The sequence below is a fragment of the Bacillus sp. 3255 genome (assembly GCF_031456485.1).
Classification (GTDB): domain Bacteria; phylum Bacillota; class Bacilli; order Paenibacillales; family NBRC-103111; genus Paenibacillus_E.
On the sequence record NZ_JAVDUS010000009.1, the window covers coordinates 1 to 115,343 of the forward strand.

Consider the following 115,343-nt stretch of genomic DNA (forward strand, 5'->3'; position numbering starts at 1 on the left):
AGACCCCTTGTAGACGACGAGGTTGATAGGTTCGAGGTGGAAGTGCAGCAATGCATGCAGCTGACGAATACTAATCGGTCGAGGGCTTATCCTAATATACCTAAGTGTTCAACTTTACATAAGTTTCGTATCTAGTTTTCAGGGTGCAAGACATTCTGATGAATAACCGATGTTTCCTGGCAGAAGCATCACGTTTGGTGATGATGGCGGAGGGGACCCACGCGTTCCCATCTCGAACACGACCGTTAAGCCCTCCAGCGTCGATGGTACTTGAACCGCAGGGTTCTGGGAGAGTAGAACGTTGCCAAGCAGACTAAGCCTTACAAGGAGAAATTCTTGTAAGGCTTTTTCAATTCAAAGCCCGAGGGAACTTCCCTCGGGCTTTCTCTATCTACTAAGCATTCAGATCATATAACCCTGGGCTATGTTCATTTGGAAGCTCCGGCAATGTCGGGAACGATCATGTTAATTAACATGTTAGCGTTCCTCGTTCTGCCAAACCTATGCAAGAATAGCACTGCAACTTGAAGCCCCTCTCGAGATTAAAAACGATCAAAGTGATGAACAATAAATTTGCAAAAAGCTTTTTAATTTCATCTATCAGAGGGAGGGGAATCATTTGTCCAGGTGCTGCTATTACTGCAATACGAATGCCGACATAGCCCACAGTATAACGATTTATCAAAAAGATGGGATAGAGGATAAAATAGAAGTTTTATGTCGTTCTTGTTACTCAGAATGGCTTCTTTCATTAAAGGGTTAGATTACTAAGTAAATATCTATTTAAAGCGCTATTGCCTTTGCAATAGCGTTTTTTCGTTTACATATTCGTTAGTCCGAAGGGAATATTATCATTTTAGCAGCACTATAACGTTTGGCTTCAATCTAGAGGAGGATTCAACATGTCTGATAAGGACTTTTCTACTGTACGTAAAGAGTTAACCGTTGGCTCGAAAACTTACAAATACTATAGCCTTCCTGATTTCGAAAGCCAAGGGTACGGAGCCGTCAGCAAGCTTCCTTTTTCTATCCGGGTTTTACTAGAAGCTGCTATCCGTCAATTTGACGGTCGTTCCATTACGAGTGAACATGTTAAACAAATTGCTCGCTGGGCTGACCAACGCGATGTCAACAAAGAGATTCCTTTCATCCCGGCACGGATCGTCCTACAAGATTTCACAGGTGTGCCGGTCGTTGTTGACTTGGCAGCGATGCGGGCGACGATGGCCCGTGTTGGCGGTGATCCTAAACGGATCAATCCCCTGGTCCCTGTAGATTTAGTCATTGACCACTCTATTATGGTGGATGCTTCCGGGACACCGGAGGCACTCGAGTACAACATTAATTTAGAATTTGAAAGAAATGAAGAACGCTACCGTTTCTTGCGTTGGGCCCAAACGGCCTTCGAGAATTTCCGGGCAATTCCGCCTTCGACAGGCATTGTTCACCAAGTCAACTTGGAGTATCTGGCATCCGTTGCAGCCACGAAGACGATCGGCGGTGAAACGGTCGTTTACCCGGATTCTCTTGTCGGCACAGACTCGCATACGACAATGATCAACGGTTTAGGTGTTGTAGGCTGGGGAGTTGGGGGGATCGAGGCTGAAGCTGGCATGCTTGGACAACCTCTTTATTTTGTAGCTCCGGATGTCATTGGCTTTCGGATCACCGGCCATCTGGCAGAAGGGGCTACGGCAACCGACCTTGCGCTGACGGTTACGCAAATTTTGCGTAAGAAAGGGGTTGTCGGTAAATTTATTGAGTTCTTTGGCCCCGGCTTAAGCAATATCTCATTAGCCGACCGTGCAACTGTAGCGAATATGGCACCGGAGTATGGGGCTACCATTGGTTTCTTCCCTGTAGATGTCGAAACATTGAATTATTTGAAGGGTACCGGCCGTGATGCTGACCAAGTCGAGCTTGTAGAAGCCTATTACAAAGCACAAGGTTTGTTCCGGACAGATAGTACGCCTGATCCTGTCTTCACCGATATTATTGAGCTTGATCTCGGCTCCGTTGTACCAAGTCTGGCAGGTCCTAAACGTCCTCAAGACCGCGTAGAGCTTACGAAATTGAAGGAATCCTTCAATTCCATCATTCGTTTGCCGATCGATCAAGGCGGATATGGTCTAAGCGACGAGGAAATCAACGAAGAGGTGGATATTGTATACCCTAACGGTGAAACCGTAAGAATGGGGACCGGCGCGGTAGTCATCGCTGCGATTACTTCTTGCACGAATACGTCCAATCCAAGTGTGATGATGGGGGCGGGACTTGTGGCGAAGAAAGCCGTTGCCCGTGGTCTCAGAAAGCCCTTATATGTGAAAAGCTCATTAACGCCGGGTTCCTTGGTTGTTACGGAGTATCTATCCAGAGCCGGTTTACTTGAGCCGCTAGAAGCACTAGGGTTTCATGTTGTTGGCTACGGCTGTGCAACTTGCATTGGAAACTCCGGTCCGCTTACGGAAGAGGTCAGTAAAGCCATCGCCAATAAAAATATGACCGTATCCGCTGTTATCTCCGGAAACCGTAACTTCGAAGGCCGCGTTCATGCCCAAGTCAAAGCTAACTACCTTGGTTCGCCTCCGCTGGTAGTGGCCTACGCGCTTGCAGGTACAGTTAATATCGATTTGGCCACCGACCCAATTGGTTACGATCATCATAATCAGCCGGTCTATCTCAAAGATATTTGGCCGACCAATCAAGAGATCCAAGAAGCACTTGACATGGCTATGGATGCAGAAACATTCCGTGATAAATACAGCAATGTATTTCGTGCTAATGAGCGCTTCAACCAAATCGCAATACCAGAAGGTAACTTATACGAATTTGACGAGAATTCCACCTATATTCAAGAGCCGCCGTTCTTCATGGACCTCAGTACGGTTCCCTCTGATATTGCGGACATTCAAGGCGCGAGAACACTGGCGCTATTAGAGGATTCGATTACAACGGATCATATTTCCCCCGCTGGCAACATCAAAGGGGATAGCCCTGCAGGTCAGTATCTTGTGCAACATGGTGTAAAAAGGCACGACTTCAACTCCTATGGTTCGAGGCGTGGTAATCACGAAGTCATGATGCGCGGGACTTTTGCAAATATTCGCATCAGGAACCAACTGGCGCCGGGAACCGAGGGAGGCGTAACCACTTACCTTCCGACGGGGGAAATCGAGTCCATTTATGATGCATCCATGAAATATCAGGAGAATGGCCAGAACCTCATTATTCTTGCAGGCAAAGAGTACGGAACTGGAAGCTCGCGAGACTGGGCGGCAAAAGGTACATTCCTGCTAGGCGTGAAGGCAGTTATCGCGGAAAGCTTCGAACGAATCCATAGGAGCAACCTTGTGGGTATGGGCGTTCTACCGCTTCAATTCCTGGAGGGGACAAGCTGGAAAGCATTCGGTCTGACGGGCCGTGAAACATTTGATATAACAGGCTTGAGCAATGAGATCCTACCAGGTTCTACGGCCAATGTGACGGTAACCCGCGAGGATGGTACAACGTTTAATTTTAGCGTACTCGTGCGTTTGGATAGCCTGGTCGATGTAGATTACTACCGGAATGGCGGTATTCTGCAAACTGTTCTGCGCCAGATGATCGCGGAGACAAACAGTGAGAGCGTGACTATATAAACATATGGAGGAGCGCGGAACAATTTGGTCAAACTCCAACGAGTTATTACAGTTCTTAGTATTTTATCGATGTTGATATCCTTTACGGGTTGTAATACTTCCACAAGTAACAGTGAGAAAAATAAGAATAAGGAAGATCAGGCAGAAGAACGAAAAGATAAACAAGAAGCAAAAAAGACCGATGAGGAAGATAAAAAAGCAACCGGTGATACGGAGGCGGATAAAAATAAAGGAAAGAAGGATAAATAGCCTTTTGGAGGCTTGCCGCTGGATGTCCAGTGGCAAGCTTTTTTCATTGGACAAATGTTCCATACATCGGCACGTGCTCAGGACCGCTGGGCTGAACGAGGAAATGCACGTACAGAGTAAAGTGCTAAAAGTTGGATATAATAACTCGTAGCCTGAGCACGAAGGACGTGAACGTGAGTGAACTGGTCTAAGAAATCGAATCTTCTCGGAGAACAAAAAGAGCGAATCAGTAGCGATATTCCGAGTCAAAATATTGGAAAGAGCATGATTGAGAATGAGCAAATCTTGAAACATATCTTTCAAAATTGTTCAGATATTCAATTTCATGAAATGGTCATTCAAGGTTCGACTAAATTGCTGTTCATTTACGTTGACGGAATGATCAATGCAGACCTCATTATGACTAATGTGCTTCGGCCTTTAATGTACGATGGGCTGCCTCAAGGACTTGGGACATTGGAATCTATCTCGCAAATCTGCGAAAAGAATCTTATTTCTATTTTACAAACCAAGAAAGTCTCTGACATCGGGGATATTACCGAACACATTCTAAAGGGGAACATCGCGATATTGGCAGATGGCGATGACGTCGCCCTTCTTGGGGATGTCTCCAAATTCGAAACTCGAAGCGTTCAAGAGTCTTCCGGCGAGATTACGCTTCGAGGTTCCAGAGAAAGCTTTACGGAACACCTTCGAACGAATACGTCTTTGCTGCGCAGGATACTGGCAACCCCTAAGTTGAAAATGGAGTCTTTACAGCTCGGTACCTTAACAAAGACCGAAATCGTTGTGGTTTACCTGGAAGGCATCGTTTCTATGTCCGTATTAAATGAAGTCCGCTACCGTCTAAGTCAAATCCAAATCGATGGCATACTGGAATCCGGGTATATCGAGGAATCTATTGAAGAGACTCATTATTCACCTTTTTCTCAATTAGGGAACACGGAGCGTCCGGATGTGGTTGCAGCCGGATTGCTGGAGGGGAAATTAGCGATCATCACCGATGGGTCTCCTTTTGCACTTGTAGCCCCAATTACATTTTGGGGCGGATTACAGGCGCCTGACGATTATTATGAACGATTTCTGTTCGTAAACTTTAGTCGTTGGATTCGTTATATCTTTATTTTCTTTTCGGTCGTTTCCCCCTCTATCTATATTGCGTTAACCAATTTCCATCCGGAGATGGTTCCTCCCAAACTGATGATTACAATTGCCGCACTGCGGGAAATGTCTCCCTTCCCATCTGTGATTGAAGTGTTTTTGATGGAGCTGATGTTTGAAGGGCTGCGGGAAGCCGGCATCCGGTTGCCGCAACAGATCGGCCCCCTTGTGACCGTAGCTGGAGCCTTGGTCATCGGTGAAGCGGCTGTGCGTGCCGGTATCATTTCAGCGCCTATTGTTATTGTCGTATCGGCTGCGGGAATCGCATCGTTCGTCATTCCGCGATATCGAGCTGGTTTTCCCTTGCGGATTTTAAGATTCCCTTTATTGATACTATCCGGAGCTTTTGGCTTATTAGGGTTAGCCATCGGCATTATTGCGATTATTACGCATCTGATTCACTTAAGTCCATTCGGGACTCCCTATCTTGAACCTGTCACACCGCTTATCCCTCGCCGGCTTAAGGATGTGTTGATGCGGCAGCCGCACAAACTTTCTATACAGAATAAGCCTGATAATGGGGCTGATCATCCATGAAGAGAGCAGGAAAGCTTGGTTTCGTATTGCTTCTGATGATAGCGATCTTAACGGGGTGTTGGGACCAGCGGGAACCGAATCAGCTCGCTTTTATTAACGGCGCGGCAATGGATCTTACCAAAGACGGAAAATTTGAAATCAGCTCTTTATTGGCGATTCCAGCAGTGATTGGCGGCGGTTTAAACGGTGGCGGCGATGGAGGAAACAAAAAAAGCTTCCATGTCGTGTCCGCTACTGGAAAGGATTTCATGGATGCCGGTCAAAACCTGCAAACACAGCTCTCCCGACAGTTATTTTACGGTCATCGCCAGACGATACTCGTCGGTCAACGGATGGCGGAATATGGGATAGCCAGCTTTATCGACATGGTTATTCGTAATCCGCAATCGGAGATGCGCTCAACGATTTATGTAGTTAAAGATGGGGATGCCAAAGACCTCCTTTCCATGGAGCCTATTTTTGACCCGTACACATCAACGGAACTCGTGAGTCAACAAGATACTTTACAAATAAACCCCTACTATTACCGTAATTTTTTGTCGGAATCTTTGAGCCAGGGGACCTATCCCCTCTTGCCTGCGGTCAGCATGACGCCATTGAAGAAGTACGTGTATACCGGATCTGCTATTCTAAACAAAGACAATGGTCTCAAATTAGCAGGCTTCTTGAATACTAGAGAATCTTTCTATGCCAATTGGATAACAGGCAAACAGAAGGGGTTTATCATCACATCTTATATCACGCAGGGGAACGGAAACATCAGCCTAAATATGCAAAAATTAGATCGGCGCATACGAGTGAATCTCGTCAATGATCAAATACAAATCGAGGTACGACTGGTAGGCAAAGGGTCCATTGTAGAAAACAATGCGACCTTGGATCCGACCGCGCGAAAAGATCTGCAAATCATACAGGATGAATTCAATCTCACGACTCAAAATTCTGTACAGCAGCTCATAGATAAAGTGCAGAAGGAGTACAAAACGGATATTTTCGGGTTTGGCGAAGTGGTTCATCGAAAATACCCAAAACAATGGAAAAACCTTGAGAAGGATTGGAGCCATACCTTTTCTCAACTTCAAGTCTCCGTCAAAGTAGACATTCATTGCAAAGAACCGGGCCAAACGACTTCATCTATCATGAGCAGGCCTTGATTTGCGTAAGCCTGTATTTCATCTTAGAGGAGTGAAGGGATTCATGAAGTTATCGGGAAATCAGCTATTCTGGATTATTGTAACGACAGAAGTCATTGCGATGATCGGGTTAAGAATTTCACCTGCGATCATTATAGCTAAACAAGATGCGTGGTTATCCATGTTGATTGCGGGTGGCATAGGGATAGCCTTAAGCTTACCTGTTATTCATTTGAGCATGCTCCACCCTAATCAAACATTGACCTTATTTAGTCAATCCCTTCTAGGGAAATGGTTCGGAAGAATACTGGTTATTCCGTTTCTCATTGTGTGGTATATCCTATCCGCTGCTTTATTGCGTTCCTTTGCGGACTTCTTACACCTTGTTCTTGTTGATCGTACACCTCTTTGGATGATTATGATTCTCTTGGTTGGTGTAACGATCTATATGACTTATTCAGCGGGAATTACAGGGATCGGCCGATTCTGCGAGCTAATGGGTCCGGTTATTATGTTAACGCTGTTGATCAGTATCATTTTGAATGTGGGCAACGTGGATTTGCGTTATTTACAGCCTGTTTATTTTGATTCCGGGTGGTTGAACATCGTAAAAGGATCACTGGCCCCCTCCATTTGGTTCGCAGGTCCGTTCACCTTCTTGGTCATCATCTCGTTTATGCAGCAACCGCAAAAAGCTCTTTCCCGGTCGATTTGGGGGATCTGTACGACCGTTTTAATAGTCTCGATTTCCACACTTATGGTCATATTGGTTTTTGGCCCCAATTTATCAGCCAAAATAAGATTTCCTTACTTCATGTTTGTAAGAACCATTGACATATTAAATTTCATTCAAAACGTCGATATCTTCATTATGTTTATCTGGATTTTCGGAGTGTTCGCCCAACTATCCCTCTATTTCTTTATCGCTAGCTATGAAACGGCGCAATGGCTCAAAATGAAAGAGTGGCGGAAAATGATCTGGATCGGGGCGCCGATTATTTTTATTATGGCTTTTCTGATTCCGGATGAGACGGCTTTCACACAATATGACAAATTTTGGACCTCCGTCATATTCCCTGTTTGCGGTATCACCATCCCCCTATTCTTATGGATCATCGCTATGATCAGGAAAAAATCGAAATAAACAAATCGCTGTTTAATCCCTGAAGGAAAAAGAGTTTTAAAGTGGAATTGTAGGAAGATTAACGGATATCAAAAATTTGGGGGATCGCAACATATGCTCACAAACAAGTTCCGAAGTCTGTCCATCATCAAGAAGCTTGTCCTTCTTATCATTCTGTTCATGTGTGTTCCCTTTTTCCTGTTTGGTTACTTCTGGTATTCCATTTCAGCCAAAACGGCGGAGCAGAATGCCATCGCCTTCAGCGATCAGCTGCTTCGTCAAACAAGCGAACATCTGAACTCTTACTTCCACGATCTGGAGCGTACGACGTACCCCCTGCTAACACATCCTCTCATTCAGCAATTTCTGAAAATACCGGCTGAGGATACCTATGAGCAAATTGTATACACCAAGCGTATTAAAGAAGAACTATTGCACAATATTATTTTTGGCCGTGAGGACATTTACAACTTCACAGTACTGTCGAAACAAGCTGTGGATTTATCCAGTACGGGAGGGCCTGAGCTGAGGAAGAGAAACCTTCGCCTTCTCGATACACTCGTGCCCTCGCAAAATTATAAGGTCATCGGCATAGACAGGATGGATGCAACCCCGGTGCTGACGATTATGCGCGTATTTTTGGATGCGCTTTCATACAGACATACAGGTATCATGCTGATTGACCTGAATTTAAACGAAATCGATAACATTTGCGGCCGGAACCGGTTGGGTGACACGGGATTTCTATGGGCGGTCGACCGTAACGGCGTTATCGTCTGCCACCCTGACAAAACGAAGTGGGGGCAGAAGGCTGCGGAAGAAGAGTTGAAACCTTTCCAGAGCACATCGGGCTCCTTTAAAAAAGGGGCTTCCGGCAGTACGCTGGTCACCTATTATCGCTCGGACAAGACCGGTCTTGTCTTAATTTCCGAAGTGCCGCTTCAAGAAATGAACCGGGGCCTCAATGCATTGCGAAATATGACGATTGTCATCGGCATCATTCTGGCAGCCTTGATCTTTACTTCAATTGGGGCGTTTGCGTTCTCGCTGACGCGTTCCCTGCGCAATCTTCAGCGTCTTATGAAAAGGGCTGAAATCGGCGATTTATCTGTGTCCGCTCCGGAGCAGCCTTTTAACAGTGAGCTGGACAGCGTTAACCGGAGCTTTAACAAGATGGTCAATGAAATTAGGCGATTGATAGAGGTTGTGCATAGAGCCGAGTTGAGGCAGAAGGATATGCAAATCCGGCAGCGGGAAAGTGTGCTGCAAGCGATGCAAAGCCAAATTAACCCGCATTTCTTATATAACACGCTGGAAATCATTAATTCGTACGCAATCGTGCAAAATATTATGCCTATCAGCCGTATGTCGACGGCTTTGGCCGCCTTCTTCCGGTACAGTGTGAATGGTATGAAGCCGGTTGTAACGCTGAGGGAAGAATTGAACCATATTCGTACCTATATGTTGATTCAACAAGAGCGGTATCGCAGGTTGGATATCGAAATCGACCTCGAAGAGGAAGAAGCGGAGCACGTGTCCGTTGTTCGGCTCACGCTCCAACCCCTTGTTGAGAACGTATTTGTTCACGGGTATGAACGCCACAGGCTGCGTCCTTCCTACGTGGGGATATTCGGAAAGAAATGCGTCGGTTATTATTCGCTGAAGGTGCTGGATAGGGGCCTAGGTATGGATGGGCAGCTGATGGCGCAGTATAACCAGGCCTTTCAGGGTTCTATCCACGGCAGCGATGACAGCTCAGATTTATCGCCTTTCCAACGAATCGGAATGTGGAATGTTCATGCAAGGCTCGCCATGCACTTTGGCGAAACGTACGGCTTACGAATCGAGAGGTCCGATGAAAGCGGCACAGTTCTCGAAATCAGACTACCTATAAAGGAGCATGAATCTCATGTACAAAGCCCTGCTGGTTGACGACGAGTATATGATTAAGCTTAGTCTGACGAAGCTGATTCAAGATCAAGGAGATCGGTTTCAAGTTGTCGGAGAAGCGGAGGATGGGGAGGAAGCTTTGCAGTTGATCGAGCAGTTAAGGCCGAATTTGGTAATTACGGACATTCGAATGCCAGGGTTGAATGGTCTTGAACTTGTTGAGCTGGCGAAGAACCAATACCCCGAGACCGAGTTTATTATCGTGTCGGGATACGAAGAGTTCGATTACGCGAGGAAAGCGCTCCGTCTTGGTGTTAGTGATTATTTGCTGAAGCCATTAGTGCCTGAACAGGTGTACCAGGTGCTGAGAACGGTGTACGACAAATTTGAAAACCGCAGCCATACGAGACGATTACGGCAATCTTGGATCCATGTCTGCAGCATGGAAGCCAAGCAGCTTACCGTGCAGATTGAGCTCCTCAACCGGCTTAAGGTCGAGGATTGTTTGGAGTCCATCCAAACCAAATGGATGGAGCTTGAGCGGGATCTTGGGGCAGAGTCGCTGTATGCCGATATGATAGCCGTACTCGCCGAGGAGCTCGCGCTATCGCGTGAAGAAGTGGAGCAAGTGCATATAAGGCCGGTTACCGTTGAACAAGCTGTCGGGCATCTGCGAATATTTACACAGGAAGTCATGGGAAAAAGGCGGGAAGCGCGGAATTGGGGCGTCCGGCAGCAAATAACCAAAGCTGAGCAGTATATCAGCAGTCATTATACAGATGAAACCTTATCGCTCCAGCAGGTCGCTGAACACGTAGGGCTGTCGCCGGCTTATCTGAGTACATTGTTTAAAGAGAACTTAGGCACCAGCTTTATTCAATTTGTTACGAAGCTGCGAATGGAGCAGGCTTGCAGACTTTTGGCCGATCCGACAGTCAAAACATATGAAGCGGCTAATGCAGTAGGCTACAGCGATTATCCATATTTTAATAAAGCATTTAAGAAAAATTATGGCGTTTCGCCTACGGAATTTCGCAAAAACATGGGATTTTTTTAACAAGTAGGTAAAAGAAAAGACAATATATCAATAGAAAAAACATGTCATCCAGACTAGGAAGCGCTTACAATAAACTTAAAAGAAACGGAGGGAGACAGCATGAAGACGATTCAGTCCCAGAAAGCCCAAGCAGTTCGCTTATCGATACAAACGAAAACGCACCAGACATCCTTTTGGAACTATTTCAAAAAAAATTGGCAAATTTATTCGATGATCGCCCCGGGTATCGTGTTTTTCTTATTGTTCAAATATGTACCGCTTGCCGGCAGTATCATTGCGTTTCAAGACTATAACGTATTCGGAGGATTCTTGAACAGTCCGTTCGTTGGATTGAAGCATTTTTCAAACTTGTTCGCTTATCCTGAGTTTTATCAAGTCATGTCGAACACGTTGCTTATCAGCCTTTATCAGCTTGTGTTAGGTTTTCCCGCACCTATCCTGCTTGCGCTTTTGCTGAACGAGGTTAGGAAAGTACTGTTTAAACGAACGATTCAGACCATTATTTACATGCCACACTTTCTATCTTGGGTGATTGTCGGCGGGTTAGTGATCAACTTCTTATCACCGTCTTCCGGCATTCTGAATCAACTGCTGAAAGCGTTGGGACTTGAATCCATTTTCTTCATGCAGGAGCCCAAATATTTTCGCAGCATCGTTGTTTTCTCTGGTATTTGGAAGGAAGTAGGATGGGGAACGATTATTTATTTGGCGGCGCTAACCGGCATTAATCCCGAATTGTACGAAGCGGCTGAGGTTGACGGTGCAGGACGACTGAAACAAGTGTTCAGTATTACAATTCCGAGCTTGATGCCCACCATTATTATTTTATTACTGTTGCGGATCGGACACATTCTTGACCTTGGCTTTGAACAGGTTTATATCCTGTTGAATCCGCTTGTGGTGGAGACGGGTGAAATTCTGGATACCTACATTTATCGAATCGGTTTGCTGGGTGCACAGTACAGCTATACGACGGCGATCGGTATTTTCAAATCGGCGGTTGGACTTATTCTCGTAATGGGCGCTAATTTCATAAGCCGAAAAACGACCGGAAATTCAATCTACTAGAAAGGGGAGGACTTCATGATTCGCATGAGTCCAGCAAGGCGTGGATTTCTCATCGCCAACTACATCATCCTTACATTAACCGGACTAGCTATGATACTGCCTTTTATTTATATCTTTGCAGGCTCTTTCAGCAGCGGTCATGCCATTTCCGCCGGTAAAGTACTTCTCTGGCCCGTGGAATGGACGCTCGAAAATTATAAAGCTGTAACGAATAATAAGGCACTGTGGAGAGCGTTCGGGGTCACCTTATTATTAACAACCGTCGGAACGTTCATTAACCTCGTCTTTACGAGCTTAATGGCATACGGCCTCGCTCGCAACGATTTACGCGGCCGGAAGTTCATTCTGTTATTCATCGTATTTTCTATGATCTTCCAAGTTCCTATAATCCCGCTGTATTTGCTCGTAAAGTCATTAGGGATGCTGAATTCATTATGGGCTTTAATTATTCCAGGGACGATCAGCGCCTTTAATTTGATTATTATGATTACCTTCTTCCAGAACATCCCGGAAAGTCTGACGGAAGCGGCCAAAATCGATGGAGCGGACGAATACCGGACACTATGGAAAGTCGTGCTTCCCCTATCGCTTCCTTCCCTTAGTACAATTGGTCTTTTTTATGCCGTAGGACATTGGAACGGGTATTTCAGTGCGTTGATGTTTCTCCGAAATTCGATGCTTTACCCTCTGCAAGTGAAGCTGCGCGCTTTGATCGTCGAGAGCGACGCGGAATCAACGATGCAGGCGGCTTCGCTGTCGTTGCAATCTCTAGAGGGCATTAAGATGGCAGCAATCATTGTCGCAACGATTCCGGTAATACTCATCTATCCTTTTATCCAGAAGCATTTCATTAAAGGGGCTATGCTCGGTTCGCTTAAGGGGTAGATGTTTAAATGATAGTTCATGAAAGAGAGGGATTGGGATGGTTAGACAAAGGGTAATCGGTTTAACGTTGACGGCAAGCCTGCTTGCAAGCGTTGCGGTTGGCTGCTCACAGACCACGTCAAGTAATGAGGGAACTAGCTCACAGACTCCGGCAAGCAATGGAGGGACCAGCACGCAGGTACCGGCTGCCAAAGAAAAGACAAAGCTAAGAGTAGCGGTTGGAACAGAAGGACTGCAGTATGTGGAGGGCTCCCAAAATATTAATGAGGATCCTTATGTAAAAAAGCTAAGAGAGCTTTCAGGCATTGACGTCCAACTGGAGCTCATCCCTCACAAAGATTTTAACCAGAAGCTAACGCTCATTTTCGCCGGCGGAGATCTTCCTCAGCTGCTTCAAACGCGCGGCATTAATATGCCGGAAACCGCACCGGCCGTTGACAATGGGGCCTTATATGAACTGAACGAGCTTCTCGATAAATACGGACCGAACCTGAAAAAGAATATTCCCAAGGAAGCCTGGGACTATGGCGGTGTAAGCAAGAACGGTAAAATATACGGGATTCCGACGCTGAATCCGACTCCGAACGATGTCGTTAACTTTGTGCGTAAGGATTGGCTTGATAAGCTTAATTTGTCTGTACCTAAAACGGTTGACGAATATATCAACATGCTGAGAGCTTTCCGTGATAAAGACCCGAACGGAAACGGGAAGCAGGATGAAATTCCGTACTCGGGCCGTGAGAAGCTGGCTTGGACCGAAATGTTCTTCGGTGCTTATGGCGTCGTTCCGGCCGATTGGACATTGGAGAACGGTCAGCTGGTACCTAATACGGTTCGTGCACCGATGAAAGAAGCGCTGAAGGTTTACCGCACATTATATAGTGAGAAGCTGCTGGACAACGAAGTATTCGTCCAGCAGCCCAAAGATTGGGATGCAAAGATTAAAGCTCAAGGAATTGTAGGGCTGTGGCATCACGTGCCAAGACTCGCCGATAAGTGGGCGGGGGAAGTTATGACAGGTACCCCGACGGCGAAGCTGGACATTATTCCTGCTCCGACGGGGCCGGATGGGAAAGGCGGATTGACGATCAAGTCGATTGTCGGCCAAAACGTATGGGTCATCCCGAAGTCGAATAAAAAGCCGGAGGATGCAATCAAATTCCTGGATTGGTTCTACTCGGACGCCGCACAGAAATTCCTGCTTTATGGCATCGAAGGTGTAGACCACACGGTGAATGGCGGTCAAATCAAATACAATTTTCCGGTTAAAACAGAGGATATTTACCGTGAGGAAATGCATTTAACCTGGTTAAGATTTGTAAGCCCTTCACACATTCTCAATAAGGAATTCATGAAAGACCGTCCGAATGGCGAGATGGTCAGCAAAGGAATTGAGGTCGCATCCAAGGAAGGCAGAAAGAATGATGCACTTGGCATGCCGGTGATGCCAACGCTGCAAGCACGGCCGGAGCTCGGCAGAGACGGTTTGTGGCTGGAGTTCGCCGCAAAGGTTATTACGGGTAAGGAATCGGTCGATAACTTTGACAAATTCGTTGAAGACTGGAAGAAACGCGGCGGCGATCAGCTGATTAAGGAAGCAACGCAATGGTACAACTCCGTAAACAAGAAGTAGATGAAGGGTAAGGAAGGACCCTCCGGTTACGGAGGGTCCTTTTGTGAAATACAGAGACACATGAAGGAGAGGATAGGGCATGAAGCAGCTGGCAGGGACGCACGATTTAATCAGCCTCGATGATTGGGGGCCGTATACCAAGTCCTATATGGGAATTTCACATGTAGCGGATTCGTCGAAAGGAATACGATTCGATCTGAGTGTGATTCCTGGTTTTTACAGGCGGAAAATTGATATCCCGAATGTGATGTGGGAGAGCGGTTACCATCCTTGGGAGGCGGCAAATGATTTGTCGTATTACAGCCATCGGCATGAGCTGGAGTGGAAGGATCAAGTATACTGCGATATCTCCTTCTCCAAAATAGACGATCATGCTCGGCTAATGTGCTGCGAAGCAGTCAACCAGACAAACAGCGAACAAAATCTCGTGCTGCACTTAATGGGTTCCCTTCATATGCCGCAGGTTAAGCCGCACGGGGACCGACTTCAGCCCTATCAAGCCGTCGCTGCATCAGGCTCGCGATGGGTGGATGCTTTGGACTACTCGGAGCTGCGCTTCGCACTTCCAAGGCACGACGATGGCCTGGTCTATGACGCATTGCTGCGGGGAGAGATTCGGGGACAAGGGTTCGTTAGCGGCTCGGGCGTTGGGCACGGTTTCGGCAAGGATGCTGGTGACCGTATTGAATTCCGTATGCCTACCGTGGTTTGCGAAGGAGGAGTTTTGAAGCTGCGCTATCGGATGGCGGAAGGAACTTGCAGTTATTGGAGACTTGAAGGAGCCGCAGAGGCGAGGTTCGAGTTGACCGGTACGGGCGAATTCGCATTTGCGGAGCTCGTTCTGGGCCGTATGTCCGAAGAGGCGGGAATCGTGATCGTTTCAGAGGGTGGTGCAGAAATCGAACTAGACGGTTTTTTCATCGGAGATGCAGAAGCGGTCGCCCAATCCGATGTCAAGCCCGAGGCATGGAGCCCGGTTCCGACTATCACTCAGGGCCCCGTAGACGAAAGTATTCTGCTGCGCTATGAAGCCCTCGACCATGCATACGGCATTCGCTGGTTCTCGGACGACTACGAGGTTAGGGAGATTTACGCCGGTGAATTAGACCGATATATGCGATATATCGTTCATCATCATGTTCACAAGGTGTTTCATGGACCGGGTGAAGGCCATTTCACGAACGTCTTTCTACGCCCGATCCGTTTGGCTGCCGGAGAACGGGTTAAGCTGTATGCCGTTGTCGCCAACGGATCGGAATCTGCGCTTACCCGGCTGCTGTCCGATGAACGATTCAATGAGGCCGCCTTGGAGGAGCTGAAGTCGGAAGCTCATGCAAAAGCTTTCGCGCCTCAAGCTACAGCCGCCGGAGAGCCCTATTCGTTCGGTCAACGCCTAATGGCGGCCACGATGCTTACCAATATCGTTTACCCGGTATATATGAAGAAATCGTATATCAAACACCATACGCCGGGCCGCTGGTGGGATTGCCTGTATACGTGGGATTCCGGCTTCGTAGGTATCGGACTCGCGGAACTCGACCCTGAGAGGGCGGTCGAATGCCTGAACACTTATGTAACCGAGCCGGGCGATACGCAGGCGGCGTTCGTTCATCATGGCAGTCCAGTGCCTGTCCAGCATTATCTCTTTCTTGAGCTATGGAATAAGACCCAAAACAGGGAATGGTTAGCCTACTTTTATCCGAGACTGAAGCAATATTACAAATTTATTAGCGGCTTCGCAGAGAGCAGCATGACCCGCAGGTTATCCTCCAATCTGATTACAACATGGGATTACTTCTACAACTCGGGAGGATGGGACGACTATCCGCCGCAGGTCCATGTGCACCGGCAAGCACTTGCCGCCGTCACCGCTCCGGTATCGAACACGGCTCATTGCATTCGCATTGCCAAGATTTTGTGCATGATGGCCGAGGAGCTTGGCGGTGCTAAGTCCGAAATCGAACCATATCTCGAAGAAATTAAGATGTTTGAAGATGCGATCCAGCAGCATGCCTGGGATGCCGAGTCCGGTTATTTTGGCTATGTGCAGCATGATGCTGACGGATCGCCGCAGGGGATACTAAGGCATGAATCGGGGGAGAACTTCAACTGCGGGCTCGATGGCGCTTATCCGCTTGTAGCGGGTATTGCCACACAGGAGCAAGAAGCTCTATTGATCGAGCGTCTATTTGATGGTGACCGCATGTGGACCGAGATCGGACTATCCACCGTAGATCGTTCTGCTGCCTATTACCGGGAGGACGGCTATTGGAACGGGGCCGTATGGATGCCGCATCAATGGTTTTATTGGAAAACGATGCTGGATCTGGGGTACCCCGAGCTGGCGCGTAAAATCGCGATGACCGGATTGGCCTGCTGGCGCAAGGAAACGGAGCTGACTTACAACTGTTATGAGCATTTTATTGTATCGACCGGTCGCGGTGCAGGATGGCATCATTTTGGCGGACTGTCGAGTCCGGTATTAGTATGGTTTAATGCTTATTACAAGCCGGGAACAATTACCGCAGGTCTGGATACATGGGTGACTAGCGTCGCTTTCCGTGAACAATTCACAGACTGTGAGATCAAGTTGCGCAATGGGCGGCAAAATGGAGGTCATAGGCGTCATTGCATGATTGTCGTCATGAATCCTTCTTTCCAATACGCGGCGACATGGAACGGTGCAATGGCTGAAGCTGCAGAAGTCACACCCGGCGTTTATGAAGTGCTGGTTCCTGCTGGGGAGCATGGCAGCTTACACTTGAAAACCATTTAGGTACGGAAGGAGAGAGTCCGCATGTCCACCGGTACGAAACCTACTGTGATTCATCTGCTCCCGCATTTCCACTATGACACCGTTTATTTGAAAACGTATGACGATTATTTGCGCGATGCACTCGAGCACATCTATGAGGCTTTGCGAATTATGGAAACCGAGCCTTCATATACATTTATGATCGAGCAAATGATATTAGTCGAGGAATATTGGCGAAGGTTTCCCGAGCAGCGCGGGCTGCTGCGAAAGCTTGCCGCAGAAGGAAGAATGGAGATTGCCTGCGGGATGTACTGCATGCCGGACGTCAACTTGCCTTCGGGAGAGTCGTTTATGAAACAGGTGCAGGTCGGCAAGAAGCTGTGCCGGGAGCTGCTTGGCACAGACGTCCGGGTCGCGTGGATGTCGGACTGCTTCGGACATCATCCGCAGCTGCCGCAGCTGCTGGCGGAGACCGGGTATGAGATTTATGTGTTTTCCAGGGGAGCGGACGAAAAGATGCCCACCCCATTTCGATGGAAGGGCCTCGACGGCACGGATGTACGGGCACATCGCCTCCATGGGGGGTATGGATTGATCATGTTCTCCTCGAATGTGCAGAATGCATTGGAGCTGACTTTCGGGAAAGCGGGCAATGAGGAGACGATTCAACAGAAGGTCGATATGCTGCAGAACGTTACGGCCGTCGCTGGTCATTTGCTGCTTCCCAATGGAGGCGACATGGCCAGACCGCAGCGGGAAGCGGTAGCTGCGGTTCGCTTGTTTAACGAGCGATATGGGGGGGATTGGATGTCCGTACAGTTCTCAACGGTACAGACATTCCTCGATGCCGTGAAGGCGGACGCCCCAACCTTGCCAAGCTTTGAAGGCGACATCAATCCTGTTTTTCAAGGCACGTACAGCTCCAGAATGGGTATTAAGCTAAAGAACCGCGAATTGGAATGGAAACTGCAGGCGGTTGAGCGTTTACAAGCGGTATTGATGCTTAAGGGCATCGTCCACCAGCCCCTTGCCGAACTCAACATCCAAGAGGCATGGCAAGAGGTGCTTTACAATCAATTCCACGATATCATTTGCGGTACGATCCTGGACGAAGGGTACGTGGATACGATGGAGCGGTATAAAAGGGCTGATCGTCTTCTAAGGGATGGTGCTGCCATGCTGATGGATGGTATGGATGATCAAGCCAATGACCGGCTAATTGTATATGTTTTTAATCCATCCGGGTTCGTGCGTCAAGAGGTTATTGAGCTGGATATCGCTATCACAACCGCTGGAATCTTCGGAGTTCGCGTAACGGATAGGGAAGGAACCGAATTGCCGGTTACGTGCAGGATCCTCGAGTCAGACGACTTTGGCGCGCGTAAGCTGCGGATCGCTTATACCGATACGTTGAAGGCGATGACGCTTTCGACATACCGTTTGGAGCTGACAGGAGACGCTGCCGCCGATACTCGTGCTCAAAGCTACACGCTTCATGAAGCAAGCGACGGCTATGTATTCGAGAACCGATATATGAAACTGCATATCACTTCTAGTGGTGGCATTAAGCATTTTACATGCCGCTCGAACACGTCCGAAGCGGAACCTAATTGGGTGGAAGACGGAATGGAATGGAACGATATGATTCTGATGCGGGATCAAGGAGATTTATGGCTGTACGATGAGCCGATTTTGAATGGGGCTTATACGGGAGCTACTCCGGAGAACGGCCTCATCCGGTTGAAGGAACAGCTGCCTTATTCGCGAAGATGGCTGGGATCATCAAGCCGCTCGTCTGCGAGCATTCGGATTGAAGAAGAAGGGCCGGATCGGGTTATTCTTTGCAGTACCGGTGCCGTCTCTTTTTGGAATCATAAATTGGCCTATACGAAGCGTATCATTCTGGACGCGAAGGGAGATCGAGTGCGATTTTCCACATGTTTAACGGGTACCGGGAAGCAGTATCGGGTAATCGCGGCCTTTCCAACCAGCCTTCGTCAGCCGACGATGGTGCAGCAAATCCCGTTCGGTTATGTGAAGCGGGACGAAGGCGAGTTCCCAGCGCAGAATTGGAGCCGGTTCGCAAGCGGCGATGCTAGGCTGCTCATTTGCAACGCGGGTATTCCTGGCAACGGATTAGAGGGGGCTACAGCATGGCTGGCACTGACCCGATCTGCAGCAATGCCATACAAGGCGCCCTCCGACCTCGCTTATGAAGAGGGAGTTACGCATACCTACACCTATGAAATTTGTGCGCAGCATGCAGAAGGTGAAGAGGACTTCGCCGATTACGACCGAATGGCTGAGGCGCTGAACATGCGGCCGATTACAGTCATTCGAGCTTGCGGCAGGATAGCTGCTGTACAAGGTCCGCGCTCCGATACACCGGAAGTGGGAATCTCTTCCTTCCATTATTGCAGTGAGCAGAACGCCTGGATACTTCGTCTGTACGATGCGTCCGGTCATGGCGCAGCAGGAGCCATTCATTTTCCTGATTTAACGAATGACATCATTTCCGTCCAGGAACAGAACGCCATTCTGCAGCCAAAGGGCGAGCCCGTTTCGTACAACCATGACAGGGGATTAGAGGTTTCCCTTGGACCGTTTCAAATCCGAACATTTGCGATTAGTTGGGGACAGCAACGAACCAATTGACTGAATAGGAGGAATAGATGTATGCGCTTTAAAGATAAAGTCGTCCTTGTAACCGGAGGCAGCAAAGGAATGGGGCTCGCTGTCGCTCGGTTGTTCGCCCAAGAAGGAGCCGCGGTCGCCATCGTATCCATTGATGATGCTGCTCCTATTGCACGTGAGCTATGTGAACTCTCGGGACATTCAAGCGTAATCGCCTTCCAAGCGGATGTATCCAAGAGCGAGCAGGTCCTGTCTGCTGTTGTGCAGGCCGCGGATGCGTTAGGCGGAATTGATTTTTTAGTCAATAGCGCAGGCATACAACGTTATGGCGACGTGGTGGAGACGGATGAATCAATGTGGGATGAAGTGCTCGATGTGAATGTGAAAGGGATGTTTCTTTCCTCTAAATATTGCATACCGTACATGAGAGAACGGGGAGGCGGCGCTATTGTCCACGTATCCTCCGTGCAAGCCTATGCCTCCCAATCCAAGGTAGCCGCTTATACCGCTTCCAAAGGTGCGATCAATGCTTTGACGCGTGCGATGGCGGTCGATCATGCGGCGGACAACATTCGCGTTAACTGTGTATGCCCTGCTTCTGTCGATACGCCGATGCTGCGATGGTCGGCGGATTTATACAAAGGCGATTCCACACAAGATGCCGTCATTGCGTCATGGGGGGCGATGCATCCAATCGGCCGTGTAGGCAAGCCGGAGGAAGTGGCGGAGTTCGTCGCATTTCTATGCAGTGATAAAGCTAGCTTCATCACAGGAGCGGATTTCAAGATTGACGGCGGTTTATTAGCACAAATTGGCGTGAAATTGCCGGACTAACCGCAATCTGTATGGGGCGCTTCGTGGCCGCCGTTTGGTGCTGCAGCGAAACGCTGTAGGGGTGATGTACGGGCGTTGGCTCTACCATAGAGGTAGAGCCTTTTTATTTTGCAGTCTTGCAAAATATTATACGCATGAAACTCTTGAGCCGCGGCAGATCCATAGATAATTGGGATACAGGAATTCCATCGGCCCGAATAGGACATGGGATCATTGGGAAAAATAGGTGAAACTTTCCATTGCAGGAAGTGAGGGAGCCTTGATGAAAGTCGATCCGTCTCTGGATAACAACGAAAAGCTGCTGCAGGACATGCTATCCCATAGTTCCGACTTCAAATCGAGCTTTTTCCAATCGGGTGACCGCCGCTATAAGCTTTATTATCTAGAAACAATGATTGAACTTGATGTGGTCCAGGAACATATTATCCGTCCCATGCTTCAACAAACGGTTGAAGTAAGCCTTCGTGAAGCGGTGTCGGTTCTAGAACTTAGGGAGACGGAGATGCTGTCGGACGCGGTGAATGCTCTCGTTGAAGGGAAAACGGTACTTCAGATTGAGGGGGAAGCCAAGCTTTATCTGCTCGGAACGGAGCTTAAGAAAGAACGTGCGGTCAATCTTCCGGTTAACGAACGCGTACTGCGTGGATCCAACGAAGCCTTGATTGAAAACGTGAGCACGAATATTAATTTGCTGCGCAAAATGATTGCCACGCCAAATTTCGTCGTGAAATATTACCGGCTTGGCCGACGTTCGAATACGAAAGTAGCGTTACTCTACCTTCGTGAGCTTGCTAACGCGGAAGTTATTCAAGAATTCGAGCGCAGAATTGAAAGCATCGACATCGATTACGTCGAATCCCCCGGATTTATCCAAGAGCTGATTGAGGATCGGAAATTCTCTCTGTTTCCCCAATTGCTGATATCCGAAAGACCGGATCGCGTAAGATCCTACTTAATGAATGGCAAAATCGGGATACTCACTGACGGTTCGCCGGATTGTATTATCGTCCCCACTTCGTTCTGGGCGTTCTTGCAAACCCCGGATGATTATCAAATCGGTTGGCTGCTCGGGAGCACCTTCAGATTGCTTCGCATTATAAGCTTTCTTATTGCCATCAGCTTGCCAGGGGCGTATGTAGCTCTGGTCACTTTTGACCCCCGTGTGCTTCCGTTCGAAATTGCCCTTACCCTTCAAAGCTCTATGCAGTACGTTGCGATGCCCCCCGTTCTCGAAGCGATTTTCATGCTGGTCACCCTCGAAATATTGCGGGAAGCAACCGTCAGGCTAGCTAGTCCCATTGGGCAGACGATCGGGGTAGTTGGCGGTATCGTCATCGGAACGATCGTTGTCCAGTCGAATTTGGTGTCTACCATGATGGTCATCATCGTAGCATTTACAGCTGTTGCTTCATTTAGTATACCTTCTTACGAGATGAGCAGTGCCGCGCGTTTCCTATCCTATCCGTTCATTCTCATGTCCGCGATTTTCGGGCTGATCGGTTTAGAATTGTCATACCTGTTCGTACTGACGCATTTAGCCCGCTTGAATACGATGGGTATTCCTTACTTTTACTCTGGAATGAACAAAGATACGATCATGGATACGTTTTTTAGAGGGCCGATTGGGAGTCTGAAACAACGAGCCAAAGAAAGCTTAGCCAAGGATAAGACGAGAATTCGTATTCAAAGGGGAAAAAATGAATGATTCATCTGGAGAAACTCTCCTTAACCCAGCTTGTTAATCTCGTTATTTTGACCCAAGTCGGTGTTTCGGTCTTATCAATCCCCTTTGCAGAGTCCCGCCACGCCGGTTACGACTCGTGGATTTCTATAATCATCGGGGGGCTTGTAGCCCAGGCGGTTATTATAATCATCTATCTTCTCAGCACGAGGTACGGCGATCGGCCGCTGCCTCAATATATATTTAATATTGTCGGTAAGCCGATAGGCGTTCTGCTAAACGTCGCGATTGGATTATATTGTGCAGAATCCAGTCTTATGGTGATTATATCTTATACCGACGTGCTGAGCAGGTGGGTTTTAATCAGAACCCCCTGGTTTATATTAATCGGCATTTCGGTCATCATCGCCGCACATATTGCCTCTTCTTCTCTTCGGTCTATTGCGGTCATTACGCAGTCCATCATGATCATGTTTGTGGTCTGCTGGATCATCATATTCATCAGTGGCACAGGAAGTGGGGACATACGTCACTTTTTACCAATCGGCAGCCATGGTGTCAGCGCAATTATGAAAGATGCCTTACCTGCTTTTTGGGCTTATGCGGGTTATGAGCTTCTTTTGTACGTCTTCCCAACGTTAAGTTACCGGAAGAAGAAGGACGTTTTCATTGCGATGTCTGCCGCCAATGGATTTACAACCTTTTTTTACACCATAATAGCGGTCATTGTGACGTTTAACTTCAGCGAAAGTCAGCTAAAGGTGATCCCCGAGCCGATGGTCTTCATTCTCCGCCAGTTCAAATGGCCTGTTGTACAAAGCCTAGATATTGTATTCATGACAGTTTGGCTTTCCGTCACGACTGTAACGGCCTATGTGTACTTGTTCTTGTCAGCACGCTATTTGGCTTTCGCAACAGGGAAAGAAAAAGGAAACCACACGGTGATTGTGTGGTTGTTAGCTGTTATTTGCTTCCTGCTCGGCTTATGGGGCTCTGACCGCCAAGTCCTCTTTCAATTTTCCAGCTACCATAATATAGCCACGGTAATTGTTATAGCTGCTATACCAACACTACTATTGCTAGTTTCATTAGCAAGAGGAAAGACAGGTGTGCGATGAAGAAAGCAGCGATTAGTATGGTGTTACTATTATTTCTGACTGGTTGTTGGGATCGATTGCCGCTGCGCAACCTTCATATCATTGATATTGTCGGGGTTGATTATGACGAGAAGAAACAGAACGTCTTATTGAATTTTGTGGTTACCAAGCTGAATAAGGCCGGTCATGGGAGCGGTGAGCCCGCCTCGGAAGCAACGGAGCTCACCGGACCGAGTGTGGTTGAGGCGGTTGGGCAAGGGTCATATAAAGACCAAGGCCCCTTCATCGGGATAAACACGCGGCTCTTTCTAATCAGCGAAAGCTTCGCAAATCATAATCCTGTTCGGGAGCTTGCTTTTCTGCTCGATACTCCGTATACGACAATCAACTCGCCTATCGTTGTATATGAACAGAATGACCCCCCATTTTTCACGCAGATCCCTGACGCCCAAAAAGAAAAAACGAAAGAACTGGACGATTTCGTATTAACCTTGGAGACTTACGGCATTGTTTCCAACGTGACGATGATGCGTTTTCTTTTGTCCAAAGAAGATCCATTGGTAGATTACGCCCTGCCTTTGTTGAAAAGTGTCAATTCACGAATCGAGATGAATGGGGCGCTATTATTCCGCCAAGGTAACGGCACGGGGGTCAAGCTAAGCAACGAACAGGTTCGAGCTTTAATGCTTCTAGTAGGGAATGGAAATGCCATGCAGAAGCTGAAGGGATTCTCATCGAAATTTGATTATGGCCGGCAGCCAAGAACCGGTCACTTGAACGACATTAATTATGCATTTTTCACCAAAAAAGTGAGATCAAAGATCATTGTACTCCCGAAAGCGAAGGGTTTACCGGATATAAACATCAGTGTCAACATGCGTATAAGTGCAACTGAACTTGGAGAAAAAGGTCAAGCATTGAAGTCTGATTATGTAAACAAAATGGAAAAAGAACTTAGCGATCATTTAAGCGAAATGGCGGCTGATACGATCAAAAAATTACAAGAAGCGAATTCAGATGTGATCGGTATCGGGAAGGAATTAAAGGCATTCCATCCAAGCATATGGAAAGCATTGGAGTGGCGAAAGGATTATCCCCAATTGTTGATTGTACCTAAATTTGAAGTGAAAATCTTGAATACGGAGATCAAATGATTTATAAGATGAAGGTCATAATGGTAACGGCGAACGGATGGATTAAGGACGCAAGGGGTCCTCTTCCATCCGTTCCGTCTCTTCCGGGGCGAGCACGAGACCTGCTCCAAGAAAATTACGAAAACGCTAACATTAAGAACAATTGAAGACTATAAATCACAATTCAAACTCCTGTTTTAGGCGCGGGCACAGGTCTATAATACGAATTGTAAGCGGAACCAAAACAAAATGAGAGGGGTAGCAATGTGATGAAAAAATTCGTATCCGTAGCATTGGCCACAACCATGTCCTTATCGATTCTGGCTGCATGCGGAAGTGAAGGAGGAAGCGGCGCCGCTTCCGAGACTAAAAAGCCTGCGGCAACGGCTGCGGCCCAAGCGAGCGCCAATCCGAGCGATAACGTGAAAGGGAAGGTGACCTTCTTAACGAACCGGACCGATATGATCGATAAGGAGTATAAGGACTACGCCAAACGTTTTAAAGAAAAATATCCGAACGCCGACATTGAATTCGAAGCGATTCGGGATTATGACAAGAACGTAAAAGTGCGAATCTCTACCGGCGATTACCCGGATATCGTATTGATTCCGACGATCCCGAATGCCGATTTACCGAAATATTTCGCACCTTTGGACGATATGGGGCTGAACGATAAAATCTACTTCAAAGATTTCAAAGCGACCGGCGGCAAGCTCTACGGTATTGCTCAAGGTACCAATACCTCTGGTATCGTCTACAACAAGAAAGCTTTTGCGGAAGCGGGCATAACGGCCGTACCGAAAACACTGGACGAGTTCTATGCGGCCAGCGAGAAGTTGAAAGCAAAGGGCATGGTGCCGCTAGCCTCCAATTTCAAGGATAAGTGGCCTCTCAGCTCATGGGTGTGGGATTTGCCAACTTTGATCGCAGGCAATGCGGCCCTTGGCAACGATCGTGTGAAAAGCGACACGCCATATACGTTGGACGGCCCGTACGGCAAGTCGATGGGCATCTTAAAAACGATGCAGCAGAAGGGCTATTTGGAGCCGGACATTAACTCCACCAATTGGGAACAATCCAAGAAAGACGTCGCATCCGGCAAATTCGCGATGTACTACCTCGGGAACTGGGTTATTAACCAAGTCATTGAAAATGGCGCTAAATCGGAAGATATCGGCTTCTTCCCCATGCCTTTCGATAATTCCGGCAAAATGATGGCACCGCTTTCGCCAGACTGGTTCTACGGCGTCAATAAGAACAGCAAAAACCTTGAAACCGCAAAAGCATTCTTGAAGTGGCTTATTGTTGATTCCGGATATGACAATTTCGCAGGCTTCATTCCCGTACTTAAGGATAAACAGCCGGAGTTGAAACAATTGGTTGAATTCAAGAGCTACAACCCAACATTCCTCGAAGGTGTAGCGGACAGCGATCAAGCGGTAGCGACTCAAAATAAAGCGCAAATCGAGCCGCAAGCCATCGTTCAGGATTTCGTTCTGGGTGACAGCAAAGCCATATTCGATAAATATAACAAGCAGTGGGCAGACGCCAAAAAAGCGCTTGGATATTAATACCGAATCCATCAAATAGAGAAAAAGAAGAGGCTGATAAGGAGCAAAATGGATTACCGCATGGGTCATCCATTTTGCTTCCAACCAGCCGCTCGGAGAAGGAAGTGAGCTCTCAATGTTCAGTACGTTGTCGTACAAAACCCAGAAGTGGATCCTCATTATCGGTTTTTTGCTCGTCCCGATGACTCTGCTGTGCACGTTTACGTTTTATCCGGCTGTCAAACTGTTCTACTTGAGCTTTACCAACTGGGATGGGATCAGTCCGGATAAAAGCCTGATCGGTTGGGATAACTATGTGGAAGTATTCAACAATCCCAAGATTTTCGGCGTTTTTCTGAATCAAATTCCTTACTTTTTGGTGGGCGTCATTCAGAACATCGCCGCGCTTATTTTTGCCGTGATCCTAAACGGCAAATTGAAAGGGCGCAACTTTTTCAGGGTGATGATGTTTCTGCCGTTCATCATGAATGGCGTTGCCGTCGCCTTTATGTTTCAATTTGTTTTTGACACGACCAATGGGTCTCTGAATGCGCTGCTGGATGTGTTGGGTCTCGACATGCTGCAGACGAGTTGGCTCGGCAACAAGGACATCGTCAACTATTCTCTGGCGTCCGTGGGATTCTGGAGATTTATGGGATATAACATGGTTATATATATCGGTGCGCTGCAGGCGATTCCGGGAGATATTTACGAAGCCGCCACGATCGACGGCGCCAACGGTTACCGGCAATTCTGGCATCTGACGCTGCCTAATCTGACGAAAATCATTGAGCTCAATATGTTTTTAACGGTCAGCGGGGCTTTGTCCGTATTCGATCTGCCATTCGTGTTGACCGGAGGCGGGCCGGCCGGAGCATCCACGACCTTTGTCTTCAAAACGGTGGAGACGGCGTTCCAGTTTAACAACTACGGTTTGGCTTCTGCGATGAGTGTCATCCTGCTGCTGATTACCGTCGTGGTGCTGGGGATCCAAAGCAAAGTTATCAATCGAAAGGGGGAATAGGGCTTGAAAAAACAGCCTTGGCAAAGCGGAATTCAATATCTCGTCCTATTACTGGCGACCTTCGTCGTTGTGTTCCCGCCCTATGTGGTGCTGGTAAACGCGTTTAAAGATAAATCGGAATTCGGCACCGGCAGTCCCTTTGCCTTGCCCAAAAGTTTTACGAACCTTGATAATTTCAAGGTTGTATTTGAACGGGCGCATATGGACGAGGCATTGCTTAATACATTCATCATTATCGCAGCATCCCTGATCGGCAATGTCGTTCTCGGAACGATGGTAGCCTATGTGATTGGGCGCTTTCATTTTAGAGGCAAGAAGATGATCCTTGGTTCCTTTCTCGTCGCCACCATCATTCCTACCATTACGACTCAGGTGGCCGTGTTTTCTATTATCCAAAGTCTCCATTTGTTTAACACGTTATCGGCGCCGATCATCCTGTACATTGGAGCGGATGTCGTGCAAATCTACATTTACTTGCAATTTATCAAAAACATCCCCTATGAGTTGGACGAAAGCGCCATGATGGACGGTGCTTCGTTGTTCCGAATCTACTGGAACATCATGTTCCCGCTGCTCACTCCGGCTACGGCGACGCTCATTATTTTGAAGACGATCAACATTTATAATGATTTGTATATTCCATATTTATATATGCCGAAAGCCAAATTAGGCGTCGTATCGACCTCCATCATGCGTTTTGCCGGTATCAACCAAGCGGAGTGGAATTATATTTGCGCGGCCATTCTAATCATTATGATTCCGACTGTTCTTATGTATTTGTTGCTGCAAAAGTATATTTTCTCCGGGGTTACGAGCGGAGCCGTCAAGTCCTAATAGCTTCTCCATTAACTTGTAAGCCGGCATTATGATAAAATGGGGTGAAACGGCGATGAACGGAGAGTGAGCCTATGAAAGTCATGATCGTTGATGACGAAGAATTAATTCGCTTGGGGATCGCCAAGATTTTAAATAAATCCGAATTATCCGTTCAAATTGCGGGGTTATTCGCGAACGGCTATGAAGCCTACATGGAGATCAGCCGGCTTCAGCCCGGCGACCTGGACGTCCTGATCACGGATATCAAAATGCCGATCATGGACGGTTTACGGCTGATCGAGAAAGCCAAAGAGCGCTTGCCCGAATTGTTCGTTATCGTCATCAGCGGGTTCAATGAGTTTGAATATGCCCGTCAAGCTATGCGGTTCGGAGTTACGGATTATTTCCTGAAGCCGCTCGATAAATATGATCTGTTCCAGGTATTGACCCAAATAAGCCGTAAGTTGGACAACGACGGAATTGCTGAGGGGGAGGGCATCCCCAAGAAAGAAGGAGAGCCGGAGCATTATGTCATCGAGAGAATCAAACAGATGCTGGATAAGGAATTCGATAAAACGTTTGATTTGGACAAGATCGCAGAACGGGTAGAATTAAGTCCAAGCTATGTAAGCAAATTATTCCGTCAAGAAACGGGCTTGACCATCACGGATTATTTGATTTCGGTACGCTTGAACAAGGCGAAGCAGTTTTTGATCGATTACCCCCAATTGAAAAATTACGAAATCTCATCGATGCTCGGATATTCCGATCCGGTTTACTTCAATAAACTTTTTAAGAAAATGGTCGGCTTGACTCCGAAGGAATATAAGGAAAAGCACACGTAAGCGAGGATAAGTTACAAGATGAACCCGGGCGTCCTGTGCCCGGATTTTTTGTTTCCGCCACTAACAATTGTTGCGCATTGTAAGCGTTTATCATATCGCCTATAATCGGTTCAATAGGAAACGGAAAGGGGATCAATAATGAAACGGAAATGGCTGCGTGCAATCACTCCGCTAACGGCTGCGGCATTGCTATTATCCGGTTGTACGGGTACGGATACTTCGTCCCAACAGATGCCGGGTGGAAGCAGAACGAACGCCTCAAACACAGAAATGAGCGGTACCCTAACCGTCGTTACGAATCGTACGGATATGATCGATCGGACATATAAGGAATACGCGCGGCGGTTCCAAGAGAAATATCCGGCCATTCATATTCAATTCGAAGCCTTGCGCGACTATGATAAGAACATTAAAATTCGGCTCGCTTCTGGAGAAACCCCGGATGTTCTGCTGATCCCTTCCATCCCGAATTCGGATTTGGGCAAATTTTTCGCTCCGTTATCGGATGTGGAGCTGCAGGGAGACATTTATTTTCAAGATTTTAAAGACTATCAAGGTGTCACTTACGGCATCCCGTCCGGTGTAGCGGTAAGCGGCGTTATCTACAATAAAAAAGCATTCGAACAAGCGGGTATCGGCGAGGTGCCCAGAACGCTGGATGCCTTTTACGCCGTATGTGCCAAGTTAAAGCAAAGCGGAATCGTGCCGTTCGCATCCAACTTTAAAGACCGCTGGCCGCTGCAGTTCTGGTCGACCGATGTTCCTATGCTGCTGACAGGGAAGGCCGGGACGAAGAATGAATTGGCCGATACAGCGGCACCCTTCCAACCGGGCAATCCCTACGATACCTCCATGTCCATTATTAAAACCTTGTATGAGCAAGGGTTCCTGGAGCCGAATTTGAACGATACGAACTGGGAAGGGTCCAAAAGGGAATTGGCTGCAGGGAAAATCGGCATGATGCTGACGGGTAACTGGGCCATCAAGCAAATGATTGAAAACGGCGCGAAGCCGGAGGATATCGGCTTCTTCCCTTTCCCTGCGGATAATTCGGGCAAGCTCAAAGCGACGCGGTATCCGGACCGTTATTATGCGGTAGGCAAGAACAGCAAGCACCAAGCTGCGGCTAAAGCATTTATGAAATGGATGGTGGAAGAGTCCGGTTATGAGAATTATTCCGGATTCATTCCCGTGTTAAAGAATAGAAAGCCGGAATTGCCGCAATTGTTGGAGATGGACGCCTATCAGCCGGAATATGTGGAAGTTATTAAGGATACGGACCGACTCAGTCAAATCCTGAATAAGGCGCAGTTGGAAATGCCCGCGCTTGTGCAGGAATATATGCTCGGTACCCCTGCAGAGGTGCTCGAGAAATACAATCAGCAATGGGCTGGGGCCCGGCAATCGTTGAACATAAGCCCGTAGGCGGTGGGGGGAACCTGTTTTGGCTTACTTGAAATCTAGCAGCTTGAAGGTCTGGCACTCCTTTGCTAACAGCAGCATGAAGAAAAAATTGATTATTATTTTCGTTTTCCTGATTACATTGCCGCTCATGCTAACCAGCTACATTTCATTCCAGTATTACTCGAAGTCCATGCAAGAGAATACGCAGACTTACGTGCTGGGGACGACGTCCGAGCTGCTCGATAAGCTGGATGATTATATTTTGGACATCAAACGCATATCCGCGCTCCCCTTGTTTATGACGGACATGCAGGTGAAGCTGACGCAACCGGGACAAAGCATTGACAAGATGCGCAGTGTGGAGCATAACGTCCTTAGCATTAACAATATTAAGCAGGATACGACCTCCGTATATATAATCGATAATTACGATGAGCTGTACTATAACCTCAAGACGGACGGGGTGCGCCAAGATATCCGGGATAAAATTCCATATTGGAGACAATTGGCGAAGGAAGCCGACGGGCTCCCTGTCTTGCTGTCTACGCAAGAGGTTGCCTATTCATCCGGCAATAAAGATTATGTGTTTTCCGTTGTCAGAGAAATTCGGGATGCTGCCTCCATTGTCCCCATCGGCATGATTGTGTTCGACACCTCGGTCAGTGTCGTGGCCAAAACGATCCAAGAGTTGGACAGCATTACAAAGGGAAAATCGATGATTCTGGATCAGCAGAACCACGTCGTATATGACAGCGACCGGGCGTTCATTACGCAGAGTGCCGAAGGTTGGAATTTCTTCTCCAAGGTGGTGGGTGAACACGGAAGCTTTGCCGTTACGATGAACGGTATCGAGTATATTTGCACATATACGACTTCTTCGAAATCGGACTGGAAAATGCTGGCCTTCATTCCGGTCAAGGAAGTTACGGCCAAGGCTACCGTAACCCGGAATGTGACCATACTCGTCACGATCGGCATTACCGGCTTCGCGCTTATCGTTTCTATTGTCATCACTTATTTCCTGACGAACCCGCTTAGTAAAATATCGAGAATTATGAAGCAGGTGCAAAGCGGCAATATGAAAGTGAGGGTCCATGTCCGATATGCGGATGAAGTGGGGCTTCTGGGGAAACATGTTAATCAAATGCTGGAGAGGATCGACGAGCTCATCGAAGAAGTTGCCGACGGACGGCTGCGGAAGAAGGAAGCGGAAATGCGCGCACTTCAGAGCCAAATTAATCCGCATTTTATATATAATACGCTTGAGACGATCCGCATGATGGCGGAGCTGAACGATGACGACCGGGTAGCGGCGATGACGTATAATCTGGGTCAAATGCTGCGCTACAGCCTGACCAAAGGTGTCGAAGTCGGTACGGTTGCATCCGAGCTGGAGCATTTGGAGCACTATCTGTTTCTTCAAAACATGCGGTTCAACGATAAATTCACTTTAAAACTGGATGTGCCTGAATCTATTAAGCAGCTCCCCATGCTGAAGCTTGTGCTGCAGCCGGTCGTGGAAAATGCCATTTACCATGGTCTTGAGAAGCGTGAAGGTCCCGGGGAAATCGGCATTTCCGCTTATCATCTAGGGGAGGACACGTACTTTATTCTTAGTGACGACGGTGTCGGCATGAGCAAGGAGACCGTCTATAAGATGAATGACCGCTTCGATAAGCTTACTTACGATAAGGATGCTAAAGGCGGCATCGGACTGCAAAATGTCAATGAGCGCATCAAGCTCCATTACGGTTCCGATTGCGGTCTTCAAGTGGAGAGCAAGTTGGGGCAAGGCACCAAGGTGATGATGAAGATCCGAAATGATAAAGGATCAGCGTAAAAGGATCAAAGCGCTTGCTATATCATTTTAGTATTGAAAAGAGGGAAATAAGTATTGAGAAATGTACTAGTTGCAGACGATGATGCGAATATTAGGGCGCTGCTGCGATATGTCATGACAAGAGAAGGTTATCAAGTACACGAGGCGCAGGATGGCGTGGAAGCCGTCCGGTTGATGGAGGAAGCCTCAATTGATTTGGCGATCATCGATGTGATGATGCCTAGAATGGACGGATACGAGCTGTGTGATTATATAAGACAAAATTACGATGTGCCCATTATTATGCTTACTGCAAGGGATCAGCTCCCCGATAAGGAGCAGGGGTATCTTCGAGGTACGGACGATTATTTGACCAAGCCGTTCGAGCCGGAGGAACTCGTCTTCAGAGTCAAGGCCTTATTCCGACGCTACAATCGCGCTTCAAGTGACAGGATCCGTTTGAATAAAATCGTCATCGATCGGAAAAACTTTGAGGTTACCGACGGGCAATCCGTCTTCCTCCTGCCGATGAAAGAATTCGAATTGCTCTCGCAGTTGGCCCAGTATCCCGGGCGGCTGTTCTCACGTGATGAATTGATTCGCCTCGTTTGGGGAGCGGATTACGAAGGGGATGACAGGACCGTTGATGTCCATATCAAAAGGCTTCGCCAACGTTTCGCGGATTATACAGACGAATTCTCCATTCAGACCGTACGCGGGATCGGTTACAAAATGGAGGTGGTAAAACCATGAGATCGCTGTATATCCGTGTCTTCCTGCTGACGATAGCCGTCATGATCTTAAGCGGTCTGCTTGGTTTTCTCGCATCGAATATCTACTATCATGAGAAGCTTAAACCCTATAATGACGGCAAATTGACCGGAATTGCGGAGCAGATGAAGCAATATTTGGAGACGGCATCTGTGGACATGGAGTTATACCTTCAGAATGTCGGGGCTCTTGGATATCAAATCTATTTGACGGACGGTCAAGGGGACGAGCGCTTCTATGGACGCGCTTTCCGTGAACATGATTTGGACGGGCAGGCCCCCAATTTGGTGCTTCACGGCACTCTGTACCACGGTGTTGCCAACTTCCCGGTCAAGCCGTTTGTCACCGGTTTCTTCGATAACCGGTCAAGCAATACGGTCGGGTTTCTCGTTCATGCCCATAATCGGGATTATGCCTTATTCATGAGGCCGGATGTGATCCTGCAATTCGGCGAATTGCGCATTTTCTTCGCATTAATCGGCTTGCTGTCAGTTGCCATTAGCATCATCTTCTTCTTATTCAGCACAAGATATCTGGTAAGGCCGATTACTCGCTTATCCGAGGCAACGAAGCTAATTGCCAAAGGAAACTACAACCTTCCCTTATCGACCCAAAGACGTGATGAAATCGGGCAATTGTCCGAACATTTCCGGACTATGAGCCGTGAGTTGGAGCGTGTGGATCAAGCACGCCAACAATTCGTATCGAATGTATCGCATGAAATTCAATCTCCGCTCACCTCGATTCAAGGGTTTGCTAAAGTGTTAGCTGAGAGGGAGCTCCCGAAGGAAGAGCGTGAGCACTATGCGTCGATTATTGAAAACGAAAGCCGCCATCTCTCTTTACTCAGTAAACAATTGCTTCTGCTATCATCCTTAGAACAAGGGCAAGAGGTACTGCAGATGAAGAAGTTCTCACTGCGAGGTCAAATTCGCCAAGCGGTTCAAGTTCTGCAATGGCAGCTTGAGGAGAAGGAGCTGCTGCTGAAAATATCCGTACCTGATACCATCCAGCTGGACGGAGACGAGGTCTTGCTTATGCAAGTTTGGATGAACTTGCTTAGCAATGCAGTGAATTATATTCCTAAAGGAAGAAATATCGATATCTTTGCCGAGCAATCCCATTCACACTGTAAGATTTATTTTCAGGATACAGGCAATGGCATTGCTGCAGAGCACATACCTTTCTTATTTGACCGGTTTTATCGGGTGGATCGTGCGCGGGAACGTTCTTCCGGGCGAACAGGGCTCGGGCTGGCCATTGTAAAGAAAGTAGTCCAGCTGCACGGCGGTAACATCGAGGCGACTAGTTCGACAGAAGGAACCCTATTTACCGTGACACTGCCTCAACTGTAACCTGTTGTTCATTCTCCGTTCATTTTCGCTTCCTATACTTTGGTCATAACAAAGGAGGGAAGTTTCATGTATCTTGCTATTCGAGAAATGAGATTTGCTAAAGCTCGCTATCTGTTAATCGCAACCATTATGGTGCTTATTGCATTTCTTGTTCTGTTTGTCACCGGTCTTGCACAGGGACTTGCGTACGACAACGCTGCTTCTGTGAAGAATATGGATGCAACCCATTTTCTCGTGGAGCAGGATTCCAATCACCGCTTCACCCGATCGCAAGTCGATCAGCAGGTGCTTGATAAGACTAGCTCAATCGTAGGGGGAGAGAATGCAGAGCCGCTTAGTTTGAAAATGACGACGGTCACTCCATCCGGTAAAACGGAAAAAGTAGATGCTACCCTATTCGCCGTTAATCTCGGTGGTTGGCTGGCGCCGGCCGTAACCGAAGGTTCCTCCATCTCGAACCAGACGGATGGATATGTTCTTGTTGATCATAAATTGAAGGATGCCGGTGTGCAAATCGGTACAACCTTAATCGATCAAGCATCGGGAGTAAGCTGGGTCGTTAGCGGATTTGTGAAAAACGAATCATTCAGCCATACACCGGCTATTTTTCTAAATAAACAGGATTGGAGTCGTTATCAGGCGCTGACAAGTCGGCCAGGAACGGAAGCGGCAGACAGTCAGGTTTATAATGCGATTGCCATGAAAGCCTCAAAGGACCAAGTGAAGGAGCTTCAGGCCGCGCTGCCCGATTCGGAAGTGATCATGAAGTCTGAGGCCATATCGGCGATTCCCGGTTACAAAGAAGAGCAAGGTTCGCTTATGATGATGCTTTTTTTCTTGTTTGTGATTTCTGCGTTCGTACTGGCTGTATTTTTCTATGTCGTCACCATCCAGAAAACAAGTCAATTTGGTATTTTGAAAGCGATTGGTACACGAACGGCTTACTTAGCCGGAAGTGTGACTCTCCAGGTGTTCATCCTATCGGTTGGAAGTTTGGTGATCAGCGTGCTGTTGGTCCAATTGTTTGAAGCCGTGCTGCCGAGCTCGATGCCATTTCAATTAGGAATCACAACCTTAGCGCTTACCTGTCTATCCTTTGTAACGATGTCTCTGGCCGGGTCTCTATTCTCCGTATGGAAGGTCGCCAGCATTGACGCCTTGGATGCGATTGGGAGGACAGCGGCATGAGAAACAGACTTATCTTACAAGAAGTCACTCGAACATTTAAAGATGGCGGTAATGAAAGAATGATTTTGAATCAGCTTAACCTGGAGGTTGCAGAGGGTGAGTTGGTCGCAGTCATGGGTCCTTCGGGGTCGGGCAAAAGTACATTCCTATCCATAGCCGGAGCACTGCTTGAACCTACCGGCGGGCGTGTTCTGCTCGATGGGGAATCGATCGGCGGTAAAGACAAGCAAGAACTTTCGGAGCTTCGGCTTCGGAAGATCGGATTCATCTTTCAAAGCGCCAATTTGATTCCCTATTTAAAAGTCGAAGAGCAGCTCATTCTAGTCGCCAAGCTTGCCGGCATGGACAAGGCAAAGGCCGCCAAACGGGCAAAAGAGCTGCTGGATGAGGTTGGATTATCCCACCGGCGAACGGCGTATTCGGAGAAGCTATCCGGGGGTGAACGACAGCGGGTAGCGATCACAAGAGCCTTAATGAATGACCCCGCTGTCCTGTTCGCAGATGAGCCTACAGCAAGCTTGGATGCAGCAAGGGGGCTTGATGTCGTCCGTATGATCGCGAAGCAGGTAAAGTCCCGGCGGAAAAGTGCGGTAATGGTTACACATGATGACCGGGTACTGCCGCTGTGTGATCGAGTGCTTTATCTAGAGGATGGGAAATTCATCAAAAAATACTAAGGTAGTAATGATTTAGGGAGTTCCAACTTTGGACCTCTCTTTTTTATTATTATCGTTAGGTTGGTAACGATTGACATCATAAAGAGATCGACATATTATAAAATTAATACATGAACACATAATCATATATTAATAATGAGGAGTATGATCTCGGATGTCTTCAAAAACCTCTTGTTGTAGTAATGAAGGCCAACATAACAATCAACATCATGGCGACTCGTGTTGTGGAAATACATCGGGTGATATAGTTAATCGAACCGTAACGCTTGAGGGGATGCATGGTGCGGATTGCGCAGTGAAGCTGGAGAGATCTGTATCCCGGATCCAGACACAATCGCAAACAAATCAAACTTCTGTCTATCGGATTGACGGGATGGATTGTGCGGATTGTGCGCTTAAATTAGAGAAGCGGGTTGGATCGCTTCCGGCTGTTCATCAGGTAACGGTGAACTATGGAGCGGCTAAGATGACCGTTGAGCATGACGGAACAGCGTCACAAAGCATTATGCAGACGGTACAACAGGCAGGATATACGGCCATGCTAGATGCTGGGGGCGCGCGGCCAACGGATGAAGTAAGCTTCTGGAGGCGGAATAAGAAGGTTCTTCCTACATGTGCATCAGGGCTATTGTTTGCCATCGCTTGGGGGTTATCATGGGGAGCCTTCCTAGATGAGATCTACTCTACGATATTATATGCTGCAGCTATCGGTATTGGCGGATTCCGCATGGCTAGAACAGGATTTTATGGCTTAAAGTCACGTACAATCGGAATGGATCTGCTCATGACAGTTGCAGCAGCGGGAGCTGCGCTTATCGGACAGTGGGAGGAAGGGGCAGCCGTTGTCTTTCTGTTCTCCTTGGGTGAAACCTTAGAAGCATACACAATGGATCGGACCAGAAAGTCAATCCGCGGGCTGATGGATTTATCTCCGAAAGAAGCTTTAGTTCGCAGAGAGGGTCATGAGTCTATGATGGGGATTGAGGATATCCGAATCGGTGATACGGTGATTATCAAGCCGGGTGAGAAAATAGCGGTGGACGGAGTCATTATCAAAGGCGCTTCATCGATAAATCAGGCCCCAATTACCGGGGAATCGATCCCTGTGGACAAAGCTGGCGGGGATGAGGTCTATGCCGGGACTATGAACCAACAAGGAGCAATTGAAGTTGAGGTAACGAAGCTGTCCAAAGACAATACATTGTCCCGAATTATTACAATGGTTGAAGATGCGCAGGCGCAGAAAGCTCCTTCTCAACGGTTTGTCGATACTTTTTCTAAATATTACACCCCGGCAGTTCTGATTCTTGCAGTTGGAATTGCCGTCATACCTCCCGTATTTTTGGCACAGCCCTTTCATACATGGATTTATCGCTCACTGATGATGTTGGTTGTATCTTGCCCTTGTGCCTTGGTCATCTCCACCCCCGTTTCTATTGTGTCTGCAATTGGAAACGCGGCGAGAAACGGTATCCTCATTAAAGGCGGAGCCCATTTAGAAAGATTAGGGGCCGTTTCCGTTGTAGCTTTTGATAAAACAGGTACTTTGACCGCGGGAATGCCGCAAGTAACAGCCATTATTGCCCTGGATGGGCAGACAGAGGAAGAAGCTTTATCTATAGCAGCAGGTATGGAGTCTTCATCTGAACACCCTGTGGCTGAGGCCATTGTTCGGTTCGCAAAGCAGAAAGGCATACAGAGTAAAGATATTTCATCTTTTACTTCAGTAACCGGCCGGGGGGTTAAGGCCACCGTTCAGGGCGAGGGGTATTTCATTGGCAGTCCAAAATGGTTCGCTGACGATTTGAATGTTTCAATGGATGGGGTCCATACACAAATAAATCACCTAGAGCAACAAGGACAAACGGTTATGATGCTGGGGACAAGGGAGCGGCTAATCGCTATGATTGCTGTAGCGGACGAGGTTCGTCCTAATAGCAAGTCCACACTTGAGCAATTAGGGAATATTGGAATTAAGAAAACGATCATGTTAACCGGGGACAATCGCGGAACCGCTCAGGCCGTCGCTGCAAAGCTCGGAGGAATCGAATATGACGCCGAGCTGCTCCCGCAAGACAAGGTTTCTTCGGTCAAACAATTAATGACGAATTATGGTCATGTAGCCATGCTTGGAGATGGAGTAAATGACGCACCTGCTTTAGCGACAGCGACTGTCGGTATCGCCATGGGTGCCGCGGGAACGGATACGGCTTTAGAGACAGCAGATGTGGCTTTAATGGCGAATGACCTATCCAAATTGCCCTATGCGATAAGGTTAAGCCGGCGAGCATTGAGAATTATTAAACAGAATATTGCTTTCTCCCTGCTCATCAAAGTTGTTTTCCTGGTTATGATCTTTCTGGGAACCTCAACGCTATGGATGGCCGTATTGGCGGATACAGGGAGCTCACTTCTCGTTATTGCTAACGGGATGAGATTACTACAGAAGAACAAACCATTGTCGTGAACGTGAATACGCAGACATGAGGAAATAAAGATTGTTCGAGTATTTGAATGCTTTTCTGTTATAATGTAAAGTAAATCGTAAGTTTTATCCTCAGAAAGCGAGAAGGTATATGGAAGAGATCTTATCGAAAACCGTACAAGATCAATGTGATGACACCTGTCATGGAACTTCTAATATTGACGTACTGAAAGAACAATTAATAACGGACCAGATCGTCGGTGGGCTGGCAGAGGTGTTCAAAGCACTTGGCGACCCGACAAGACTTAAAATTATTCACACTTTGTTGAATAATGAGCTGTGTGTGCATGATATTGTACAAGTGTTAGGAATGGGCCAATCCGCTATTTCTCATCAATTAAGATATTTACGGAATTTGCGAATTGTCAAACGGCGTAAAGTTGGTAAAACCGTATATTACTCCCTGGATGATGAACATATCGAGCAAATTTTTGTCCAAATGCTTCAACATGTGAAACACAATTAAAGGGATATGGCACCCAAATCGGGTGCCTTTTTTATGTTTATCGTTTGTTCACAATTAGATAAACAAAGTGAAGGCGAGGCTTCGTATGAAGTAATGATTGTGCAAAATCTGAGGTCTGCAACAATCACCATTCAACGATCGTTAGAAAGTTATCGAGGTACCATTCATTTTTCAACGCAAGAGAACAGGGTAGCTTTCTTCGTTACAATTCCGCTAAAAGAATAAAAAATAGATACCCATCCAGGTGTCGTTTCTACATTCTGCAGATGTCTTTGGGACAATTCTCACAATGACAAATGTCACGAAGGTAGGGAAGATCGTTCACGATGATGTGACCGTTCTCGATGTGGATGGCATTTGCTTTGCGGAGTTCGCTTAGCATTCGATTTACACTCTCTCTTGTAGCGCCGATCATATCGGCAAACTCTGTATTCGTATGGGTCTTGGTGATCAAGATTCGATGATCTTGTTCAAGACCATAGGAATTAGCCAATCTGATGAGCAGTGAACATAATGCACCGTGTTTACCGAACATCATGAGATCACGGAATTTGGTCTGCGTCATGCGGTGAACAAGTCCCATCCACTTCATGAATTCAATGGCCAAATCGCCATTCTGCCAAAGCAAAACTTCCAAATCCTTCTGCAAGATAGCCCCAATGACACTATCCTCGATAACTTCTGCATTAAAAGCATGAACCGATTGGTGAAAAGGGTCTACTTGACCGAACATATCGCCCTCTTGGTACATGTACAAAATAAAATGCCGGCCTTCATCTGAAGTCTTCGTCAGTTTCACTCTTCCGCTCTTGATAAAGATCAGCTTGTCAGCGGGATCTCCCTCCCAGAAGAGATGCGATCCTGATGTGACCTTAGACTCGTACATGATTTGCTGTAGTTTAACTAAATTATCGGCGGAGAAGCATTCCGTATTCCGGACGCCAACTTCTTCGCGCAAAGAACCATTTCCGTTCATTCGAACCATCACTCCTATCCCCAAGCCGTTCATTCAGTATATCCATATGACAAAACGTTCGATGTGATTTATGTCACAACCGGCACCGCGGAGGTGTGACATTTTTCACACGGGCCAACGATCTTATAATAAATAAAAACCAGCAGTGCCGAAGTGATTCCAGCACTACTGGTTTGGTTTTGCAGAGTGAGTCATAGCAGGTACTCCTCTTGAAGGCCAACTTGATGCAGATACTTCATCGTATGCTCAGGGCCAGTCTGTGGTTCGAATGGCGGTTGGGTGATGAGTTCTTTCTCCTCATCTTGCAGCCCACCGGTTCTTTCGGCAAAAAATTTACCATACTCGCAGCAGAAATCATCTCGCAAGGCCTCTAAATGCTCGTTATGCAGGGTCGTCATAGTAATCACTCCTTCTCTCTTGGATGATTCCATTATAGATCTTACCTTTTCTTATGTATGTGATTATTTTCACAACCCTGGATGTTCCATGTGTATATTTCTTGTCCCCATCTCAAAGAGCAGCTCCTTGGATGAATGTGATAGGGGTCACAATGAAACGAAATTGGGGCTGTGATCAATATCACATCTACATTGACATTAAAGATTTATGATTCAACTTAATAAGCGTTGTAGATGAAAGGATTATTCGTGATGATAAATCGAAGCCAGAGGTTTGCCCGCAGGGCCGTCAAAGTGGAGCATGCCCGGAACATGGTTATGCAGCATGTGCTGCCGCTGGAAAGCGAGTACACATCGATTGACTCTTGCTTACATAGAAGAATTTCGGAACCTCTGTTCTCGAAGGAGTGTATGCCTCATTTCCGCCGTTCCGGATTAGACGGGTATGCCGTTCTGAGCGAAGAAGCAGTATCGGCTGCTCCACACAACCCTGCATGTCTAAGAGTAATTGATGAAGTGCCTGCCGGGTCCATCTCGCATCAACAAGTGGTCCCGGGAACAGCGATTCGTGTCATGACGGGATCGGCCGTCCCGGACGGTGCGGATGCAGTCGTCATGTTTGAACAAACAGAGGAGTTTCAAGAGGAAGGGCAAGTTTACATCCGTATTAAGCACAAGGTAGTCTCCGGACAAAATATGGCCAAGGTAGGCGATGAAATAACGACAGGGCAGCTGCTAATACGTGCAGGCACCCCAATCGGTCCTGGTCAGATTGCACTGCTTGCCTCAATAGGGTATGAAGAGGTTCCGGTTGTTCGTCGACCCGTCGTGGGCGTCTTAATGACGGGAAGTGAATTACTCGCTGTCGGCGAGCCCCTTCAGCCCGGGAGAATTCGGAATAGCAATGCCTACATGCTCGCGGCACAAGTCGAGCAATACGGCGGACTGGTTATTCAGTATGGAACGGTTCCGGATGATAGAGGTGAGGTTACTCGGACGATTTACAAGGCAATAGAGAAATGTGATATGCTTATCGTAAGCGGCGGAGTTTCCGTTGGAGATTATGACGTTATGGCGGACTTCTTCTCTGACATGAAGGGGAATGATGATACGGCACTTCTCTTCAATAAAATCGCAATGAGGCCCGGCAGTCCGACTTCAGCAGCTGTCATTAACAATAAGCTCATTTTCGGTCTCTCTGGTAATCCCGGCGCCTGCTTCGCCGGTTTTGAACTGCTGGTACGACCTGCACTGCTTGCGATGCAAGGAGTAGAGCGCCCGTTTCAACCTTGCATACATGCTGTCATGGGGAACGATTATGATAAAGGATGCCCGCATGACCGATATATAAGAGGACGAATGACATTAACTAATCAACAAGTCATGGTAAGTGTGTTGGATAAGAATAGCTCGAGTATGCTTGTATCTATTCAAGATGCCAATTGCATCATCGTCATACCCGCTGGTTCACGAGGAGTCACCGCCGGCCGGCAGGTGGAAGTTATACCGCTGCCTTATGAAATTACCGTGTACGGAGAGGAGGTCAAGGATGAATAATTCCGATAAGCAAGCGCCCCAAATGACAGATACCCTTCATAGGCCGCTTCGTGATTTACGCATATCTGTGACGGACCGCTGCAATTTCCGATGCCGATATTGTATGCCTGAAGAGGTGTTTGGTCCTAACTTCCAGTTCCTTCCGCAAGAAAAGCTGTTAAGCCTTCAAGAATTAGAGCGTTTAACGCGGATTTTCGTATCTCTTGGCGTTGAAAAAATTCGGATTACCGGCGGGGAGCCGCTATTAAATAAAAATATTGCTGACATTATATCACGTGTCCGTCATATAGAAGGCGTCAAAGATATTGCCGTAACTACCAATGGTTCCTTATTGAAGCATAAGGCAAAGGAGCTAAGGGAGGCTGGATTAGAGCGGATTACAGTGAGCTTGGATAGTTTGGATGATGAGCGGTTCGGTGTCATGAACGGAAGAGGGTATTCGGCCAAAAGCGTGCTCGAAGGCATCGATGCGGCGGCTTCGGCAGGATTATCCGTGAAGGTGAATATGGTCGTGCAAAAGGGTGTCAATGACCAGGATATTGTCCCAATGGCGAAGTACTTCCGGGAGCACGGGCACATTTTGAGATTTATTGAGTTTATGGATGTGGGCAACACCAATGGTTGGAATTTACAACGGGTCGTTCCTAGCCAACAAATTATCGAAATCATTCATAAAGTGATGCCGCTGGAACCTATAGAATCGAATTATGTGGGCGAGGTAGCGACGCGATACCGTTATCAGGGTTCTCAGGATGAGATCGGTTTCATATCCTCTGTAACCCAGGCGTTCTGTAGTACTTGTACACGAGCGCGGCTTTCAGCCGAAGGGCATTTATACACTTGTTTGTTTGCTTCAGACAAGACAGACCTGTTAAGTGTGATCAGGGAAGGCGCTAGTGATGATGCTGTAAGATCTTTAATTGCTCAAGTATGGAGAACGCGGCAGGATCGGTATTCCGAAACGAGACTTGAGCAGACGTTTCCGAAGCCTAAAGTAGAAATGTCTCACATTGGTGGCTAGTGTGATGAAGCGCATAGTGAGATATGTACGCATCGATCAAAGACGTATGACAGAAGGAGGTACGGGGATTATCCCGTACCTCTTTTTTTGCTGCGGCGGGGCGGGGCTCTCTCGTTGAGGGAGCCGAGCTTTTCTTGGTCAGCCGCAGGGCGTAACTGGAATTTCTCCCGTTATTCGCGAGAAAATTAGCCCAGTTGTACGAATGAAGGGAATTCCTCCCGTTAATTCATCCCCATTTCGCGTAAAGGCTGCGAGTACGGGCTGAATAACGGGAGGAATTCCTGTTATTCAGCATTCGAGGATCCGCCAGGCTGCATGTAACAGGAGAAATTCCCGCTATGGGCGGGACTCTCGGTAGAGGCTTGGCTCTCTTGGAGGAGCCGAGCTTTTTTGTGAGTTGTTCTTGCAGCAGCTGATTGAATGGGAATGTTTTTCAAATATTGTGATGCCGATCACATGTAGCGGTCTGTCTTTTGGATATAGTGGATGTAGCAAACCGAACAAGGAGGATTTGAGATGGAAGTGACCATTCGATTAACAGATCGCGTTGGAGATATTGTCACCAGCTACCCGAGATCAGCTGAGGTGTTTAAAGGATACCGGATCGACTTCTGCTGCGGAGGAAATCAAACACTGCTTCAAGTGATTCAAGATCAACAGATTGAGGAGCAGGCGCTCTTGCTAAGTCTTCAGGAAGCGGTCAAAGCCCCTGAATCCGATAATGTCAATTGGAGCGAATTAAGCTCGAGCGAATTAATCGAGTATATCGTTCGCATCCATCATGGGTATTTAAGAACGGCATTGCCGCACTTAAGCGGCTATGTCAAGAAAGTAGCGCGTGTGCATGGACCCTATCATCCTGAACTCTTTAAGGTGTATGAATGTTTTGAAACATTGAAAAGTGAGATGGAGCAGCATATGGATAAAGAAGAACAGGAAGCTTTCCCGGCCGTTATCGCTTTGGCGAACGATCCGACAGAAGAAAAGAGAAGGAGGCTGTTGGACATACTGGAAGAGCTCGAGCATGAACACGAAGGATCGGGTGATCTGCTCAAAGAAATCAGGGAATTAACGCTAGATTACAAGCTGCCGGAGGACGCCTGCACGACCTATCAGCTCACTTTCTCGAAGCTGGAGGAATTGGAAGCGGACATGTTCCAGCACATTCATTTGGAGAATAACATTTTGTTTAATCGCGTGTAAAGGGGACGATCCATCATGTTCAGGCTTCCACTGCTGTTTATCGCAACCGGAATGGTCAGTTTTATCGCTTTTCATCTGCTTTCCCTGTTTGCCCTGGGAACATGGATAGGAGATCCTCCCCGGAATCCGGAAGGCTGGTTTCGCATTCATTTGATTGTGCTGGATTGGGGAACGATGATCGCGATGGGGGCTGTTTACCAACTGATGGATGTGGTTCTGCAGCGGAAGCTGTACAGCCGGAAGCTTGGCTACGTTCATTATGTGATTTTCCTTATCGGTTCCTTCCTCTTATTGATCGGATTCCTTCGTTTGGAGGTTAGCTGGATCGCTGCGGGTGCTGTACTGACTTGGATTGGCATCTGCTTGTTCGCTTGGAATATAGGGCAAACGATGCGTCTTGCCGCCAAATGGAATCCCATCACGGTGAGTACAGCCTGCGCGGTGGGTTACCTGGTGCTGACTGGGCTTCTAGGCATTATGATGGGGATTGATTTTGTTTACCCGATTTGGGGAGGTATCCACGATCGCTTGCTTTCCGCCCATATTTGGATGGGAACACTCGGCTGGTTCGGCCTCTTAATTACAGGGTTCAGCTACAAAATGCTGCCCATGTTCTACTTGTCTCACGGGGAATCCGCCAAACGTCCCTATGTCGTAATGATTCTATGGAATACGGCAACCCTCCTTGGAGCGGGTCACTTCCTGTTAGGAGGAGGAGCTCGTCTGAATGGCCTCGTGCTCGCACTGATCATAGCCGCGCTAATCATGTACGAGGCTCATATGAGGGACATCCGTAAGCATCGCCATAAAGGATCTCCGGGTTCCGGGATTCGGTGGTCCATCTATTGCACGAGAGCGCTTCTCGTATACGCTGTTATGCTTCTGGGTGTTTGGTTCGTGAAGCCGGGACTCTTCGGCGATGAAAGATGGGTGATCCTATCAGGCTGGATGTATCTATACGGCTGGGTCGGGATGACCATCTTGGGGTATTTGTCCAAAATCGTTCCATTTCTGTGGTGGACGCATAAGTATGGCCCGCTGGCAGGGAAAATGAAGGTGCCGGTCATGAACGATCTGATCAAGGACCGCTACGTGAAGGTCGGCATGACAGGCATGTGTGGAGGACTGCTTCTTCTCCTTATCGGCATCGGTTGGCAAGGCTTACTTCTCATAGGGATCGGCGGATGCCTGCTTTCCGTAAGCTCGCTGCTCTATATGAGCTTGATCGCCCGTGTTTTTGCACGTTAAGGCGGCTTCTCTTCGTAGACAACGGCTTTCCTTCGGATCAGATCGGATGGAAGGCTGTTTTTTTTATGTCACGTGAAGTTCGATATTAAACGGGGCCACAGTGATTTATCTCACAGTGCCGAACAGACGACTCATGGTTTAATACAACTATAAAGATCACAAGTGAAGGGGCAATGCTACATGGATCGAGCGTTCGCATCAAAATTCGCTAAATGCGTATTTCTAGTCGTAGTCGGATTAGTCATTCTTATGGGAATCGGTTCAAGGCTTTTTACACATATTGACTTGGCTTTATACGGGTATATGGTAGGCACGGTGGTTTTCGTTGGCGGGTTCTTTTATCGCTTTATTGCTTGGGGGGAACGGCCGCCGACGAAAATTATTTTGAAAAAGGGCATCAAGCTGTTATTCAGAAAAAGCACGCCGCAGACAACAACCGAGCATTTACTTACGTACAAATTCATCTGGAACCGTGGATGGTATCGCTGGACGCAGCACGTTCTGCTGGGCTGGGGCTGCATTCTATCCGCATTCGTTACCTTCCCGCTCGTATTCGGTTGGATGTACTTCACGATGGCAGAGAACGGCAAATACACGGTTGTTGGTTTCGGAATCGACCTTATGCAGATCAAAGCGGATGGCGTCCTTGGGTTTCTGTTCTACAATGCGCTGAATATTACGGCCTTCATGGTGATTGGCGGCGTCTGCATGGCTTTATATCGCCGGCTGAAGTCCATGCAAGCTCGCGCGGAACAAACCCTTATCTATGATTTCCTTCCCTTATATTTGCTCCTTTTCGTAAGCTTAACAGGACTGCTGCTCACTTTCTGCAACATCGTCCTTCACGGATATGGGCACCCGATTGTCACATTAGTGCACCAATGGTCCGTTATCGTAACGCTGATCTATATTCCTTTCGGTAAATTAGCTCATATTCCATTCAGACCCATGAGCGTATTTGCCCGAAATTACAGAGAACATTATGCGGAGCAGGCGACGAAGAGCTGCAAGGTTTGTGGAACAGGTTTCGTGTCGGTGGAACAATCCAATGATGTCATTGAAGTGCTCAAAGTGAACGACATTGAATTCAAGACAGAGGAGGGCTTCCACTTGGCTGAACTGTGCCTGCCCTGCCGCCGGAAATACAGAATGTCACGGTTTACCGGAATTCCAACCCATCAGATTCGTGTAAAGGAGAGCAACCAGCATGCAAAAGGATAAATTCTTTAAAGTCATCGAGAATAAGACCCATCCCAACGAAAAATTGGTTAAAACCCATTGCTCTTACTGCGGCATGCAATGCGGGATGAACCTCCGGGTTGATACTTCTTCCAATCGAATTATCGGCGTCGAGCCGCGCTATGACTGGCCTGTCACACTGGGCAAAATGTGTCCGAAAGGCGTGACGGCTTATCAGCAAACCAATCACAATGATCGTCTGCTGCGCCCGTTGATCCGCGACGATGCATCGTTCAAAGGAACGAAAGAAGGCTTCCGCGAAGCGAGTTGGGATGAAGCCTATGCGTTGATCGTGAAACGGTTTAAGGAATTGCAAGGCCAGTACGGCAAAGACTCGCTCTCCGTATTCAGCGGCGTGTCGATGACCAATGAGAAATGCTACTTGACCGGGAAGTTCGCCCGTGTCGCGCTGCAGACGCGTTACATTGATTATAATGGCCGGTTCTGTATGTCAAGCGCAGCCGCAGGTTTTCTTCGAAGCTTCGGCGTTGACAGAGGGTCTACACTGCCATGGACGGACTTGCATGAGACGGATTGCTTGTTCATAGCCGGCAGCAACACAGCGGAGTGCCATCCAACTTCCATGTTCCGTATATGGGAAGTGCAGAACCGCGGCGGTTATCTCATTGTAGCGGATCCCCGTGAAACGCCAATTGCCCGCCGCGCCGATATTCATCTCGATTTACGACCGGGTACGGACCTGGCGCTTGCCAATTGTATGGTTCATCTGTTGATTCAAAACGGCCATGCGGATGTGGAATTTGTCGCTAAGCACACCAACGGCTTCGAGGAAATGAGAGAGGTTGTGAAAGATTTCACACCTGAATATACAAGTGAGATCACGGGAATTGCTCCTGAGAAATTAATCCGCGCTGCTGAGATCTACGGCAAAGCACCGAATGCCGTCGTGATGTTCGCCCGCGGTATCGAACAACAAATCAAAGGTGCAGATAACGTATCCGCCTATACGAATATGTGCTTGGTTACGGGAAAGATTGGACGGCCCAAAGCGGGTGTCGCCACTTTCACCGGGCAAGGGAATGGCCAAGGCGGGAGAGAACACGGTCAGAAAGCGGATGCCCTGCCGGGCTATCGCAAAATAACGAATCCGAAGCATGTAGAAGAAGTATGCAAGGTATGGGGAATTAAGCCGGAAGAGATGCCGCTGCCCGGGGTATCGGCTTATGAGATGTTTGAGCTTATGCAGGAGAAGACGATTCGCGGCTTGTATCTGCTCTGCTCAAACCCGGCTGTCTCCGCACCGAATCAGAACTTTGTCCGTGAAGCTCTGAAGAATCTGGACTTCATGGTCTGTGCGGACATTTACTTATCGGAGTCCGCTGAGTTCGCAGATATCGTCCTGCCATCGGTAACCTGGTCCGAAGACGAAGGCACCGTAACGAATCTGGAAGGCCGCATTATCAAAATTAATAAAGCCCAAGAGCCGATTGGCGAATCCAAACCGGATTGGTTAATTGAAGTGGAGCTTGCCGAAAGATTAGGCAGAGGAGCCTACTTCGGCCATCTCAAGACAGCCAGGGATGTTGCGGACGAATTCCGCTTAGCTTCCAAAGGCGGTTATGCCGACTATTATGGCGCCACTTGGGAGAAGATCGACAAGCAGGACGGCGTCTTCTGGCCTTGTAAAAGCGAAGAAGATCCGGGCACCCCGCATATGTTCCTGGATCATCAATTTTATCACGCAGACGGCAGAGCCCAGCTGTGCGCGCTTCCTTACAGACCGCCTGCGGAAGAACCTTGCGAGCAGTATCCGCTGCGGCTTACGACCGGCCGGGTCGTCTATCACTACTTGTCTGGGAATCAAACCAGAAGAATTCCTTTCCTGCGGGACATGTGTCCCGAGCCTTACGTTGAAGTTCATCCGGAAACGGCGGAGCGCTACAACATCGCGCACGACGAAGTCGTACGGCTGTATACGCGCCGCGGCGAAGCCCTATATAAAGTGAAAATCATTGAAGCGATTCGCAAAGATACGGTGTTCGTTCCTTATCACTTCGGTCACGAGCAGTCCATTAATCTACTTACGATCGCAGCGCTTGATCCGATGTCAAGAATGCCTGAGTTTAAGGCTTGCGCGGCCCAGATCGAGAAGCAACCAGAGAGGATGAACATCCGATGAAACAACATTTATACATCGAAATGGATAACTGCATCGGCTGTCGAAGCTGTTTGGCTGCTTGCACGCAATGCGGAGGTCACGATGAGAGAAATCGCAACTATGTCTATGAGGTGAACCCTCTCGTAGACCGCCAAACGATCCCCTTGATGTGTCTGCACTGCGTGAATCCTGCGTGCGCCAGAAGCTGCCCGGCTCAAGCGATCCAGATTACCGAAGAGGGCGCCGTGCTTTCCGCGTTAGTTGAGAAATGTATCGGCTGTCAGAACTGCACCATTGCCTGCCCTTATGGGATACCTAAATTCGATGTAGAGCAGAATCTGATGTACAAATGCGATCTTTGCTATGACCGTACCAAAGAAGGCATCCCTCCGATGTGCGCATCGGTTTGCCCGACGAATACCCTGCAATGGGTGACAGAGGAAGAGCTGGCCGCCAAGAAAGCTCAACATAAGCTGGGGAAATGGACGGCTAGTCATCAACCTTTTGATCCGTTAGAGGGAGAAACGAATGTGAAGATCAGTCTTCCGGGTATTCTGCAAGGGAAGCAGAAATTGTTCTAATTATTTAGGATGGGGTGAGCCTGCATGGAACAGGACCAAAACAAGAAGCGCGACAATAACCATAGTCCCTTTCAAGAGGATAATTATACGCATAACATAAGAAAAAATGATGAACGGAAATTGGATCGCCGCGGCTTTATGAAGACGCTGGTTGGCGCGGCGGGCGTGTTCGCCGTATCCACGCTGCCGTGGGGCACGCTTGCGGCCAAAGAACTCACGGGACTCGCGAAGAAGTCCTACCCTCAGCTCAAAATTACGGATATCAGTTCGCTGAAAGTCGGCGATGCGGTTGAATTCGCCTATCCGGGGGAGCATGATTCGGCGCTGCTGATCCGTCTTGGCGAGAACGAGTACAAGGCCTACCAGAATGCCTGTACGCATCTGAAGTGCCCCGTGTTCTGGAGCAAAGAGAAGGATGAGATGGTGTGTCCTTGCCATCATGGCATCTTCGATGTCAGAACCGGAGCGCCGACGGCGGGACCGCCGAAGAGACCGTTGCCGGAGGTGCTCCTGAAGAAGGAGCAAGGAGCGATCTACGCGACGGGAGTGAAGCGATATGAAACGTAGCTATGTCGGCGTCCTGCTTCTGTGCATCGTATTGTTTCTTAACATTGTTTGTACACAAAAAGCTGTCAATGCGTACTATTTCGATCAGTTCCGCACCGTTATTGTTTATGCCGTGCTGAACATTCTGCTATTCCCTGCTGCATTATGGATCTATAACCGGGAGCGTGACGTCAAATGAATGTGAAAAAATTACAATTACCCCTGCAAACAATCAGTCTTGTTCTAGGCTTCATGGTATGGGTGATTCTGTCTTCCTTAATGCCGTTCATTAAGGAAACGATCAAACTAACGCCTTCCCAGCTTACTTGGGTCACCGCAATTCCGGTCTTGTTCGGTTCTGTGATGCGCGTGCCTGTCGGATATTGGACGAATCGATATGGAGCAAGGAAACTATTCGTTATCTGTTTTATTCTATTGCTGGCGCCTGTTTACTGGGTCAGCCAAGCGGATTCCTTCCAAGATCTGATCATCGGCGGTCTGTTCCTAGGGATTGGCGGAACTGTATTCTCAGTCGGCGTAACCTCTTTGCCCAAATATTATCCGAAAGAAAGACACGGTTTCGTTAACGGTATTTACGGGATTGGTAATCTTGGAACCGCACTATCCACCTTTGGCGCGCCGGTCCTGGCGAATCAAATCGGATGGTCCAAAACGGTGATGGCCTATAGTATTTTGTTGATTATTATGGCGGTATTCAACTTTTTCGCCGGGGACCGCAACGAGCCGCGCGTGCAAACCGCTCTTATTGAACAGATTAAAGGAGTATCCAAAAACTCCAAACTCTGGTTATTATGTTTATTCTACTTCCTTACTTTCGGCTCCTTCGTTGCTTTTACAGTCTATCTACCTAATTTCCTAGTTACCAACTTCCATTTAAGTAAAGTAGATGCGGGCATGCGGACTGCCGGATTCATTGCGCTGGCTACAGCGATGAGACCTGTCGGGGGCTATCTGGGAGATAAATTCAACCCATTCAAAATACTCATGTTTGTGTTCGCAGGCTTGACCGTGGCCGGTATCCTGCTATCCTTTGCGCCATCGATGACTTGGTACACGTTAGGCTGCTTAACGATAGCCTTCTGCGCCGGTACCGGTAACGGTACGATTTTCAAATTAGTTCCGATGTATTTCACCAAACAAGCGGGTATCGCCAACGGCATCATTTCCGCAATGGGCGGCTTGGGCGGATTCTTCCCTCCGCTGCTGCTGACCTTCTTATTCAAGCTAACCGGTCATTATGCGATCGGATTCATGGCATTATCCCAAGTAGCCTTGGCGAGCTTGATTCTCATTATGTGGATGTTTTATCAAGAGAAGCTGGGGCTATCCGCCAAGATCATTGAGAACACGGTGGAAGGCATCATGGTGACGGATCCGACGGGGAAAATTCAAACCGTTAATGCGGCCTTCACAGAGTTGACCGGGTATGAGGCCAAAGACGTCATTGGGTTGACGCCTAGCTTGCTGAAGTCCGGGAAACAGGACCGCGGGTTCTACGACGCCATGTGGGATCAAATTCGCAGCAAGAGCTTCTGGCAAGGCGAAATTTGGAACCGTAAGAAGAATGGGGATATATATCTGGAATGGCTAACGATCAGCGCAGTCAAGAATGATGCCGGAGATATCATCTATTATGCGGGGATGTTCAGCGATATTACCAAACAAAGAGGCATTAAGTAAGAGAGGGAGATGAACCATGCCGAGTGAGTTTGCTTTGGACCTAGTCTTTATTCGTGAACATACGGACACTCCGTTCTATACCGTCATTGACAATCAAATAAGTGCCCTCTTCACGGGCAAAGGCAATTGGTATATGGATCTGAGAGAAGACGAGGGTCTGGATATTGCCGTTGTGGAATTGAAAGGCATGGGGACATGGGCCAACGAGGATGAGCTCCTCTCATATATAGATGACCGTATTCCGTATGATTCAGCATCTGACATCTCTTGCTGGAATCATCTGCAAGGATATCAGGTCAAGGTATCGCCAAAAGTGGATGCGGGCTGCTGCCGCTTGAAGAAGGAGGTTAGGGTATGAAGTGGGAAGAGAAATTGTCCAGATGGCTAGGCAGTCAGATCGAGGTGCATATTGAGGATCAGGCAGGGCTTGATCCCGTAGCGCCTTCACATAAAATGACACTTACGAAGATCCGGATGTCCGAAAATGAGGATTATGTGCAAATGTATATGAATGAGCATCAATTCCTATCCATTCCCCTCAGGGGGGAAGGGCATACAAGCTTAACTAGCACGGAAGAGGGGACGATTCTCAGATCTTCCGATATGACGGCGCAGTTAGTGTATAAAGTCCGTTTTGGTTTGTAGAAAAGGAAATAAAAACCGTTTTGAGTCCTTGTACGAAGGACTTAAAACGGTTCTTTTCATGTGTATATTACGGAATAAGCTACATACGGCATATTTCCAAGGGACAGTCTTCACAGTGGCAAATATCACGGAGATACGCGGCGTTCTTAATGATAATCCGTCCGTTATGAAACTCGACAGCCTCTTCCTTCTTCATGTCGCTCAGCATACGATTGACGCTTTCTCGTGTAGATCCAATCATATCCGCCATTTCGGTATGGCTGATTTTGTAGTTAATTTGGACATGCTCACCATGGGGGATCCCATAGGAATTGCTTAAACGAATTAATAGAGAGCAGAGCGCCCCAGGCTTCCCGTACATCATTAAATCGCGAAATTTCGTTTCTGTCATGCGGTGCATGAGCCCCATCCATTTCATAAATTCAATGGCAAGATCTCCGTGCTGCCATAACAGAACTTCGAGGTCCTTGCGCTGAATAACCCCCATTTTACAATCTTCCGTCACTTCGGCGCTAAAGCTCTGCACAGAGTTCTGAAAGGGATCCAACTGACCGAACAAATCACCGGATTGATGTAAATATAGAATGAAGCTTTTGCCCGATTCGGACAGCTTCGTGATGCGCACACCGCCTTGGATGACGTAATATAATTTATCTGCCGTGTCGCCTTCCCAAAATAAGAAATCACCTTTTGCAGCATGCTTCACGTACATGATGTTTTGTAATCTTTCGAAATTTTCTGCAGAGAAGAAATGCATAATTCCTTTATGGGCTTTCGTTTCCGTCCGATTGCAAGTTGTATGATTTTCCCGTGTATATGTCATGGCCACCCTAGACCAACTCCTCAACGTTTCTTTGTTATCTTTATGATAACGGTTATTGTTGGTTTTGGTTATCGGGAGTTCTGCTGATCTTTGGAGCGAATAATCCCTATTCCGGTGTGCGAAAAATCACAGTTAAACCCCTGATTCCCCTAGCAGCAGACTCAGGCAAATAACCGAAATACGGCGGAATTTCCTGATAAGGAAATCAGGGTTTTCCCTGACTTACAACAGGGGTAACAAGGTGTAATAAAAACAAGAGCGCTCCACCTGAGAGCACTCTTGTTTTTTTAAATCGTATGGATTTGTTGAAATAACCGTTGAGCCGCATCGCTGCCCTGGGCGATACAATCCGGAATTCCGACGCCGCGGAATGATCGGCCGGCAACAACCAGCTTCGGGAAGTGGGTGTGCAGCTCTTCCTCGATCTCCCGTATTCGCTCCACATGACCTACTAAGTACTGAGACATGGCCTCAGGGTGTCTTGTAATTGCTGAAAATATCGGGGTGATTCGTTCACCGAGAACCCTTATTAAATCTTTCATCACGCGATAGACCAGCTCCTGATCATCTAACTGCAGGTGTGTTTGATCCTTGAAATGGCCGATATATGCCCTTATCAGTACTTTCCCTTGTGGCGCGGTGTGCGTCCATTTGGAAGAAGTCCAAGTGCAAGCGGTGATGTGAAGACCTTCTTGTCTAGGGACGACGAAGCCTGAGCCTTGCAGTGGTTTCTTGAAGTGCGTTTGATCGAATGCCATGACCACATTAGCGACGGAAACGCTAGGGATTTGCCCCAGTTTTTCTGATAGCTGTACGGATGTGGTGCCTTGAAGCATATGTATGGCTTGTTCAGCCGGCGCTGCCATAACGATGCCGTCTGCTTGTACCACTTTGCCGCTGGCAAGGCGGATTTCATACTTTTGCTGGTTCCGAGAGAGGTTCACCACAGGATCATTTAGCTGTATTTGGGTGCCCAAGCTTTGCAGTACCTCCGTTAAGCGATCAACTAACGTGCAAAGACCTCCTTTGTACGTCAGGAACATACTGCCGCGAAGATGCGAAGGAAGCTCGCTTCCGGCAGATAACGGCTGGGGCGCAGGTTGCTTTTTACGTGACGATAGCATCCCAAGAATAAGGCTGCGATGCTTACTTTCCATTTCGAGCAGCTGAGGGAAGGTCGCGGCGGTGCTTAACCTATGGAGATCTCCCGCATAGATGCCGGCGAGTATTGGACTGACTAAACGTTCGGTAACTTCCGAACCTAATCTTCGCTCGATTAAGCTTCCGAGGGATTCATCACGAGGCTCTGTGATTCCGGGTAAGACAAGATCCAGCGCGGCGCGGGCTTTTCCCGAGAGCGACAGCAGCCGGGTGCCCAAGAAAGGTTTCATTTGTGTGGGAATCCCCATAGCCAGCCCGGCAGGTACAGGATGAAGCTTCCCTTCGAGGTAGATGTAGCTCTTCGAAGCCGTAGGGGACTGGGCGGTTAGTTCATCAAGCAAGCCCAATTCTCTTGTTAGGCTGAGTACGGCCGGCTTACGAGCCAAGAAAGAATCGGGGCCTTTTTCTATAATAAATCCGTCCTGCTTGAACGTTTGGATAGCGCCTCCGAGTTTGGCACTTTTTTCAATGATCATCATCTGAACGGATTGTCCAACCGATGCGAATCGCTTGTGTAATTTGTAAGCTGCAGTCAACCCCGTGATGCCGCCGCCAATAATGGATATCTGTTTCGTTGCCATGCAAGTTCACTCCTTCCGGATACTTGGGTTCAATGTACCATGTGAGAGGAACCTGAGATATGACGTAGATCACTTTTGTCATTTTTTTCGTAAACGTGATAACCGTCACATTCCGGAACCTCATACACCCTTATACTGAAATTGTGATCGATAACGAGTATATAGGAGGCTGTTAAACCATGGGTCCATTCGCAACCGTAATTAAAGCTCCCGAATATCCCCCGCAGCTCAAACATAAAGTCATCTTTGAATCCTTCGATCAGCTTGCCGCCGGGGAAGCGATGCTGCTGATGAACGACCACGATCCGCGTCCGCTGCGTTACCAATTTGAGGCCACACGGCCAGGTCAGTTCTCTTGGGAATACCTGGAGCAAGGTCCTGAGACATTTCAAGTGAAAATTGGAAAGCTTGGTTAAAGAGGATTCGTCGAATGGCATCTGCAACAGAAGGAAGCGCTCGGCTAGTTGGAATGGGGTGAATGGAATGGATAAGAAGGCCAAGCTCGTAGAAGTGGATGTAAGGCCGTATTTGAGAAAAAAGTTGGAGCCGTTTAAGCTCATCATGGATGCTGTCTCCTCACTTAAAGGTGATGATATCTTTATTCTGCATGCAACGTTCAAGCCTACACCTTTATTCGGCGTGATGAAAGTCAAGGGGTATGTCCACAAGGAAGAAGAAATCAATGAGCAGTATTGGATTGTTGCTTTCGCCTGCGGCGCAGAGAGCAAATCGGAGTTTGAAGGTCTGGTCTTGCGGGGGCTTGCGAGAGCGGAGGAAATGGGGGGCTTGCCGGATGAGCAGCAAAATCATTGAACTTGATAATCGCGGATTAGAGCCTCCTCAGCCGATGATGCGTACCCTCCAGGCTCTGGAGGATAGTAAAGTCGGCAGCCAAGTGAGAATTCATAATGACCGGCTGCCGATGTTTCTTATTGAAGAATTGCAGCGATTGGGATATCCGTATCAAGTGGAACACCAAGCTGACGGATCAGCGAGAGTGACCATCGAGAAGACCCATTGAAGTGCAATGAAAATGGAGAGTGATTGGAGTATGGAGCAAATACGAACCATTGGGGAAATTAGAGAGTACCTGAAACAAGTGTTTGATCCGGAGCTAGGTGTTAATATTGTGGACTTAGGCCTCGTCTATGCGATCGAACTTACGGGACGAGATGTTGCGATTCGAATGACGTTGACAACGCCGGGCTGTCCGTTGCATGACACCATCGTAGGCGGGGTTCGCCGTGCTTTGGAGGGGCAGGCGGGCATCGCGAATGTTCATGTAGAGGTCGTTTGGGAGCCGCACTGGACGCCTGAGCATATGTCGGAAGCGGCCAGAGAGCAGCTGGATTATTTGTAGCCTATTTGCAGGTGAGCCGGAGATTGTCTGGCTCTCTTAGGCATGTTTGGCACAGAATACTTGTTACAGGAGTGAGTCTGACAATGAACGTTAAAAACAATGATGCCGGGGAGATCCTGCGCCAAGTTCCCTTGTTTCGGGATTTGACGGAGGGAGAATTGGAGGGGGTTCGCAGGATCATGATTCAGCGTTCCTATCGCAAGAAATCGGTCGTATTTACGGAAGGAAGTGAAAAAGAAGCCGTATACTTCATTCAGAGTGGCTTAATTAAGACATATAAGACAGATGAAAACGGTCATCAGCAAATCGTATCGTTCCTGAAAACCGGGGACATGTTTCCACATACCGGCTTGTTCCATGCGAATCATTATCCGGCCACCGCTGAGACCATCGTACCTACAACACTGCTGGCGATGCCCATCAAGCCATTCGAAATATTCCTTAGCCATACCCCCGGGATTGCGGTGAAGCTCTTGCGGGTAATGAGCGAGAAAATCCTTGAGCTGCAGGGAAAGCTGCAAGAACTGACCGGACAGGATGTGCAGAATAGAGGGCAGCTATTCTTGCTTAAACTGGCAGAGACGAACGGACGGATGAGCAATGGAAGGCTGCTTATCGAAATCCCGATGACCCATCAAGATATCGCTAATGCCATAGGAACCACAAGGGAAACGGTGAATCGTCTGCTGAACCATTTGCGCAGGGACGGCATCGTAGAAACGGATCGTTCAGGCTTTGTGATTCATGATATCGAGGCGCTCAGGCATTGGAGAGAGCAGTAATGCCCCTGCCAATTCATATTGAAACGGCCTTCATGGGGAAGGATTGTGTGTTTCATATTCATGGCGGTCGCGCACATATTGGAGCCGTAGCCCTTGCTTATCCCGATGGAGAACAGCCTCGCTGGGAATCCTTAGGCGTTGGAACAGCATAAGCGCTGAATATCCCCAACCAAGCAAAGCGATGTGGGAATGAGCATGCAGAAGCGGCTCATATCTGTTTGGTCATGCAGGCAAGAGGGCCATCCCCCGCAATACCACTCCCGACGCGGCTGTTATCAAGATGTAAAGAATAGGGAAACGAAACATCGTTTGCAGCATAGCGAAGCGCCCTCCCTTAGCAATTAATGTAATGCTCTTGGGATGTACGAGCAGGCTGGATCGCTTTCCAAATAATCGCCTGTTACCGCATAAGCCCTGGCCCTGGATCCACCGCAGATTTCTTTGAATTCACAGCTGCCGCACTTGCCCTTCAGCAGGGATTTATCCCGCAATTGGCGCATAATTGGCGAATTGCGGTAAATATCGAGCAGAGGTGTCTGTCTAACGTTGCCGCAGGGGACAGGCAGAAATCCGCTAGGGTATACGTCCCCGGTATGACTGATGAATACAAAGCCATCACCGTCGTTGACGCCTTTAGGAGCCCGTCCCAAACGATCGAAATGCTTAAGGGAAGCGGGCTCCCCTGATTGGTTGGCCTGGAATTTCTCCAGACTCCTTTCTTGTGCGATGACCCTGCGATAATGAGGTGCCTCCGTGGTCTTGATGCCAAACGGCATCTGGGGTCCCAGGTGGTACAGCCACTTCATGACATCCTCGTGTTGTTTGGGAGTGATCATATCTTTCCGCATGCCCCGGCCTGTGGGTACAAGAAAGAACAAACTCCAGAGGACGGCTCCCATCTCCTTCACCTTTTGAGCAGCAGCTGCTAAATCATGCAAATTGTAAGTGGAGACCGTGGTGTTGATCTGGATCGGAATCTGATGCTCTTGCAGGTAAGAGATCCCCCGCATGGTCATATCGAAGGACCCCTTGGTTCCCCGGAAATGATCATGAATTTCGGCGGTCGAGCCATCCAGGCTGAAAGCCCAACGGGAAAGACCGACCTCTTTAGCCTTTATAATAGCTTCTCTTGTTACCTTTGGAGTCGCACTTGGCGTCATTGAGACAGGCAGATGTTTCTCCCGTATGGCATAATCCGCAAGCTCAAATAAATCAGTTCGCATTAACGGGTCGCCGCCTGTGAAAACGAATAAGGGATGCTGCATATCGGCGATTTGATCAATCAGTCTCTTGCCTTCCTCGAAAGTCAGCTGCCTTGGATCCGATTTGTACTGTGCCTCTGCCCGGCAGTGTAAGCATTTCAAAGCGCAGGCACGGGTCACTTCCCAAATCACGATAAACGGGTATTCTTGGTAGTCGCGGGTTTGGAGTAAAGCAGTTTCCATGTGTACGCCCCCTTTCCAAATTCATGAGTAGTTCAGTCCCTATCATGATAATGAAATTGAGCGTCTACTGTTGTGAGGGAGATCACAAATGTAAATAAAAATGAATGCGTCAAATCATACCGGCATTTCATCCAAGCGGGTTCGATCGTTGATAACGTTATGCGAAGTGCTTGCCCGTATGACATTGAGAATGGTCAAGCTTCGTTAATGCAAAGCTAATTGCGTCGCCTGTCTTTTCGAAAAAGTGTTCCTGCCCGATAAAGTCGTCTAATCTTGTTCTTTTAAGCATTTGGCGTGGTTGGTTTTGCAGTTCGGCAATGAGTACGCGGCCGCCGTGCTTGTGAAAATGTTTGATGATACCGGATAAAATGGATTCGCCTGTAGAGTCTAAATAGGGAACAGCGGCCATTTTCAATATGAACACTTTGGGTTTGTCATGGGTTTCGTCCATCATGGCTTTCTCAAACAGCGTTGCGGCCCCAAAGAACATAACGCCTTCGACGGCGTAGATACTGATTTGAGGGCAATGATGCTGCTCAACCAACACGTGTGCGGCTGCTTGTTCATTTTTCTCGGAAGGAACGGGTAACACCTTGGCCGTAGTGAGAAGGCTGCTCATATGTTTGACAAAAATAATACCTGACAAGGCTAATCCAACCTCAACAGCGATTGTCAAATCTGCCAAAACCGTTAGAAAAAAGGTAGTAAGCAAAACCAAGGACTCCGCTGTTTTGGTTTTTAGAACGCGAGCGAACTCCTTACGCTCACTCATATTCCAAGCAACGACCATTAGAATGGGGGCCATACTCGCAAGCGGGATGTTCGAAGCATAGGGAGCAAATAAGAACAAAACCAACAGAACGACTACACCGTGAATGACCCCGGAGAGGGGAGACTCCGCACCGTTCTTAATATTTGTTGCCGTCCGTGCAATAGCTCCTGTTGCAGGAATACCCCCGAACAGCGGAGTTACCATATTAGCAATACCTTGACCAATCAATTCGCGGTTGCTGTTATGTCTGGTTCCCGCCATGCCATCAGCGACGACGGCTGAAAGTAAGGATTCAATGCCACCTAACATAGCTATGACAAAAGCGGGCTTTATTAAAGTTTGCATGTGTTCAATGGAGAGTGCCGGCACATGTATGCCAGGCAAGCTGGATGGAATTGCACCGTAGGTAGAACCAATGGTTGCAACTTGGTCAGGATAGAATAGGGATGCAACAATCGTAGAAATCAATAATCCTACTAATGAACCAGGAATTTTGGGTAACCGTTTTGGCGTCACAAGGATAAGAATCAGACAGATCACAGCAGTTATGACGCTATACTTATTAATTGTTGAAATATGAATGCCTAATTCCTTGATATTGGAGAGGAAATCCTGATGTTTATGAAGGTCGCGCAATCCGAGGAAATTGGCAATTTGTCCGCTGAATATGGTAACAGCAATTCCCGTCGTAAAACCTATTGTTACAGGGCGTGGAATAAATTGAATAATACTGCCTAATTTGAAGATTCCCATGAATAATAAAATGACGCCAGCCATAAAACCTGCGATAAGCAAGTTTTCGTACCCATACTGCATGACGATCGCAAATAGAATGGGTATAAATGCGCCAGTCGGGCCGCCGATTTGAAATTTGGCCCCCCCGAGTAAGGAGATTAATATTCCAGCTACGAACGTGGTATAAAGCCCGTACTCAGGCTTTACGCCTGAAGCAATTGCAAACGCCATTCCTAATGGAATGGCGACAATACCTACAATGAAACCTGAAATCAAGTCATTTTGAAATTTTTTTCGATTGTAGCCCTGGAATCTGCCGCTAAAAGAGAATTTCATATTCATTCCCACCCGTTATAAATATCTGATTATTTGAATATATAAAAAATCATATATACAAAACAAATGGATGTCAATTTGTTATTTTCTAAATAAACAAAAAGGAAGTCATCGAGAATTAGGACCCGATTTACTCCCTTTGTGTGAATTACTGATTTTTTATATTTTCTAACATTGAAATAGCATTCACAAGATGATTGTCAAAAATTTGCTTGGCAACAATAAGCAGGTCCTTAATTAAGGGGTCCGTTAGAGAGTAGATGACTGAAGTTCCGTCTTTAATCCCGCGGACTACGTTTTTATTCCTTAATACGGCTAACTGCTGCGAAACGGCAGAACCCTCGCTGCCTAAGATAGCTTGTATCTCATTAACGGTTTTATCACCCTCGACCAAAACTTCAAGGATTCTTATACGCAATGGGTGTGCTAGCGCCTTGAAAAAATCGGCTTTGAAATGCTGTATTTCTTGATACATAGCAGTCTCCCCTACTTATTAATATTCGAACATTTGAATATATAGAATATCATATCATAAGCAGGAAAGCATGGACTTTCGCAATCTAAAAAAGACCGGTTAACCCTTACTGAAGCCATTCCAACACGGAAGGGAACAATTCGCGTTCGATTTGGTCAAGATGTTTTTGTAGGGGGTGAATCGTTATTGTGAGACATCGCGTTAGTTCTTTTGCTTCTTTTTTCGTTATCCTTCCCGTCATCCGCTGAGTTCTCGTATGAAATAATTTGAGTATTTCCACAATGTGATGAAGCTCTTGTTCAAGAAGCTCACAGAGTGAGATTTGGAAAGCCGCGTAGGAAGTGGATGCTAGGAAAAGCAGGTCTTTCTCCATCTTCTGAAAAGGATAAAGGACATCTAATAAGCTCCGGATCTCCTTCACCAAATCCTGAATGAATATCATCCGTTGAGGCCTGTTATTCTCTGCTTCAATGCGAACGGAGAGTTCTAATATCAAATGTAAACCTTTCGTTATATCTTCATATACGACATGGAGTGAACGAAATTGTTTCTCGAGCATCCAACGCCAATGCAGGTAGCTATTCATCTCAACCTGACTGGTTATCGAATAAATATTTTGTACAGTATTCATGGAGGTGCCTCCTTTTTAGCCTATATCTGAATTTTAAACGTTCCACGCATGCTTGACTGTGATGTATCTCACGGCGGGTTCCCGTAAAGGGGGTGAGATAGTCAAAAATTTGGAGTGGAATGTCATATTATTGGAATCCACCGGGGGAAATCAGAGACTATAATGAAAAAGCTTCTTGGAAAGCGCTTTCTTCCTTGAAGCCATACCAAGATTATGGGGGAGGGGCAAATTGAGCAACTTACGGCAGTTAATCGCATTCATCCTCATCATGGCGCTCGTATGCAGCGCGATGCCGGGTGGCCAAGCTTATGCTTTGGAGAAAAGCGGGGAGCCAGGATTGTTGGCTTGGTACAAGCTGGATGCGCCTTATGAACTTAACGGTAAGAACATGGCGGAGGATTCCTCCGGCAATGGTCATCATTCCATCGGTGCAATCGGCACTTGGGTCGAGGATGGCGGCGTATACGGCGGGGCTTTATCGTTTAATGGCGTCAGTGATCTGATTCAGCTGAATTTGGGGTCAGCTCCGGCAGGATCGTACCTGAAAGAGGCCTTTACGGAGCATTCCGCTTCGTTATGGTTTAAAGCGAACGATACGCAAAAGCTCCAGGTGCTGTACGAACGCGGAGGCAATGCGTCCGGTATGGCGATTCAATTGAACGCGAACAAGCTGGAGGCCGCTGTAGTGAGCGGTGAGCGGACAACCTTGTCCGTCGATTTTACAGATACTGCATCTTGGCACCATACGATGGTTACTTTCGACGAAGGAACGTTCACGCTGTACTTGGATGGGAAGGTCGCCGCAACGGCTGCAACGTCGTTTACAAAAGTGAATAGCGCACTTAACGAAGCTGCCATCGGCGCAAAATACGCCGTATATGCATTCGGAGGAGACAACAAGACCGGGGCTTGGTTCAACGGGATGATCGATAATGTGCGTTTGTACGACAGAGCGGTTATGCCTTCGATCGAAGTGACCGGGGTCACCCTGGATAAGGCGCGGTTGACCGCGACGGTCGGCGAATCGGTGTATCTTACCGCTTTTCCCCAGCCGTCGGTCGCGACGAATCGCAATGTCACCTGGACTTCCAGCGATGAATCCGTCGTGACGGTCGCCGTTTACGGTTCAGGACAAGCAGCCGTCGTAGGCAAAAAAGCGGGCAGTGCAACCGTAACCGCGACAACCGCGGATGGCCATTATACAGCTGAGAGCGTTGTTACCGTCCTTCCGTCGCGGATCTCCATGCCCTTCGAGGGACTGGAGGCCTGGTACAAGCTGGATGCGCCATTCGCTTACAACGGCAGGCAAGTTGCAGAGGATTCCTCTGGCAACGGGCATCATTCTGTAAGCGCTGTCGGAGCCTGGCTGCCGGATGGCGGTGTTGACGGCGGGGCCTTCTCCTTCAATGGATCGTCAAGCATCCTACAACTCAATACGAATACAATGCCGTTCTTAAGGGATGAGTTCTCCGCATTCACCGCTGCGATGTGGTTCAAGCCGGCGGATCTGAACACCAGACAGGTATTGTTCGAGCGCGGAGGCAATGGGGCAGGTCTGGCCATTCAAATTCATGGAGGGAAGCTTGAGGCTGCCGTTGTGAATAACAAACCCAAAATTGATCGAGTCCTTCTTTCCACAGAGCTGACCGGTGCAGACGAATGGCATCACGTATCCGTTTCTTTCGGTAATCAATCCTTCAAGCTGTTCCTTGACGGACAATTGGTCAAAGAAACGGTTACGTCTTTCGACAAAGTTGCCGCAGCAGCTAACGAGGGGGCGCTTGGTGCGAGATTCGCCGTCGATGCTTTCGACGGATCGGCGACAGGAGCCAACTTCAACGGGGTTATCGATGACGTTCGCTTGTACCATGCTGCCGTCGAGCCTGTCGTAGGTACGGTCCATCCGCAAAGCGTCAGCCTGAATCGGACGGCGGTTACGCTGGGGACGGGGCTTTCGCAGGAGCTCGCTGCAACGGTTATCCCGAAGCATGCGACGAATCAGGATGTGATCTGGTCCTCCAGCGACGAATCCGTCGCGAAAGTTACATCGACCGGCGGTCTGAAGGCTGCCGTGCAAGGGATATCGGAAGGAACGGCGACCATTACCGTGACAACGGTCGATGGGGAATACAAGGCGATGAGCATCGTAACCGTCGAGAATATTCCGGTTGCAGGGGTAAGTCTTACGCCTGAGGACGCAGAAATTACGGTGGGAACGACGCAAGCCTTAACGCCGAAGTTCCTGCCTGCCAATGCGTCGAATCAGAAGGTAAGCTGGTCTTCCGACAATTCGTCTATAGCATCGGTTGACGAATCGGGTGTCGTGACAGCGCTTCAGCCAGGTACAGCAACGATTACCGTGGCGACAGCGGAAGGGGGGCATACGGCTTCTGTGGTTATTACAGTCAAGGGCATACCGGTCGCGGGGATCTCTCTGAATCACCCGAAAGTTGCGTTAGCGGTAGATCGGACGCATCTGCTGTCAGCCGCGATCGTGCCTAAGAACGCATCGAATCTTCATGTAACCTGGTCGACTTCGGATCCTTCCGTGGCAGCCGTTGATACGAGCGGCAGAGTGACGGCCGTGGGACCGGGCAACGCATTCATAACGGTAACAACCGAAGATGGAGGCTTGACGGCGAGCAGTGAAGTCACGGTGTACCCATCCGCTCTAGAGAAAATAGATAACCTGTTTCGTGTCGATACAGGGCCCGATCTAGGCAAGAAGGCTACTCTCTATGACGGAACGATCGAGAAGTATAACGGCTACTATTATGCGATGGGAACCGGTACACTCGGACATGTGTATCGGTCGAAGGATATGATTCATTGGGAAAGTCCTTATAGGTTAATTTCAAATGACCCGAGTACGATGCCTCCGACAGTGAATCCGGCTGATTACAACGAATTAGGGGCATCTGACCTGTTCTTTCACAACGGGGTGATGTTCTATACCTACAATGGCACCTCGTTGATCTACGGAGACCCGAGTACGATGAATACGGTACCGGATTTTCGTAACGCCCTCTGGGATAAGAAGTTTGACGATGGTATTGACCCGCAGCTGTTCGTTGCGCACAACGGGGATTTGATCTTCTTGCGCAAGGTAAATCCGGACGAGGTGGATCCGAATACCGGGAAGGCTAAGCCGGGGAATGCCGGAGCGTGGGTATGGAACGTACAATCGTTCTTCAACGAGAAGGGCCATCCGGGCCGGAGCAAGGCGATCGAGACGGTTCATACACAGAAGGGCCAATGGGCCAATGTGAACTTCGTCAATTTCGAAGGACCGGAGCTATTCTACCATAACGGCCAGTATTACATGTTGTATGTCGGAAATCAGATGTTCCCGGAAACAGGACTTTATGAGACCGGGGTGGCGCAAGCGGACAGCTACGATAAAATTACGAATGAAACCAAATACCCGGGCAAGCTGCTGGCGCGCAATATGGAGGGGTTGCTCCTGAAATATAAGGTCATCCTGCCGACGGCCGAGCATGGCGGTCAGCCTTATCAGTATACCTTCAATGCGCCCCAAGCGGGCTGGAACCATATCGGCTCCGATACGAAGGGTTGGGTATCCGGGGAGGGCGGCTTCGGCTGGCCGGATACGAGAACGGGGAAAATCCCGACCATTTACAACAACGGGAAAACGGCGCCGTCCGAGATATGGGCGCATCCGAACGGTCAGCCCTCCATGTGGGCGAAACGCTCCTTCCATCTGGATGCTGTGCCGGAGACCACGGCGCTGCGCTATCGTCTGGAGGGATATGGAAAGCTGTATGTGAACGGCAAGGAGTTCTTCGCGTTCAATGGTCAGCAGCGAGCTTACAAGATGGTCGAGGTTCCCGCCGAACTTCTGCAGGCCGGGGAGAACGTGATTGCCGTAGAAATTAGTAAAGACGGCGGGGACCCATTGAATTTCTACCATCTGGATTTCGGTCTGTACGATACGAACGGTCATCCGGTTGAGCCCGATATTATCGGACCGTCGCAACCGAATATCATAAAGGGGCCGAACGGCTTCGAGACTTGGGCCACCTATAAGGCTTTCTGGAACAGCGATAACGGGCAAGGAAAGGATCGCGTCTACTTCTGGGATCAGGAGATGGTCGTCGACGGACCGACGTCTTATGATTCGGAAGGGATTCATCCGGATGCCTGGACACCGACGTTCCAGGACCGGTTCGATTCGGAAGCCAGCTTGCAGCATTACGACATCCCGGGGGCAGGCGTACGGATCGACAACGAGGCGTTGTACTTTAACAACCCTGGCGACTCGAAACAGGTGCTGCTGAACGGTTACGAAGCGGAAAATGTCTTCGTAGAGGCCAATCTCCGATTCGATGACAAGGATTTCGGAGACGAGGGGCAGGCCGGCATTGTGGTATGGCATCAGGATGAGCATCATTATGTGAATGTGTTGGTCGACCGCGATGACCGGAAGCTTGTCGTCCAGTCCCGCATAGACGGCGTTTCGGAGAGCTCGGTCATAGACCTGCCTTCGACGTTCGCCTTCCTGGACGATGACCCGCGTGCCAAAGACTTCGCGGAGCAATATCATACGCTCAGGGTCTATAAGAACGGGGCCAAATTGTTTGCGGAATTGGATCACTACACGCTTAACGACGACCGGCCGGTGTTCGAGCATGAGTCGATGGCTGCTCCAGGGCGAATTGGCTTGATCAGCAGCAAGGCCAAGGTTCGGATGGATAACGTAACCGTGACGACCGGTTGGAGCGAATACGGAACGTATATGAACGGTTGGGATCAAGCGTGGTCGGTTACCGAGAAGGGCTTGCAGTCTCCTGAAGCCGGTGAAGCGCTCACGGTGAAGGGCGATCGGATGCTCGGGCATGAATTTTCGGTGAATGTGAATACGGGCTCCCTGCCAGACAAGGGTAAGGCGGGCGTCATTCTCGCGTATGTCGACGACCGGAACTACGTGACGGCAAGTACGAATTACGCCACGAACGAATTCGAGCTGCGCAAGGTTGTCGATGGCCAGGAGGAGATGATGGCCGTCGCTCCCACAGCGAGAGACACGATCTATGGGCACAGCAACTACGCAGAGAACGGTCAGCGCGAGTATGTATACGATCTGCGCGCAGAAGCGGAGATTTCATCGGCGAAGATCCTGTGGTTCCATGGTCCGTTCTCGTACATGAACAAGAACTTTGAGCTGCCTCCATCGAACTCGGCAGATTTCAAGTTCGACAGCTGGACGAATGGTTGGAACCCGGTACCCTTTACGTATCAAGATAAGGGAAAAGGCGATTATCATATTGCCGGCTTTGAGGAAAATGTGAAAACCAGTCAGCTTCGATTGAGCGTCCCCTCGGAATCGAATCGTCCGTTCTCTTTCGCCCTTCGGGAAGAGATCAGCGCGCAAAACTTCTACAAAGTAGTTAGGTCGAAGGGGAAAATCTATGTATGGGTGAACAACAATCTGATCTTCGACGCAGAGGATCCATTCTTCAACAGACCCGCTCAGGCAGGCCTTTATACCGATGGCATCCAGGCCGCCTACAACGCCCTAACCGGCTTCGACGTATCGGGACAGCTTCCTGCGAGCGATGACGGCGGCGCTTCTCTGACCGTGAAAGCGGAGGTGGCCGGCCAAGCCGGCAGCAACGGATGGTACGTTTCGGATGTCAATGTCACTCTGCGTCCGCAAGGAGAAGCCTTGGATCACGTCAACCTGTTCTACAGTCTGGATGCGGGAGGCACCTGGCACGCGTACAGCCACCCGATCGCGATTTCCGCCGAAGGCGTGAGTGAGCTCCTCTATCGCGCCGAAGATGGGGCCGGGCATACAACGAAGATCGCAACGCTCACCATCAACATCGATAAGACCGCGCCTGTCATCGCGTTAAATGGACTGTCCCCTGTCACCGTGCCAGCCGGCGGGACTTATAACGAGCAAGGCGCAACGGCAACCGATAATATCGGTCCTGTGGGTGAGATTACGGTTATAGGTGAAGTTCATACCAACACGGCAGGCACCTACACACTGCGATACCGGGTTTCCGACCAAGCGGGGAACGCTGCTGCGGAAGCGGTACGGAAGGTAACGGTCGAGGAGGCAGAGGATGCATCCGAAACTGGCGAGCCTGCCGGCGAAGGCAGCCAGACGGAGGGAACCCCTGCCGGAGGAAGCACAGCGCCGGCCTCCGGGAGCAAGGAACGGCAAACGGATGTGAGCCCGGAAGCAAGCAAGCAGTTGGAGCTGGAAGGCGGAGTAAAGATTCAAGTTCCTGCGGGCGCCGTGTCTTCGAAGGGGACGATTCGGATCACGGTTGTCGAACCGGACCAGATTCCCGCGAATGGCGCTCTTCAACCGGTCAGCCGGATTTTCGAACTGTCCAGTACGACGGGCGATCGGTTCTCGAAGCCGCTTGAGCTTTCATTCGTCTACGAGGCCAAGCAATTGAAGCCGGGAAGCCAACCGGCCGTGTACTATTATCACGCAGGCCAGAAGCGTTGGATGTTCCTCGGCGGTACCGTTAATGAAGGCGGAACGATTCGGGTGAATGTCGACCACTTCACGAAGTTCGCCGTCTTCTCCTATGAACCGGCAGAGATGAAGGACATGGCGAGCCATTGGGCGGCAAGCTACGTGCACCGCCTCGCAGGGATGAATGTCACAGCCGGATACCCGGACGGAAGCTTCCGGCCGGAAGCAACCGTTACGAGGTCCGAATTCGCTAAGATGCTGGCTACGGCCTTAGGTCTTGAAGCAGCCTCCCGCGACACGAACTTCTCGGATGAAGCGGATATCCCGTCTTGGGCGAAGCCGCACATCGCGGCCGCCGTACAAGCGGGCCTGATTCAAGGCTACGTGGAAGCCGGCACGACTAGCTTCCAAGGGCAGCTCGCCGTGACGCGCGGGGAAGCCGCCGTGATGACAGCGAGAGCTTTGCAGCAATACGGAAGAAGTACGGCCGGTTTGACGAGATCTGCACCGAGTATGACAGACGCCTCGGACATTCCGTCCTGGGCGAAACCATCGATCGACCACGCTCTATCTGCGGGCATCTTGAATGGTTACGAAGATGGCGCTTTCCGCGCTGGCCGTACAACGACAAGGGGCGAAGCAGCCGCGATGATTTATAAATTGCTGGCCGCATTGGGCATATAGCTTATTGAAATAAAACGGAGCGCCGCGGGTTTGCGGGCTCCGTTTTATGCGTTATTCTGAAGCATCACATTTTTTTACTGTAGAAGGACAAGATAGATTCTCAAAACGGTTGAGAAATCTAGCATAATGAATTAACATACAGGAGTAGTTCATCCCAGTGATAGGAATGCAGATGTGCGCTTCATTAGAAGCGTCAATTAACGCTATATTTTCTATTGTAACGGTGGAAGCCCTTTTCATGAAGGGTTTTTGTTTTGATGTGAATGCTCAGTAAGGCTATTACACTTCATAGGAGTTGACTAACGAATCATGATGAAGAAAGAAATCGCACATATTCGCAAGCAATTTAAATTGGATCACGAGATGCTTAAAATTTTCGATATTTTCAACGTGTATATCATGAAGGAAAGCAATGAGATTTACCATTATGAGCGCCAGCCGTTCGCCCTATTGGACAGGGAGAAGCAGGAACTCTATATGATCAATTTCAAAAAACTGCTGACCGGCGAATTAGATCAGAAGATGTTCGAGTTAAAGTTTCAGGAGGAAGCGGAGCAGCCTACGCAGGTGCTTCTTCATCAAGGTCTGGTAACCGGGAATCCGGAAGAATGGCAAGATCTCATGCTCTTGTTGGTGGAGAAAATGCTGGTGGATACCCAATACGAACAAGATACGGTGGTAACCTTCGTCCGTGGACAATACTCCCGTCCGACCAAGGCCAGGAACGAAGAAGCCGAGGTGAGCGAAAAGGACGAGATGTTCGCGAATCTGTTCATTCTGTGCAGCGTGAATTCCACGGAACAACAGCGGAAAACGCTCATGTTTGATTATGTGGAGAGGGAATTCAAGTACAACGTCTTCGTAGACCCGATCATCAAATTGAACACGCCGGAGCAAGGCTTTTTCTATCCTAGCGTGACGGACAACTATTCGGACATGAATCGCATTCTGTATTGCGCAGGGAAAGCGAATGAACCGAATCCGCGATTCATCGAGCAAGTCCTAAATGCCGAGAAGACCGTGACGGCGCTAGAAGAGAGAGCCATTTTCGAGGACATCGTGAAGGAAGTGGCGGGCGAACAGCTGGATGCCGCTACGATCGCTCATGTGTACGAGGAAATTCACCGGGTCATCGAGTCCAACGAGGAAGAAGAGCCTCCTAAGCTGGATTATAAAGATGTGGGGCGCATGCTGTCCGCGAGCGGCGTGGAGAACGTGACGATGGAAAGGGTGGAACGAGCGTTCCAGGCGGTCGTCGACGACAAAAACTATGAAATCAAAGCGAGCAGCGTCATTCCGAAGTTCACTTCGAAATCGATTAAGATAGATACGAAGGTAGCCACGATTACGGTCAGTCCGCAAGATTTAAAGTACGTGAGACAGGTGAATTATCAAGGAAAACGCTGTATCCTGATCGAGGTTGACGAAGACGCCGTGATCGAAGGATTTACGCTTAGTACGGAGACGTTGTAGAGACGTTGTAAGCCCAAGCTTATGCATAGGAACCCAGTCGGCCTGCTTCGATTTAATAAACCATTAAAAAACTTCCCTCCTATTGCCCGGAGGGAAGTTTTCTTCGTTGGAGCCGGTGGAATAGGGGGACGCAGGTGGGAAAAGAGTACGCTCACTCCAACGAATCCTTCGTCACTTCCCGGACGCCGGTGTTGATGTGCGAGGGAGCACTTTCCCCGCGTACCGTATGGAGCAATTGCCCGATGATGTCATCACCCCATACCTGCTCATCTTGCGAGATAACGGAGGTCATCTGCCCGTTGATCAGCGCCTCCTTCACGTTCGGCATCATGCCGATGGAGACGACGTTCCGCTTCAAGCCTTTAGCCTTCCACAGAAGGATCGAGGCTGTGCTGGATAAAATATCGAGGGTAATGAGCGTATCGAAGTGAGGGTGGTCATCGATCATCCGCTCCATATCCTTTAATGCTTTATCGGAGGAACCCTCGTTGTAGCCTACCTCCAGCACCTGGATTTCCGTATGCCGGGACAAATAGTCAAGCATGCCGGTAAGCCGGTTCTTCTGACTGGACACATCCGCCATCCCGGATTCGACCAGCACCATGCCCTTACCCTTCATCAGCTTATTCACGATTTCGCCCATGTAAGCCCCGCTCTTGTAATGATCGGGACCGATGTAGGCGGAGCGCCGGCTTGCGGGGGCGTCGGTTTCGAAGCAAACGACCGGAATACCGGCATCGGCCGCCTTGTTGATCGCAGGGATGAGGGCGTCCGGGTCGATCGGATCGATCGCGATACCGTCTACCCGCATCTTAATCATGGTTTCCATCATTTGAATTTGCTGTTCGATGTTAATCTCTTCCGGCGCTTTGACGAGCAGCTGCACCGAGTTGGCGGCGGCCGTCTTTTCCGCGTATTGCGTAATGACCTCATAGAAAGAATGCGCCATCGGATAAATAATCCCGAACGTATAGGCCGGATCCTGCACGTTCTTTTGCCCGGAAGAGGGGGGCGCGGAAGGAGGCGCGGGAGCGGCAGGCGCGGCATCCTTGTAGACCGCGATTGCGATGAATAAGCACAAGATGACCACAAGCAGCAGCCAGGTTCTAAGAGTAACTGACAAAGTCCTTGTGCTCCCCTCTCCCTGTCGCAGGCAGGTCTTTGTTTAGAAAACCGCTTTTGCGAAACTGCTTGGTTGTCATGCCGGTAACCCGCTTGAACAGGCTCGAGAAGTAATGGGCATCGTTATAGCCTACCAGAAAGGCGATTTCATACGATTTGGCCTGCGTCGTTTGCAGCAGCTCCATGGCTTTGCGGATTCTCGTCTGCGTCAAATATTCAATAAACGTCTGCCCGATCTCCTGGCTGAACACTTTGCTTAGATGCCCCGGACTTAAATTCACATGATTGGCGGCATCTTGGAGGGAGAAATAGTCTTTATCGTAATGCTCATGGATATACGTTTTCACTTTCATCAGCAAGTCGCCGTACTTGTCGGCCGCACCTGAACGCCATTGCCAGTATTGCTCGGATAACCGGATTAAGTATGCGCAAGCTTCGTCCCAAGAGCGAATCGCTTCGATGGATTTTTGCATCGTTTGCAGCGTTATATCGAAGTTTGCGATGCTGGGGTAAGTATCCTTGGCGGAGCGAAAGACCTCCAACGTCAGGTCGTTTAACATATAATATCCGATCAGCGAAGCGTGCCAGTCGGTTGGCTGAAGGACGGAGGCGAACGATTGAACGAAGGTTTGCACGTTGGCCGGCGAGCCGATTTTCAGATAATCGACAAACTGCGCCCTGTCGAGGAACATAGACTGCTCCAGCGAGCTGCTCTTGGAGTCCAGCATGGCTTGGCGGTTTTGGCGGGATAACCGGCGCAAGTAGTTGTCCTCCATGGCTTCCAGGAAGGAAACATGGATGCCCTGCATCCGGTCTTGAATACTCCCGACCCCAACGGAAATCGAGTAGGGCAGCTCTTCAGCGGCTTGATTATGCATGTGCTGGAACGCCAGTAAGATTTGCTTTAGCTTATCTTGAGACTCGCTTTTCAGAATCCACACCCATTCGGTCTTGCTTCGCTTGAACACCCGTATATGGTCGCCTTCGAGCTTGAGCTGCGCCGTGATGTCCAGCTGCTTCATGAACTCGGTGATATCTTCCGGCAGTGTATCCGCTTCTTGCAGCTTCCGGATATCCGCTGTCGCTACTGCGTAATAGCGGGCGAACAGGTTCAAGTTCAGCTTGGAGCTCGCATGTACAGCTTCGGATGTTGTAATAAAGCCGCTGCATAGATCATTCAGCAGCTTGACCTGCGTCATGCTTGCTTGCTGGCTTTCTCCTTGCCTCAGCAGCTCGATTTGCTCCTTCTCGCGGCGCTCGCTGTCAATCTTGTCGCTGACTTGGCGAAGAATTTGCAGCAGATCCGCCGAGCTGAACGGCTTCGTGCAGTATTCCTCCACGCCCAGCCGCAGTGCGGTTCGGGCATACTCGAACTCGCCATGTCCGCTTAAAATAATAATTTTAATATCCGGCATGTGTTTTCTGACAAAGGAGCTCAATTCCAATCCGTCCATGAACGGCATTTTAATATCGGTAATTAAAATATCAGGCTGATACTGCTCGATCATCGGCAGCGCGACCTCCCCGTCGGAAGCATCGCCGCAGTATACGAAGCCCTCCTTTTCCCAATGGATCGTATCACGAATCGTCTCGCGGATTAAAATTTCGTCGTCAACCAGCAGTACTTTTTTCATTAGCCATAGCCTCCTGTCAGGGGGATTCGAATGGAAACCTTCGTTCCTTCGTTCTGGACGCTGTCGATGCTTACACCGTAGTTGCTTCCGTAATACAGCTGAATCCGCTGCTGCACATTATGCAGCCCGAAGCCGCCCGACACCTCGTTCCCGGTTTGCTCCGGCAGCTGCTTATTCGATAAATAATGGCGCGTCTGTTCGAGCTTCTCCGGCGACATCCCGATGCCGTCATCTTCGACGACGATCATCATTTCCCCATTGTCGGCGATGCGGCCCGCGATCCGGATCAGACCTTTGCGGCGCTTGTTCTTTAAACCGTGGTATAAAGCGTTTTCCACAATCGGCTGCAGCGTCATTTTGAGGATCGGATAAGGCTTCAAACGGTCGTCTACATCAATCTCATACTCCAAAATATCGCGGTAGCGCATCTGTTGAATGACGAGATAGCTATGGACGTGTTCCACTTCTTTATGGATCATAATCCAGTCGCGCCCCTTGCTGAGCGATATGCGGAAAAGCTTGGAAAGCGATTGTACGAGCTGAATCACCTGGTGATTTTTGCCGGCCTCAGCCATCCATACGATAGAATCCAATGTATTGTACAAAAAGTGGGGATTAATTTGCGCCTGTAAGGCCCGTAATTCCGCTTTTTTAATTTCTTCCTGTTCCTTAATGCTTTGATCGAGCAGTTCCCGAATTTTGCTAAGCATGGTGTTGAAGCTGTTGCCAAGAAGCGCAATTTCATCGTTGCCCTTGGGCGTGACCTTAGCTTCCAAATAGCCCGAGGCGGCAAGCTGCATTTTGCTTTTTAAGAGATGAAGCGGGTGTGTCAATCGGTACGAAATAAAGAAATGAAGCGAGACGGCAAAAATAAAACTCAGCACGACCGTGATGATGATCAGTTGGCGAATCGAGTTCGCTTCTTCGACGATTTCTTGAAGCGGGACATAGCCGACGATACTCCAGCCGGTCATGCGGGAAGGAGACATGTAGACGAATTTCGGTTTACCTTCCGAAGAATCAATATAATTCGTATCGGCGCCGTTCAGCATATGCGATAGATCCGCAGGCGACGGAAGCTTAGCATGCTCTTTGAGCGTAGAAGGCGTGAAAATCGGCTGCCCTGCAGCGTCGACCACGAAGTAAAACCCCGTTTCACCGATCGTAACGTTATCACAAAATTGTTTGACAACCTTATCATCCAAATCAATGGCGATAAAGCCGATTACTTCATGGGTAATCTGCTGTTTGACGGCAGCCATTATGGAGATGACATTCGTTCTGTTATATTGAAATCCGTCAATGCGATCAAGCAAGGAAGCCTCGGAGGGCGGGATCATCAGCACTTCATCCGGATGATTCGTTAGATACGTGAAATGAGAATTACGCAGCGGGTTTTTCTCTAGCTGAAACAGGCCTTTTCTTTCACTGATGCCTCTGCCGTAGAGATTGACCATTGTAATATTGAGAACGCTGTCATATTTGTACGTCTGCCGGTACGAATCCATGGTTCTTAAGATTTGTTTCGTATCCTCATAGGTGTCTTCCTGGGAAAATAAGAAGTGAAGCACCTGCGCGTTTTGGCTGATTTCAAGCAGCTTCCTCGTATCGATGAATTGCGTATCGAGATCTCTGGCCAGCTGGTCCGCGGATAGCATGGCGGCTGCTTTGCTGTTGTCGAATACCGTTTTGAACGATTTCTGGTAAGAGATGAGGCCAACCGCAATAAGAGGAATACACGTTAGAATGATAAACATCGTGAGCAGCTTAATCTGCAAGCTGGATGAAATCCATCGGATCAATCTCATAGCAGGTAGGTAACCTTTCTACTGTGTAGGTCGTTGTCTTCATTTCACTATAACAAATTGTCGCTTAAGCGGATATGGTACCGGATACATTTCACCGGAAATAACAATTTTATCTTAAAAAAACAAACTTTTGCCGCAGCGGGTAAGGGGAAATACATAAAAAATTACAAAAAATAAGCTTGAAACTCCGTATAAAAGCATTTTGAAAGCGTTTTATAATGAGGTCACACCACATAAGAGGTGAACCAAGGGGAGGAAACGGATGATGAAGATGACGAAAAAAATGGGAGCTCTCGTTGCGGCTTCCTGCATGATGTTACTCACTGCGGCTTGCGGCAATAGCGCCAGCACAGGGGCAAGCACATCGGCGGCCCCGGCTAGCAGTACGGCGGCAGCTACAGCTTCGGCGGCTCCGGCGACGCCGGCGGCCAAAAAGATTACACTAGGCTTCGCGCAAGTAGGTGCAGAAAGCGGCTGGCGCACAGCGAATACCAAATCGATTCAGGATTCGGCGAAGGATGCCGGCTTTGATTTGAAATTCTCCGATGCCCAGCAAAAGCAAGAGAACCAGATTAAAGCGATTCGTACGTATATTCAGCAAAAGGTGGATGTCATCGCCTTCTCGCCGGTCGTTGAATCCGGTTGGGATACGGTACTGAAAGAAGCGAAAGACGCCAAAATCCCGGTTATTTTAACGGACCGTGCCGTAGATTCCAAAGATACTTCGCTCTATGTGACCTTTATCGGCTCCGATTTCGTCGAAGAAGGCAAGAAGGCAGGCAAATGGCTGGCCGATAAATACAAAGACGCGAAAGAAGATGTGAACATCGTTGAGCTTCAAGGCACAACGGGCTCCGCACCGGCGAACGACCGGAAGGCCGGATTCGCCGAGGAGATCAAGGGCAACGCTCACCTCAAAGTCATTGCCTCCCAAACAGGCGACTTCACGCGCGCCAAGGGGAAAGAAGTGATGCAGGCGTTCCTGAAAGCTCACAAAGATATCGATGTGCTGTATGCGCACAATGACGATATGGCGCTTGGCGCGATTCAAGCGATTGAAGCGGCCGGTCTCAAACCGGGTCAAGATATTACGATTATTTCCGTCGATGCGGTGAAGGACGGTATGACAGCGGCATCCGAAGGTAAAATCAACTTCATCGTCGAGTGCAATCCGCTGCTTGGACCGCAATTGATGCAGGCTGTCAATGATGTTATCGCCGGGAAGCAGATCGAGAAGCGCATTGTAACCAAAGAAGGCGTGTTTACTTCCGAAGATGCGAAGAAGGTTCTAGCAACCCGTCAATACTAAGAAGAAAAGGGGAAAGCCACTCCATTCAAGAAGCAGGTGGAGTGGCTTTCTCTATATAGGAGAGGAGTTGTCATATGAGAGAAAACGAACCGATTATGCAAATGACGGATATTCATAAACAATTTCCCGGCGTCAAAGCGCTCTCTGGCGTCAATTTCCGGTTGTTCCCGGGGGAAGTTCACGCGTTGATGGGCGAGAATGGAGCCGGAAAATCTACGCTGATCAAAGTTCTCACCGGTGTCTATTCGATTGACGAGGGTCATGTGACCTTGGATCGGAAGCCGATCCAGATCGGCTCTCCGCAAGAGGCGCAGCGCGAGGGTATAAGCACGGTGTATCAGGAAGTCAATCTTTGTCCCAACCTGTCCGTAGCGGAAAATATTTACATCGGCCGCGAACCGCGGAGGTTCGGACGGATTTTATGGAAGAAAATGAACCAAGAAGCGGCGGAGCTGCTGCGGAAGCGAATGAATTTGGAGATCGACGTGACGCAGCCTTTGCACCATTATTCGGTGGCTGTGCAGCAATTAATCGCCATTGCCCGGGCGGTCAGTATCTCGGCCAAGGTGCTTATTCTGGATGAACCGACGTCCAGCTTGGACCGGGGCGAAGTGATGCAGCTTTTCACAGTCATGACAAGGCTGAAGAACGAGGGGCTGGCGATCCTGTTCGTGACGCATTTCCTCGACCAGGTGTATGAAATTTCGGATCGAATAACCATTCTTCGAAATGGAGAATTTGTCGGAGAGTATATGGCGGAAGAGCTCTCCCGTATAGATTTGGTTTCGAAGATGATCGGGAAAGATCTGCACGTGCTGGAAGATCTCCCGAGAACGGCTGCAAGCAGCAATACCGCCGAGAATTTGTTAGAAGCGTATTCCATCGGCCGCAAAGGCTCCATCGAGCCGACCGATTTAACGATACGCAAAGGAGAAATCGTTGGATTGGCCGGTCTGCTCGGCTCGGGGCGAACGGAGCTTGCGAGACTGATGTTTGCCGCCGATCGCGCGGATTCGGGCAAGCTGCAATTGTCCGATTCACCGGCTGCGATTCACACCCCGAGGCAGGCGATCGACCACGGCATCGCCTTCTGCTCCGAGAACCGCAAAACCGAGGGCATCATTGACGATTTGACGATTCGTGAGAATATCATTCTCGCGCTGCAGGCGACGCGCGGTTGGTTTAAGGCCATTCCGCGTAAGCGCCAGGACGAGATTGCCGATGAGTATATCCGTGCGCTGAATATTAATCCGCCGAATCCGGAGCAACTCATCAAAAACTTAAGCGGAGGCAACCAGCAGAAGGTGCTGCTGGCCAGATGGCTGCTGATGAACCCGAAGCTGCTTATTTTGGATGAGCCGACAAGGGGAATCGACATCGGGGCGAAAGCGGAAATTCAGAAGCTGGTGCTCTCGCTTGCCCAGAAGGGGATGTCCGTGCTCTTCATTTCCTCCGAACTCGAAGAGGTGCTCCGGGTCAGCGAACGCATCGTCGTACTCAGAGACCGCAAGAAAGTCAAGGAAATGTCCGGCGAAGAAATCAGTCAGCGCAATGTCATGAAAGCGATAGCAGGAGGTTGAGAGGCATGAAGGGAATGCTGAAGCATCATTTATTTTGGCCGTTGTGCATGTTAACTTTGCTGCTCGTATTTAATCTTATTTATTCTCCGGCCTTTTTCTCCATTCAAATGAAGGAGGGGCATCTATATGGAAGCTTGATCGATATTTTGAATTTCGGATCTCCGCTGATCCTGGTATCCATCGGGATGACGCTGGTGATTGCAACCAAAGGCATCGATTTGTCGGTCGGCTCTGTCGTCGCCATTTCCGGAGCGCTGGCCTGTTTGACGATCAGCAAGAGCAGCGATCAGAACACCCTGGGCGTGTTCGTGCTCGCGGTGTCGGTATCGCTTCTGCTGTCCGTGGTACTCGGGCTGTGGAACGGCTTTCTCGTCGCGAAGGCCGGCATTCAGCCGATTATCGCCACGCTGATCCTTATGGTCGCCGGTCGCGGGATCGCGCAGCTCATTACGGGAGGGCAGATCATTACGGTCGCCAGCTCCTCTTATAAATACATTGGCGCAGGCTCCTTGGCGACGCTGCCGTTCTCCATCTTCCTTGTCGCGCTGGTGTTTGCGGTGGCTGCGCTGCTGACCCGCAAAACGGCGCTCGGCCTGTTCATCGAGTCGGTGGGCTGCAAGCCGACGGCGAGCCACTTGGCCGGCATCCGCTCGCGCACCGTCATGCTGACCGTGTACATTTTCTGCGGGCTCTGTGCCGGGGTGGCGGGCCTGATCTTGAGCTCGAACGTGTCTAGCGCGGACGGCAACAACGCCGGCTTATGGTACGAGCTCGATGCGATTCTAGCCGTCGTGATCGGGGGCACCTCGTTGAACGGCGGGCGGTTTTATCTTAGCGGGACGCTGATCGGCGCGCTCATTATTCAGACGCTGACGACTACGATTTATATGATCGGAGTGCCGCCCGAGATTACACTGGTAGTCAAGGCCTTCGTCGTGCTGGCCGTCTGCTTGATTCAATCCGAAACGTTCCGCGGGGCGATTGTGCACCGCTGGAGAACACGCCACTATCCGGCCGAACGGGAGGTCAAAAGCCATGCTGCTTAATCGCAAGTACGTACCGATCTATGTCACCGTCTGCTTATTCGTCCTTATGTATATCGCAGGTTCCTTCCGGTATACCGGCTTCTTCTCCCTGCAGGTTGTGCTGAATCTGCTCATCGATAACGCCTTCCTGCTCATTACGGCCGTGGGCATGACCTTCGTGATCGTCTCCGGCGGAATCGATCTGTCGGTCGGCTCCGTCATCGCATTAACGACGATGATCTCCGCATCGCTGGTACAAGCGGGATGGTCGCCGGTGCTGGTGATCCCCCTTGTGCTTATCCTGGGCACGCTGTTCGGGTGGGGCATGGGCGCGATCATCCATTACTTCCACATTCAACCGTTCATCGTCACGCTGGCGGGCATGTTCCTGGCACGGGGGCTGTGCTATGTGATCAGCATCGACACGATTACAATCGATAATCCGCTGTACACGAGCATCGCCCAAACCAAAATCCCGCTGCCGGGCGGCAGTTTCATCTCGATCAGCGTCGTTATAGCACTGCTTGTAGTTGCTGCAGGCATGTATATGGCCCATTATACGCGCTTCGGGCGCAATACGTATGCCATCGGAGGCAGCGAGCAGTCGACGGTTCTGATGGGGTTGCCGGTCGCCAGAACCAAAATGGGGGTCTATGCCTTCAGCGGCTTCTGCTCCGCGCTCGCAGGTGTCGTCTTTACGTTCTATATGCTCTCGGGGTACGGTTTGCACGCGATGGGGATGGAACTCGATACGATTGCGGCCGTGGTCATTGGCGGTACGCTGTTAACCGGCGGCGTAGGTTATGTGGCCGGCACCTTCTTTGGCGTACTCATCCAAGGGGTGATTCAAACGATCGTCAGCTTCGAGGGAACGCTAAGCTCATGGTGGACGAAAATCGTCATCGGCTTGCTGCTGTGCTTGTTCATTTTGCTTCAGAAAGCGTTGAGCGAGCGGAAGTGGTCGATACGGAAGGCCGAGTAACGGCATAAGTGGGTTATGCAAGGCATTGCAACTGTCATGCATCACCCTTTTTGCTTTGAACGGCCGCTAATAGCCACCGGCATGTTGTCACATGGTTGGAAGCGTTTTATAATACTAGCAATGGCATATGCTGCCTACTTTGGCCTGAGAGGGAGACTCCGATGCTCAGTAGATCGTTGATGTCATTATTCAAAAGCAAGCTGCTGATCCTGCTCTTGTTGGGCATGATTTTAATCCTGTCTACGTATGATTCCGTCTACAAATCGTCTTCCGATTCCTATAGTCCCGGTGACGAGAAGACGGTTGTCAAGAACGTGATCCAAACGGAACCGATGCAGACGCCCTCACGTCCGATCGTGCTGGGCTTTTCCCAGCTGGGGGCAGAAAGCGCCTGGCGCAATGCCAACACGACGTCGATTCGCGAAGCGGCGGAAGAGGCGGGCATTGAACTGCGTTTTGCCAATGCCGATCAATCGCAATCCAAGCAGTTCGAGGCGATTCGTTCCTTTATGAAGCAGAAGGTGGACGTCATTGCCATCGCCCCCGTTATTGAGTCGGGCTGGGAGCCGATTCTAAGCGAAGTGAAGCAAGCCGGCATCCCGCTGATCATCCTGGACCGGTTGGCGAATGTGAGCGATCCTTCTTTGTACGTGACCTACATAGGCTCCGATTTCTATGAAGAGGGCAGGAAAGCCGGCAAATATATCGTCGATAAAATGAGCGGGCACAAAGACACGATTGGTATCGCGGAGCTTGCCGGCACCGAGGGATCGACGCCTTCCATCGCGAGAGGGAAAGGGTTCCGCGACGTGATCAAGGACCACCCGAATTTACGCATATTAAAAACCGAGTCCGCCGATTTCACATTCGCACAGGGCAAGCAAGTCATGCAATCGTACTTGTCCGAGATGGGCCGGGATATTCGTGTCTTATATTCGCATAATGACGATATGGCGCTCGGGGCGATCGAAGCGATCGAGGAATACGGCTTGCGGCCGGGCAAGGACATTATCATCGTTTCGGTGGACGGAACGAATAAAGCGTTTGAGAAAATGGCGGAGGGCAAAATCAACAGCGTCGTGGAGTGCAACCCGCTGCTTGGCCCCAACTTGATGCAAGCTGTCAACGAGCTGATTCAAGGACGCAGCTTACCCAAGCGAATCGTTACGCCGGAGAGCGTCTTTACGGAAACGATGGCGGAGGCGGAAGTGGGGAAAAGGAAATATTGATCGGAGAAGCCGAATAAATCGTCGTAACAACAAGCCTTGAGGACACTTCCTCAAGGCCTTTTATTATCGGAGCCAATCCCAAGTAGGCACCTCCAAGTAACTACGCACGCAGAAGTGCCTACTTTTCGAACGAACAGTGAAGAACTACAATGATCCTATGCTTTTTAACATGAACTATTTTAAAGGAGAGATGTGATATGGAACTCCAACTCGCGTTGGATCTGGTCGATATTCCAGGAGCAAAAGAAATCGTAAGTGAAGTGGCGGAATACGTCGATGTTGTGGAAATTGGGACCCCTGTCATTATTAACGAGGGCTTGCGGGCCGTGAAAGAACTCAAAACCGCTTTTCCTCATTTGCGTGTGCTGGCTGATTTGAAAATCATGGATGCGGGCGGCTATGAGGTCATGAAAGCATCTGAGGCCGGAGCAAGTATTATTACGGTATTAGGCGTTTCCGATGATACGACAATTAGCGGCGCCGTCACGGAAGCACGTAAGCAGGGCACCAAAATCATGGTGGATATGATCAACGTTCCGGATATGGAAAAACGAGCTCGCGAAATTGATGAGCTTGGCGTTGACTACATTTGCGTTCATTCCGGTTACGACCACCAGGCTGCGGGCAAAAATTCACTCGAGGATCTGGCGACCATCAAACGGGTTGTGAAAAAAGCTAAGACCGCTATCGCCGGCGGAATTAAGCTTGTGACGCTGCCTGAAGTCCTGCAAGCCAAGCCTGATTTGGTCATCGTCGGAGGAGGGATCACAGGCCAAGCGAACAGAAAGGCGGCAGCTGCAGAGATGAAACGTCTTGTACAGTCGGCTGGGTGAAGAGATGAATGTTTTGAAAGGCGCATGGCCGTTACTGGTTGCCGATGAAATCTACCAAGCCGTTAAGCAAATCAGCGAGAGCGATGTAGCTCGGGTTGCCGAGCGCATTCTAGAGGCTAACAGGGTATTCGTCGCCGGCGCCGGAAGATCGGGGCTTATGGGACGTGCTTTTGCTATGCGGCTCATGCAGGCGGGCATTCCAGTCTATGTCGTTGGAGAAACCGTGACGCCTGCGATTAAGCGTGGCGATCTCCTTCTAATCGGCTCTGGCTCAGGGGAGACCCGACATCTGGCTGCCTATGCGGACAAAGCTTCTGCGCTTGAAGCGGAGGTCGTCTTGATTACGCTCTCCTCTCAATCGACGATAGGAAGAAGGTCCAATCATACGATACAGGTGCCTGGGGTTCGGAAAGACCGGTTCGAGGCAGACATTTCCTTACAGCCTATGGGGACATTATTTGAACAAACGCTGCTCTTATTTTATGACGCTGTACTTCTGTGTCTCATGCAAAAGCTGGATATCAATACCTCCAATATGTACGAAAATCATGCAAATTTAGAATAATGGCATAAAATTGAAGGCTTCTTCCTACCCTCTGTAGAAGTATGAAGTGGATAGAGGAGGCTGAATCATTGTGGCATTGGAAGTTAAAGATCGTATATCTTTGCAAGATATAAATTGTGAGAAGGAACTCACACTGGCTGTTATCGGAGGCAAATGGAAGCTGATCATCTTGTGGCATCTAGGCTTGGATGGAACCAAGCGATTCGGAGAGCTGAAGCGGCTGATTCCTGGTATTACTCAAAAAATGTTAACCAACCAGCTTCGTGAGCTGGAGGAGGATCTGCTTATTTCCCGGGAAGTATTCGATCAGACGCCGCCCAAAGTCGAATATTCGCTTAGCCGTTACGGACAAAGTCTGATGCCGCTGCTGCAGATGATGTATGATTGGGGTAAATGCTATAAGGAAAACGTCATCCAGTTGGATGACGCGGTAAAAATGTGAAGAGACCCGCAGCAGGTTACTCGGCCGTAGAAAAAAGGAAGAGCAAGCTCAACCCCATATATGCCATGCAGCTGGCAACGATATTTATCGGATTCGTCATCTTCGGGTTCTCGGAAAATATGAAAGGCCCGGCGATACCGCGAATTCAATTCGATTTTATGTTGAGTGAGTCCCAACTTGGCACTTTATTATCCTTGAACGCTCTGGGTTATTTGATAGCCTGTTCCTTCACCGCTTATTTGACCAAAATATGGGGGATCAAATGGGTGACCGTTGCCGCGTTCGCCGCTATGGCTTTGTCCGGCATCCTCATTTACTTCTCCCACTATTATCCGATGTTCTCCATTTCGTATTTCCTGATGTATATCGGGAATGGAATGCTGGAAATTGGCCTGGCCATTCTAAGCGCCCGGATTTTCGTGAGGAACACGGGAATGATGATGAATATGACGCATGGCTTCTATGGCCTAAGCTCGACGGTCGCTCCGCTGATTGCAACAGGCCTGATGAAGGTGACGATTGCTGGCCATATGCTGGACTGGCGCGGGATGTATCTGGTGATGCTGTTATTGTCCGTCATCCCGATTGTGATTACCTTGTTAAGTACGTTCCCCGGAGATGACATCTCACACGAAGATCGCATACCATTCAAAGCCTTGCTGAAAGACCGCGTGTTATGGTTAATGGTGCTGGTGCTTACGTTCGGTGTTGTATCGGAATTAGCCGTTGGCGGCTGGCTCGTTAATTTCTTGGAGAAAGCTTATCGTTGGGATGCTGTGAACGCTTCGGGCATGCTATCCATCTTCTTCTTATGTTTCGCGCTGGCTAGGCTGTTGCTGGGCCCGCTGACAGACCGGATAGGCTTCGTATTATCCCTCATTATCTTCTCAGGGTTTTCGGCATTATGTACATTCGCTGCCATACTTGGCGGTGAACGTGCCGCGTTCCTGTTTGCCGTCTCCGGTATAGGCATTGCGATGATTTATCCGACCGTGATGGCTTTTATCGCGAAGAGATATCCGAAGGGCAGCGATACGGCGATCACCTTCACTGTCACGCTGATGGGAGTCGGCAGTGTGATCGGCAATTATCTTATCGGGGGCGTCATAGAGCTCGTCAAGCGCATGGTTGGTGAAGACTCGGCCATAAGTCTGCTTCGCGGACTTCAAGCCGGATACGGCTTCATTGGACTATGTGCGGCCTTATGCGCAATAACCGGACTGATTTTATATGTTTATTTGAATAAAAGAAAAGCGCTTATTTAAAACATCATGACGCCACGATCCAGCCCTCAGGTCGGATCGTGGCGTCATTCGTTTACGCGCATTTTTCACGGTTTCGTTTACGACAGGCCGCTGAACGTATAGAATTTGCATATAAGCATGAAAAGGAGGCGCATTAATGCAAGTAATCGATTTAACGCTGCCGATTGCCGATGGCATGCCCGTTTATCCCGGCGATCCGGAGGTGAAAGTCAAGGTCGTACATACATATGAGCATCACACGTGGGAACTGCGGCAGCTATCGATGGGGAGCCACACCGGCACCCACGTGGATGCTCCTTCCCATATGCACCCCGGGGGCGCGACATTGGACGAGCTGCCGTTGGAGCGTTTTTTCGGAGCCTCGCAGGTCGTACGGATCAAAGACGCTGTTTGGCCGGAAAATCGGGGGCTGTTTTTCTGCGAATCCGCTGGGATCGAATGTTATGACCGGCTTGCTGCGCTGCGGCCGCCTTTCGTCGGCGGTGAGCTGTCAGAAGAACTGGAGCGGGCTTTGTTGGGAATCGGTGTTGTGACGTACACGGGGCTGCAGAGTTTGGAACGACTTCCCGTCGAAACGGATTTTATGTTCTACGGTTTTCCTCTGCGCATCGTCAGCGGCGACGGATCTCCGGTTCGGGCCGTTGCGGTAGTGGAGCAGTGTTAGCGGAAACGATCTTCACCAATAAAGGGGATATTATCCTAAGGCCGAATAGTACATAGTATAGGTTTTCACGATTCATCATTAAGGAGAATGGAACATGATTCAGAAAAAGAAGTTGATCGGAATGGCAGGTATAATTGCTGCCTGCGGGCTGTTGTTGGGATCTTCGGTACAGGCAGAGACGGGCAAGTATCAGGATGTGCCGGATGGCTATCCTTATCAAAGCTACATCGAAGAACTGTCAGCGAAGAAGCTGGTCGATGGAACAGGAGACGGACAATTCTCCCCCGATTCGCCGCTAACCAGGGAGCAATTCGCCAAGCTCGTCGTGATGGTGTTCGGTTTGCCTGCGGTTGACGGCGGCATTCCTTTTGAGGATTGCACGGAGGCGTGGTCGAGGCCTTATATTTTATCCGCATACAGAAGCGGGATTATCCAGGGGACGAGCGAGGTAAGCTTCTCGCCAAAGCAGGATGTCAGCAAGCAGGATGCAGCCGTCATGCTAAGCAGGCTGTTTGCGGCGGATGCTGTGCAGCAGAATGAGCAGGATTGGGCTGGAGGGGCGCTTACCTTCATTCGCAGTGAAGTGCTTCCCGCCTCGCTGCAGTCGATGCTGGTCGACAGGCAGGCTCCTCTAAGTCGAGGGGAGGCCGCAGCGCTGCTCAGCCTTACCCTGCAGGCTCGGGAACAAGGGAAGTCGTCAGCCGGAGCCAGTGTGACGAGTTCCAATGGCGCACGGGGAGAGAACGCTTGGATTCTTGATCCCACAATGAAAGAAGTCACAGTCCATGTTCAACCAGGTGAGACCTTATACGTCCAGGCAGAGCTGAAGCAGCATCGGACATATGAATTGGACGTGCATGGAGATCATCAGTCTGTGTTTGATATGGAGTTATCGAATGCGGATGGGACCGTCTTGAATCAAGGATATGTCAGTACTATGCAAGTCACGCCAGGGTCCGACGGGCTCATTCATGGCAAGATACGCACGGATGGGCAGAAGGGAGCGATTACGCTCAGGTTACTTGAGGTTGGCTTGGATCTGGAGCATCCGATCAACCTGAAGGCAGGGCGCTCCGAGCAGCTATCTCCCAAGGGGGAAAGCCTCTACTATAAAGCTGTGGCAAATCCAGACAATCCGTTAATGGTTCTAGCCAAAGGGGCGGTCAGCTATCAACTCGTGCAGGTGAGTACGGAATGGGTTCCACCGAAGAAAGGAGTTATCTATCCGGATGGATACGGTTACCAAGTAAAGGATATACCGGGACACGAGTTGACGAATATCGATTACTCGACTTCCGCACTTCATGGAGAGGCATATACGCTCAATTGCGAATGTGTCGTCAGATTGTCAGCCCCCGCGAACACAACCGTATCGTTGACTGTCATGGATGGAAGCTCCATGGATAAGGCTTATGCAATCGGATGGGATCGAAGTGAATGGAAGACCGGGTATAAGGGCAACTCCATCGCGGGGATCTTCTATCAATTGGAGCTGGAGGAGGGGCGCGACTATACGCTCGTCACGAACGAACAGTTGAAAGAGCAGCCGTATGACGAAGCGAAAGAGCGATTCAAAAAGCTGTTGGAATCCCAATCGAAATCTACCGACACGAGTTCAGAGCCTGACATTCCCGCAATTGCCGTTAGGAAATTGACGCTGTTCGGGCCAGACGGCACAGAAGTGCTAGTGGACGAGAAGCTGACGGGAGCTATTCCCTTCAAAGCCGCCAAGACAGGTACCTATGTCGTGAAGCTGCAATCGGATGTCCAGAATCATACGACGGAAATTAAGGTAAATAAAGCGGATTGATTACATCCCCACATGGAAACGACTGACGTTGTCAGTCGTTTTTTTGTGAGGTTTGGCGCATCCGATTTCACATACGAACAGGGTTAGGTAAAAATAATACACGAAAACGAGTCTAAATCCTGAACCGCGAATCCTGTCGATTAGCCCTATAATGAGGATAACGAATAGGATGACCATCAGGAGGTAGAACATATGGAATTGGGGATGGAAACCGTAAGGCGGAAAGAGAAGAGAAGAGGGTGGAATCAACAAAGGAAGGAGGCGGTTATCGGGTGGATATTCCTAGCACCTGAGGCGGTTGGTATCGTTACGCTTGCCATATTCCCATTGTTATTCTCGTTATTTCTGAGTTTCACGAACTGGAATCTTGCAGGCGGCTTTGAGGAGATGGATTGGGTAGGTTTTGCCAACTTCGAGAAGATGGTAGACGACACCAAGTTCTGGAAGGCGTTGGAGCATAATCTGTTCTTTACGGCCGTAACGGTGCCCATGGGGCTCTTGATCGCCATGATCATGGCAGTTCTCATACACACGAAGGTTTATGCCAAAGATCTGTTCAAAATATTATTCTTTATTCCTTATATTTGTTCCACAGTCGCGATTGCCGCTGTCTGGGCAGCTCTATACCATCCGTCAAGCGGCCCGATTAATCAATTTCTGATGGCAATCGGCATGGAGCATCCGCCCAAGTGGCTCGTCGATTCCCAGTATGCGCTCATTGCCATCATGGTTATCGCAATTTGGCAGGCGCTCGGTTATCAGATGATTATCTTCCTTGCGGGCTTGACGCAAATTTCGGAAGACATCTACGAATCCGCCCGGATCGACGGGGCATCAGGCTCGCAGCAATTCTGGTACATCACGGTTCCTTTATTGGCACCGACCACGTTGTTCCTTACGATCACGACAATTATCGGTTCATTCAAAGTGTTCGACCTTATCAAGTTTCTGACGGACGGAGGACCGAACGACGCTTCGACGGTACTCGTTTACCGGATCTATGAGGAAGGCTTCATTAACTTTAATATGGGATATGCTTCCGCGCTCTCTTGGGTGTTGTTTCTGCTGGTCATCGCCGTCACATCTGTGACATGGGTCGTACAAGCCCGAGAGAAACGTTCATAATAGGGGGAATCCACAGTGAAAGCCAACAAATTACAGCTCGACAGAATGATATTAACCGTTATTTTCGGAGCATGCTCCGTCATGTTCATTGTTCCGCTTATCTGGATGCTTTCGGCGTCGGCCAAAATTGAACGGGACGTGATGACGTACCCGATCCAGTGGATTCCAACGAATTGGAATTGGATTTCCAACTTCCAGAAAGTATGGCTGGAGAAAGTGCCCTTCTCCCTGTTCTATTGGAATTCGCTGAAGCTTGCAATCATAGCGACGCTTGCGACGCTGCTCTTCTCCTCGATGGCGGCCTTTGCCTTCTCTAAGCTGCATACTCCCGGGAAAGGTGTCATGTTCGGCCTGATGATGTCGTTCATGATCATTCCGGAGCAAGCGACGCTCGTCCCGCGATTCATCATGATCAAATGGCTCGGGTTGTACAATTCGCATGAGGGCTTGATTCTAATGCTAGCTTTCTCCATGTACTTCACGTTTCTCATGCGGCAGTTTATGATGGGGGTTCATAACGATTTTATCGAGGCCGCGAAAATCGACGGAGCGGGTTATTTCCGGGTGTATGCCCAAATCATGCTGCCGCTGTGCAAACCGATTCTGGCAACGGCAGGCATCATCAAGTTTATTTGGACTTGGAACGACTATCAGAACCCGTTGATTTTCTTGTTTACGAAGGAGCTTTTCCCGCTGCCGCTCGGTATTCAATTTTTCCGCCAGGAGTATTCCAATAACGTTTCTTTGATGATGATGGCCGCCGTGTCTGCAATTGTACCGCTCATTATCGTCTTCGTCATTCTGCAGAAGCAAGTGATTAACGGGATTACGGTTGGCGGGGTCAAAGGGTAATTATCCTCATCGTCCGGCATGTCAAAAAAATGCACGTAGAACAGTAACACAAAGTACACGGTCAATCGCTTACAAATTAGTTATGCTTAGGATGCTAACGACAGTTGAGAAGAGGGGATCCGAAATGAAGAAAATCGCAACGACGATGATGTTGAGTTTGAGTCTATTCCTGGCAGCCTGCAGCGGGGGCACGCAATCTCCGGCAGCTGGGGAGAATAGCGCAGCGCCCAAAGGCGCAACGACGACGATTAAGGTGTACACGGCTTACAAAGGCGAGCCTGGCGAACCGCTGATGAAGATCATCGACGCCTATAATGCGCAGGGGAAAAATGTGAAGGTGGAGCATGTGGCGCTTGTCCAGAATAACGATAGCCGCGAAATGCTGCAAAAGTTCGACGTGCTTGCCGCTTCAGGCGAGCAGGTGGATGTTCTTTTCCTGAATAACGAAGGGTTCGTGACGGAACGCGCCGGCAACGGGGTCCTGTATCCGCTGGATGAATTCTATCAGGCCAATCAAATCAATCCGGAGAAGGATTTCTACCGGGATCCGGTCTATAACGGGAAGCACTACGGCATGATGGCCAACGCAAGCTTTTGGTATGTCGCTATGAATGAAACCCACTTGAAGGAAGCCGGTCTCTCCTTGCCGCCTTCCGACTGGACCTGGGATGACTTCAGGGAATATGCCAAGAAGCTGAAGATGAGCAAAGAGGGGCGGTACGGCGCCTATTTCCACACCTTCGGCGAATACGCGAATATCATCGCTTACACGGATTTCAAAAATCCGCAGCTCAAAGAAGACGGTACGCTGCAATTCGATGATCCGAGCTTCGAGTATTGGTTTAAACTTCGGAGGGCGATGGAAGTGGAAGACAAGTCGGTTCGGCCGCACGCCGATGTCCTTTCCGCCAAGCAGCATTGGGCTACGGATTTCATGAACGGCACGACGAGCATGATGCCCATACCGATGTATTCGCTCGATGAAGCCTTCTTGAATAAGGAAAGCTATCCGCGTGATTTCAAAATTACGTTCGCTCCGCTTCCGCGCTCTTCCAAGAATGTCGAGCCGGGCTTAACGAACATTGCAGGATCCTTCTTTACGATTCACAAAAATTCGAAGAACAAAGAAGCGGCATTTGATTTTATTAAATTCGCGACAACAGAAGGCGCTTCTTTGGGCGGATGGATTCCGGGCTGGACGAAAGCGGACGGCAAAGCGGTGCTTGATAAAACGCTGCAGGGCAAGACGGATCTCGTAAATAGCGAAGCATTGAATGCAGCGATCTTCAACGATCGGGTGCGGACGGTCGGCACTTCCGTCATCAGCGTTCCCTATCAGCAGCAGTTGAAGAAGGTGGCTGAAGCCGGACTGAACAAATATATGCTGGACAACACCTCTTATGAGGAAGCACGCAAATTCATGCTGGAGGAAGGCCAGAAAATAATCAATCAGAATAAAAAGTAATCAGCAGTGCAGGGAATCGGCGATTTCGCCGTTTTCCTTGTTTTATTTCCCACCGAATGATGTATGATAATTGAAAAGTGCTTTATTGGAGGTATGGAGATTGGCTTTGAGCTGGCTGTATCGCGTATCGTTTTACCGCAGAATCCAAATTTCGCTGCTGCTGTTCCTTATTATTCCCCTGCTGTTCATAACCGGGCTGTCCTACGTCGCGAATAAGCAGGCGAACGAGGACAACGTTCGAATGAATATGAAAGGAATTATCGGGATTCTCGCCGGCGACTTGTCCAAAACGGCTAACGACGTTACGTATACGGTCAACCAGTACTCGGCCTCGCAATCGAACGGTTTATTAGACAGTTTGAGAGAGTTAAGTAATTTGAAGGGTTTCGATAGTTTTGAGAGTTACCGTACGTATACCCGCCTGAATGAAAGCGCTGCTCTTCAAGCCGGCAAATTATCACTGGCACACGTTAGTGTATTTTTCATTAATCGCGCGCATTATCCCATCATCGGCACCTTGAATGGTCGCGATGCCGCTATGCTTCGGAAAGACAGCCGCTTCGAACATCTGACGGAAGAAGAAGCCTCCACAGGCATTGTCCGCTGGTTCCGGGCTGAGCGGGGCAGCAGTTACGGGGATGTTTTCAGCGCGTCTTATTATCTGTTTGTGAAGAAAACGGTCTATGATCCATTCCGCGGCCTTGTCTTGGGTACGCTCTTCGTCGGTATTCCGGACGTTTACTTCCAAGGGCTGTTCAGCAACGCGGGGGATGGCGTGTTTACCTTGTACGAGGCGGACGGGTCGATGATCGCAGGCATGGACAGCAGCCCGCTATCGTTATCCGACGGTCCTGCGGACGGCTGGATGAGAGAGACAACAGCGGTGCCGGGTACGTCCTGGACTCTAACCTATGATATCAATGCCGGCTTAGCGACCGGGGATGTCACGCAGCGATTCTGGTATTTGATTATGGCCGTGTGTATCGTCATGTTCGTATTCCTGTTCATGTCCGGCGTCATCGCGAAAGGGCTGAACAAGCCGATCCAGAAGCTGATGCGAATCGCTTCCCAATACGGAGAAGGCAACAGCTCGATCCGGTATCATGCCGAAGGGCAGGACGAAATTTCGAATTTGGGCCAATCGATCAACAGCATGCTGGATAATATCAATGCGCTGATCCGCAAGGTTGAAGCGGAGCAGGAAGAGAAGCGAACCATCGAGCTCTATGCCTTGTTCTCGCAAATTCAACCGCACTTTTTGCTGAATACGCTCAACTCTATCAAATGCAATTTGGCCATTGAGGGAGATAAGGTGCATAGTGAGACGATCGACTCTTTAATGGCCTTGCTTCGTGCCCATTTGCGCGTGCATGAGCCGCTAACCTTGGCCGATGAGTGCAAGCTGCTCGGTCAATATGTATCCATCATGCGTATGCGGAACCGCTTGCCGATCGAACTCATCATCGATATCCCCGATTGGAGCCGCAAGGTTGTCGTTCCACGGCTGCTGCTTCAGCCCTTGGTCGAGAACAGCATCATTCACGGGTTCAGCCATTCGACCCCCAAACCGAGAATTGAAGTGACGGTCCAGGAAGCGGAGGGCGGCTTCTCCATTCAGGTGGCGGACAACGGGAAGGGGATGGCTCCCGAAACGGCAGAGGCATTGAATCGGGAGCTGGAGAATGAGGTGGAGCAGGTCGGCGAGCGGGGAGTCGGGATGTATAACGCCATGCGCCGTTTAAAGCTGACGTTTGGCGATAACGCCGGATTGCTTGTCAGACAGCGAACACATGGAGGCTTCGCCGCCGTCTTGTATATTCCATGGAACGAATTCGAAGGAAAGGATTACGCCGATGTTTAAGGTGATGCTGATTGACGACGACGTACCCGTCGTAGAATATATACGCAAGCTGGTTAACTGGGAAGCGTTAGGGCTTCGCATATGCGCCGAAGCTTACTCGGCAGCCGATGCGAAGGAACGCTATGAAGCGGCGCTGCCGGATATTTTAATTACGGATATCGGCTTACCGGACGGCAACGGCATGGAGCTGGCGCGCCAGTTTCGCGGCATGCACGCCCAGCTTCGCGTCATCTTCCTGACTTGCCACGAAGATTTCCAATTCGTCAAGGAAGCTCTGCGGATCGATGCGGACGATTATGTCGTGAAGGATGAGCTTAGCCCGGAGAAAATAACGGAAAGCTTGGAGAAGGCGATATCCAAGCTCTCGAACGAGCAGGAACAGCTGGAGCAAATGGCGTACAAGAGCGACTTGGCGCGCAATAAAGACATTTTACTTCAGCAATTTTTCCATGAATTGTCCCATACCTCGGATCCCTCAGGGCTGCTTGAACAAGGTAGGCGCTTGGGCATCGATTGGACCGGCTCGTGCTTCGGCGCAGCATCGTTTCATGTGGACCAAGGAGATCTCTTGGAAACATATGAGCGGAAGAACCTCGAATTGGTCCATTATGCCGCCTATAACATTGCTTTGGAGTTGGCGGCCGGAACGGGCATTACGATATTTATGGCTAAGGATCAGCGATTGTGGGCGATTTCCTGCGAAGGGGATCCGGCTGCCGCCAAAGCCTCGCTGGAGCGATTCATCCCGCAGCTCCGGGAGAAGCTGGGGGAGTTCTTAAGAGTGGACGGCTATGCGTCGATTGGGGAGGATACGAGCTCGCTTGCCGGTTTGGGCGGCTTACTAGGGAAAGTGAAGGAGCTCCATGATCGGCTGTATGACATGGACAGCCGGAATGAGGACACTCCATGGCCCTTGATGAATAGCGGGCATTCACCGGAAGCGGATGCAAGCCTCGGACTTGAGGCGCTTTCGGCGAAATGGATCGAATCACTCCTCGATGGGAATCAGTCCTTAGCGCACATTTATCTGGGGAACATGAAGAGGGCCATGCGCATAGCTTCTAAGGACGCAGCGAAGACGAAGGAGTGGCTGATCCGGCTCGTACAAGAGGTAAGTATTCGGTTCGGCCGTTCCGTGCCTGCGGGCATTCAGGAAGATATCGCGCATACGGTCCGCCTGGAAGAGGCTGCTCGGATCGTGCGTTGGTATTCGGAGCGTCTTCTACAGGACGTATCGGCGACCTCAGCGGAGACCTGTGAGACAAACCCTGATATCAAAGCGATTCATGCTTTCATCCGCGAGCACATCTACAGAAACATTACGTCCATTGATATCGCGAGGCACTTGCACTTGAATCCCAGCTATTTCTCGCGTTATTTCAAGAAGCTTACGGGTCAGAACTTTACCGATTATGTGCATTTAATCAAAATGGAGGAAGCGAAGCGGCTGCTCGCCAAAGGTGAAACGGCGGAACATACGGCGTATATGCTCGGTTATTCCGACCGCGCCTATTTCTCCAAAGTATTCAAGAAGTATACAGGGGTGAGCCCGAGCGAATACAAGCAGCACCCCTTAATCATGAAGGAGTGAGAGCATTGACTACTTTCAACATGCCGAAGGAACGGTTGCCATGGGTTTCGGACCAGGGCGACGGTACGTTCACCAATCCGATTCTCCATGCGGACTATTCCGATCCCGACGTCGTTCGAGTCGGAAGCGATTTCTATATGACGGCATCCAGCTTCGGTCATCTGCCGGGACTGCCGATCCTTCATTCCAAAGATCTTGTCAATTGGCGTTTAATCAATCACGCCATACCGCGTATGCCGCTGAGCGGATACGATCGCCCGCAGCACGGGAATGGCGTATGGGCGCCGAGCATCCGGTTTCACGCCGATAAATTTTGGATATTTTACGGTGACCCCGATGTCGGGATTTTCATGACGACCGCCGATGATCCTGCCGGAAACTGGTCGGAGATTCACCTTGTTTATGAAGGCAAAGGGCTCATCGACGCTTGCCCTTTCTGGGACGACAACGGGGATGCTTACTTGGTGCATGCCTATGCGCAGAGCCGGAGCGGCATCAAGCATCGGCTTCGCGTACGGCGCATGTCTCCGGACGGCAAGCAGCTTCTAGATGAAGGCGTTGTCATCATCGATGACCCCAACCGTCATCCGACCATTGAAGGACCGAAGATGTACAAAAGGAATGGCTATTATTACGTGTTCGCACCTGCCGGAGGCGTTGAAGAAGGCTGGCAAACCGTGCTGCGCGCATCCCATCCATTCGGTCCGTATGAGGATCGGATTGTGCTGCACCAGGGGGATACCGTGATCAACGGTCCGCATCAGGGCGCCTGGGTGGAGCTCGAATCCGGCGAATCCTGGTTTATCCATTTTCAGCACAAAGACGCTTATGGCAGAATCGTTCACCTGCAGCCAATGAACTGGTCGGCGAATGATTGGCCAACAATGGGGGTTGACCTCGACGGGGATGGCATAGGCGAGCCCGTTCTCAACTTCCGAAAGCCGAATGTCGGCGGCGAATACCCGATCTGTGTGCCGGCAGGTTCAGACGGGTTCGATGAGGAACAGCTGGGTTTGCAGTGGCAGTGGCAGGCTAACCCTGAAGAAGGCTGGCACTCCCTGGCGGAACGGCCGGGCTGGCTGAGGTTATTCGCGCAACCCCTGCCCGAGGGGACCTCTTCCATGTATCAGGCGCCTTCCCTGCTCTTGCAGAAGTTCCCTGCGCTAACGTTCGAGACAACGGTCCGTGTGGATGGAACCGGCTTGAACTATGGCGATCAGGCGGGACTTATCGTATTCGGATACAGCTATGCGGCTTTGATCTATACGAAGAGTGCGGAGGGAGGACCGGAGCTTCAGCTGCTCGAAGGGAATCAAGACGGGCATACGGTCAAATGGCGGCGCACAATTGCCGGTCAGGAGATATCGATGCGTGTCAACGTCCAACCGGGAGCGGCGTGCACATTCCAATACAGCCTGGACGGTCACAGCTACGAGCTTATCGATCTGCCTGCATTTCAAGCGACCGTAAGCAAGTGGGTGGGCGCGAAGGTAGGGCTGTTCGCCCAAACAGGGAGTACTCCTGGGGGCTTCGCGGATTTTGATCAATTCTCTATGACAAGTGTTTCCGAATAAATCAGGATCGGTGGGGGAGGAATCATCGTGAGCTTAGATGTCGAAAGAAGGATATGGTTTCGCAAGCCAGCAGTGGAATGGGACGAGGCACTGCCGCTTGGCAATGGAAGGTTAGGCGCAATGGTGTTCGGCAGCGTGCATAACGAAAGGATTCAGCTCAATGAGGATTCGCTTTGGTATGGAGGTCCGCGCGATAGACACAACCCCGACGCCGCAGCGTATTTGCCGCGGATTCGCGAACTCGTCTTTGCCGGTCGTCCGAAGGAAGCGGAGCGCTTGGCGGCGCTGGCATTGACAGGGCTTCCGGAGACCCAAAGGCATTATGTGCCTCTGGGTGATCTGCTGCTGACGTTTCCCGATTTGCAGCGTGGGGACGCTGGGCCATATGTACGCGAATTGGACTTGTCGGAAGCGAAGGCCAGGGTATCTTTCAAGATGAATGATACGACCTATTATCGTGAGCTGTTCATCAGCTGCCCGGACCAGGTGCTTGCCGTTCGCCTGACTGCGGACCGGCCAGGTGCGCTTACAGTACATGCACGACTTTCCCGGGCGAAATGGAGATATGTCGAACGAATCGAGAAGATCGGGAACGACACGCTCGCGATGCGCGGAAACAGCGGAGGCGAGGGCGGGGTGGATTATCGTGCCGTACTTCGCTGCACAACTTCGGGGGGCAGCCTGCAAGCCATAGGCGAGCATCTGGTTGTCCAAGATGCGGATGAAGTCCTCTTCTATCTGGCAGGGGCAACAACTTATCGCCACAGCGATCCGGAAGCGTATTGCTTGGAGCGTGTGGAAGCGGCGGTGACAAAAGGGTTCCAAAGCGTTGAAGAGGACCACCGTAAGGACTACGCCCGGTTGTTCGAACGGATGCGCTTTACCTTGACGGGTGACGAAGAGCTCAGAGAGCTGGACACCGCCGAACGACTGGAACGCATAAAAACAGGGAAGCGAGACAACGGACTCCTCGCGTTATATTTTAACTATGGACGGTATCTGCTCATCGCTTCCAGCCGACCGGGTTCATTGCCGGCGAATTTGCAGGGAATCTGGAATCGTGAATTTCTTCCAAGCTGGGACAGCAAATTCACGATCAATATTAACCTGCAGATGAATTATTGGCTGGCGGAGCCTTGTAACTTGGCTGAGCTGCATGAACCGCTCTTTGACCTGATCGAGAGGCTGGTTCAATCCGGCCGGCGAACGGCCAGTGTCATGTACGGTTGCAGGGGCGCTGCTGCGCATCATAACACAGATTTATGGGCGGACAGCGCGCCGCAAGACACATGGATCCCTGCAACATATTGGCCGCTCGGGCTGGCTTGGTTAGCGCTTCATGTTTGGGAGCATTATCAGTTCTCGGGCGATAAGGAATTTCTTGCGAAGCGGTATCACATCTTGCAAGAGGCATCCAGATTCGCGCTGGACTTTCTGGTGGAAAGCCCTGAAGGCGATCTCGTCACATGTCCTACCATATCTCCGGAGAATACGTATGTATTGCCAAATGGTGAGCCCGGGATCTTCACGTATGGCGCAACGATGGATAATCAACTGCTGCGCGCGTTATTCGGAGCCTGTAAGGAAGCGGCGGAGGTTCTCGCGACCGACGAAGATTTCCGTCTGGAGTTGGAGGGGGCATCCAGCCGTTTGCCTCAGACGACAATCGGCAAGCATGGGCAAATCCAGGAATGGATTCACGACTACGACGAAGCGGAGCCTGGCCATCGTCATATCTCTCACTTGTTCGGACTGCATCCCGGGAATGAAATCCGCCTAAACGGAACGCCGGAGCTGGCCCATGCAGCCAGAGTAACGCTTGAGAGAAGGCTGGCCAGCGGCGGCGGTCATACGGGCTGGAGCCGTGCATGGATAATCAACTTTTGGGCCCGGCTGCAGGACGGGGAACAAGCCGGTGAACATCTGCAGCAGCTTCTTAGGAAATCTACCTTGCCGAACTTGCTGGATAATCATCCGCCCTTTCAGATTGACGGTAATTTCGGCGGTACAGCGGGGATCGCGGAATTGCTCCTCCAAAGTCACGAAGGCGAGCTCCATCTCTTGCCTGCCTTGCCTCCCGATTGGCAGGATGGCCAAATTAGCGGTCTTCGGGCTCGGGGCGGCTATACCGTTGAGCTGAGTTGGACGAACGGTCAATTACAGACTGCACGCATCGAGGCGCAGCGCGATGGCAGCTGCCAGGTGCGAATCAGCGGCTCGGCGTTCATCGAGTTCCCGGTCACCGCGGGGGGCGTATACCTGTACGAAGCTCAAGGGGAGCCTTCATTCGTGGAAGTAAGAGGCTAGGTTAGTTAGGCGAAGATCATAAGAAGAGCGGCAGCGAGAACTTTGTTTCACGTCTCAGCTGCCGTCTTTTTATTAGGTAGTCCGATCAATTTCGGATGTTGCGGAATTCCTTCGGCGTCATGTTACGATGTTTCTTAAAAGATTGGATAAAATGGTTCACGTGATTGAACCCGACTCTCCGGGCAATTTCGGATATCGTATACTCCGAAGATGCCAACAGCTCGCAGCTCCGTTTAATACGGTACTGAACTAGATAGAAGTAAGGCGTCATTTGAATGCTTTTCTTAAAGCTGCGAGTGCATTCGGAAACACTCAAATGGGCTGCGTCTGCAATTTCCTTCAAGGTTAGAGGGTCTGTATAGTTTTGGTGAATAAAGCTAAGCATTAATTGCAATCTTTCTTGCTGGAGTCTGCTTTGCTTAGAGGGCTCTTCGGAAGATAAAGAAAGATGAGATATAAGAATCAACCATAACTGAACCGTTTTGATGGAAACCTCGTACTGCCATCCCCAGTTTGCTTTCGTTTCGAAGGCTTCCTTCATAGACCACAGGATTTGCAGGATTTGCTTTTGCCACTCCGATACGCCTTTAATTTCGTAGGACAATATATAAGAATTGGTAAAAGGGCGAACATACTTATGTTCCATCGCACTATCGGAATAAAAGGCGAGCAGCTTCTCCGGAAAATTAAAACTGACATATTCGCCGTCAGGCATCAGATGTGTAACAATGTGAAGGACACTTTTGTTGATGAAAATGGCCTCGCCCCTGTCTAATCGATAATCAATTCCGTTGATTCGTATCGTTAATCTCCCTTTGGTCACCATAGTAATCTGTAATTCTTCGTGCCAATGCAGATCGTTCACTCCTCGGCCTTCAGGAACAGATCCATGATTCGTATGTGTGTACATGATGTACGGAAAAGCTTCGTCAGGATACTGGATATCCTCGTGTAATTGCTTTTTCAAGGGAGGGTCTCCTTCGTTAGACGATATTTCGATATAAAGTAGAGATATTATTACACTAAATCGACGTTGATGATGATATTATTATATCCAGCCTAGGCTTACTCTTACAATGCTGTGCACAAGTATTGTATCGTCGCTTGGAGGATCAATGGTTCAATTTAACAAATCTTCGTTACCTTCTCATCCGTTTATTTTGTTACTAATCAGTATATTGTCCGTTTCCGTCTCGTCCATCATGATCAAATTTTCAGATACACCTACTTCGGTAGCGGGGATGTACAGATTGTTTATTTCCGTCCTCATCATGCTCTTTTTTGTGCGCCGGGATAAGCTTTGTTCCTTAAACATGAATAAGAACGATTGGATTCTTGTACTTCTTGCCGGTCTTTTCCTAGGGCTACACTTCTTATTCTGGATGGAATCTTTGGTCTATACCTCCGTTGCAAGCTCCATGGTCATCTTGTCGTTGCAGCCATTATTTGTGTTGGTGGGTTCATACTTTTGGTTCAAGGAACAAGCCAATCTGCTGACCATCAGCTGCTTGATCGTTGCGCTCTTGGGTTCAATCCTCATAGCTTGGGGTGACATAGGGGTTTCGAGAGAAGCGCTAATGGGGGACGGTTTATCGTTAATAGGCACGCTTTTCGTTTCCGCCTATCTGTTGGCGGGGCAGAAGGCAAGCCATAAGATGGATGCAAATGTGTACAGCGTGCTCGTTTTTTTAATTGGCGGCATCGTCATGTTCGTCTACAACTTGCTTAATCATTACTCGTTAACGAAGTACGACTCCTCGGAATGGACTTATTTCTTGCTGCTTGCCATCATTCCAACGATTTTCGGCCAGTATTTGTTCAACTTATTGTTAAAGTCCATTGGGGCAACGACCGTTTCGGTGGGGATTATTGGAGAACCTGTTTTAGCCATAATTCTTGCGTATCTATTGTTAGGTGAAACCATTACTTTCTATCAGTTCTTAGGCGGTTTGATGACTTTAATTGGAATGGGCACGTATTTTTGGTCAAAATCTTTAAAAGTTAAGCGCTCGCTCTGTTGAAGCGCGCTTTTTTACGTGTGGGCATACCCCTATCTATAACGACGCCTCTCGGTTTTGCGATCTGATTTACTGGTTATATATACCTGTAGGCATGAATCCAAATGAATCCTTTCATAAGGAGTTGTTATTGATGACGCAGAAAATTGTACTGGAAGAAGCCGCACTGAAATTTGCAAAAGATACGGAGAATCCGCCTTATTTATTTGATCTAGGTCCGGACAAAGGGCGCGAAACCGTCGATGCTGTCCAGTCCGGAGATATCAAGAAGCTGCCGGTCGAGATTCAGGACAAAGTGATCGAAGGCGGTCCAAGCGGTCATGTATCGATCAGGCTGCTGCGCCCGGAAAACGTAACGGCCAAGCTCCCGGTCATACTCTACATTCACGGCGCCGGCTGGGTATTCGGCAATGCGCATACGCATGACCGGCTCATCCGCGAGCTGGCGGTCGGAACGGAAGCGTGCGTCGTCTTCCCGAACTACAGCCTTTCGCCGGAGGCGAAATATCCCACGGCTATCGAAGAAATTTATGCCGTCCTGCAATGGATTGCCGATCACGGCGAAGAAAACGGCTTCGATACGGACCGCCTTTATGTTGCCGGGGACAGCGTTGGCGGAAATATGACGGCGGCCATAACGCTGATGGCCAAAGCGCGCAGAGGCCCAAGGATTCACAAACAGCTGCTCTTCTATCCCGTGACGGATTCGAGCCTGGATACGGAATCCTATAAGGAATTCGCAACCGGTTATTTCCTGCGGCAAGACGGTATGGCTTGGTTCTGGGAGCAATACACGGCGAAGCCGAGCGACAAAGAAGACGTCTATGCCGCACCGCTGCGAGCAACCGCAGCGCAGTTGGCGGGACTCCCGGAAGCCTTGATTATTACGGCCGAAGCCGATGTCCTGCGCGACGAAGGCGAAGCTTATGCCAATAAGCTGCGGGAAGCAGGCGTTCGCGTTACGGCGGTCCGCTTTCAAGGCATCATTCACGATTTCGTTATGCTTAATGCTTTGGCGGACACCGCTGCGGCGAGAGGCGCGATCGCGCTGGCTAACGCGTGGTTGAAAGAGTGAGCATACACCAACCAGAGCAGCTGGTGAAATTGAAAGAATAATATCACAGTAAGCCACAAGACTCGTGACTAGACAGGTTGCGATCGATGTGGCTTTTTTCTATTTGTGCCGCAAGCATGGAGAAATTTTCAAAATGTTAATACAAAACTCGAATGGTTCTTACAAACTGAAATTATAATTTGGAAATATACTCGGAGTGTGAAACAAAGTTTCAGACAATCAACATAGAAGCGCCCCGACAGGATCCCAATGAAACAGGAGGAAAGCTAGAAAATGAGAAAGACGAGCCGAAGAATTCTCCATGTCCTGCTCAGCTTAAGTATGGTCTTTGCCATGCTAGTTCCGCTGCAGATAGTACAAGCTGTCGACAACGAACCGTCGACCGCACAAGTACTGGACACAAGAAGCATGGATATTGCGCCAAATGTGACTTACAACTGGTATAGCTTGAAGATGGCCAGAGGTTTGGAAAAGGTCCATAGTGTGGAGTTCAATCCGACTGATCCGAACTTGGAACTGATAGCAGGCACCAAAGGCGGCAAAGTATATGGGATGCAAGGGGTCACTGAGATGGCCAAATATTACGATAAACCGGGACAACGGGTAATTGCTGGCGTTAATGGTGATTTCTATGATTTGAGTGGTTACGGCTCCGGAGTGCCTGGCGGTTTGTTCATGGGAGACGGTAAGATCCTCAATACACCGGACTCGAATTACGCAGTCTTCCTTATGGATTACGATGGTACGACGCGTTATGTGTCTAATCCACAGTTAACTCGCACGCTAACCATTCATGGAGCGACAAGCAATATCACGCATATTAACCGCTATCGCGGGAATGATGAACTGGTTTTATACACGTACGACTATGCCGACACAACGAAGACGAACGAGTTCGGAGACGAAGTGGTGCTCGACGTGCTCGAAGGAGAAGTGAAGAGCGGTCAAACGATGAAGTTGAAGGTAACGGAAGTGCGGAAAGATGCGGGGAACGCTCCACTCACAGCGGGAAAAGTCGTGTTATCGGCAAGCGGAACGGCAAGACCAGTTCTTGCCGGGCTTCAAGCCGGCGATGAGATTACGGCAAATTTTAACTTCCCGGCAGGGTTCGAGAACGTTAAAACCGCTATGAGCGGGTACCTACTGATGCAGAACGGCAACGTATTGAGCAATGTACCGCCCGCAGGTATTCACCCTCGTACGGCAATCGGCTCGAAAGCGGACGGGACCGTTGTGATGATCGAGATCGACGGGCGTCAGCCGGGCTTCAGTGAAGGGGTAGAAACGTCCGAGCTCGGCGGTATCTTGAAGAACATGGGGGTCGTGAATGCAATTAACCTCGACGGCGGCGGCTCCTCGACCTTCATCGCTAGACTGCCCGGCGAATCGAAATTTAAGCTTCTCAATACGCCATCTGACGGCGGCGAGCGGTTAACCGGCAATTCACTGTTACTTGTGAACAAAGCCTCAGAGGGTGCGGCGGCCAAGCTGGTCGTGCAGCCGCAGTTGGAGCGCATTCTGGCAGGCACGAAGCTGCCGCTCAAGACGGCGGCGGTGGATGCGGCAGGTCATCCTGCCGACATGCCAGCTGGTCCGCCCGGCTGGTCCGCCGATCCGGAATACGGAAGCATTGATGAGGCAGGCGTGTTTACCGCTGGCACGAAGGCCGGTATGGCACCGATCCAGGTAACAGCAGGTGGTCTAATCGGTTCAGGCACGGTGGAGGTTGTCACGGAGCTGACGGAACTGAAGTTTCCGGATGTGGAAAAGGCAATAGATACCGCTGCCTCCGTGCAATTGAAGGTACAGGCACTTCGCAATGGACAGCAGATCGTGTCGGAGAATCGCCTGTTTGAATGGAGAGTGGAGGGCGACATCGGGACGATCGATGCGAACGGTGTGCTGGAGGCGACAAGTGAGAGCGGCAAGAGCGGCAAAATTTTCGTTAAATACGGATCCGTAGAAACCTCTATGAATGTTAATGTCGGAACGCCACCGGTTATTTTGGAGGATTTCGAAGGGGATCTCAGCAAATATCTGACGACGGCGGGAGCCAGCTACAATAAAGCAGTAGTCAGCATGACGACCGAAGATGAATTTGTGCGATTCGGGACGAAGGCGTTGAAGCTGGAATATGATTTTACAGGGAAACCGAGCACTTCAGGTGTGTACTTGCAGTCGACGAATGCATCGAACTATATTGTGATCCCTGGTTATCCGAAGAAAATTAGCATGTGGGTGTACGGTGACGGCAGCGGCTACTGGCTGCGATCGCAATTACGTGCGAAGGATGGCACAGCGAGCGGAACGCCGATCAACTTCACGGACGAAGTGACAGGCGTTAACTGGAAAGGCTGGAAATATGTCGAGGCGGACGTGCCTGCCGGCTTAACTCCGGGGCTGAAGCTGGACATGCCGGTTCGGCTCATGGCTACGGCCGCCAAGGTAAAGGGTGCTGGCGCTATCTATGTTGATAACATTCGAGCTCTTTACGGGCCTGCAACTGACGACATAGAACCTCCTATTATCAAAAATCTAGAGCCAGCAGAGGGCAGTACGATCACCACGAACCTTCCTAACATTCGAGCAATTGCTGAGGATGCCGGGTACGATCGTACGCAGCATCCAGGTACCACGTTGATTGATCCGGAGAAGATTGCATTTTTCATTGATAACAGTCCGGTGGCGCATACGCTGTACCCTCCCGAAGGACGGATAGCGCACAAGGTTGACGTACCACTGGTGGACGGCCTACATAAGGCCAAGATCCAAGTCCGCGACTTGTCCGGCAATCGTACGGAGAAGGAATGGACCTTCAACGTGGATACCGGCTCAGCCAAATTCCAATACAGCGCCCCCGCGGTAACGAATGCCGGAGGCACGTAATCGGTGGATATCAAAGGCAGCAATGTCAGACTCATCGGAGGCGGCGAATTGCAATTCAAGCTCGATCCGGCTAAGGTGGAGGCGCTGCAGTTCATTCCCGGCGGCAAGCTGAACGGAAGCCAGGCGCAAGCGTCGATGGACTCTGCTGCCGGTACAGCCAAAATTACATTTGCAGGGTTGAATAGCGTTACGCTGACGGATTCCGATGTGCTTGGCAGCTTGCAATTCCGTGTGAAGTCTGATGCCGTCGGTAAGCACGTAATTCAATTCCAATCGGGCACCATCAAGCTGGCGTCGGATCCAAGCCGCGCTTGGCCATTCTTCGGACTACCGCTCGAGGTGGTTATTAAATACGGCCTGCAGGTCGGGTGGGATGAACTTGGCGTCGTGCAAGGGAGCCCGACTAACTTTACAGTAACGGATGTGACCGGGGCGGCAGCCTCCGGGGCTAAGCTGCTGGTTGACGGGGTGGAGCGAGGTACCGCGAACGGTGCCGGCAAGCTGACACTGACCGACTTGACTGGGGCACTGAAGACGTATAACATCCAAGCGGTGAAGGATTCCGTCTACAGCCCCGTGATGACGTTGACGGTTTCGAGGCTGTTCGGTACGACGACGCCGTACAACGTGAACGTGAGTATGGGCGCCGATCCAAAGCGCGAGCGCGGCTTTACATGGCATACGCATCCGAGCGTTAAGGACACGGTAGTGGAGCTGGCGAAGAAGGACGGGTTCACCGGCTTCGATCAGGCAGGGGTGACGAAGGTGGAGGGCGACAGCTCATTGTTCGTCACGTATGATATCGGTACTGTTCGTGTGCACAAAGCGGCGTTTAACGGTCTGGAGCCGGGAACGACGTATGTGTACCGGGTTGGTAACGGTAGCAACGGCTTTGTAAGCGGCCAAGGTTCGTTCACGACTGCGCCGGAAAGCGATGATCATCTGAAGTTTGTGTTCTTTGGCGACTCACAGGCGGCGGACAGCGCTGGCTACGACAAGTGGGCGGCTACTTTGAATAAAGCGGTGGCGGAGCATCCGGAAGCCGATTTCATAGCTCATGCCGGCGACATGGTCGACTCCGGTCACTTGGAAGCGCAATGGAACATGTTCTTTGACAAGGTAAAGGACTCGCTGATGAAGACGACTTTGGTGTCCGTGCTCGGTAACCATGAGGTTACGGGAACGAAGGGCATCAGCGACTTTATGCAACATTTCAATCAGCCGGGGAACGGATTGGATACGCTCAAGGGTACTCATTTTTCCTTTGATTATAAGGATGCACACTTTGTTGTTCTGAATAGCGAATACCAATATGACGAGCAAAGAACATGGCTCCGCCAAGATCTGGCGGCGACGAACAAGAAGTGGAAAATCGTCATGTTCCACCGTGGCCCCTACGGCAGCATTTATGATACGGTGGAAACACGCGAGCAGTGGACGCCGGTGTTCGATGAGTTTAAGGTGGACCTGGTACTGAACGGACACGATCACATTTATTTGCGCAGTTACATGAAGAACAATCAGCCGGTTGCTGCCGGGGAAGGTACGGCTTATGTGACGGCAGGGTCGACGGGGCCAAAGTTTTACGATTTAGTGCCGAAGCCATGGACGCAATTCACCGACGGTGAGCAAACGCAAATGTACGTAACGGTGGAGACAGCCGGTGATGAAATGTCAGTTGTAACGAAAACGGTTGGCGGCCGTCTAGTGGATCGGTTTACCCTGCCTCGGAAAGCAGCTGACACCGCTCAGTCCGTCATGATCAATAAGCCGGAGGTTCAGTTACCGTTGGGCGGATCCGTCAAGCTGGAAGCAACAGTACTGCCGGAGACGGCACAGGATCGTTCGGTGACGTGGTCGGTGTACAACTCGACGGCTCCCAATGTCGTTGAGGTGACAAATGATGGGATCGTCCATGCGATTGGATTAGGCACCGCGGTTGTGCGTGCTACAAGTGTGAACGCAGATGTGTACGCAGACAGCGTGGTAGCGGTGCTGGATACGGCGAAGGCGATTCAGGTACGCGGACCTTCAGTGCTGGAAGTTGGCAGAAGCGGGGGTTCTGTAACGGAAGCGGTTTATGCCAGCGGCAGTATCGAAATATTGACGGAAGGGGTAACGTATGAGAGCAGTCAACCGGAAGTCGCTTCCGTTGACAATCATCTCGGTATCGTCACAGCTCGTGCAGTTGGCAGTACCGTCATCACGGCCACTTACGGCGAATTAAAAGCGACGTATGCCTTGAGGGTTACATATACGCCGAGCAATCCTGACCCTGACCCAGATCCTCAACCGGGTTCAGGCTCGGAACCACAGTCACAGCCGGACTCGGTTAATCCGCCGGTGAAATCCGACGAGTTGAAGAAGCTTGAGGAACAGCTGAAGGCCGGTGAAGCAGTTGAGCTAAAGGGCGACAAGACGAAGTTGGAGCTGCCGAGTTCCGTGTTAGAGCTGCTGCAATTGAAGCCGTCGGTCACGGTGAAGACTGAACAAGCTTCAGTTGAAATTCCTAAGGTTGTATTGAGCAAGCTGCTCGGGCTCATACCTGAGGACCAGCGAGCGGATAGCACCATTATGATTGGTGTAGCATCCGTGTCAGGTAGTGGGATGCAGTTAACGTTGAATCAAGCGGGTCGGCAGAACAGCGCATCCATCGAGACAGCCGGCGACGTGCTGGAGTTTACCTTGGAAGTGAAGACTAAGGATGGTAAGTCCAGCAAACTGCCAAGCTTTAGCGAGCCTGTTACGCTGACGTTGGATGTTGCGGACTCGGCAGATCACAGGCTAGTCGGCATCTACTACATCAGCGATTCTGGTGAGCTTACGTATATCGGCGGGAAATGGGAGAACGGACGGCTTACCGCTTCGGTGAACCATTTCAGCAAATATGCCGTACTTGAATTTAGGAAGTCCTTTGCTGACGTAGCACCAAGCCACTGGGCGGCGGATGAAATTCAGGTATTGGCGGCCAGACATCTGGTACAAGGTGTGAACGAGCATAATTACGCACCGGAGAGGGACGTCACTCGCGCAGAATTCACTGCGTTGCTGATTCGCCTGCTCGGGATGACGGAAGAAGCAGGCAATACGTTTGCGGATGTGAAAGCGCAGGATTGGTATGCTCACGACGTGGCCAGAGCTGTAAAAGCAGGCATCGTGAACGGTGTCAGTGCCGATAGCTTCGCACCGGAAGCAAACATTACTCGCCAAGAGATGGCGGCTATGATCGTAAGGGCTCAGCGTATAGCAGCAGCCAACGCAGCTGCTGGTGAAGCCGTCACTGCAGAGAAGCCAGTATTCGTCGATATGGTGAATGAGCCAGCCTGGGCGCAGGAGGCGGTGCAAGCAGCTTACGCGCTGGGTCTCATCCAAGGCCGTACGAATGAACGTTTTGAACCGCAAGCGGCGATGAACCGCGCCGAAAGTGCGCAAGTCGTTTACAACTTGCTGCAGCTAATGATGAATGTGCCGAAATAGATGACAAAAAAGACAAGAGACGCGTGCTCTTGTCTTTTTTGGTTCCACTCACCTTGCGTTCGTTAAAAATAAAAAAACCGGCACAATGAGTGCCGGTTAGCTAATCGTAAATGAGAACCCTAAAAAAGACATGGAGACATCATAGTATATAAAAAAAATGATTATCAGTCTATACCTTTTCTGGGGGAAGTTGTATGTTAATGATGCGACCGCGCGGCGCTAAATGATACGTGTTGATGGGAGACGACCTATGATAACGCTCAGAAAGATCACGTTGGAAAACCGGCGTGCCATATTTAACCTGGAAGTTTCAGAAGATCAGTGTCGCTTCGTTGCCTCCAATCTGTCAAGCGCAGCTTCGTGTTATGTCCTTGTGACCAACGGGGGGCATCCGTTTCCATTTGCCATATATGCGGATGAGCAGCCGGTGGGTTTTGTGATGTTGACTTATGGAATCACCGGATACGAAGAACCGGCACTCGCAGAAGGCAACTATTGTATCCTGCGGCTGATGATCGACAAGCAATTCCAGCATCGAGGCTATGGTCGGGAAGCCATGGCCAGAATCTTGGCATTAATCCGTACCTTTCCGGCGGGCCCGGCACAGTTCTGCTGGATCCCCTATAAACCGGATAACACCGCTGCCAGGAAGCTATATGAAAGCTTCGGCTTCCGTGATAACGGAGAGATTTTCAACGGCGAGTCCATAACCGTGTTGGCAATCTGATTTGTTTGATGACAGAGGTCTGAAGCCTAGAAGGCGTATTTCCAAATCAACCAACAAATAAGAGCAGACGCCCAAGAAATGAAACCGAATATCATGACGATGGTATTTTCGCTCCAGCCATACTTTAAACTGAAATGATAATGAATCGGAGCCATTCGAAATAGTCGTAATTTCGTGCGCTTATAATACCAGACTTGCAGAATGACCGAGAATTGCTCAGCCAGATAGACGGAGAACAGGAGGGGGATGAAGATCTCAACTTTCTCGATTACCGCTAGAATGGAGAGTGAGCCTCCAATGGCAAGCGATCCGGTATCACCCATAAAGGCTCTGGCGGGGTAAATATTGTAGAGCAATAATCCAAGCAGACAGCTAATCATGACGAGGGAAAATATTTGTACTTCCTGTTTATCTGAGATGAGAAAGAAGAAAAAGTAAGTCGGAATTGCCACATTGATCAATAGCCCGTCCAGACCATCTGTGAAATTAATAGCATTAGCTGATCCAACTACAAACAATGACATAATAATTATGTATGCGTAAACAGGCAGATGCAGCTGAAAGCCATTGAATAAGGAGATATCGCTCGTCAGTGCAAACGAATGAAACAAAGTGACCAACAGCATGCCGGTGAATGCGAATTGAAACACTAATTTAGTCCGTCCCGAAATGCCTGAGGGATCTTGCTGCGCTGCTTTTTTGAAATCATCCATAAACCCAACGGAGCTGAATAAGAGAAAGGTTACGCACAAAAAAATCATCCATGGTGCAGGGTGAAATTGCAAGGATGCTGCCACGCCGATAAGCAAAATAAGGCCGGCCATCAGCGGTGTTCCCTGTTTCACTTGATGGTCAGGGGGTAATTGGGAGCGAATGGGTTGCGTAAGTTTCAGGCTGCGCAGCCCCCAAATGAGCAGTGGCGTTAATAACGCCACCAGTATAAAGGAAAGACCAGATATTCCGAATATCCCAAGCATGCTGAAAGCCCCTCTCCCTTGTCCGAAATGAAGTATCCCTTCATGTTATGCCTCTAAAATCACTTTACCTAAAGTTTAACAGCCATTAAAGAGAAGGTTTGTCTGGCGTTTTTTCATATTTTCAGTTTCCGACAAAAAAAGTGTTTTACAAATCTACAATGTGACAATCATTTTCCCTCGGTTTGGTTATAATTTAGGCATATTCGAATCAGACCTTGGGAGGAACCGAGATGGACCCGAAGTTCATTAACCGATTGCACACACTAAATCGTCGCGACGAATTGAGATCCATGCTGTTGTTGGAAGGTCTTAGGCTCACTCTCAAGCGTAGAAGGAATGCCAGTTTCCTGCATAAGTTGATTTTTAAAAGGAAAAAGCCGGTTATTATAGCCAAAGGGTGGAATTAACGAGGATAAGTGACAGAAGAGGTAAGGCCGTTTATGATAAACGGTCTTATTTTTTTACATTTAGATCGTAGTGTGATTGATGTTAAATTATTATCAGAAAGTTAAAAGATTGCCATATGAACAAGGGGATCTGGACATTAAAATAACTTCTGATATGAAGGTCGTTTATCCGAGAAGAGTCTAGTATAATACTAGAAAAGCTGACATAGGAGCACACCTGCATGAAACTCAATACTTTCGGAAAAGTGATTCTGCTAGTCATTTTCTTGCTTGTTCCCATTATTCTTTTATATGGATATTCCTACCAGGTCAGTGTGGGCGTTGTGCGCCAAACGATGGAGGACGGCAACCGCAACCGGCTTGCCTTCTTCACGAGCCAGCTGGATGTGATGGTCGATCAGTTGATGAAGCACTCTTTGGCTGCCGGCAGAGATTACAGCATTCGTGAATATATCGACGGCCGTTCGACCAGTGACCCGAACGTGCAGCTCCAGCGCCAATCGCGGATCGTCGATATGCTGAACATGCAGACGTCGACAAGCCCGTGGAGCAACCAAATCATTTTCTATTTGACCGATTCCAAGGAAATTATCTCCACGGATTACTCCGCCCGGTTCGACGAGAAGGATTTGCAGAATCCGGAGCTCCGCAAATGGTCCTACCATAACTCGATGACGTTCGGACTCAAGCAAATGATGTTTTCGCGCATCGAGGAATCTTATATTCCCAATTTATTCATTGAAGTTCGCTTCACGGAAGCTAATTTAAGGAATATGCTGAGCCAATTAAAGCAAGGGGCGGACCGGGAACCTTTTCTCTATCACGAAGGGGAGGAGCCGATTGTCAGTTACACGGCGGACCGTACGCTCATTGGCGCCATGACGGAACAATTGGCCGGCAAGGATCTCGGCTACAGCGGAAGGCTCAACGTCTCGCTCCGCAACCAGAAGTATGTGGTCAATTATATCCGCTCGGAGAGCTTGGGCTGGTATTTGGTTGATTTGGTGCCTCTGCAGAGCACGTTTGCTCCGATCAATAAGAGCCGGAATTTGTTTTACGTGTCGATCGCGCTGCTGCTTGTGCTTAGTATCCTCGCGACCTTGCTTCTGTACCGGAACGTTCAGCGGCCTATCCAGCAATTAATCATGGGCGTACGAAGAATCAAAGAAGGCGAATTCTGGGTGCGGCTCAAAAAACAACCGAACAACGAATTCGATTATTTATTCGGAAGCTTCAACGAGATGGCTGCACAGATCCAGGAGTTGATCGATAAAGTCTATAAAGAAACCCTTCGTTCGAAAGAGGCGAGGCTGAAGCAGCTGCAGTCGCAGATTAACCCGCATTTTCTATACAATTGCTTATTTTATATGAAAAATATGGCTAGCCTGGGCGACAAGGAATCGGTGGTGGCTATGGCGCTCAATTTGGGAGAATACTACCGCTATTCGACCCGGTTGGATAACACGATGTCCACGATGAGAGAAGAAGTGAAGCTGCTCGAGAATTATTTGAACATTCAATTGCTGCGGAGCCAGCGGTTTTATTATGAAATCGACATCCCGGACACCATGCTGGATTTGGTCATCCCGCGCCTGCTGATCCAACCGCTCGTTGAGAACGCCGTGCTCCATGGCGTCGAAAACAACGCCGAGTTCGGGCAAATCCGGATTCGCGGAGCGTCTGCGTCCGGCATCAACCGCATCGTCGTCGATGATAACGGCCCGGGGATGCCAGAAGAACGTCTGGCCGAGCTGCAGGGCAAGGTCGCCGCAGCCGCCAATGAAGATAGGGGCGATGGCGGCTTCGGGCTGTGGAATATCAATCAAAGGCTGATCCATTTGTACGGGGGCAGCTCGGGACTGAACGTATCGAAGTCGCCACTGGGCGGATTTCGCGCGGAATTGGTTTGGCAGGACAAGACTTCGGAATGAAAGAAGGGGATAGCGGATGTTTCAACTCTTGCTTGTGGACGATGAAGCGAATGTGGTCGATAGCTTGGCTGAGACGCTTCCCTGGGGAAGCATTGGGATTAGCAAGGTGTTCAAAGCGTACTCCGGCAGCGAAGCCTTGGAGATTCTGGGGACCAATACAATCGATATCTTGATGTCGGACATCCGCATGCCGGGCATGAACGGATTGGAGCTGCTGGCGCAAGTCCGCAGGAAGTGGAAGAAGGTCAAATTCATCCTCCTATCCGGTCATGCGGAATTTACCTATGCGCAAGAAGCGATCGGGCATGGGCTGTTCGGTTACCTGCTCAAGCCGGTCAGCGATGAAGACGTCCTGGCCAAGGTGGGAAGCGCCGTGGAGGCCCTGCGGAAGGAACGTGACGAGAATTTATCCTACCAACGAGTCGTCCAAGCCTTTCAGGAGAGCCTCCCGAAGCTGCGAAGCGAGCTGTTAAGCGACTTGCTGCAGGGCTATAAATTCGCGCCGGGCCGGCTCAGGGAGAAGATGGACTCGCTCAAAATAACGGCCGATGACGGCGAGCCGTGCGCTTTGATGCTGGTCCGGTTGGAAGGCGAGTGGCTGCAGCTGGATTTCTACAACTTGTCGCTGATCGAATATGCGATCTGCAACATTGCCGAAGAGCTGCTTGAGGATGGATTCCGGCTCTGGTCTTGTAAGGACCTCTACGGGTATTTGGCGTTCATCGTTACGGCAGCGCCGGTAACCGGGGACGCGCAGAGACCGGACGACACTCCTGCGGACGATGCGGCGGACAGGCTGCAAGCTGCTGCTGCACAGCTGCAGATCAGTGTAAGTCATTACTTGAAGGGCACCGTATCGGTGCTGATTAGCCGTTGGGGGCAGTTCCCTCAGGATGTGAAACCGCTATATGAGGAAAGCTTGCTGACGCTGCGAAGGAGAGTCGGCAGCAGCAGCGGTTTATTTATCTCCAATACGCAAGGGATCGAGCCGATGCAGGTACATGCTGTGCAGAGGCTGTATGAGCCGCCGATGCTCGTTCATTTGCTGGAATCCGGCAATTGGGAGGCGGCCGAAGAGAAACTAAAGGCCATCTGGGAGGAGCCCTGCCGCAAATGGGCGGATTCTCACGAGCATCTGCTGGAAGTCTATTTCTTCGTCTATGCTTCTTTCAGCTCATTCGCGCATAAGAACGGCAGGGAGCTTGCCAATATGATCGGCTCCGCTCTGTCGGACGCTGCGGGACTTGCGCCTTGCCGGTCTGCGGAATCGCTGCAGAGTTGGATCCTGCGCTCGTTCGGGGAGCTGCGGCAATCCATGGAGAATGAAACGAGGAACGACCGTGAGGAAGCTATATCCCGCATTCAGGCTTATGTGCAGAGGCATCTGGCGGAAGATGTGTCCCTGCAGACGATCGCCGATTATATGTACATGCACCCGGTTCATGTGTCGCGTCTCTATAAGCTGGAAACCGGTGAGAACATGAGCGATTATATCCTGCGCCTCAAAATGGAATCGGCGGCTGCGATGCTGGCCGACCAAACGTTGAAGATCTATGAAGTTTCACTGCGTCTTGGTTACCAAAACCCGAATTATTTCAATAAGGTGTTTAAGAAATATTACGCCCTCACCCCTCAGGAATACAGGCAGGGACTGCAGCCGAACGAGCAGGCTTGATGCTTTGAAGAAGGCGGGAGGCGTATGGAAACAGTCTGCCTGAAGCGGCAGACTGTTTTTTTGTAATAAATTGCATCTTGTTAATTTAGTTTCATCGGATTAAATTGTTGCCATATGAACGTAAAGGTTCAAGCTTTAATATGGAGTTAAGAGAGAAATCATCCATCGCGGATGGTCGCTCTAGGATGCATATACATACAGGAGGTCAAACAATATGAACAAATGGATGAGCCGGACGTTATCGGGAGCTTTGCTAGTAACATTGGCTGCAGGCTGCAGCCATGCGGATCAAGGCGCGAGCGGGGCGGCCGGCGGGACTGCGGGCAGCACATCGAAGCCCACGCTGACGGTTTGGATGAAGAAGCAGCTCTTCGAAGATCAGAACAATTTGGTTACCGAACGCGCCAAGCAGTTCGGTGCGGAGAACAATGTGAATGTGAACATCGAAGTCATCGCCTACGAGGATTTCTATCCGAAGTGGAGCGCTGCGATTGAATCGAAGACGGTACCGGACGTGTCGTTCTTCGGTTATCAGGAGGTCGGACAGTTCTACGGCAAGAACGTGCTGGAAGACCTGAGCGACCTGGTGAAGAAAGTGGAAAGCGCGAACGGTGAAATTCAGCCGAGCTTGAAGAAAGCCATTACCTTCCAGGGCAAGCAGTACGCGATTCCGTTCTGGACAGAGTCACAAGTGCTTTACTACCGCAAGGACATGCTGAAGAACGCCGGCTTTGATGCACCGCCGAAAACGTGGGAAGAGTTCCGCACGATGGCCAAGAAATTGACGGATCCCGGCAAAGGGGTATACGGTGCGGGCATCGGCTACGGCAAAGGCAACTCCGATGCGGAATTCCTGACACGCGGCATCATCTGGTCCTACGGGGGATCGCTCGATACGCAGGACGGCAAAACGGTCATTGCGAACTCGCCGGAGACGGTTGCGGCAGCGAAATACATTCGCGATATCTTCCTGACCGACAAAAGTACGCCTCCGAGCGCGCTGGGCTGGGATGACAGCGGGAATAACAAGGCGTACCTGAGCGGTCAGGCAGCCATGATTTTCAACACGGGCAGCGTGCTTGCAACGATCAAGAAGGACAACCCGGAGCTCTATGAGAAAACCGGTATCGCGCCTTTCCCGGCGGGGCCGAAGGGCACGTATATTCCAGGCATCAGCAACAACCTGGGGATTTTCAAAGATTCCAAGAACAAAGATCTGGCGAAGAAATTCATCGAGTATATGGTAGCGACAGACTGGTATAAGACCTGGGTCGAGAAGGGCGCCCCGCTGACGGGACCGATCTACGGCAAGCTGGCAAGCGAGAAAGTATGGCAGGATGAGAAGTTCCAAGCGTTTACGGAGTCCGTCAAAGGCTTCAACTTCCTGGGCTTCCCGGGTGAATATAATCCGAAGGCCGGCGAGGTGTTCAACCTTCGCATCGTCAACGACACCTTCCAGAAGCTGCTGCTCGAGCCGAATTACACGCCTGAATCCGCTGTGAAAGACTTGAGCGGGAAAATCGATGAGGTGTACAAAAAGTAGTTGGAATAAAGGCTATGGGCGTGCTGCTGTACAAACGCACGCCATAGCCCCACCAAACTCATTAAGGCGGGATGACTTTGAAAACGAATATGAATAACAGACTTGCTTATATCCTCATGAGTCCCGTGCTGATTTACCTGCTTGCCATTATGGTGCTTCCTTTCGGATGGGCCTTGTACCTAAGCTTTACGAATAAAGTGGTCGGTGCGCCGGCTGTATTTTCCGGTTTAAAGAACTACATCGAGCTGGTGCAGGACTCCTTATTCTGGAAAACGGTTTGGAATACGCTGCTGTTCACGGCAGTGGCCGTCATTGGCAAGACGGTTTTCGGTATGGTGATGGCGCTTGTTCTGAATGAGAAAATTGTGTTTCGCAACGTGTTCCGGGTGCTTCTCTTCCTGCCTTGGACGATTCCGACGATCGTCTCCGTCTTTACTTGGCAATGGATTTACTCCGATGTTGGCGGCGTGCTGAACTTCCTGCTGCTCAAGACGCATCTGGCGAGTCAGCCTATCGGTTGGTTGGCGACTCCGAACTTGGCCATGTTTTCCGTGATTCTGGTGAATGTATGGCGCGGAATTCCGTTCATGGGGGTTGCCATTCTGGCCGGTCTGCAGACGCTGCCCAAAGAGATGTATGAGGCTGCGATGTTGGATGGTGCAGGTGCAGTTAAGCGCTTCATTCACATGACGCTTCCGTCGGTGAAGGAAGTAACCGTGTTGGCGGCTGTGATGACCACGATCTGGACGCTGAACGATTTCGAGATTATTTGGCTGCTTACCCGTGGCGGTCCGTCCAACGGGACTCAGGTGCTCTCGACACTCAGTTATACGACCGGTTTCTTAAATTTGAGTTTGGGTAAAGCGATTGCCATCGCAGTCCTGACGATGCCTCCGTTGATCCTGCTGATCAACTTCGTCACGAAGCGTTCGCTTTCGTCCAATGAATAGGCGGTGCGGTATGGAAAAAAATTCATTAGGCAAACAGATCACCGTATACGTCGCTCTGGCCGTGTTACTCGTATTTGCGCTTTTCCCGCTGTACTGGATGTTGAATACATCCTTCAAATCCAACGGCGAGATTTATAATATGACGCCTACCTTTTGGCCGAAGCAATTCTCGGTAACAGCTTACGCCAAGCTTATTACGGAAAAAAACTTCCTCGTTAACATAAAAAACAGCTTGATCGTGTCCGTAGCCGTCGCGTTCGTCTCGATTATCGTCAGCATGCTTGCCGCTTATGCGATCTCGAAGCTGCGCTTTATCGGCCGCAGTCTGATTTCCCGAGGCATTCTGTATGCGTATTTGATGCCGCGTGCGGTCTTGTTCATTCCGCTGTATATGCTGGTATCTTCCATCGGATTAAACAATTCGATCTATGGTCTGATGCTCATCTATCCGACGATTACGATTCCGTATGCGACCTGGATGCTGATATCCTATTTCAAGTCCATTCCAGTTGAAATCGAAGAGGCGGCCATGATCGACGGCTGCTCCAGGGCGCGTACGATGCTGAACATCATCTTCCCGCTGGCGGCGCCGGGGATTGCGGCCACGTTCATTTTCGCCTTCACCCTGTGCTGGAGCGAATATTTATACGCCTTGGTTGTGGTGACCAAAGGAACGGACAAAACGATTACGCTCGGTCTCTCCGATATGATCGTCGGCGACGTCTTCGCTTGGGGACCGCTGATGGGGGGCTCCATTATCGCGTCGATTCCAGTCAT

At 49.6% G+C, this 115,343-nt stretch carries 89 protein-coding genes and 2 rRNA genes (1 of these 91 running past the window's edge); 78 read left to right on the forward strand and 13 right to left on the reverse strand.

Going from position 1 to position 115,343, the window contains the following annotated elements; genetic code table 11:
• The 30 genes from J2X61_RS14950 to J2X61_RS15095 form a co-directional block, all read left to right on the forward strand.
• Window positions 1-94 (forward strand): 23S ribosomal RNA (locus J2X61_RS14950); the annotation flags it as partial.
• 99 nt (window positions 95-193) lie between these two features.
• Window positions 194-310, forward strand: a 5S ribosomal RNA gene (rrf, locus tag J2X61_RS14955).
• Between the two features lie 592 nt (window positions 311-902).
• Window positions 903-3,638: an aconitate hydratase AcnA gene (acnA, locus tag J2X61_RS14960; protein WP_310188693.1), complete on the forward strand. Its 2,736-nt coding sequence runs from the start codon at window positions 903-905 to the stop codon at window positions 3,636-3,638.
• Window positions 3,639-3,662: 24 nt separating this feature from the next.
• The gene (locus J2X61_RS14965) at window positions 3,663-3,887 is read left to right on the forward strand and encodes a hypothetical protein (RefSeq protein ID WP_274467514.1); all 225 of its coding nucleotides are present in this window, start codon (window positions 3,663-3,665) and stop codon (window positions 3,885-3,887) included.
• A 177-nt stretch (window positions 3,888-4,064) separates the two neighbouring features.
• Window positions 4,065-5,585, forward strand: coding sequence for a spore germination protein (locus J2X61_RS14970; RefSeq protein ID WP_274467515.1), 1,521 nt, complete (start codon window positions 4,065-4,067; stop codon window positions 5,583-5,585).
• Entirely contained in the window at window positions 5,582-6,739 is a 1,158-nt protein-coding gene (locus J2X61_RS14975; protein ID WP_274467516.1) for a Ger(x)C family spore germination protein, read from the forward strand. The genes J2X61_RS14970 and J2X61_RS14975 overlap by 4 nt, the downstream gene beginning before the upstream one ends.
• Before the next feature lie 43 nt (window positions 6,740-6,782).
• A complete protein-coding gene (locus J2X61_RS14980) occupies window positions 6,783-7,862 on the forward strand; it encodes a GerAB/ArcD/ProY family transporter (RefSeq protein WP_310188697.1) in 1,080 nt (359 codons plus the stop codon).
• A gap of 93 nt (window positions 7,863-7,955) precedes the next feature.
• On the forward strand, window positions 7,956-9,773 hold the full coding sequence (locus tag J2X61_RS14985) for a sensor histidine kinase (RefSeq protein ID WP_310188700.1): 1,818 nt from the start codon (window positions 7,956-7,958) through the stop codon (window positions 9,771-9,773).
• Window positions 9,751-10,788 carry a response regulator gene (locus J2X61_RS14990; protein ID WP_310188703.1) on the forward strand — a complete coding sequence of 346 codons (1,038 nt, stop codon included), beginning with the start codon at window positions 9,751-9,753 and terminating at the stop codon, window positions 10,786-10,788. Before J2X61_RS14985 ends, J2X61_RS14990 begins: the two co-directional genes overlap by 23 nt.
• Window positions 10,789-10,887: 99 nt before the next feature.
• Window positions 10,888-11,856 carry an ABC transporter permease gene (locus J2X61_RS14995; protein ID WP_310188705.1) on the forward strand — a complete coding sequence of 323 codons (969 nt, stop codon included), beginning with the start codon at window positions 10,888-10,890 and terminating at the stop codon, window positions 11,854-11,856.
• A 15-nt stretch (window positions 11,857-11,871) separates the two neighbouring features.
• Window positions 11,872-12,741, forward strand: a complete 870-nt coding sequence (locus tag J2X61_RS15000) for a carbohydrate ABC transporter permease (protein WP_310188707.1) — start codon at window positions 11,872-11,874, stop codon at window positions 12,739-12,741.
• 37 nt (window positions 12,742-12,778) lie between these two features.
• Window positions 12,779-14,374, forward strand: coding sequence for an extracellular solute-binding protein (locus tag J2X61_RS15005; RefSeq protein ID WP_310188710.1), 1,596 nt, complete (start codon window positions 12,779-12,781; stop codon window positions 14,372-14,374).
• A 79-nt stretch (window positions 14,375-14,453) separates the two neighbouring features.
• Window positions 14,454-17,150, forward strand: a complete 2,697-nt coding sequence (locus tag J2X61_RS15010) for an MGH1-like glycoside hydrolase domain-containing protein (RefSeq protein WP_310188714.1) — start codon at window positions 14,454-14,456, stop codon at window positions 17,148-17,150.
• 21 nt (window positions 17,151-17,171) lie between these two features.
• Entirely contained in the window at window positions 17,172-19,784 is a 2,613-nt protein-coding gene (locus J2X61_RS15015) for a glycoside hydrolase family 38 N-terminal domain-containing protein (protein WP_310188716.1), read from the forward strand.
• A 21-nt stretch (window positions 19,785-19,805) separates the two neighbouring features.
• Window positions 19,806-20,597 carry an SDR family NAD(P)-dependent oxidoreductase gene (locus J2X61_RS15020; RefSeq protein ID WP_310188719.1) on the forward strand — a complete coding sequence of 264 codons (792 nt, stop codon included), beginning with the start codon at window positions 19,806-19,808 and terminating at the stop codon, window positions 20,595-20,597.
• A gap of 262 nt (window positions 20,598-20,859) precedes the next feature.
• Complete coding sequence (locus tag J2X61_RS15025) at window positions 20,860-22,302, forward strand: spore germination protein (RefSeq protein WP_310189076.1); 1,443 nt, start codon at window positions 20,860-20,862, stop codon at window positions 22,300-22,302.
• Complete coding sequence (locus J2X61_RS15030) at window positions 22,299-23,396, forward strand: GerAB/ArcD/ProY family transporter (protein ID WP_310188721.1); 1,098 nt, start codon at window positions 22,299-22,301, stop codon at window positions 23,394-23,396. The genes J2X61_RS15025 and J2X61_RS15030 overlap by 4 nt, the downstream gene beginning before the upstream one ends.
• Window positions 23,393-24,529: a Ger(x)C family spore germination C-terminal domain-containing protein gene (locus J2X61_RS15035; RefSeq protein ID WP_310188723.1), complete on the forward strand. Its 1,137-nt coding sequence runs from the start codon at window positions 23,393-23,395 to the stop codon at window positions 24,527-24,529. The genes J2X61_RS15030 and J2X61_RS15035 overlap by 4 nt, the downstream gene beginning before the upstream one ends.
• A 248-nt stretch (window positions 24,530-24,777) precedes the next feature.
• The gene (locus tag J2X61_RS15040; protein ID WP_310188726.1) at window positions 24,778-26,079 is read left to right on the forward strand and encodes an ABC transporter substrate-binding protein; all 1,302 of its coding nucleotides are present in this window, start codon (window positions 24,778-24,780) and stop codon (window positions 26,077-26,079) included.
• A 115-nt stretch (window positions 26,080-26,194) separates the two neighbouring features.
• Window positions 26,195-27,082, forward strand: coding sequence for a carbohydrate ABC transporter permease (locus J2X61_RS15045; RefSeq protein WP_310188729.1), 888 nt, complete (start codon window positions 26,195-26,197; stop codon window positions 27,080-27,082).
• 3 nt (window positions 27,083-27,085) lie between these two features.
• On the forward strand, window positions 27,086-27,916 hold the full coding sequence (locus J2X61_RS15050) for a carbohydrate ABC transporter permease (protein WP_310188732.1): 831 nt from the start codon (window positions 27,086-27,088) through the stop codon (window positions 27,914-27,916).
• 74 nt (window positions 27,917-27,990) lie between these two features.
• Window positions 27,991-28,743 carry a response regulator transcription factor gene (locus tag J2X61_RS15055; RefSeq protein ID WP_310188735.1) on the forward strand — a complete coding sequence of 251 codons (753 nt, stop codon included), beginning with the start codon at window positions 27,991-27,993 and terminating at the stop codon, window positions 28,741-28,743.
• A 138-nt stretch (window positions 28,744-28,881) separates the two neighbouring features.
• Window positions 28,882-30,168, forward strand: a complete 1,287-nt coding sequence (locus J2X61_RS15060; RefSeq protein WP_274467523.1) for an ABC transporter substrate-binding protein — start codon at window positions 28,882-28,884, stop codon at window positions 30,166-30,168.
• Window positions 30,169-30,187: 19 nt separating this feature from the next.
• Complete coding sequence (locus J2X61_RS15065) at window positions 30,188-31,987, forward strand: sensor histidine kinase (protein ID WP_310188738.1); 1,800 nt, start codon at window positions 30,188-30,190, stop codon at window positions 31,985-31,987.
• A 54-nt stretch (window positions 31,988-32,041) separates the two neighbouring features.
• The gene (locus J2X61_RS15070) at window positions 32,042-32,719 is read left to right on the forward strand and encodes a response regulator transcription factor (RefSeq protein ID WP_310188740.1); all 678 of its coding nucleotides are present in this window, start codon (window positions 32,042-32,044) and stop codon (window positions 32,717-32,719) included.
• The gene (locus J2X61_RS15075; protein WP_274467527.1) at window positions 32,716-34,092 is read left to right on the forward strand and encodes a sensor histidine kinase; all 1,377 of its coding nucleotides are present in this window, start codon (window positions 32,716-32,718) and stop codon (window positions 34,090-34,092) included. Before J2X61_RS15070 ends, J2X61_RS15075 begins: the two co-directional genes overlap by 4 nt.
• Before the next feature lie 66 nt (window positions 34,093-34,158).
• A complete protein-coding gene (locus J2X61_RS15080; RefSeq protein ID WP_274467528.1) occupies window positions 34,159-35,280 on the forward strand; it encodes an ABC transporter permease in 1,122 nt (373 codons plus the stop codon).
• On the forward strand, window positions 35,277-35,957 hold the full coding sequence (locus J2X61_RS15085; RefSeq protein WP_274467529.1) for an ABC transporter ATP-binding protein: 681 nt from the start codon (window positions 35,277-35,279) through the stop codon (window positions 35,955-35,957). Before J2X61_RS15080 ends, J2X61_RS15085 begins: the two co-directional genes overlap by 4 nt.
• 274 nt (window positions 35,958-36,231) lie before the next feature.
• Window positions 36,232-38,424, forward strand: coding sequence for a heavy metal translocating P-type ATPase (locus J2X61_RS15090; protein WP_396135453.1), 2,193 nt, complete (start codon window positions 36,232-36,234; stop codon window positions 38,422-38,424).
• 109 nt (window positions 38,425-38,533) lie between these two features.
• A complete protein-coding gene (locus tag J2X61_RS15095) occupies window positions 38,534-38,908 on the forward strand; it encodes an ArsR/SmtB family transcription factor (RefSeq protein ID WP_274467531.1) in 375 nt (124 codons plus the stop codon).
• 253 nt (window positions 38,909-39,161) lie between these two features.
• Here the strand turns inward: J2X61_RS15095 and J2X61_RS15100 are convergent, their stop codons facing one another.
• Together J2X61_RS15100 and J2X61_RS15105 are read right to left on the reverse strand one after the other, a co-directional pair.
• On the reverse strand, window positions 39,162-39,884 hold the full coding sequence (locus J2X61_RS15100; RefSeq protein ID WP_310188752.1) for a Crp/Fnr family transcriptional regulator: 723 nt from the start codon (window positions 39,882-39,884) through the stop codon (window positions 39,162-39,164).
• A 191-nt stretch (window positions 39,885-40,075) separates the two neighbouring features.
• The gene (locus J2X61_RS15105; RefSeq protein ID WP_310188754.1) at window positions 40,076-40,282 is read right to left on the reverse strand and encodes a hypothetical protein; all 207 of its coding nucleotides are present in this window, start codon (window positions 40,280-40,282) and stop codon (window positions 40,076-40,078) included.
• Window positions 40,283-40,534: 252 nt separating this feature from the next.
• On the opposite strand from J2X61_RS15105, the gene J2X61_RS15110 reads away from it, so the two are divergent.
• From J2X61_RS15110 to J2X61_RS15165, 12 genes are all read left to right on the forward strand, one after another.
• Complete coding sequence (locus tag J2X61_RS15110; RefSeq protein ID WP_310188756.1) at window positions 40,535-41,839, forward strand: molybdopterin molybdotransferase MoeA; 1,305 nt, start codon at window positions 40,535-40,537, stop codon at window positions 41,837-41,839.
• Complete coding sequence (gene moaA / locus J2X61_RS15115) at window positions 41,832-42,860, forward strand: GTP 3',8-cyclase MoaA (protein WP_274467535.1); 1,029 nt, start codon at window positions 41,832-41,834, stop codon at window positions 42,858-42,860. The genes J2X61_RS15110 and moaA overlap by 8 nt, the downstream gene beginning before the upstream one ends.
• A gap of 516 nt (window positions 42,861-43,376) precedes the next feature.
• A complete protein-coding gene (ric, locus tag J2X61_RS15120; RefSeq protein ID WP_310188759.1) occupies window positions 43,377-44,063 on the forward strand; it encodes an iron-sulfur cluster repair di-iron protein in 687 nt (228 codons plus the stop codon).
• Between the two features lie 15 nt (window positions 44,064-44,078).
• A complete protein-coding gene (locus J2X61_RS15125; RefSeq protein ID WP_310188762.1) occupies window positions 44,079-45,311 on the forward strand; it encodes a hypothetical protein in 1,233 nt (410 codons plus the stop codon).
• Between the two features lie 180 nt (window positions 45,312-45,491).
• A complete protein-coding gene (locus tag J2X61_RS15130) occupies window positions 45,492-46,532 on the forward strand; it encodes a hypothetical protein (RefSeq protein WP_274467538.1) in 1,041 nt (346 codons plus the stop codon).
• Window positions 46,519-48,690 (forward strand): molybdopterin oxidoreductase family protein, encoded by a 2,172-nt coding sequence (locus tag J2X61_RS15135; protein ID WP_310188768.1) that lies wholly within the window; start codon window positions 46,519-46,521, stop codon window positions 48,688-48,690. The genes J2X61_RS15130 and J2X61_RS15135 overlap by 14 nt, the downstream gene beginning before the upstream one ends.
• Complete coding sequence (locus tag J2X61_RS15140) at window positions 48,687-49,250, forward strand: 4Fe-4S dicluster domain-containing protein (protein WP_274467540.1); 564 nt, start codon at window positions 48,687-48,689, stop codon at window positions 49,248-49,250. Before J2X61_RS15135 ends, J2X61_RS15140 begins: the two co-directional genes overlap by 4 nt.
• 24 nt (window positions 49,251-49,274) lie before the next feature.
• Window positions 49,275-49,817, forward strand: a complete 543-nt coding sequence (locus tag J2X61_RS15145) for a Rieske 2Fe-2S domain-containing protein (protein WP_310188773.1) — start codon at window positions 49,275-49,277, stop codon at window positions 49,815-49,817.
• Window positions 49,807-49,995, forward strand: a complete 189-nt coding sequence (locus J2X61_RS15150; protein WP_274467542.1) for a hypothetical protein — start codon at window positions 49,807-49,809, stop codon at window positions 49,993-49,995. Before J2X61_RS15145 ends, J2X61_RS15150 begins: the two co-directional genes overlap by 11 nt.
• Window positions 49,992-51,497: an MFS transporter gene (locus tag J2X61_RS15155; protein WP_310188778.1), complete on the forward strand. Its 1,506-nt coding sequence runs from the start codon at window positions 49,992-49,994 to the stop codon at window positions 51,495-51,497. Before J2X61_RS15150 ends, J2X61_RS15155 begins: the two co-directional genes overlap by 4 nt.
• 16 nt (window positions 51,498-51,513) lie before the next feature.
• Window positions 51,514-51,855, forward strand: a complete 342-nt coding sequence (locus tag J2X61_RS15160) for a hypothetical protein (protein ID WP_310188780.1) — start codon at window positions 51,514-51,516, stop codon at window positions 51,853-51,855.
• Window positions 51,852-52,142 carry a hypothetical protein gene (locus J2X61_RS15165; RefSeq protein ID WP_310188782.1) on the forward strand — a complete coding sequence of 97 codons (291 nt, stop codon included), beginning with the start codon at window positions 51,852-51,854 and terminating at the stop codon, window positions 52,140-52,142. The genes J2X61_RS15160 and J2X61_RS15165 overlap by 4 nt, the downstream gene beginning before the upstream one ends.
• A 79-nt stretch (window positions 52,143-52,221) precedes the next feature.
• On the opposite strand, the gene J2X61_RS15170 is transcribed toward J2X61_RS15165, so the two are convergent.
• Together J2X61_RS15170 and hemG are read right to left on the reverse strand one after the other, a co-directional pair.
• A complete protein-coding gene (locus J2X61_RS15170) occupies window positions 52,222-52,965 on the reverse strand; it encodes a Crp/Fnr family transcriptional regulator (RefSeq protein ID WP_396135454.1) in 744 nt (247 codons plus the stop codon).
• Between the two features lie 287 nt (window positions 52,966-53,252).
• The gene (gene hemG, locus J2X61_RS15175; RefSeq protein WP_310188785.1) at window positions 53,253-54,707 is read right to left on the reverse strand and encodes a protoporphyrinogen oxidase; all 1,455 of its coding nucleotides are present in this window, start codon (window positions 54,705-54,707) and stop codon (window positions 53,253-53,255) included.
• A gap of 179 nt (window positions 54,708-54,886) precedes the next feature.
• On the opposite strand from hemG, the gene J2X61_RS15180 reads away from it, so the two are divergent.
• The 6 genes from J2X61_RS15180 (at window position 54,887) to lpdD (ending at window position 57,001) form a co-directional block, all read left to right on the forward strand.
• Window positions 54,887-55,123 carry a DUF2249 domain-containing protein gene (locus J2X61_RS15180; RefSeq protein ID WP_310188788.1) on the forward strand — a complete coding sequence of 79 codons (237 nt, stop codon included), beginning with the start codon at window positions 54,887-54,889 and terminating at the stop codon, window positions 55,121-55,123.
• Window positions 55,124-55,190: 67 nt separating this feature from the next.
• Window positions 55,191-55,520: a DUF2249 domain-containing protein gene (locus tag J2X61_RS15185; protein ID WP_310188791.1), complete on the forward strand. Its 330-nt coding sequence runs from the start codon at window positions 55,191-55,193 to the stop codon at window positions 55,518-55,520.
• Entirely contained in the window at window positions 55,501-55,728 is a 228-nt protein-coding gene (locus tag J2X61_RS15190; RefSeq protein WP_310188794.1) for a DUF2249 domain-containing protein, read from the forward strand. Before J2X61_RS15185 ends, J2X61_RS15190 begins: the two co-directional genes overlap by 20 nt.
• Window positions 55,729-55,734: 6 nt before the next feature.
• Window positions 55,735-56,067, forward strand: coding sequence for a metal-sulfur cluster assembly factor (locus J2X61_RS15195; protein WP_396135450.1), 333 nt, complete (start codon window positions 55,735-55,737; stop codon window positions 56,065-56,067).
• An 83-nt stretch (window positions 56,068-56,150) separates the two neighbouring features.
• Window positions 56,151-56,849, forward strand: a complete 699-nt coding sequence (locus J2X61_RS15200; protein ID WP_310188796.1) for a Crp/Fnr family transcriptional regulator — start codon at window positions 56,151-56,153, stop codon at window positions 56,847-56,849.
• Window positions 56,849-57,001 (forward strand): prenylated flavin chaperone LpdD, encoded by a 153-nt coding sequence (gene lpdD, locus J2X61_RS36350; protein WP_396135451.1) that lies wholly within the window; start codon window positions 56,849-56,851, stop codon window positions 56,999-57,001. Before J2X61_RS15200 ends, lpdD begins: the two co-directional genes overlap by 1 nt.
• Before the next feature lie 189 nt (window positions 57,002-57,190).
• On the opposite strand, the gene J2X61_RS15205 is transcribed toward lpdD, so the two are convergent.
• The 4 genes from J2X61_RS15205 to J2X61_RS15220 form a co-directional block, all read right to left on the reverse strand.
• Window positions 57,191-58,294, reverse strand: a complete 1,104-nt coding sequence (locus J2X61_RS15205) for a TIGR04053 family radical SAM/SPASM domain-containing protein (protein ID WP_310188798.1) — start codon at window positions 58,292-58,294, stop codon at window positions 57,191-57,193.
• Window positions 58,295-58,451: 157 nt separating this feature from the next.
• The gene (locus J2X61_RS15210; protein ID WP_396135452.1) at window positions 58,452-60,143 is read right to left on the reverse strand and encodes a SulP family inorganic anion transporter; all 1,692 of its coding nucleotides are present in this window, start codon (window positions 60,141-60,143) and stop codon (window positions 58,452-58,454) included.
• 142 nt (window positions 60,144-60,285) lie between these two features.
• Complete coding sequence (locus tag J2X61_RS15215) at window positions 60,286-60,612, reverse strand: ArsR/SmtB family transcription factor (RefSeq protein ID WP_274467553.1); 327 nt, start codon at window positions 60,610-60,612, stop codon at window positions 60,286-60,288.
• A gap of 106 nt (window positions 60,613-60,718) precedes the next feature.
• Window positions 60,719-61,243, reverse strand: a complete 525-nt coding sequence (locus J2X61_RS15220) for a hypothetical protein (RefSeq protein ID WP_310188805.1) — start codon at window positions 61,241-61,243, stop codon at window positions 60,719-60,721.
• A 229-nt stretch (window positions 61,244-61,472) separates the two neighbouring features.
• On the opposite strand from J2X61_RS15220, the gene J2X61_RS15225 reads away from it, so the two are divergent.
• Window positions 61,473-68,384: an Ig-like domain-containing protein gene (locus J2X61_RS15225; RefSeq protein WP_310188808.1), complete on the forward strand. Its 6,912-nt coding sequence runs from the start codon at window positions 61,473-61,475 to the stop codon at window positions 68,382-68,384.
• A 309-nt stretch (window positions 68,385-68,693) separates the two neighbouring features.
• Window positions 68,694-69,857, forward strand: coding sequence for a DUF4317 domain-containing protein (locus J2X61_RS15230; RefSeq protein ID WP_274467556.1), 1,164 nt, complete (start codon window positions 68,694-68,696; stop codon window positions 69,855-69,857).
• Window positions 69,858-70,008: 151 nt separating this feature from the next.
• Here the strand turns inward: J2X61_RS15230 and J2X61_RS15235 are convergent, their stop codons facing one another.
• From J2X61_RS15235 to J2X61_RS15245, 3 genes are read right to left on the reverse strand one after another with little or no spacing between them, the layout of a single operon-like run.
• The gene (locus J2X61_RS15235; RefSeq protein ID WP_310188812.1) at window positions 70,009-70,980 is read right to left on the reverse strand and encodes a sugar ABC transporter substrate-binding protein; all 972 of its coding nucleotides are present in this window, start codon (window positions 70,978-70,980) and stop codon (window positions 70,009-70,011) included.
• Window positions 70,964-72,613 (reverse strand): response regulator, encoded by a 1,650-nt coding sequence (locus J2X61_RS15240; RefSeq protein ID WP_274467558.1) that lies wholly within the window; start codon window positions 72,611-72,613, stop codon window positions 70,964-70,966. The genes J2X61_RS15235 and J2X61_RS15240 overlap by 17 nt, the downstream gene beginning before the upstream one ends.
• Entirely contained in the window at window positions 72,613-74,421 is a 1,809-nt protein-coding gene (locus J2X61_RS15245; RefSeq protein ID WP_310188815.1) for a sensor histidine kinase, read from the reverse strand. Before J2X61_RS15245 ends, J2X61_RS15240 begins: the two co-directional genes overlap by 1 nt.
• 265 nt (window positions 74,422-74,686) lie before the next feature.
• On the opposite strand from J2X61_RS15245, the gene J2X61_RS15250 reads away from it, so the two are divergent.
• From J2X61_RS15250 to J2X61_RS15335, 18 genes are all read left to right on the forward strand, one after another.
• Window positions 74,687-75,730: an ABC transporter substrate-binding protein gene (locus J2X61_RS15250; RefSeq protein ID WP_310188817.1), complete on the forward strand. Its 1,044-nt coding sequence runs from the start codon at window positions 74,687-74,689 to the stop codon at window positions 75,728-75,730.
• Window positions 75,731-75,804: 74 nt separating this feature from the next.
• Window positions 75,805-77,310 carry a sugar ABC transporter ATP-binding protein gene (locus J2X61_RS15255; protein ID WP_310188820.1) on the forward strand — a complete coding sequence of 502 codons (1,506 nt, stop codon included), beginning with the start codon at window positions 75,805-75,807 and terminating at the stop codon, window positions 77,308-77,310.
• A gap of 5 nt (window positions 77,311-77,315) precedes the next feature.
• Window positions 77,316-78,356, forward strand: a complete 1,041-nt coding sequence (locus J2X61_RS15260; protein ID WP_310188823.1) for an ABC transporter permease — start codon at window positions 77,316-77,318, stop codon at window positions 78,354-78,356.
• Window positions 78,346-79,317 (forward strand): galactofuranose ABC transporter, permease protein YjfF, encoded by a 972-nt coding sequence (gene yjfF, locus J2X61_RS15265; protein WP_274467563.1) that lies wholly within the window; start codon window positions 78,346-78,348, stop codon window positions 79,315-79,317. The genes J2X61_RS15260 and yjfF overlap by 11 nt, the downstream gene beginning before the upstream one ends.
• A 179-nt stretch (window positions 79,318-79,496) precedes the next feature.
• A complete protein-coding gene (locus J2X61_RS15270) occupies window positions 79,497-80,546 on the forward strand; it encodes an ABC transporter substrate-binding protein (protein ID WP_310188826.1) in 1,050 nt (349 codons plus the stop codon).
• A 197-nt stretch (window positions 80,547-80,743) separates the two neighbouring features.
• Entirely contained in the window at window positions 80,744-81,379 is a 636-nt protein-coding gene (gene hxlA / locus J2X61_RS15275) for a 3-hexulose-6-phosphate synthase (protein ID WP_274467565.1), read from the forward strand.
• A 4-nt stretch (window positions 81,380-81,383) separates the two neighbouring features.
• The gene (hxlB, locus tag J2X61_RS15280; protein ID WP_274467566.1) at window positions 81,384-81,944 is read left to right on the forward strand and encodes a 6-phospho-3-hexuloisomerase; all 561 of its coding nucleotides are present in this window, start codon (window positions 81,384-81,386) and stop codon (window positions 81,942-81,944) included.
• Between the two features lie 70 nt (window positions 81,945-82,014).
• The gene (locus J2X61_RS15285; protein ID WP_274467567.1) at window positions 82,015-82,386 is read left to right on the forward strand and encodes a winged helix-turn-helix transcriptional regulator; all 372 of its coding nucleotides are present in this window, start codon (window positions 82,015-82,017) and stop codon (window positions 82,384-82,386) included.
• Window positions 82,387-82,451: 65 nt separating this feature from the next.
• On the forward strand, window positions 82,452-83,651 hold the full coding sequence (locus tag J2X61_RS15290; protein WP_274469254.1) for an MFS transporter: 1,200 nt from the start codon (window positions 82,452-82,454) through the stop codon (window positions 83,649-83,651).
• A 136-nt stretch (window positions 83,652-83,787) separates the two neighbouring features.
• Window positions 83,788-84,315, forward strand: a complete 528-nt coding sequence (locus tag J2X61_RS15295; protein WP_310188833.1) for a cyclase family protein — start codon at window positions 83,788-83,790, stop codon at window positions 84,313-84,315.
• 94 nt (window positions 84,316-84,409) lie between these two features.
• Window positions 84,410-86,125, forward strand: coding sequence for an S-layer homology domain-containing protein (locus J2X61_RS15300; protein ID WP_310188836.1), 1,716 nt, complete (start codon window positions 84,410-84,412; stop codon window positions 86,123-86,125).
• Window positions 86,126-86,317: 192 nt separating this feature from the next.
• On the forward strand, window positions 86,318-87,250 hold the full coding sequence (locus J2X61_RS15305) for a carbohydrate ABC transporter permease (protein ID WP_274467570.1): 933 nt from the start codon (window positions 86,318-86,320) through the stop codon (window positions 87,248-87,250).
• 15 nt (window positions 87,251-87,265) lie between these two features.
• Window positions 87,266-88,102: a carbohydrate ABC transporter permease gene (locus J2X61_RS15310; RefSeq protein ID WP_379239644.1), complete on the forward strand. Its 837-nt coding sequence runs from the start codon at window positions 87,266-87,268 to the stop codon at window positions 88,100-88,102.
• A 124-nt stretch (window positions 88,103-88,226) separates the two neighbouring features.
• Entirely contained in the window at window positions 88,227-89,567 is a 1,341-nt protein-coding gene (locus J2X61_RS15315; protein ID WP_274467571.1) for an ABC transporter substrate-binding protein, read from the forward strand.
• A gap of 100 nt (window positions 89,568-89,667) precedes the next feature.
• A complete protein-coding gene (locus J2X61_RS15320) occupies window positions 89,668-91,428 on the forward strand; it encodes a sensor histidine kinase (RefSeq protein WP_310188841.1) in 1,761 nt (586 codons plus the stop codon).
• Between the two features lie 4 nt (window positions 91,429-91,432).
• Window positions 91,433-93,019 (forward strand): response regulator transcription factor, encoded by a 1,587-nt coding sequence (locus tag J2X61_RS15325; RefSeq protein WP_310189083.1) that lies wholly within the window; start codon window positions 91,433-91,435, stop codon window positions 93,017-93,019.
• Window positions 93,020-93,039: 20 nt separating this feature from the next.
• A complete protein-coding gene (locus J2X61_RS15330) occupies window positions 93,040-94,593 on the forward strand; it encodes a glycoside hydrolase family 43 protein (protein ID WP_396135455.1) in 1,554 nt (517 codons plus the stop codon).
• A gap of 27 nt (window positions 94,594-94,620) precedes the next feature.
• Window positions 94,621-96,900 (forward strand): glycoside hydrolase family 95 protein, encoded by a 2,280-nt coding sequence (locus J2X61_RS15335; protein WP_310188847.1) that lies wholly within the window; start codon window positions 94,621-94,623, stop codon window positions 96,898-96,900.
• Between the two features lie 85 nt (window positions 96,901-96,985).
• Here J2X61_RS15335 and J2X61_RS15340 read toward each other — a convergent pair whose 3' ends face one another.
• The gene (locus tag J2X61_RS15340) at window positions 96,986-97,867 is read right to left on the reverse strand and encodes a helix-turn-helix domain-containing protein (RefSeq protein ID WP_310188851.1); all 882 of its coding nucleotides are present in this window, start codon (window positions 97,865-97,867) and stop codon (window positions 96,986-96,988) included.
• Between the two features lie 148 nt (window positions 97,868-98,015).
• Between J2X61_RS15340 and J2X61_RS15345 the strand changes: the two genes are divergently transcribed.
• The 5 genes from J2X61_RS15345 to J2X61_RS15365 all read left to right on the forward strand — a co-directional run bounded on the left by J2X61_RS15345 (window position 98,016) and on the right by J2X61_RS15365 (window position 107,083).
• Window positions 98,016-98,921 carry a DMT family transporter gene (locus J2X61_RS15345; RefSeq protein WP_310188854.1) on the forward strand — a complete coding sequence of 302 codons (906 nt, stop codon included), beginning with the start codon at window positions 98,016-98,018 and terminating at the stop codon, window positions 98,919-98,921.
• Between the two features lie 130 nt (window positions 98,922-99,051).
• The gene (locus tag J2X61_RS15350) at window positions 99,052-99,993 is read left to right on the forward strand and encodes an alpha/beta hydrolase (protein WP_310188856.1); all 942 of its coding nucleotides are present in this window, start codon (window positions 99,052-99,054) and stop codon (window positions 99,991-99,993) included.
• 273 nt (window positions 99,994-100,266) lie between these two features.
• Window positions 100,267-102,879 (forward strand): phosphodiester glycosidase family protein, encoded by a 2,613-nt coding sequence (locus J2X61_RS15355; protein WP_310188858.1) that lies wholly within the window; start codon window positions 100,267-100,269, stop codon window positions 102,877-102,879.
• A gap of 3 nt (window positions 102,880-102,882) precedes the next feature.
• Window positions 102,883-106,356 (forward strand): S-layer homology domain-containing protein, encoded by a 3,474-nt coding sequence (locus tag J2X61_RS15360; RefSeq protein WP_310188860.1) that lies wholly within the window; start codon window positions 102,883-102,885, stop codon window positions 106,354-106,356.
• A 250-nt stretch (window positions 106,357-106,606) separates the two neighbouring features.
• Window positions 106,607-107,083, forward strand: coding sequence for a GNAT family N-acetyltransferase (locus J2X61_RS15365; protein ID WP_310188863.1), 477 nt, complete (start codon window positions 106,607-106,609; stop codon window positions 107,081-107,083).
• Window positions 107,084-107,109: 26 nt separating this feature from the next.
• Here the strand turns inward: J2X61_RS15365 and mraY are convergent, their stop codons facing one another.
• Window positions 107,110-108,060, reverse strand: coding sequence for a phospho-N-acetylmuramoyl-pentapeptide-transferase (gene mraY / locus J2X61_RS15370; protein WP_310188866.1), 951 nt, complete (start codon window positions 108,058-108,060; stop codon window positions 107,110-107,112).
• A gap of 628 nt (window positions 108,061-108,688) precedes the next feature.
• On the opposite strand from mraY, the gene J2X61_RS15375 reads away from it, so the two are divergent.
• The 5 genes from J2X61_RS15375 to J2X61_RS15395 form a co-directional block, all read left to right on the forward strand.
• Entirely contained in the window at window positions 108,689-110,398 is a 1,710-nt protein-coding gene (locus J2X61_RS15375) for a sensor histidine kinase (protein WP_310188869.1), read from the forward strand.
• Window positions 110,399-110,414: 16 nt separating this feature from the next.
• Complete coding sequence (locus J2X61_RS15380; protein ID WP_274467582.1) at window positions 110,415-112,073, forward strand: response regulator transcription factor; 1,659 nt, start codon at window positions 110,415-110,417, stop codon at window positions 112,071-112,073.
• 214 nt (window positions 112,074-112,287) lie between these two features.
• Window positions 112,288-113,616, forward strand: a complete 1,329-nt coding sequence (locus J2X61_RS15385; protein WP_310188871.1) for an ABC transporter substrate-binding protein — start codon at window positions 112,288-112,290, stop codon at window positions 113,614-113,616.
• 89 nt (window positions 113,617-113,705) lie between these two features.
• Complete coding sequence (locus J2X61_RS15390) at window positions 113,706-114,566, forward strand: carbohydrate ABC transporter permease (RefSeq protein WP_310188873.1); 861 nt, start codon at window positions 113,706-113,708, stop codon at window positions 114,564-114,566.
• 10 nt (window positions 114,567-114,576) lie between these two features.
• Window positions 114,577-115,343, forward strand: the 5' portion of a protein-coding gene (locus J2X61_RS15395) for a carbohydrate ABC transporter permease (protein WP_310188876.1). The gene runs 64 nt beyond the window's last position; the window shows 767 of its 831 coding nt (coding positions 1-767); the start codon lies at window positions 114,577-114,579; its stop codon lies off the right edge, out of view.

What these genes read in the sequence shown, in the direction of transcription:
- acnA (WP_310188693.1), top strand. Translation starts at nt 903, where the DNA reads ATGTCTGATAAGGACTTTTCTACTGTACGTAAAGAGTTAACCGTTGGC.
- J2X61_RS14975 (WP_274467516.1), top strand. Translation starts at nt 5,582, where the DNA reads ATGAAGAGAGCAGGAAAGCTTGGTTTCGTATTGCTTCTGATGATAGCG.
- J2X61_RS14980 (WP_310188697.1), top strand. Translation starts at nt 6,783, where the DNA reads ATGAAGTTATCGGGAAATCAGCTATTCTGGATTATTGTAACGACAGAA.
- J2X61_RS14985 (WP_310188700.1), top strand. Translation starts at nt 7,956, where the DNA reads ATGCTCACAAACAAGTTCCGAAGTCTGTCCATCATCAAGAAGCTTGTC.
- J2X61_RS14990 (WP_310188703.1), top strand. Translation starts at nt 9,751, where the DNA reads ATGTACAAAGCCCTGCTGGTTGACGACGAGTATATGATTAAGCTTAGT.
- J2X61_RS14995 (WP_310188705.1), top strand. Translation starts at nt 10,888, where the DNA reads ATGAAGACGATTCAGTCCCAGAAAGCCCAAGCAGTTCGCTTATCGATA.
- J2X61_RS15000 (WP_310188707.1), top strand. Translation starts at nt 11,872, where the DNA reads ATGATTCGCATGAGTCCAGCAAGGCGTGGATTTCTCATCGCCAACTAC.
- J2X61_RS15005 (WP_310188710.1), top strand. Translation starts at nt 12,779, where the DNA reads ATGGTTAGACAAAGGGTAATCGGTTTAACGTTGACGGCAAGCCTGCTT.
- J2X61_RS15010 (WP_310188714.1), top strand. Translation starts at nt 14,454, where the DNA reads ATGAAGCAGCTGGCAGGGACGCACGATTTAATCAGCCTCGATGATTGG.
- J2X61_RS15015 (WP_310188716.1), top strand. Translation starts at nt 17,172, where the DNA reads ATGTCCACCGGTACGAAACCTACTGTGATTCATCTGCTCCCGCATTTC.
- J2X61_RS15020 (WP_310188719.1), top strand. Translation starts at nt 19,806, where the DNA reads ATGCGCTTTAAAGATAAAGTCGTCCTTGTAACCGGAGGCAGCAAAGGA.
- J2X61_RS15025 (WP_310189076.1), top strand. Translation starts at nt 20,860, where the DNA reads ATGAAAGTCGATCCGTCTCTGGATAACAACGAAAAGCTGCTGCAGGAC.
- J2X61_RS15030 (WP_310188721.1), top strand. Translation starts at nt 22,299, where the DNA reads ATGATTCATCTGGAGAAACTCTCCTTAACCCAGCTTGTTAATCTCGTT.
- J2X61_RS15035 (WP_310188723.1), top strand. Translation starts at nt 23,393, where the DNA reads ATGAAGAAAGCAGCGATTAGTATGGTGTTACTATTATTTCTGACTGGT.
- J2X61_RS15040 (WP_310188726.1), top strand. Translation starts at nt 24,778, where the DNA reads ATGAAAAAATTCGTATCCGTAGCATTGGCCACAACCATGTCCTTATCG.
- J2X61_RS15045 (WP_310188729.1), top strand. Translation starts at nt 26,195, where the DNA reads ATGTTCAGTACGTTGTCGTACAAAACCCAGAAGTGGATCCTCATTATC.
- J2X61_RS15055 (WP_310188735.1), top strand. Translation starts at nt 27,991, where the DNA reads ATGAAAGTCATGATCGTTGATGACGAAGAATTAATTCGCTTGGGGATC.
- J2X61_RS15060 (WP_274467523.1), top strand. Translation starts at nt 28,882, where the DNA reads ATGAAACGGAAATGGCTGCGTGCAATCACTCCGCTAACGGCTGCGGCA.
- J2X61_RS15075 (WP_274467527.1), top strand. Translation starts at nt 32,716, where the DNA reads ATGAGATCGCTGTATATCCGTGTCTTCCTGCTGACGATAGCCGTCATG.
- J2X61_RS15080 (WP_274467528.1), top strand. Translation starts at nt 34,159, where the DNA reads ATGTATCTTGCTATTCGAGAAATGAGATTTGCTAAAGCTCGCTATCTG.
- J2X61_RS15085 (WP_274467529.1), top strand. Translation starts at nt 35,277, where the DNA reads ATGAGAAACAGACTTATCTTACAAGAAGTCACTCGAACATTTAAAGAT.
- J2X61_RS15090 (WP_396135453.1), top strand. Translation starts at nt 36,232, where the DNA reads ATGCATGGTGCGGATTGCGCAGTGAAGCTGGAGAGATCTGTATCCCGG.
- J2X61_RS15095 (WP_274467531.1), top strand. Translation starts at nt 38,534, where the DNA reads ATGGAAGAGATCTTATCGAAAACCGTACAAGATCAATGTGATGACACC.
- J2X61_RS15100 (WP_310188752.1), bottom strand. Translation starts at nt 39,884, where the DNA reads ATGAACGGAAATGGTTCTTTGCGCGAAGAAGTTGGCGTCCGGAATACG.
- J2X61_RS15105 (WP_310188754.1), bottom strand. Translation starts at nt 40,282, where the DNA reads ATGACGACCCTGCATAACGAGCATTTAGAGGCCTTGCGAGATGATTTC.
- J2X61_RS15110 (WP_310188756.1), top strand. Translation starts at nt 40,535, where the DNA reads ATGATAAATCGAAGCCAGAGGTTTGCCCGCAGGGCCGTCAAAGTGGAG.
- moaA (WP_274467535.1), top strand. Translation starts at nt 41,832, where the DNA reads ATGAATAATTCCGATAAGCAAGCGCCCCAAATGACAGATACCCTTCAT.
- ric (WP_310188759.1), top strand. Translation starts at nt 43,377, where the DNA reads ATGGAAGTGACCATTCGATTAACAGATCGCGTTGGAGATATTGTCACC.
- J2X61_RS15125 (WP_310188762.1), top strand. Translation starts at nt 44,079, where the DNA reads ATGTTCAGGCTTCCACTGCTGTTTATCGCAACCGGAATGGTCAGTTTT.
- J2X61_RS15130 (WP_274467538.1), top strand. Translation starts at nt 45,492, where the DNA reads ATGGATCGAGCGTTCGCATCAAAATTCGCTAAATGCGTATTTCTAGTC.
- J2X61_RS15135 (WP_310188768.1), top strand. Translation starts at nt 46,519, where the DNA reads ATGCAAAAGGATAAATTCTTTAAAGTCATCGAGAATAAGACCCATCCC.
- J2X61_RS15140 (WP_274467540.1), top strand. Translation starts at nt 48,687, where the DNA reads ATGAAACAACATTTATACATCGAAATGGATAACTGCATCGGCTGTCGA.
- J2X61_RS15145 (WP_310188773.1), top strand. Translation starts at nt 49,275, where the DNA reads ATGGAACAGGACCAAAACAAGAAGCGCGACAATAACCATAGTCCCTTT.
- J2X61_RS15150 (WP_274467542.1), top strand. Translation starts at nt 49,807, where the DNA reads ATGAAACGTAGCTATGTCGGCGTCCTGCTTCTGTGCATCGTATTGTTT.
- J2X61_RS15155 (WP_310188778.1), top strand. Translation starts at nt 49,992, where the DNA reads ATGAATGTGAAAAAATTACAATTACCCCTGCAAACAATCAGTCTTGTT.
- J2X61_RS15160 (WP_310188780.1), top strand. Translation starts at nt 51,514, where the DNA reads ATGCCGAGTGAGTTTGCTTTGGACCTAGTCTTTATTCGTGAACATACG.
- J2X61_RS15165 (WP_310188782.1), top strand. Translation starts at nt 51,852, where the DNA reads ATGAAGTGGGAAGAGAAATTGTCCAGATGGCTAGGCAGTCAGATCGAG.
- J2X61_RS15170 (WP_396135454.1), bottom strand. Translation starts at nt 52,965, where the DNA reads ATGACATATACACGGGAAAATCATACAACTTGCAATCGGACGGAAACG.
- hemG (WP_310188785.1), bottom strand. Translation starts at nt 54,707, where the DNA reads ATGGCAACGAAACAGATATCCATTATTGGCGGCGGCATCACGGGGTTG.
- J2X61_RS15180 (WP_310188788.1), top strand. Translation starts at nt 54,887, where the DNA reads ATGGGTCCATTCGCAACCGTAATTAAAGCTCCCGAATATCCCCCGCAG.
- J2X61_RS15185 (WP_310188791.1), top strand. Translation starts at nt 55,191, where the DNA reads ATGGATAAGAAGGCCAAGCTCGTAGAAGTGGATGTAAGGCCGTATTTG.
- J2X61_RS15190 (WP_310188794.1), top strand. Translation starts at nt 55,501, where the DNA reads ATGAGCAGCAAAATCATTGAACTTGATAATCGCGGATTAGAGCCTCCT.
- J2X61_RS15195 (WP_396135450.1), top strand. Translation starts at nt 55,735, where the DNA reads ATGAAAATGGAGAGTGATTGGAGTATGGAGCAAATACGAACCATTGGG.
- J2X61_RS15200 (WP_310188796.1), top strand. Translation starts at nt 56,151, where the DNA reads ATGAACGTTAAAAACAATGATGCCGGGGAGATCCTGCGCCAAGTTCCC.
- lpdD (WP_396135451.1), top strand. Translation starts at nt 56,849, where the DNA reads ATGCCCCTGCCAATTCATATTGAAACGGCCTTCATGGGGAAGGATTGT.
- J2X61_RS15205 (WP_310188798.1), bottom strand. Translation starts at nt 58,294, where the DNA reads ATGGAAACTGCTTTACTCCAAACCCGCGACTACCAAGAATACCCGTTT.
- J2X61_RS15210 (WP_396135452.1), bottom strand. Translation starts at nt 60,143, where the DNA reads ATGAATATGAAATTCTCTTTTAGCGGCAGATTCCAGGGCTACAATCGA.
- J2X61_RS15215 (WP_274467553.1), bottom strand. Translation starts at nt 60,612, where the DNA reads ATGTATCAAGAAATACAGCATTTCAAAGCCGATTTTTTCAAGGCGCTA.
- J2X61_RS15220 (WP_310188805.1), bottom strand. Translation starts at nt 61,243, where the DNA reads ATGAATACTGTACAAAATATTTATTCGATAACCAGTCAGGTTGAGATG.
- J2X61_RS15230 (WP_274467556.1), top strand. Translation starts at nt 68,694, where the DNA reads ATGATGAAGAAAGAAATCGCACATATTCGCAAGCAATTTAAATTGGAT.
- J2X61_RS15240 (WP_274467558.1), bottom strand. Translation starts at nt 72,613, where the DNA reads ATGAAAAAAGTACTGCTGGTTGACGACGAAATTTTAATCCGCGAGACG.
- J2X61_RS15245 (WP_310188815.1), bottom strand. Translation starts at nt 74,421, where the DNA reads ATGAGATTGATCCGATGGATTTCATCCAGCTTGCAGATTAAGCTGCTC.
- J2X61_RS15250 (WP_310188817.1), top strand. Translation starts at nt 74,687, where the DNA reads ATGAAGATGACGAAAAAAATGGGAGCTCTCGTTGCGGCTTCCTGCATG.
- J2X61_RS15255 (WP_310188820.1), top strand. Translation starts at nt 75,805, where the DNA reads ATGAGAGAAAACGAACCGATTATGCAAATGACGGATATTCATAAACAA.
- J2X61_RS15260 (WP_310188823.1), top strand. Translation starts at nt 77,316, where the DNA reads ATGAAGGGAATGCTGAAGCATCATTTATTTTGGCCGTTGTGCATGTTA.
- yjfF (WP_274467563.1), top strand. Translation starts at nt 78,346, where the DNA reads ATGCTGCTTAATCGCAAGTACGTACCGATCTATGTCACCGTCTGCTTA.
- J2X61_RS15270 (WP_310188826.1), top strand. Translation starts at nt 79,497, where the DNA reads ATGTCATTATTCAAAAGCAAGCTGCTGATCCTGCTCTTGTTGGGCATG.
- hxlA (WP_274467565.1), top strand. Translation starts at nt 80,744, where the DNA reads ATGGAACTCCAACTCGCGTTGGATCTGGTCGATATTCCAGGAGCAAAA.
- hxlB (WP_274467566.1), top strand. Translation starts at nt 81,384, where the DNA reads ATGAATGTTTTGAAAGGCGCATGGCCGTTACTGGTTGCCGATGAAATC.
- J2X61_RS15290 (WP_274469254.1), top strand. Translation starts at nt 82,452, where the DNA reads ATGCAGCTGGCAACGATATTTATCGGATTCGTCATCTTCGGGTTCTCG.
- J2X61_RS15295 (WP_310188833.1), top strand. Translation starts at nt 83,788, where the DNA reads ATGCAAGTAATCGATTTAACGCTGCCGATTGCCGATGGCATGCCCGTT.
- J2X61_RS15300 (WP_310188836.1), top strand. Translation starts at nt 84,410, where the DNA reads ATGATTCAGAAAAAGAAGTTGATCGGAATGGCAGGTATAATTGCTGCC.
- J2X61_RS15305 (WP_274467570.1), top strand. Translation starts at nt 86,318, where the DNA reads ATGGAATTGGGGATGGAAACCGTAAGGCGGAAAGAGAAGAGAAGAGGG.
- J2X61_RS15315 (WP_274467571.1), top strand. Translation starts at nt 88,227, where the DNA reads ATGAAGAAAATCGCAACGACGATGATGTTGAGTTTGAGTCTATTCCTG.
- J2X61_RS15325 (WP_310189083.1), top strand. Translation starts at nt 91,433, where the DNA reads ATGCTGATTGACGACGACGTACCCGTCGTAGAATATATACGCAAGCTG.
- J2X61_RS15330 (WP_396135455.1), top strand. Translation starts at nt 93,040, where the DNA reads ATGCCGAAGGAACGGTTGCCATGGGTTTCGGACCAGGGCGACGGTACG.
- J2X61_RS15345 (WP_310188854.1), top strand. Translation starts at nt 98,016, where the DNA reads ATGGTTCAATTTAACAAATCTTCGTTACCTTCTCATCCGTTTATTTTG.
- J2X61_RS15350 (WP_310188856.1), top strand. Translation starts at nt 99,052, where the DNA reads ATGACGCAGAAAATTGTACTGGAAGAAGCCGCACTGAAATTTGCAAAA.
- J2X61_RS15355 (WP_310188858.1), top strand. Translation starts at nt 100,267, where the DNA reads ATGAGAAAGACGAGCCGAAGAATTCTCCATGTCCTGCTCAGCTTAAGT.
- J2X61_RS15365 (WP_310188863.1), top strand. Translation starts at nt 106,607, where the DNA reads ATGATAACGCTCAGAAAGATCACGTTGGAAAACCGGCGTGCCATATTT.
- mraY (WP_310188866.1), bottom strand. Translation starts at nt 108,060, where the DNA reads ATGCTTGGGATATTCGGAATATCTGGTCTTTCCTTTATACTGGTGGCG.
- J2X61_RS15375 (WP_310188869.1), top strand. Translation starts at nt 108,689, where the DNA reads ATGAAACTCAATACTTTCGGAAAAGTGATTCTGCTAGTCATTTTCTTG.
- J2X61_RS15380 (WP_274467582.1), top strand. Translation starts at nt 110,415, where the DNA reads ATGTTTCAACTCTTGCTTGTGGACGATGAAGCGAATGTGGTCGATAGC.
- J2X61_RS15385 (WP_310188871.1), top strand. Translation starts at nt 112,288, where the DNA reads ATGAACAAATGGATGAGCCGGACGTTATCGGGAGCTTTGCTAGTAACA.
- J2X61_RS15390 (WP_310188873.1), top strand. Translation starts at nt 113,706, where the DNA reads ATGAATAACAGACTTGCTTATATCCTCATGAGTCCCGTGCTGATTTAC.